Origin of the sequence: Pseudomonas sp. R2-7-07 (assembly GCF_003852355.1) — a bacterium.
Classification (GTDB): Bacteria; Pseudomonadota; Gammaproteobacteria; order Pseudomonadales; family Pseudomonadaceae; genus Aquipseudomonas.
In genome coordinates this window covers 1-113,418 of the sequence record NZ_CP027759.1, presented here as the reverse complement: position 1 = coordinate 113,418, position 113,418 = coordinate 1, and the positions used below count along the sequence as shown (strand labels likewise).

Genomic DNA, 113,418 nt, shown 5'->3' with positions numbered 1-113,418 from the left:
GACCGGTGCCAGCCTGGGCAATGACCTGGACAAGCAATTGACCGAAGCCGGCGTGCTGTCGCGCCGCATGCCCTTTCAAGTGGACAGCACGCTGCGCAAGGCGATCAACGCGGGCGAGGTGATGTTTATCGACCAGCACCTGTCGGAAACTGTCGAGCAACTGCGCAATAACCAGCTCAAGTTGCCGGACATCGCGGTAATCGAAGCCGTTGCAATCACCGAGCTTGGGCATATCGTGCCCACCACCTCGGTAGGCAACTCGGCCAGCTTCGCGATTTTTGCCAAGCAAGTGATCGTCGAGATCAACCTGGCGCACAATCCGAACCTGGAAGGGCTGCACGATATTTACATCCCCTCCTATCGGCCAACCCGCACGCCGATTCCGCTGGTTAAAGTCGACGACCGCATTGGCAGCCCGGCGATTCCTATCCCGCCCGAAAAAATCGTCGCTATTGTGATCACCAATCAGGCGGACTCTGCGTCCACCGTGACGCCACCCGACGCCGATACCCAAGGCATCGCCAATCACCTGATCAACTTTCTGAAACAGGAAGTAGACGCCGGCCGCATGACCAACAAGCTCGGCCCGCTGCAGGCCGGTATCGGCAATATCGCTAACGCGGTGATGTGTGGCCTGATTGACTCGCCGTTCGAAGACTTGACCATGTATTCGGAAGTGCTGCAGGACTCGACGTTCGACTTGATCGACGCCGGCAAGCTGAGCTTCGCCTCCGGCAGCTCGATTACCCTGTCGGAGCGGCGCAATGCCGACGTGTTTGGCAATCTTGAGCACTACAAGGACAAATTGGTGCTGCGCCCGCAGGAGATTTCCAACCATCCTGAAGTGGTGCGTCGCCTGGGCATTATTGGTATCAACACCGCGTTGGAGTTCGATATCTACGGCAACGTCAATTCCACCCACGTTTGCGGCACGCGAATGATGAACGGTATTGGCGGCTCCGGGGACTTTGCGCGCAATGCGCACCTGGCGATCTTCGTGACCAAGTCGATTGCCAAAGGCGGCGCGATTTCCAGCGTGGTACCGATGGTGAGCCATGTGGACCACACCGAACATGACGTAGACATCCTGGTGACCGAAGTGGGCCTGGCCGACTTGCGTGGCCTGGCGCCACGGGAGCGGGCCCGAGTGATCATCGACAACTGTGTGCACCCGGCGTACCGGGATGCGCTGAACAGTTACTTCGAGGCCGCCTGCGCGCTTGGCGGGCATACCCCGCACATCCTGCGTGATGCACTGAGCTGGCACATTAACCTGGAAGAAACCGGACACATGCTCAAGGCTTGAGGGGTACACAACCGGGTTGATGCCTAGACAGTTTCATCGACCCGGTCGCTTAAGCGGCAGTTACGTCAAAAACTGTACTGCTGTACCGGTCATTTCCTACCGAAATAACCTACGACCTTCCTCTAAAATGCCAATTTCGCACTGTTTCAGTGCGAACAGGTACAGTTGCCCTCATTTCGTACCGTACAGCCTCTATAAACAGTTAACTGGCCCCTCACAATACAGGTGAACTGTATCTAGAGAGTCTTGCGCGGGAGGAGGATGATTGGCATCAGTTAAACCACTACCTAATCCCGCCACAAGCGGAAGGATGTCATCATGGAACGTACACTCAGTTCCGAACTGTTCTTCGAAGAAAAAGCTGTTAACACCCAGGCTTCCCTGCCTCTGCGCGTTCTCGCCAACCTGATGTTGTGGCAGCGCCGCATCTCCAGCCGCCACCAACTGGCTCGCCTGGATTCGCGTCTGCTGGCCGATGCCGGTATCAGCGAAGCTCAACGCTACGAAGAGCTGAGCAAGCCGTTCTGGCGCTGATTGGCGCTCGCTGGCCCTGACCTGACGGGTCCACTGCCAGCACTCTGATTTGTCAAAGCAAAGCCCGCCCCGGGAAACTGGAGGCGGGCTTTGCTGTTTCTGATGCGATGCAATTGAGACAGCGATAATCTGCCGAACCAATACAGTTTTTATATTTTAAAATATAACCATAACAGTTAAACGACGACTTCCGAATGGACAAGCGGTGGCCTAATATCCAATCACTACGTGGCGAACCTTGTAGAACGGGCGTCAGATGCCCAAATGCCAACGTCCGTTTCATTGTGGCCACTCTGTGCCACTTTATTTGCTCATCTACAGGAGTTACCCCATGTCCCGTCTTCGCCTGCTGTGCACTGCCGCCCTGTTGGTCGTTGCTGCCAATGCCAACGCGAGCAGCTTTATCGTGACCACCGATTCGATCGTTGGCGCACTGAAAGCCACCTCCGACGCCACCTCTGATGCCACGTCCTCCCTGCGCGACAACAAAGTGGTGCGAGCCGCCCGTGACGACGCGGCCAGTTTTGTCGCCAGCGAAGGCGCCATCCGTGGTGTGAAACTGGAAAGCGCCCTGGCCCAGATCCGCCAGCAGGCGCCGCAGTTGAGCACCGCAACCGACGCTCAATTGGCCCAGGCCATCCTGGCGATCTAAAACCAGGGGAAGGGCCAGTCGCACTGGCCCTCATCCGGTCATTGCGCTAGCCTTGGCGCTCGTTTTCAGTTGTCGAGTCCCATGGCTTTTTCATACCGTCTGTTGATTGTTCCTGTGATGTTCTGCGCCTGCTGGGCACCGCCGGCTTCGGCCTTTGACGTGTCCATCCAGAGCACCGTTGTCAGCGCATACGCCACCAGCAAGGTGACCTCTGCGCCGTTCGACAACAAATTGGTACGGGTTGCCAAGGATGATGCTGCTGCTTTCATTGCCACTGACGGCCAATGGCGGGGCGCACGCTTGGAGTCCGCGCTGGATTACCTACGCCGTACCCAGCCAAAACTTCATGCGAGCGACCTTGAACTGGCGCAGGCAATTCTCGTCCAATAATCATCTTTGTATGTCCATCTTTGTATTGGAGTCACCCCATGCGTAGCCCGTTGATCATCGCCGCCCTCGGCCTGCTGTTTTTGGCCGATGTCGCCCAGGCGCAAACCCTGAAGGCCACCAGTAACATCATCGTGCGTGCTTCGGCGCGCACCATTGATTTCACCTCGGACACCACCACCTCCATCCGCGACTCCAAGATCGTGCGCGAAGCCCACGATGATGCCGCCAGCTTCGTCGCCACCAACGGCGAGATCCGTGGCGCGCAACTCGAGGCGGCGTTCGACACCTTGCGCACCCGCGTGCCGGAAGCCCGTGATGCCAGCGACCAGACGCTCGCCGAAGCTATCCTCGCTCTGTGAGGCGAATCAACGCCTGGCTCCTGGCCGGGGCCGTGCTGCTGTGTGCCGGTACAGCCCAGGCCAGCCTGCAACTGCGGCTCAAGACCGATGGCTTGAGCCCGGCGGAACAGCAGGCCAGCCAGGCGTTGCTCGATGAAGCGATGGGCGCCTTGCCGCCGCGTTTCATCGAGCAGTTGGACCGCCGTATCGACGTCGGCTGGACCGACAAGATGCCTGAAAACGCTTATGGCCAGGCCTCCCTGGTGTCCGAACTGGATCTTAACCAGAACCTGCTTGCCAGCCTGACCGACGGCAGCGCCGCCACGCAGAAAACCAACCGCCCCCACGGCACCGTGCGCAAGGAAATGCTCGCCACCGTGCTGCATGAACTGACCCATATCTACGACCGTGCGCGCCTCTGGTCCAAAGACGAGCGAGCCCTGATCCAGCGATGCAGCCGTCAGAACAGCATCACCGGTTTGATTGGCCTGCCCGATCAATGCCGTGGCCAGAATGACCGGCGCTTCACGCTCAGTGACGACCCACGCTTGCTGGACCTCGCCGGCTGGCCGCAATACGTCGGCCGTCGCGGCGAACGCGAACAGCACAATAATCAAGTGGTGCGCAGCCCGGATATCTACGAAACCACCAGCCCGCTGGAATTCGTCGCGGTCAACATGGAGTACTTCCTCCTCGACCCAAGCTACGCCTGCCGCCGCCCCGCGCTGGCGCGCTATTACCAGGAACATTTTGGCTGGGCGCCGCCCGGGCAGGACGCCTGCGGCAATACCTACGCGTTTTTGAACGCCGGCAATGACTTCGCCAAAACCCCGCTGGGCCAGATCGACCCGGAGCGCGTGTACGAAATCGACTACCTGCTCGCCGAAGCCAACCAGAATCTGGTAAGCCGCTGGGGCCATAGCATGCTGCGTCTGGTGATCTGCGCGCCGGGCCGTCCGCGCGGGCCGGATTGCCGGCTGGACCTGGATCAGCATCTGGTGTTGTCCTACCGCGCCTTCGTCGGTGACGTCCAGCTGTCGAGCTGGGACGGCCTGGTGGGCAAATACCCGTCGCGCCTGTTTGTGCTGCCGCTGGCCCAGGTCATCGACGAATACACCAAGACCGAGCTGCGCGGCTTGGCATCGGTGCCGCTGAAGCTCAACCGCCAGGAAATCAACGACACGGTCGAACATGCCGCCGAGATGCACTGGAGCTACGACGGCAACTACTTCTTTATTTCCAACAACTGCGCGGTAGAAAGCCTGAAGCTGTTGCGCAGCGGCAGCGCCAACCCCCAATTGACCGGCCTGGACAACATCACCCCCAACGGCTTGCTGGAAGTGCTCAGCGCCCGTGGGTTGGCCGATACCAGCGTGCTGAACGACAAGCGCGAGGCGTTGCGCCTGGGTTACCACTTCGACTCGTTCCGCGAGCGCTACCAGGCGATGTTCGACGTACTGCGCAAGCGCCTGCCGATCAAGCAAACCCAAGTCGAAGACTGGCTGTCGCTGAATGCGCAAGAGCGCCGCCAATGGTTCAGCCAGGCCGATTTGCGCACCAGCGCCGCGTTGCTGTTGCTGGAACAAGCCAGCTATCGCAAACAACTGATGCTCGCCCAGGACGAAGTCAAACAACGCTACCTCAATGCCCGGGAGCTGAAAAACGGCGGCATGGAGAAAGCCAATAACACGCTGCAGCAAATTCTCGCCAACAGCGGCTTCCTCAGCCGTCCGGCCGAACTGCTCGACAGTGGCGGCTACGGCCTGCCGCAACCTTCAGAAGCCAAGCGGCTGGAATCGGAAAGTGCCGAGCGCCAGAAGCAACTGCAATCGCTGACCGGCGAACTGGATAAAGAGGTAAGGGCGCTGCTCGAGCCTGCCCGTGCTGCCGAGATTGCCGCTTGCGAAGCCAATCTCAAGCAGATGGGCGAACATCTGCGGGCTTTGCACAAGGCGGCCGGTGGTCTCGAACTGCCGTAAAAACTCAGCTAATCAAGTGATCCACATGTGGGAGCAACTGTCTTAATGGATTCAATTCAGAAGTCATTTCTCATAGGCAGCAAAGCTCCCACAGCCTTAGGCCGTGCGATGTTGAACGAAGTAGCTGCTACCGCGCTAAGCGGTGCGCTCTATCCATTCAGTACGGTCGCGCAGCATCGCGTTCAGGCGTACCAACAAAACGCGCATACAGGCGATCAACGCGACTTTGGCGCATTTCCCTTTATCACGTAGCGCCTTATATCGAGTCCCGAATTCTGGCTGGTCCCGGATGACCACCCAACAGGCCATGTAAAGTGAGCGACGAGCTGAAAACCTTCCGCCACTGATATGACGTGCACCTTTATGCCTTCCGCTGTCGTTGTTGTACGGAGCGAGTCCCGCTAATGCTGCGATAGGGCGTCCGCCAATTTCTCCCAGCTCGGGCAGGTAAGCCATAAGACTGGTGGCAGTAACCAACCCGATGCCTTTGACTGAACACAGTCGAGCCACCTTTTCGCTATCTAGCTCGTTCGCACTTTGACGAATTAGTTGATCTATCGCCTCCACTGCCGTGTTCAAATAGTCGATATGGCTCTGCAATGCAGGCTTTACCGCATCGCAGGAAGCAGTTTTCAGGCGTCGTCTGTCGTCATCTCTTTGCTGAACAAAATGTTCCCGCTGCTGGACCAACGCGCGCAGCTTGTCGTGTTCCGGGCTTGTGATTCGGGCACTTGGCGAGTCTAGAATGGCTGCATAGTGCGCCAGAGACTTTGCGTCTATCGGGTCGGTTTTGGCTTTTTGACCCATCGCTCTGGAAAACTCTTTGGCGCGACGGGGGTTAACGCACATAACCTCAAGGCCGGCAGCCTGGGCCGCTTTGACGACTTTGCGCTCGTAGCCGCCCGTGGCTTCCACCAACACGCGATTAACCTGGTAAAGCATTAGCCAACCGATCAACGCCGGTAACTCTCTTTCAGTGTTGGAACAGCTTACCCCAGCTTCAAGTGAATGAATCCGAACCTCAAGACTGTCTTTGGAAACATCAATGCCTGCGGAACAGGAAAACATGGCCAAATCCTCTTACACTTAGAGTGAGAGCGCTCTGGCTTGGCCCACGCTTGTAACTGTTCGAGGTGGGCTCGTTCAACTGTTCGGGCTCATGTCCAGAGCGGAGAGGTGAGTAGCAGCGTGGGCTCCCACACGTGCTTTAAGCACTCGGGGCATTCAGCTTGCTACTCACCGCTCTCACCCTCAGTCTAATCCTGACTCAAGACACAAGGGGGCTTGCCCCCGATAGCGGTGAGTCAGCTAGCCATAAGCTGCCTGAGCCACCGCAATCGGGGGCAAGCCCCCTCCCACACTTTTTATCTGCATATGCCTTAAGACCGTGTATCACCTGTTTTCTCAGCGAAAGCTGGCTGAAAGCTTACCCGTCTAGGATCACCCCCACTGTCGGCAACAGACCGACTGTTAACAACAACAATGGTGATTCCCGATGTCCGCCCGTACCCGCCTGTTTGTCCCAACTCCCCCCGTACGCCACGTGCCTTTCGTTCTGCGCTGACCCCACCCGGTTCGCCATTCCCTAGCCGCGCTACGCCTGGAGTATTCCTATGCTGACTTTCCTTGGCTTTGCCATGGTCATCACGTTCATGTTCCTGATCATGACCAAGCGCCTGTCTGCGCTGATCGCCTTGATCATCGTGCCTATCCTGTTCGCGCTGTTCGGCGGTTTCGCGCCGAAGATCGGCCCGATGATGCTCGAAGGCATCACCAAGCTCGCGCCGACCGGCGTGATGCTGATGTTCGCCATCCTCTACTTTGCCCTGATGATCGACTCCGGCCTGTTCGACCCGGCCGTGCGCAAGATCCTCAAGATGGTCAAGGGCGACCCACTGAAAGTCTCGGTCGGCACCGCCGTGCTGGCCCTGGTGGTGTCCCTCGACGGTGACGGCGCCACCACTTACATGATTTGCGTCGCCGCCATGTTGCCGCTGTACCAGCGCATCGGCATGAGCCCGCGGATCATGGCCGGCCTGATCATTCTTGCCGGTGGCGTGATGAACATGACCCCCTGGGGTGGCCCGACGGCCCGCGCCGCCAGTGCGCTGCATGTGGACCCATCGGACATCTTCGTGCCGATGATCCCGGCCATGGCCGCCGGCGTGGTGGCGATCCTGGTGATTGCCTATATGTACGGCAAGCGCGAGCGCGCCCGCCTGGGTGAACTGCACCTGCAGGGCGACGAGATCGACCACAGCGACATCAGCGTGTCGCAATTCCCCGACGCCCGCCGTCCGAAGCTGATCTGGTTCAACGGCGCGCTCACCCTTGCCCTGATGTGCACGCTCATCGCCGGCCTGTTGCCGCTGCCGGTGCTGTTCATGGTGGCGTTCAGTATCGCGATGATCGTCAACTACCCGTGCCTGCAACAACAGAAAGACCGCGTCGCGGCCCACGCCGGCAGCGTATTGGCGGTGGTCGGGTTGATCTTCGCCGCCGGTATCTTCACCGGCATCCTGTCGGGCACTGGCATGGTCGATGCCATGTCCAAGAGCCTGCTGGCGGTCATCCCTGAAGCCATGGGCCCGTACCTGGCGGTGATCACGGCGCTGGTGAGCATGCCGTTTACCTTCTTCATGTCCAACGATGCGTTCTACTATGGCGTGCTGCCGGTACTGGCCGAAGCCGCCAGCCACTACGGCATCACTGCCGTGGAAATGGCCCGCGCGTCGATCGTCGGGCAACCGGTGCATCTGCTGAGCCCACTGGTACCCTCGACCTACCTGCTGGTCGCCCTGGCGGGTATCGAGTTTGGCGATCACCAGCGCTTCACCCTCAAGTGGGCAGTACTGGTATGCCTGTGCATAATGGTCGCCGCGTTGCTGATGGGGATTTTTCCGCTGTTCAGCACTCTATAATCGTACCGACTCACCTACCGCGCGGCGCTACAGCTTGCGCGGTCTAACATTTGCTCAAAGGAATACACATGGAATGGCTGACCAATCCGGAAATCTGGATTGCCTTCTTCACCCTGACGGCCCTCGAGATCGTCCTGGGCATCGATAACATCATCATGATTTCGATCCTGGTCAGCCGCATGCCCAAGCACATGCAGGCACGCACCCGGATCTTCGGCCTCGCGCTGGCGATGGTCACGCGTATCCTGTTGCTGCTGTCGATCACCTGGGTCATGCAACTGACCGCCGACCTGTTCGTAGTGTTCGGCGAGGGCATTTCCGGTCGCGACCTGATCCTGTTCTTCGGTGGCCTGTTCCTGTTGTGGAAAAGCTCCCAGGAGATGTACCACGCCCTGGAAGGTGAAGATGAAACCAACGACGAGCCTAAAGGCGCCGGCGGCAAGTTCATCTACACCATCATCCAGATTGCGATCATCGACATTGTGTTCTCCCTGGATTCGGTCATCACCGCCGTCGGCATGGTTTCCCATGTGCCGGTGATGGTTGCCGCCATCGTGGTTGCCGTACTGGTGATGATGCTGGCCGCTGGCACCATCAGCGAATTCATCGACAAGCACCCGTCGCTGAAGATGCTGGCGCTGTCGTTCCTGCTGGTAGTGGGTACCGTGCTGATCGCTGAATCCTTCGACGTGCACGTGCCAAAAGGCTACGTCTACTTCGCCATGGCGTTCTCGCTGGCAGTGGAAGCGGTGAACATCAAGATGCGCACCGCCATCGCGAAAAAGAAGAAACAGCAGGACCCGGTGAAACTGCGCAAGGACGTTCCGGGTCAATAAACCTGTAGGAGCGAGCTTGCTCGCGAAGAACGTCAACGATTACGCGTACTGCCTGATTTAACGCGTTGTCCTTGGGTTCTTCGCGAGCAAGCTCGCTCCTACATATGACAGTTTTGTTTCAATCCCGAGTTTAGCTATGCGATGCTGGCGCAGAGCCCATTCGCCAACTACAGCTTAAGTACAAGACGTAGAACGGCACGCGGCAACTTTCCTTCGCTCCTGTTGGAGCGCACCCACACGGGGGGCCGAGCATGCTGACCTTGCTCAATCTGCTTTCCGCCGTGACCCTGCTTATCTGGGGCACGCACATCGTCCGTACCGGCATCCTGCGGGTCTACGGCTCGAACTTGCGCCAAGTCATCGGGCAGAATATGTCCAAGCGCTGGCTGGCGTTTGTCGCCGGCATCCTGGTAACGGCCATGGTGCAGAGCAGCAATGCCACGGCGATGCTGGTGACGTCCTTTGTCGGCCAAGGCTTGATGAGCCTGACGCCCGCCTTGGCCACCATGCTCGGCGCCGACGTAGGCACCGCGTTGATGGCGCGGGTACTCACCCTGGACCTGTCCTGGTTATCGCCGCTGTTGATCTTCCTCGGGGTGATTTTTTTCCTGTCACGTAAACAGACGCGGGCCGGGCAACTCGGCCGGGTCGGGATCGGCCTCGGGCTGATCATTCTCGCCTTGCAATTGATCGTCGAAGCCGCCGGGCCGATTACCCATGCCCAAGGTGTCAAAGTCATCTTCGCGTCGCTGACCGGCGACATCCTGCTCGATGCCCTGGTGGGCGCGCTGTTCGCGATGATTTCCTACTCCAGCCTCGCCGCCGTGCTGCTGACGGCAACCCTGGCCGGGGCCGGCGTGATCGGTTTGCACGTCGCCATCGGCCTGGTGATCGGCGCCAACATCGGCAGCGGCATCCTGGCCTTTCTCAGCACCAGCATGCAGAACACCGCCGGGCGGCAAGTCGCCCTGGGCAGCCTGTTGTACAAGTTGATCGGCCTGCTGTTGATCATTCCGGTACTCGACCCACTCGTACGCTGGATGGACGGCCTGGACTACAGCACTCAGGCCATGGTTATCACGTTCCACCTGCTCTACAACGTCAGCCGCTGCCTGATTCTGTTGCCTACCATTGGCCCGATGGCACGGCTGTGCGAATGGCTGCTGCCGGAGCGTCCCGAAACCGATGGCAAAGCCAAGCCGCGCCACCTGGACCTGGCCTCACTGAATACGCCGAGCCTGGCGCTGGCCAACGCCGCCCGCGAAACCCTGCGGCTCGGCGACCTGATCGACAACATGCTCACCTCGATGCAGGAAGTGCTGCGCGGCAAACAAACCGCCATTACCCAGGAAATGCGCAGCCTCAGCGATGACGTCGAGGCGCTTTACAGCGCGATCAAACTTTACCTGGCGCAAATGCCCCGTGAAGACCTGAGTGAACAGGACAATCGACGATGGGCGGAAATCATTGAGCTGTCCATCAACCTGAAGCTGGCGGGCGACTTGATTGAGCGCATGCTGCGCAAAGTCCAGCAGCAGAAGACTTCGCAACGTCGGCAATTTTCCGAGGTCGGCCTGGAAGAGCTCAGCGGCCTGCACAGCCAGTTGATCGCCAACCTGCGCCTGGGCCTGTCGGTCTTCCTCAGCGGCGATCCGGAAAGTGCCCGCCAATTACTGCGTGAGAAGCGCCGCTTTCGCGCCCAGGAACGTCGCCTGGCCCACGCCCACGTCAGCCGCCTGCAACGTAAAATCGTGCAGAGCCTGGAAACCAGTTCCTTGCACCTGGAGCTGATTGCCGACATGAAGCGTTTGAACTCGTTGTTCTGCAGCAGCGCCTATGTTGTGTTGGAAACGTCCGACACCGGCGCACTCTCTGCTGAAGATATTGCCGACATCACCCATTCGCCCTGAACGTACGCCAGCCAGCGAAGTCAGTTAACAATGGACCTCGTTCGCCAGGAAGCTTGTTATGCGTCGCCTGTTACTCGCCTGCCTGCTGCTGGGCTCGGCACACACCTTTGCCTTTGACCGCCTGCAAGTCGAGGGCTACACCTTGCCCAACGGCCTGCAACTGTTGCTCAAACCGGGCACCGAGCGCGGGCATGTGGCCATCCGCCTGGTGGTTGGCGTGGGCCTGGACGATTTCAGCTGCGACCAGAAAGAACTGCCGCATCTGTTCGAACACCTGTTGTTCAGCGGCATCGATGGCGGTGGCGAAGGCGACCTCGAAGATCGCATGCAAGCACTGGGCGGCGAATGGAACGCCTACACCAGCAACGCCGACACCACGTTCGTCATCGAGGCGCCTGCGCAGAACCAGCGCAAGGTGCTGGACCTGCTGCTGGCAATCATCACCCGCACTCAACTGACCGACGCCCATATCAACGCTGCCAAGCAGGTAGTCGAGCGCGAGGACGGCGGCCATTACTCACACTTGCAACGCCTGCTCGACCGCCAGGACCTCGGCCACAACGCCAGCAACCAGTTAGCCGTCGAGCTGGGCCTCAAGTGCGCCGAACGCGCCGAGGTCAGCCACCTCACGCGCGATCAGTTGGAGGCGCTGCGCAAAAATTGGTACGCGCCGAACAATATGACCCTGATCGTCGTCGGCGATCTGGACAAACTGCTGCCGGCCTACCTGGAACGCACCTATGGCCAACTCGACCCGGTAGAGCCGAGCGAACACCGGCCATTGCCGCAAATCCAGCATGCCGCTGCCAGCCAGCGTGACCTGATCCACGGCTGGGTCGGCGACAACGCCAAGCTGCACTGGCTGTTCCCGGAACCGGTGCTGGACGACCAGCATGATGAAACCTACGACCTGCTCAAGGACTACCTCGACTGGGCGTTGTACCGCCAACTGCGGCTCAGGCACGGCTTGTCCTACGGCCCGTGGACCGAACGCGAAGTGCTCGGCGGCGTCGGTTTCCTCAGCCTGAACGCCGACCTCGAACGGGACAACCTCGAGCAAGCCGAACAGGTCTTGCAAGACCTCAAGACGCAGTTGCTCAAGGACGGCCTCGACCCGGCGGTGTTCGCTCGCTTGCAGCAAGCCGCCATCGCCCGCCAGGCCTGGGCAGTGCAGGGCAACAGCGCGTTGGCCGACTATTATTGGAGCGCGGCCGGCGAATATGCCGATGGCCGCTTCGGCGACCCGGCCAAACGCATCAAGGCCGTGACCCTGGCGCAGACCAATCAGGCCATGCGCCAGGTGTTGGAGCAGGCGGGCTACTGGCGGGTCGAAAAGCCGCTGTTGAGCTATAACGCCCTGAGCTGGATCGGCGCGGGTGTGTTGGGACTGATCATCCTGGCTGGGGCGGCGCTACGGTTTTCTCGCAAACGGACCCTGTAATGAAGCACCGAACAACGGACTAAGACGTTATTCTGTCTCGGATTTTTCCCACACACATTGTGAATCGTCCATGCCGAACTTACCGCCCCTTATCCAGCGCGTTATAGAACTGATCAAACGCTACCCTGGGGTGATCGCACTCGGCGGTTTCATATCGGGTGTGGGCAGCTTCATCCTGGTGGACCGCCAGCAAGGCATGGCCAGCTGGATTGCCGTGATCATGCTGGTGAGCTGGCTGTGGCTGATGCTGGAAAACAGCTTCACGAAACTGTTCACCAGGCTGTTCAACCGCGAAATACCCGAACCGCTGCTGCGCTACGCCACCCAGATGATCCACCAGGAAAGTCTGTTTTTCGTGCTGCCGTTCTTTTTCGTCACTACGGCCTGGAACAGTGGCCAGTCGGTGTTCACCGGCCTGCTCGGTGCGGCGGCGCTGGTGTCGATCATCGACCCGCTGTACTACAAGTGGCTGGCGCCCAAGCGCTCCCTGTTCCTCGCCTTGCATACGCTGACGTTATTCGCCGCACTGCTGACCGCATTGCCGATCATTCTGCACCTGACCACCGCCGAGAGTTACAAGCTGGCCCTGGGCGTCGCCATGGCCCTGTCGATTCCGAGCCTGGCCGTCAGCCTGCCACTGCGCAGCATCAAGGGCTGGGCGATGCTGCTGGGGGTCACGGCCGCGATCGGCTGCGCCGGCTGGCTGCTGCGAAGCTGGGTGCCACCTGCCACCCTGTGGATGACCGAAGTGGCCATCAGCACCCAGCTCCAAGACCGCACACCGGGCGACGACCTCAAGCACGTCAGCGCCGCCCAACTGCGCAGCGGCGGACTGTACGCCTACACCGCCATCAACGCCCCGCGCGGCCTGGATGAGCGGATCTACCATGTGTGGAAATTCAACGGCAAGGAAGTCGACCGCATTGCCCTGGATATCCATGGCGGCCGCAAGGAGGGCTACCGCGCCTGGACCCACAAGCAGAACTTCCCGCCGGACTCGGTAGGCCGCTGGCAGGTGCGGGTGCTGACCGAAGACGGCCAAGTCATTGGCGTGCTGCGCTTCAACGTCACCGACTCAGCACAAACGGACAACCCAGAGTAGGCCCGATCATGCTATTACGTAGCAATTGTGGATAGCCAAACAAGCTCGGAGCTTATGACCACTCGCACGACAGCCGGCGCAGCCCAACTCGATACGTCCAGCACACCGCCGCTGCTGCGGATTACCGGTGACTGGACGCTTGCTCACTACGCAAACCTGAAGAAGTTGTCGGCCACCCTCGACGGCCGATACGACGCCGGCGCACGCATCGACCTTAACGGCCTCGGCGCCCTGGATACCGCCGGTGCTTCGCTGCTGGTGGAGCTGCTGGGCCCCGACCGCATCGAACACTCCGCCGAGCAGACTGATTGCAGCCTGTCCGCCGCCGACCGGGCGCTGCTCAAGACGGTCTACCGCTCGCTGAATGATTTTTGCGTACCGCTCAAAGAGCCGGAAGAAAGCACCGGCATCCAAGTGCTGGCGCGCATCGGCCGCGCCGTGGACACCGTCTGGCAAGACGGGATGAAACTGCTGGGCTTCATCGGCCTGATCCTCGAAACCTTCGTGCGCGGCATCTTGCGGCCCAAGCGCTGGCGCTTGACGCCGATGGTGGCGCATATCGAACAGACCGGCCTCGACGCCGCGCCGATCGTCGCGCTGCTGACCTTCTTGGTCGGCGCCGTCGTGGCCTTCCTCGGCGCCACCGTGCTCAAGAGCTTTGGCGCGACGGTATTCACCGTGGACCTGGTAGCGTTCTCTTTCCTACGCGAATTCGGCGTATTGCTCACCGCCATCCTGATCGCCGGCCGCACGGCCAGTGCCTTTACTGCACAGATCGGCTCGATGAAGGCCAACGAAGAAATCGACGCGATCCGCACCCTGGGCCTGGACCCCATGGAGCTGCTGGTGCTGCCACGGGTGTTGGCGCTGCTGGTGGCGCTGCCGATGCTGACCTTTCTGGCGATGCTTTCAGGGATCGTCGGCGGCGGTGTGGTGTGTGCGGTGGCCCTGGATATTTCGCCGGCGATGTTTCTGTCGCTGCTGCAATCGGACATCGGCGTGCAGCATTTCCTGGTGGGCATGGTGAAAGCGCCGATTTTCGCGTTCCTGATCGCCGCAATTGGTTGCCTGGAAGGGTTCAAGGTCAGCGGCAGTGCCGAGTCCGTCGGCGCGCATACCACCTCCAGCGTGGTGCAATCGATTTTCGTGGTGATCGTGCTGGACGCGGTCGCTGCCATGTTTTTCATGGAGATGGGCTGGTGAGTCGTCTGCATCGAGCGCCCACTGAGGCGGTGATTGAGGTACGCGGCCTGTGCAACCGCTTTGGCAGCCAGAGCGTGCACGAAAACCTCGACCTGGATTTGTACAAGGGTGAAATCCTGGCGGTGGTCGGCGGCTCTGGCAGCGGCAAGTCGGTGTTGCTGCGCAGCATCGTCGGCCTGCGCCGGCCCAGCGAGGGGCAAGTTCGGGTGTTCGGCAAGAACCTGCCGAGCTTGCCCGAGAATGAACGCTCATTGGTGGAACGGCGCTTCGGCGTGCTGTTCCAGAAGGGCGCGTTGTTTTCTTCGCTGACCGTCACCGAGAACGTCGCCCTGCCGTTGATCGAGCACGCCGGGCTCAGCCGCGCCGATGCCGAGCATTTGGCGGCAGTCAAGCTGGCCCTGGCCGGGCTGCCGCTGTCGGCGGCCGACAAATACCCGGCGTCGCTGTCCGGCGGCATGATAAAGCGCGCCGCCCTGGCGCGCGCGCTGGCCCTGGACCCGGACATCCTGTTTCTCGACGAACCCACCGCCGGCCTCGACCCGATTGGCGCGGCGCAATTCGACCAACTGATCCTGACCCTGCGCGATGCGCTGGGCTTGAGTGTGTTCCTGGTGACCCACGACCTCGACACGCTGTACACCATCACCGACCGCGTGGCGGTGCTGGCGCAGAAGAAAGTGCTGGTGGCCGATGCCATCGATGTCGTCTCGGAAACCGACGACGCCTGGATTCACGAATATTTCCACGGCCCCCGAGGCCGCGCGGCATTGGATGCCGCTCAATCGCTCAACGAGGTATGACATGGAAACCCGAGCCCATCACGTGATGATCGGATTGTTCAGCGTAATTGTGGTGGTCGGCGCGATGCTGTTCGGCCTGTGGCTGGCCAAATCCAGCGTCGACAGTGCCTTCCGCGATTACGAGGTGGTGTTCAACGAAGCGGTCAGCGGCCTGTCCCAGGGCAGTTCGGTGCAGTACAGCGGGATCAAGGTGGGCGATGTCACCAGCCTGCGCCTGGACCCCAAGGACCCGCGCCGCGTGCTGGCGCGCATCCGCCTGGCCGGGCAAACGCCGATCAAGGAAGACACCCAGGCCAAGCTGGCTCTGACCGGCATCACCGGCACCTCGATCATCCAGCTCAGCGGCGGCACCCCGCAAAGCCCGGAACTCAAGGGCAAGGATGGCAACCTGCCAGAAATCATCGCGTCGCCATCGCCCATCGCACGCCTGCTCAATAACAGTAACGACCTGATGACCAGCATCAACCTGCTGCTGCATAACGCCAACCAGCTGTTCTCCCGGGAAAACGTCGAACGCTTGAGCACGACCCTGGACAACCTGCAGCAAACCACTGGCGCCATCGCCGACCAGCGCGGCGACATCAAAGTGGTGATGCAGCAATTGCTGCAAGTGAGCAAACAGGCCGGCGGTGCGCTGGAACAGACCACCGTATTGATGCGCAACGCCAACGGCTTGCTCAATGATCAAGGCAAGCAAGCCTTCGGCAGCGCGGAGCAGGCGATGAAGTCTCTTGAGCAAAGCACCGCCACCCTCAACACGTTGCTGGCCAACAACAAGGACTCGGTGAACAGCGGCCTGCAGGGCCTCAATGAGCTGGCACCGGCCGTGCGCGAACTGCGCGAAACCCTCGGTTCGTTGCGCGCCATCTCGCGCCGCCTCGAAGCCAACCCCAGCGGTTACCTGCTGGGCAGTGACAAGAACAAGGAGTTCACGCCATGAAGCGTGCTTACCGAATGATCGCCCCGGCAGCCTTCGCGCTGATAAGCGCGTGCTCGATCCTGCCCAAGCCGGACCCGTCCGACGTGTACCGCCTGGCTTCGGCCCAGCCCGTCAGCCAAGGCGCGCCAGTAAGCTGGTCACTGCGCGTGACCAAGCCGCAGACCAGCGAATTTCTCGACAGCCCGCGCATTGCGGTGGTGCCCAATGGCGATTTGATCAGCAGCTATGCGAACGCGCGCTGGAGCGATCCGGCGCCGGTGCTGTTGCGTAATCGCCTGCTGGACGGCTTCCAGCGTGACGGCCGGGTGACGCTGTTGAGTACCGACGAAACCAACCTGCAAGCCGACTATGAGCTCGGCGGCCAGTTGCAGGCGTTTCAGAGTGAATATCACGGCAAGGCCGTGGACGTGGTGATTCGCCTGGATGCGCGGCTGGTACGCGGCAGTGATCAGCGGATCATTGCCAGTCGGCGGTTTGAGGTGAGGCAGAAGGTAGGGGATACCAAGGTCCCGGCGGTGGTGGCTGCTTTTGGGCAAGCCGGGGATCAACTGAATAAGCAGGTAGTGGATTGGGTTGTGCAGCAGGGCAACGGTGCTGTGAAACGCTGAAGGCCTCATCGGGGGCAAGCCCCCTCCCACATGTTGATCTGTGAATACTTTCAAATGTGGGAGGGGGCTTGCTCCCGATAGCGGTCCCGAGTGTCAACCAAAGAACCAGTAGCACACCGCAATAGCTGCCACCACCCCGGCAAACTCCGCCAACAACGCACACCCCACCGCATGCCGCGCGCGCTGGATACCCACCGACCCGAAGTACACCGCCAACACATAAAAAGTGGTCTCGGTACTGCCCTGGACCGTCGCCGCCACCAACGCCGGGAAGCTGTCCACACCCTGGGTCTGCATGGTCTCGATCAGCATCGCCCGCGCCGCGCTGCCGGAGAACGGCTTTACCATCGCGGTCGGCAGCGCGTCGACAAAGCGGGTGTCCATGCCGGTCCAGGCCACCAGGTGGCGAATCCCTTCCAGGCCGAAGTCCAGCGCGCCGGACGCACGTAACACACCCACCGCACAGAGCATCGCCACCAGATAGGGCAACAGGTTCTTGGCAACGTCGAAGCCTTCCTTGGCGCCTTCGACAAAGGCCTCATACACCTTGACCTTGCGTAACGCGCCGATCACCAGGAACAGCATGATCAAGCCAAACAGCGTGAGGTTGCCAAGGATCGACGACAAGCCGGCCAGTGCGGTTGCGGACAAGGTCGCCAGCAGCGCCATGAAGCCACCCAGGACCAACGCGCCGGGAATCAGATAGGCCAGCACGACCGGGTCCCACAAGCGCAGGCGCTGCATCACCGCTACCGACAGCAGGCCGACCAGGGTCGACGCGCTGGTGGCCAGCAGGATCGGCAGGAACACCAGCGTCGGGTCGGCAGCGCCTTGCTGGGCGCGGTACATGAAGATGGTCACCGGCAACAGGGTCAGCGAGGACGCATTAAGCACCAGAAACAGGATCTGTGCGTTGCTTGCCGTGTTGGGGATAGGGTTGAGTTCCTGCAGCGCCTTCATGGCTTTCAGGCCGATAGGCGTGGCGGCGTTGTCCAGGCCCAGGCCGTTGGCGGCGAAGTTGAGGGTGATCAGGCCGATGGCTGGGTGGCCGGCGGGCACTTCCGGCATCAGGCGGCGAAACAGCGGGCCCAGGGCCTTGGCCAGCCAATCGACGATCCCGGCTTTTTCGGCGATACGCAGAAAGCCCAGCCACAGCGTCAGGGTGCCGAACAGCAGCACCATGACCTCTACCGACAATTTGGCCATGGCGAAAATACTTTCCACCATCGCCGCGAAAATCCCGGCGTTACCGCCCACCAGCCATTGCGCAAGTGCTGACACCATTGCCACGACAAAGAAGCCAAGCCACAGGCCATTGAGCATCAGTTAAATCCCCCGAAAGTTGGGGCGAATGATAGCGGGGCTGGCAGAAACGACAAACCCCGGAATTATCCGGGGTTTGTGTCAGCGCAATCGCGCGATCAGCCGCGCGTGATCTCGCCGGCCGGCAGCGCTTCTTTGCTGCGCCAGTGCGGCAGCGAATTCCAGTAGCGCTCGCCCTTGGCATCGTCGTACATACCTTCCCAGCGCGAGATAACCAGCACGGCCAAAGCGTTGCCGATCACGTTCAGCGCGGTACGCGCCATGTCCATCACACGGTCGACGCCTGCGATAAACGCCAGGCCTTCCAATGGGATGCCCACACTGCCCAGGGTCGCCAGCAACACAACGAAGGACACACCCGGCACACCGGCAATACCTTTGGAGGTGACCATCAGGGTCAGGACCAGCATCAGTTGCTGGCCGATCGACAGGTCGATGCCGTACAGCTGCGCGATGAAGATTGCAGCGATGCTCTGGTACAGGGTCGAACCGTCGAGGTTGAACGAGTAACCCGTCGGTACCACGAAGCTGCAGATCGCCTTCGGCGCGCCGTAGGCTTCCATCTTCTCGATCACGCGCGGCAGCACGGTTTCGGAGCTGGCGGTGGAGTAGGCCAGCACCAGCTCGTCCTTGAAGATGCGCATCAGCTTAAGGATCGAGAAACCAAACAGGCGCGCGATCATGCCCAGCACCGCAAACGCGAAGAACAGAATCGCGACGTACACCAGGATCACCAGCTTGGCCAACGGCAGCAGCGAGGCGAAGCCGAAGTTGGCGACCGTTACCGCGATCAGGGCAAATACACCGATAGGGGCGTACTTCATGATCATGTGAGTGACTTTGAACATGCTCTCGGACACGCCCTGGAACATGGTCACCAACGGCTCGCGCAGCTCCGGCTTGAGGCTCGACAAGCCCAGGCCGAACAGCACGGAGAAGAAAATGATCGGCAGCATCTCGCCGCGCGCAACGGCAGCGAAGATGTTCGACGGGATCAGGTTGAGAATGGTCTCGATGAACGCATGCTCATGCTGCACCTCGGCGGCGGTTGCCTGGTACTTGGAGATGTCGACGGTACCCAGGGTACTCATGTCGATGCCCGCGCCCGGATGGAACACGTTGGCCAGCAACAGGCCGACCACAATGGCGATGGTGGTGACGACTTCAAAGTAGAGGATGGTTTTGACACCGATGCGACCGAGCTTTTTCGCGTCACCAACGCCGGCAATGCCCACGATCAGCGAGGAAATCACGATTGGGATGACGATCATCTTAATCAGGCGGATAAAGATATCGCCCGCCGGCTGCAGCACGTTGCTGATCCACCAGGCCTTTTCAGCATTGAAATGGTTGAGCACTGCGCCGATCGCGATCCCCAGTACCAAACCGATGAGGATCTGCCAGGCGAGGCTTAGCTTTGCCTTCTTCATGTCATTACCCTTACTTCAAGTGAACTTAAGGCAAATGCGCCAGCTGGACCGCTCGAAAGCGAAAAAGTGTGTGCATCTGCCTCCATGGAAGGTCACCGCAGCGTGGCCGAAATGGCTTACTGGCAGGCGAAAAAAGCCGCAACTATTCCCATGCAAGGGAGCGACGTCTAATGCCGTAAACGCCTACCCTATGCCGAATCGGCATGGTCATTATTGAAAATAATTGTCTGAACGGTCAGTTCGAATCCGCCATTCAAGCGGGTGAACCTGCCGTGAAGCTGCCAATTCCGGTATGCACAGAGATACCGGATGGCTAGAGGCGTTTGCTGAAAATGCTTGGAAAATCCGCAGCCTGGCGTAAGAAACAGCCTATAGCGTCAGCAAAGTTTTCTCGATAGATGGTCGCGCCGACACACAAGGTAATGGTTGGCGGGAGGAAAAACGATGAATGTCAGCTATGGGCGGCATGAAGGACGAGCGATGAACAGCATAAGCCCGCCGCAAGTTCAGCAAGCTTGAGGACTTGTGAACTTGCGTCGCAGCTTTTCGCCTGACCCGGCCCTTGCGCAGGCACTCCCTGTACCCGTAGGTCGCGCCGATCCTGATCGATCAGAGCAACCCGGCCCCCTGGTCATGCATCGCCCTTGACACGCGATGCAAACAGAAAGAAGCGAACGGGCTTCTTTCTATGGACGCCGGCTCCGTGAGACGGAACCTAGTACCAATTCGGATCTTTCTTCAGCTGCTCCATCAGCAGCTTCTTCATGCCTTCGTCCGGCTTACCGAGAAAACGGTAATCGGCGTGGCGTGTTGGGGACTTGTCCGCCGGCAGGCCGGCCGGGACTTCCACCAACATCGCGTAGGCATCTTCCTTATCGAGGCTGAAGGCGACGATCAGGCGCTTGTTCAGGCAGGTATCTGCCGTTTCACACAGCGGCCCTACCAGATACTTGTCGCCATCCTCTTCGACAGCGTTCATCTGCTCAGCCGTACCCGACAGGTTCATCACCCATTCCGGCAGGCGCTCTTCTTTCTTCACTACGCCTTGCCAGGTTTCACGGTACTGCGCATCCGTGCTGAGCAATTCGTTGGCCCGGGATTGGCCGTCGTTGGCGGCCATCACCAGGCCACTGCCGCTCAACAGCACGGCAGCAGCAATGGCTTTGAGGGACAAAGTGGTCATATTCAGCCTCGGCCGCGACGACCAAAGAAGAACGAAGCGATGAACATCACCAGGAAAACCACGAACAGAATCTTGGCGATACCCGTGGCGGTGCCCGCGATACCACCGAAGCCCAGGACTGCAGCCACAATGGCGATGATCAGAAATGTGATTGCCCAACTCAACATGGTGATTCTCCTTAAGCTTTCATAGAGGTAACAGCAGTGATGCCATGCGGCCGCTCGGCATGAGCGACGTTTTGTTGCTTAGAACACCCAGCGTTCCTGGACCGGCAGCTCGCTCAGGGTGGAATCCTGGTCTGCCACTCTCAGTTGCGGGGCGGTTACATCGACAGCCGTGCTGGCGACGGAACGGAAGTGGGTCTGGGTCATGACGGGACGCTCGAACTGCGCAGTCGGCTGCTGACTCTGCTGCCAATGCTGCATCTGCTGGCCGGCGATCAGCGTGACCATCAACGCCAGGCTGGCGAACAGGCCTTGCTGCAGATGCAGTGGCGATACACGCAATTGGCTTAGGCTTTGGCGAGTCATACTGCTTTCTCCCGCATTCTGATTATTCGTTCATGACGCTCTATGCATTACCTATTGCAGAGCGCATGCCAGGTTTATTACAAAATAAAACCCTTTAAAATCAATAAGATATGAATTATTTAAACGCACGCCCCACAGCATCCTGCACGATGCCCCCTGTAGGGCCGTGCGAAATGCACGATGGCCAGTGGTCGGGTCGAAGGAGCGAAAGTAGCTGCAGGATTGCCGAAGCGGCGAGAAGATATGAAAACGCCACTAGCGCGGGGCTTTAGCGGGGCGCGTAGGAAGGTATGCAGATAGCTGCGCGACGTTGCCTTTTATCGATCAGAATAAACCATGCAACTTGCCCGATTATTCCGGGACTAAACACCAACATTCATAGTTAAGGAGCGCGGGACAGATGGAATCAGCCAAGGAACTTCAAGGCCGCATTCTTTTAGTGGATGACGAGTCCGCGATCCTCCGTACCTTTCGTTATTGCCTGGAAGATGAAGGCTACACCGTTGCCACCGCCAACAGCGCGGCCCAAGCCGATGCCTTGATGCAACGCCAAGTGTTCGATCTGTGCTTCCTCGATTTGCGCCTGGGCGAAGACAATGGCCTGGATGTATTGGCCCAGATGCGTGTCCAGGCGCCATGGATGCGTGTCGTGATCGTGACGGCCCACTCCGCCGTGGACACTGCGGTAGACGCCATTCAAGCCGGCGCCGCCGATTACCTGGTCAAACCCTGCAGCCCGGACCAGTTGCGCCTGGCCACCGCCAAGCAATTGGAAGTGCGCCAGCTGTCGGCACGCCTGGAAGCGCTGGAAGGCGCGGTACGCCAATCCAAGGACGGTCTCGACTCCCACAGCCCGGCCATGATGGTGGTACTGGAAACCGCACGCCAAGTGGCAGGGACCGACGCCAATATTTTGATTCTCGGCGAGTCGGGCACCGGTAAAGGCGAGTTGGCGCGGGCCATTCACGGCTGGAGCAAACGCTCGAAGAAATCCTGCGTAACCATCAACTGCCCCTCGTTGACCGCAGAACTGATGGAAAGCGAATTGTTCGGCCACAGCCGCGGCGCCTTTACCGGTGCCAGCGAAAGCACGTTGGGCCGCGTTAACCAGGCGGACGGCGGCACCTTGTTTCTTGACGAGATCGGCGATTTTCCGCTCACCTTGCAGCCAAAACTGCTGCGTTTCATTCAGGACAAGGAATACGAGCGTGTCGGCGACCCGGTTACCCGTCGCGCTGACGTGCGCATCCTCGCCGCCACCAACCTCAACCTGGAAGACATGGTGCGCGACGGCCGCTTCCGTGAAGACCTGCTGTATCGCCTCAACGTCATCACCCTCCACCTGCCGCCGCTACGCGAACGCAGTGAAGACATCCTCGCCCTGGCCGACCGGTTCCTGGCGCGCTTCGTCAAGGAGTATGCCCGCCCGGCTCGCGGCTTCAGCGATCAGGCACGCGAAGCACTGCTCAACTACCGTTGGCCCGGCAACATCCGGGAGCTGCGCAACGTGGTGGAACGCGCCAGCATCATCTGCCCTCAGGAAAAGGTCGAGATCAGCCACCTTGGCATGGCCGAGCAACCGACCAACAACGCACCGCGCATTGGTGCGGCACTGAGCCTGGACGAGCTGGAGAAAGCCCATATCGGCGCCGTCCTCGCCACCAGCGATACGCTGGACCAGGCCGCTCGCACCCTTGGCATCGATGCGTCGACGCTGTATCGCAAACGTAAACAGTACAACCTATGAGCTGTACCTCATGAAGCTCGCGATGAAACTGCGTACTCGACTATTTCTGAGCATCTCAGCGCTGATCACCGTGGCCCTGCTGGGGCTGGTCCTGGGCCTGGTCAGCGTGATGCAGATGGCCAAGACCCAGGAATCGTTGATTCGCAGCAACTTCGTCACCCTGGAGCTGGGTCTCAAGTTGCGCCAGAGCTTGGGCGATCAACTGATGATGATGCTCGAAAAGCGCCCTGATCCGACTGCCCTGCAAGCTTCCAAGCAGCAATACTTCGACCTGCTGGACCAGGGCATCGCCCATGAACAGCGTGACGGACTGACCCACGGTTTCAGTCAGGCACGCGACGACTACCAGCACCTGCTGCAGGCATTTGACGAATTCCAGCAGAACCCACCTGTACCGGGCAGCAAGGAAAAGCTCACTGAAACCTTCAATACCCTGCGCAATGGGCTAATCGTTCACCACAAACAGGCGCTGGAAAATATCAGCACGAGCGAGCACAGATCCCGCGAACGGGCGCTGTTGATTGCCAGCTTACTGGGGCTGGTAGGCCTTGCGGTGCTGATCATCGGTTTTGTGACCGCGCATGGCATTGCCCGGCGATTCGGCGGGCCAATCGAAGCGCTGGCCAAGGCTGCCGACAAAATCGGGCAAGGCGATTTCGAAGTGACATTGCCGATATCGTCGGCGGCGGAAATGAACCAGCTGACCCGTCGCTTCGGCATCATGGCCGAGGCATTGCGCCAACATCAGGCCACCAATGTCGATGAGCTGCTCGCCGGCCAGCAGCGCTTGCAAGCAGTACTCGACAGCATTGACGACGGCTTGCTGATGATTGATCGCCAGGGCCATCTCGAGCACCTCAATCCTGTGGCGCAACGCCAGCTGGGTTGGGACGAAGAACGCCTCGGCCAGGGCCTGGGCGAAGCGCTGGGTCGTCCGGAAATGGATGAACAGCTGCACTTGGTGCTGCGCGGCGGCAACCTGGAACGGGCGCCGGAGGATCTGGAGGTAGAGGTCGAAGGCGAGCTGCGCCTGCTGACGTACAGCCTGACCCCGGTCAGCCATACACAGGGGCACATTCTGGGCGCTGTGATGGTGCTGCATGACGTCACCGAGCAGCGGGCTTTTGAACGGGTACGCAGCGAGTTCGTGTTGCGCGCCTCCCACGAGCTGCGGACACCGGTGACCGGCATGCACATGGCCTTCGGACTGTTCCGCGAACGGGCCAAGTTCCCGGCGGAATCACGCGAAGCGGACCTGCTGGATACGGTCAATGAAGAAATGCAGCGGCTGATGCAGTTGATCAACGATTTGCTCAACTTCTCGCGCTATCAGAACGGCCTGCAGAAACTCACGCTCGGGCCATGCGATGTGACTGACCTGCTAGAGCATGCCCGCGCTCGATTCGCCGAGCCGGCGGGCGCGCAAGGTATTGAACTGATGGTGGAGGTGCAATCTGACCTGCCGCGCCTGTATGCCGACCAGGCACAACTGGAGCGCGTGCTCGACAACCTGCTGGGTAACGCCATGCGACACACGGCCGAGAGAGGGCAGATTCGCTTGCAGGCTCGGCGTCATGGTGAGCGGGTAATTATCAGCGTCGAGGACAACGGCGAAGGCATTGCGTACGGCCAGCAAGGACGCATCTTCGAACCTTTCGTGCAGGTGGGGCGCAAAAAAGGCGGCGCCGGCCTGGGGCTGGCGCTGTGCAAGGAGATCGTGCAATTGCACGGCGGCCGCATGGGTGTGTACTCACGGCCGGGGCAGGGCACACAGTTCTATATGGCCTTGCCTCTGTAGGCGCGCGCTTTTGTGGCGAGGGTGCTTGCTGCCTTGCCACAAAAACTTGCCAGCCATTTCAGCGCTGGTTCAAGGCATGCAGGATCGCCGCACTTTCCGCATCCGGCGTTCCGTCAAACAGCGATGGACGGAAATGCATCTGGAACGCGGCGATTACATGACGCGTGGCCACATCCAACTCGCCGGTCTGTGGGGTCTGGTAACCCAGACGGGCCAGTTCTTGCTGGAACCAACTGATGCTTGGCAGCTGCGTGGCGTACTGCGCCTGGAATCGAGCCACCGCCTGGGCATCCGGCCAAATCCCCAGGCCTTCATCGGCCAGACGCTTCCAAGGGAACAACGGGCCAGGGTCCAGCTTGCGCAGCGGGGCGATGTCGCTGTGCCCAATGATGTTCTTGGGGGCGATCCCGTTACGCTTGCTGATGTCCTTGAGCAACACCACCAGTGATTTCACCTGAGCTTCGGAGTACGGGTACCACACCCGACCGGTCGGGGTGTCGCTATAGCCTGGGTTGACGATCTCGATGCCGATGGAGCTGGAATTGAGCCAGGTGCGCCCCATCCATTCACTTTCCCCGGCGTGCCAGGCACGCTGGCTTTCATCAACCAGCTTGTAGAGGGTGCCTGAAGCGTCATCGCCGATCAGGTAATGGCTGCTGACCTGACCATGGGTCAATAACGCCAGGGAGCGCTCAAGGTTGGCCGAGGTGTAATGCACCACAACGAACTGCACACGGTTGTCGTGGTTGACCGAAGGATGGCTGGTGTTCAGGCGCGGGCCGCTGGAGCAACCGGCGAGCACAAGAACGGCAAAAGCAATAAAGAGAGATTTCATGGCAGAAGGCATTACGCAGAGGACGATAATGCAACAGTGTAACGTAACGTCAAATCCCAGGCGGCGAAATTACAAAATGGAACATCTTTTACGCCGCCTGCACCTGGTTACGTCCCGCTGCCTTCGCCCTGTAAAGCGCCTCATCTGCGCGCTTGAGCGCCAGGTCACTGCGCTCGCCTGGTTGAAACTGCGCGACCCCCATGGATACCGTGATGGTTACCGGCACGCCCTTGAAGTGAAACGGGCAAGCCTCGATGGCCGCCCGCAACCCTTCACCCACGGCCAGGGCATCCGCCAAGGCTGAGTCGGGCATCAACAACACAAATTCTTCGCCGCCGAAGCGCGCAATAAAATCGGTCGGCCGCAGGCGCTTGCGCAGCACACTGGCAATGATCTTCAGCACTCTATCGCCGGCCAAGTGGCCGTAGCCGTCGTTGATGCGCTTGAAGTGGTCCAGGTCCAGCATGGCCAGTGACAGACTGTTGCCACGTTGATGCCAGGCATTGACCTCCTGATCCAGGCGCTCACTCCAGGCTGCGCGGTTGGGCAGGCCGGTGAGTGGATCGATCAGCGCCTTCTGGCGCTGTATTTCCAAATGCTCACGATAGCCCTGGGCTTCCTGCTCCATGTTCGCCACCCGCTCCGCCAGGCCCTGGAGGCGTGCGGCCACTTCCTGTTCGCGTTGGTCGCGCTGCTGCCGGTGTTCGTCCATAGTGCCGAGCAAGCCTTCAAGGTGGCTCTCAAGCAGGTGCTTGAGGCTGTCCAGATCGGCAGCTTCCTGCACGCTGCTTTGCAGGCCGTCCACTTGCTCGCGAATCTGCGTGTCCAACTGGCGCGCAGCAGAGCGGCTGTCGGCGTGCCCCTCGCTGGCAACCTGCAGATGGCCCTGGAACGCCTCAAGGCGTTCGTTGAGCTGTTTAAGGTAAGCCTCGAACTCATGCTGGCCGCTGTCGGTGACGGCCAACATCAGCACCGCCAAGTCATCGAGAATCGGCAGCAGTTCGTACCAGTTCAAGCCGTGGGCAAGGCGTTCGCGCATGGCTTCGGCCTGGGGCCGGTGGCGCTCGGGCAGGGAGAGGTCTTCCAGCAGGCCGAGCAAGGTGTTTTCAATGTGCTGGGCAACCGAGCTGTAGGAAGGCTCGGGCGAATCGGGCAGGGCGTAGAGGCTATCCGATTGCATTGCATCGGGATCAGGCTCTGCGGTATCCAATACGGGCGGGAGGGAAAGGCTGCCGATGAGGGTTTCTTCAGGCGTGTCGACTGAATCTTGGGGCTCTTCGATAAAGGCAGCAAGTGCGCTTTCGGGAACGGCTTCCTCAGCCGGCGCTTCAGGCGCCACCGGTTCAGGGGGTTTGTCAGGCGTGACCGCGATTGACGTTTGAGCCGGCGCTTCGAACTCAAACGTTGCGCCGGCGGGCCCTGTCTCTTTGACCGGTGCAACGGCCTCAGGCTCGGCGGCCGTCACTGTTTGCGCCAACGGTGCAAACGCGCGCAAGGCTTGTGTCAACTCTTCGGACTGGGCCGGTTCCGCAGGCTCTGGGGCAGGTTTTGGCGCATCGGATTTTGCCGCAGGGAGCACCTCGAGCTCAGGCGCAGCGGTGTCATTGGAGACCTCTTTGGCACCAAACAAGCGTTGCAACAAACCGGGCCCGGAGCGTGAGGTTTCACCCTCTGGCTCCAGGTTTTGCAGCGCCTGCTCTTGCAGGTTGCTCAACTCGCTGAGCAGCAGCGGAATTTCCCGCGCCTGCCCCACCCGAGCGTCGAGCTGTTTGGCGAAGGTCTTCAACGGGCGCGCCACCTCACGGGGCAGCGGCAGTTTCTGCAACTGCGCGACCAGGGCGGTGAGGGCGGAACTGATCTGGTCAACCCGCGTTTCGCGGCGCTGCTCGGAATCCAGCACGGCCTTTTCCAGACGCGGCAGCAGGGCAGCCAGGGCAGCGTCCATGTCGTCGGTGCGCACCACATCGCGCATTTCCTTCATGCATTGATCGACAGCGCGGTCAGTGCCTTCGGCCGCCAGCGTGCTGCGCACCAGCCCTCGGCGTAGCAGGTCGAGGCGGGCGGCCCAGCGGCGTTCGAGCTTGTCTTGTTGCTCGATGCTTTTAAGGTATTTTTCTTTCCAGCGCTGGGCGTCGTCGCTCATGCAAGAGGTCCGCGAGGGCCTGGGCTCAACGCGGGTAATGCATCAGCCGTAAGCGAACCCGGCAGACGAATCTCTACCGCGACCGGCAGGTGATCGGAAATGGGCTGCGCCAGCACCTGCACACTTTCCAGTGTGAGGCTCGGGCTGAGCAGGATATGGTCCAGACAGCGCTGCGGACGCCAGCTGGGAAACGTGGCTTCGACCTGCGGCGCCAGCAGGCCGAGGTCGCGCAGCGGGGAATTCTGCAGCAGGTCGTTGGCATGGGTGTTCATGTCACCCATCAGCACCTGGTGCTTGTAGTTGCCGATCAAGTCGCGCACGTAGGCCAACTGAAGGTTGCGCGTACGCCCGCCGAGGGCCAGGTGCATCATCACCACCACCAACGCTTCCGGCCCCTCACCAAAACGCACAAGGATCGCGCCTCGCCCTTTGGGGCCCGGCAACGGGTGATCCTCGATGACGGTCGGCTTCAAGCGGCTGAGCACGCCATTGCTGTGCTGTGCCAGACGCCCGAGGTTACGATTGAGTTGCTGGTACCAGTAGGGGAAGGCGCCGAGCTGGGCAAGGTGTTCCACCTGGTTGATGTAGCCGGAGCGCAGGCTCCCGCCGTCGGCTTCCTGCAGGGCAACCAGGTCGAAGTCGCTGAGCAGGTCGCCGATTTTTTGCAGATTGCCGGTGCGCCCTTTGTGCGGCAGCAAGTGCTGCCAGCCCCGCGTGAGGTAGTGCCGATATTTCTCGGTGCTGTTACCCACCTGGATATTGAAACTGAGCAGCCGCAGGCGGCTATCTGCCGGCAGGCCTGTGGATTCCAGATGATGTTCGTTGACCCGCGGATCATGCAGGCCTACAACGCGTTCGGTACCCCAGCGGCGCATGGCGAGCCCCTTACTTGGCTGCGCGCTCTTTGGCGATCAGCTGGTCAGCGACATTGAGCGTCTGTTCAGGGCCACCGGTACTGCCCAGGTCGAAACGGTACTTGCCGTTGACGATCAGGGTCGGTACGCCTTGCACGCCATACTTCTGCGCGAGTTCCTTGGCCTGTTTGATCTGGCCCTGGATAGCAAAGGAGTTGAAAGTGGCCAGGAACTTGTCTTTGTCGACGCCTTGGGTGGCAACGAAGTCAGCCATTTCGTCTGGCTTGGTCAGGCGCTTGCCTTCTTTCTGGATCGCGTTGAATACCGCGTTGTGGACCTTATGCTCCACACCCATGGCTTCCAGGGTCAGGAACAGTTGGCCGTGGGCATCCCATGGGCCGCCGAACATGGCCGGAATGCGCTTGAAGTTCACGTCCTTCGGCAGCTTTTCAGCCCAAGGATTGATGGTCGGCTCAAAGGCGTAGCAGTGCGGGCAACCGTACCAGAACAGCTCCACCACCTCGATCTTGCCGGGGACCGAGACCGGCACCGGGTTAGCCAGTTCGACGTAGGTTTTACCGGCTTCAAGCGGCACGTCGGCAGCTTGTGCGGTCATGCCGAAGAGACTGGCAGTGACGAGGGCGGCGCTGAGGATCAGATTACGCATGCTTTACTCCTGGACAAATACGGTCGCCTCACGCGACCTTTAGGTGTGACAGGTCTACGCGGACATGAGTTCGTTAGTGTAACGGCAGCCGCCACAAAAAAGGGCGGCCGTAGCCACCCTTTTTATGCTTGCATCGATGGATTAATCGAGCGTTAACGTTGCAGGCTGTCAGTGCAAGCCTTGGATGTAACTGGAGATTGCCGCAATGTCTTCGTCACTCAGTTTACGGGCGATGGTGCGCATGGTCATTGCGTCGCCATCGTTGGCACGGCCGGCTTCTTCTTTGCGGAAGTCGGTCAACTGCTTGGCGATGTAAGTGGCGTGCTGGCCGCTCAGGTGCGGGAAGCCTGCCGGGGCGTTGCCTGCGCCATTAGGCGAATGGCAGCCGGTACAGGCGGGCAAGCCTTTTTCCAGGTCGCCGCCACGAAACAGCTTCTCGCCACGGGCGACCAGTTTCGGATCGGCAGCTCCCACACTGCCTTTCTGACTGGCAAAATACGCGGCTATGTCGGCCATGTCCTGATCGCTGGAGTTGGCCAGCAAGCCGGTCATTTCCAACACCACGCGCTTGCCATCCTTGATGTCGTGCATCTGCTTGGTCAGGTAACGTTCACCCTGGCCGGCGAGTTTGGGGAAGTTCGGTGCCGGGCTGTTACCGTCCGGTCCATGGCAAGCACCACACACGGCGGCTTTCGCCTGCCCCGCGGCAGCGTCGCCTGCAGCATGGGCAGCACCGGTGATGCCCAAGGTCAACAGCAGACTCACGATCAGTTTGTTCATCAGCTAATCCAACTACGGCTAAGGGTTTAAGAGTTATCTACCGGGTTTACTCACCATCAACTCAATGATGGCCTGGTAATCCTCAGTACTGCAGTCCTTGCACAAACCACGCGGCGGCATTGCCTTGAAACCCCGGGTCACGCGTTGCACTGGCACGACCACGCAAACTCGGTTGTACAGCGCTTGCGGTTCCTGTGTAGCCTGGGCGCTTTAACGCGCGATCAGGACACCGAAGCGAGTCACCATCAGGTCATACATCGACCTGTTCAGGGTTTGAGAGCGTTTTGCGTTCTAATGCGCAATGAAGGTCTTTCGCTCCCGTGAACTTCGTCCTTCGCTGGGACAAAGCACACACAAAATCTGCGGCATTATATACTGGCGCTACTGAAACGGAAACGACACCGCTTGCCGCACCCTTTTTCGGCACCGCCCACATCGGAAATCTCATGCAACTCAAGAATCCCATCCTCGGCCTGTGCCAACAGTCCACCTTCATGCTCAGTGCCGCCAAAGTGGACCAATGCCCCGATGACGAAGGCTTTGAAGTCGCCTTCGCCGGCCGTTCCAACGCTGGTAAGTCCAGCGCACTGAACACCCTGACCCACGCCAGCCTGGCACGCACCTCGAAAACCCCAGGTCGCACGCAGCTGCTCAACTTCTTCAAGCTAGACGATGATCGGCGTCTGGTCGACCTGCCGGGCTACGGTTATGCAAAAGTCCCTATCCCATTGAAGCTGCACTGGCAGCGTCACCTGGAGGCTTACCTGGGTGGCCGGGAGAGTTTGAAGGGGTTGATCCTGATGATGGACATCCGTCATCCAATGACCGATTTCGACCTGTTGATGCTCGACTGGGCGGTCGCCAGCGGCATGCCAATGCATATCCTGCTGACCAAGGCCGACAAGCTGACCTACGGCGCAGCCAAGAACACCCTGCTCAAAGTGCAGACCGAGATCCGTAAGGGTTGGGGCGACGCAATCAGCATCCAACTGTTCTCCGCGCCAAAGCGCATGGGCCTCGAAGACGCCTACACTGTACTGGCCGGCTGGATGGAATTGGCGGACAAAGGCGCTGAGATCGCCGAGTAACTTTTGCGCGGGCAAAAAAAACCCCGGACTTCGTATGGGGAGGGAAGTTCGGGGTCCAAGTTCCGGACCGCTAGGGCGGGGTCCAGATATCTGCCAACACTTAACACAACATAGGAGCATTGAAGGGCTTCACCACCCATTCAGTAACTCTGAGTGACGGTTCACAGGTTAAGTTCCTGCGGGTTCAAAAAACTCTTGGAAATAACTGACGGCAGTTTCCGATCTAAAGCGCCGTGCCATCACGCGGTGATGGCGCAGCCGCAGAATCAATGGGCCTCGTCCCAGTTATCGCCAACGCCCACGTCCACCACCAGGGGCACGTCCAACTGCGCGGCAGCGCTCATGTGTTCGCGGATTCTCTGGCTGACCTCCGGGATCAGATCCTCACGCACCTCCAGTACCAGTTCATCATGCACCTGAAGGATGACCTTAGCGTCCAGGCCCGACTCGGTCAGCCAATTGTCCACCTTCACCATGGCTTTCTTGATGATGTCCGCCGCCGTGCCCTGCATGGGCGCGTTGATCGCGGTGCGCTCTGCCGCCGCGCGCTCCTGAGGCTTGTTGGAGTTGATATCCGGCACGTACAGGCGCCGCCCGAAGAAGGTTTCCACAAAACCCTGGTCCGCCGCCTGGGCGCGGGTGCGCTCCATGTATTCGCGCACGCCGGGATAGCGGGCGAAGTACACATCGATATAAGCCTTGGCGGTCTTGGTATCGACGCCAATGTCCTTGCCGAGCTTCTGGGCGCCCATGCCGTAGATCAGGCCGAAGTTGATCGCCTTGGCACTGCGGCGTTGGTTGGAGGTAACCTCGCTCAATTCAACCTTGAATACCTCGGCAGCCGTGGCGGTGTGCACGTCCAGGTCGTTGCGAAAGGCGTTCATCAACCCTTCGTCCTTCGACAGGTGCGCCATGATCCGCAGCTCGATCTGCGAATAGTCCGCTGCCAGCAGCTTGTAGCCTTTGGGTGCGATAAACGCCTGGCGAATGCGTCGCCCTTCGGCGGTGCGCACCGGGATGTTCTGCAGGTTCGGATCGCTGGAGGACAAACGCCCGGTCGCCGCCACCGCCTGATGGTAAGACGTATGAATACGCCCGGTACGCGGGTTGATCTGTTCCGGCAGGCGGTCGGTATAGGTGCTTTTCAGCTTACTCATGCTGCGGTACTGCATGAGCACCTTGGGCAGCGGAAAATCATCCTCGGCCAGCTTGGCCAGCACTTCTTCAGCCGTGGATGCCTGGCCCTTGCCGGTCTTTTTCAACACCGGCATTCCGAGTTTCTCGTAGAGAATCGCCCCGAGCTGCTTGGGCGAACCCAGGTTGAACGCTTCGCCGGCGATCTCGAATGCCTGGCGCTCCAGCTCGACCATCTTGTTGCCCAGCTCGATGCTCTGGATGCCCAGCAGTGCCTTGTCCACCAGGGCGCCTTGGCGCTCGATACGCGCCAGCACCGGCACCAACGGCATCTCGATGTCCGTCAACACACTGGCCAGGCTCGGGATCGCTGCCAGCTGAGCGTGCAGCTTCTGGTGCAGGCGCAACGTCACATCGGCATCTTCGGCTGCATACGGGCCGGCTTGTTCGAGGGCGATCTGGTCGAATGTCAGCTGCTTGGCGCCCCTGCCGGCGATGTCCTGGAAGCTGACGGTGTCGTGGCCCAGGTATTTTTTCGCCAGGCTGTCCATGTCATGGCGGGTCGCGGTGGAGTTCAGTACGTAGGATTCGAGCATGGTATCGAAGGCGATGCCCCGCACGGTGATGCCCTGCGCAGGGTCGCCGCCGATGGCGCAGTTGGCCAGGATATTCATGTCGAACTTGGCGTGCTGGCCGACCTTGAGCTTGGTCGGATCTTCCAGCAACGGCTTCAAGGCCAGCAGCACGGTGTCACGGTCCAATTGATCCGGCGCACCGGTATAGGAATGCGTCAGCGGGATATAGGCCGCCTCATGGGGCTGCACAGCGAACGAAAGCCCAACCAACTGGGCCTGTTGGGCGTCGATCCCGGTGGTCTCGGTGTCGAAGGCAAATAACGGCGCGTCGTTGAGCTTCTTCAGCCACAGATCGAATGTGGCCTGGTCCAGGATGGTGGTGTAAACCGACTCCACCGGCACCGCTATCACCGCCTCAACCGACGCTTGGGCGACGGGCGCAACCTCGTTCGCCGTCTTGAGCTCGACACGCTTGGTATCGCGCTGGATCTCTTCGTACCAGCTCTTGAACTCAAGCAGCGTGTACAACTCAAGCAGCTTTTCGCGATCCGGCTCGATCAGGTGCAGGTCGTCCAGGCCGATATCCAGGGGCACGTCGATCTTGATCGTCGCCAACTGATAGGACAGGAACGCCATTTCCTTATGCTCTTCCAACTTCGCCGGCAGCGTCTTGGCGCCACGAATCGGCAGGGTCGGCACAATGTCCAGCTGTTCATACAGCTCTTTCAGGCCGCCATTCACACCCACCAGCAAACCGGAGGCGGTCTTCGGGCCAATTCCGGGAACGCCAGGGATGTTGTCGGACGAATCGCCCATCAACGCCAGGTAATCAATGATCTGCTCTGGAGCGACGCCGAATTTCTCCTTTACGCCCTCGATGTCCATCGAACTACCGGTCATGGTGTTGACCAAGGTAATGTGCCCGTCCACCAGTTGCGCCATGTCCTTGTCGCCGGTGGAGATCACCACGGGACGATCAGCGGCCGCGCTGCTGCGGGCCAGGGTACCGATCACGTCATCGGCCTCGACGCCTTCGACGCACAGCAACGGGAAGCCCAGGGCGATCACGCTCTGGTGCAGGGGCTCGATCTGCAGGCGCATGTCATCGGGCATGCTCGGGCGATTGGCCTTGTATTCGGCGTACATGTCATCGCGAAAGGTCCCGCCCTTGGCGTCGAACACCACGGCGAACGGGCTGTTCGGGTATTGCCTGCGCAGGCTCTTGAGCATGTTCAACACGCCCTTGACCGCGCCGGTGGGCAGGCCTTTGGAGGTGGTCAGCGGTGGCAGCGCGTGGAAGGCGCGGTACAGATAAGAAGAACCGTCCACCAGGACGAGAGGCGCTTGGCTCATGAGCAGGATCAACCTTTTCGGCGGGTCAGACGCTAGAATAGCCGGACCAATGAAAACAAAGGGACAAGGTTATCATGCGTACATTCAATCGCCTGCTGTTCACTGGCTTGATTGCACTCGCTCCGATGGCTGCCATGGCGGCAGACGATGCGCCTTCGGCCGATCCGGAAGTGACCATTCGCACGGAAGGCGACAAGACTATCCAGGAGTACCGCCAAAACGGCTTCCTGTACGCCATCAAGGTCACGCCAAAAGGTGCGCCACCATATTTTCTGGTACGCGCTGACGGAACCGACGCGAACTTCATCCGTTCTGACCAGCCGGATATGCTGATCCCGTCATGGAAGATCTTCGAATGGAAATGATTCCCTAACTTCAACCGGCGCCGCGCTGAGCGGCGCCCGTAATGGCAGTTTTAACCATGTCTGTGTTCACCCCCCTGGCTCGGCCCGAGCTGGAAACCTTTCTTGCCCCTTACGGGCTCGGCCGCCTGCTTGATTTCCAGGGGATTGCCGCCGGTAGCGAAAACACCAATTTCTTTATCAGCCTGGAACAGGGCGAGTACGTCCTGACCCTGGTTGAACGTGGCCCCATTGCGGAAATGCCATTCTTCATCGAACTGCTCGACGTACTCCACGACGCCGACCTGCCCGTGCCTTACGCCCTGCGCACCACCGACGGCGTTGCCCTGCGCACGTTGGCCGGCAAGCCGGCGCTGTTGCAACCGCGCCTGGCCGGCAAACACATCAAGGACGCCAACGCCCAGCATTGCGCCCAGGTCGGCGACTTGCTCGGTCACCTGCATCTGGCGACCCAGGGCGACAAGGTGCTGGAACGCAAGACCGATCGTGGGCTGGATTGGATGCTCACTGAAGGCGCGCAGTTGATTTCGCACCTGAACGACGCGCAACAGCGGCTTCTGCAGGATGCCTTGAGCGAGATCCAGGCCTACAAGGCGCAGATCCTTGCCCTGCCGCGCGCCAACGTTCACGCCGACCTGTTCCGCGACAATGCGATGTTCGAAGGCACGCACCTGACCGGCCTGATCGACTTCTACAACGCCTGCTCGGGGCCGATGCTGTACGACATCGCCATCGCCTTGAATGACTGGTGTTCGGATGCCGACGGCGTGATTGACGGGCAGCGCGCCCGTGCGTTGCTGGGAGCTTACGCGGGGCTGCGGCCGTTTACCGCGAAGGAAGCCGAGCTGTGGCCGACCCTGTTGCGAGTGGCGTGTGTGCGCTTCTGGCTGTCGCGCCTGATCGCGGCGCAGGCGTTTGCCGGGCAGGATGTGCTGATTCATGACCCGGCGGAGTTCGAGCATCGCTTGGCGCAACGCCAGCAGATTAGCGTCCACCTGCCATTCGCGCTCTAAAGATACACACCGTTAAAAATGTGGGAGGGGGCTTGCCCCCGATAGCGGTGGGTCAGCCAGCAAATGTATCAGCTGACCCAAAGCCATCGGGAGCAAGCCCCCTCCCACATTTGATCTGCAGTGGCAGTCAGAGCGATTCCAGGCACCCGGCCAGATCATTGCCCAGTTTTTCCAGCACCTGCTCGTAACCCTGGGCCGTGGCCGGGGTGTAGCCACCCAGCGCGTCCAACTCCGCGAGCTTCACCGGCAAACCAGCCACCAGCGTCTCCGCCAACCTTGGTCGCAGCGGTGGCTCGCTGAACACACAGGTCTTGCCCACTTCCTGTAACCGCGTGCGCATCGCCGCCACATGCTGGGCGCCTGGCTGCACTTCGGCTGCAACGGCAAACACGCCGGCGTGCTTCAAGCCGTAGGCGTCTTCGAAGTAATCAAAAGCCTCGTGAAACACAAAGTAAGGTTTGCCCTCAACGCCGGCCAAACGCTGCTTCAGGCGCACATCCAGCGCATCCAGGCGATCCTCGAAGGCCTTCGCGTTGCTCTGGTAACGCGCGGCGTTGGCCGGGTCGGCGGCACTGAGGTCAGCCGCCATACGCGCCGCGATCACCCGCGCATTCACCGTCGACAGCCACAGATGTGCATCCACACTGCCGGGGCGATGATCGTGGTCGTGTTCGTCGGCTTCATCGGCGTGGGAGTGGCTATCTTCGCCGAACCGGCGCAGTTTCATGCCCGGCAGGTCCTGCACGGCCACCGTTGTCGCCGTACGGCCTTTCAGCACGCGCGGCAAAAATGTTTCCATGTCCGGACCGATCCAGTAGAGCAGGTCTACCGACTGCACGCGCCGTACGTCGGATGGGCGCAATGCGAAGTTGTGCGGCGACGCACCCGGTGGCAGCAACACCTCCGGAACCGCTACACCGTCCTGCACAGCAGCGGCAATCAGCTGCAGCGGCTTGATGCTGGTCAGCACCTTCACCTCGGCCTGAGCGGCGCCAGCCATGAACAAACTGGTGACAAATACGACAAAAACGGGAAAAAGTCGGGACACGATGACCACTCAATGGCGTAGGAACGGGTAACATAATAACGTCTCTATCAAATATCTGTCGCCGCTCATGCCTATAACACCGCTTGCCAGCCGTCCCCACGACCACTCTCACTGCGTTCACACCGCGCTGTCGGAGGCCGACACCCTGTGTGCGCAGAAGGGTTTGCGCCTGACCGCGCTGCGTCGTCGCGTGCTGGAGTTGGTGTGGCAAAGCCACAAGCCGCTCGGCGCGTACGACATCCTCGGCGTACTCAGCGAGCAGGACGGCCGCCGCGCCGCGCCGCCGACGGTTTACCGTGCGCTGGATTTCCTGCTGGAAAACGGCCTGGTGCACCGCATCGCTTCGCTCAATGCCTTTGTCGGCTGCAACCACCCGGAACACGCGCATCAGGGTCAGTTCCTGATTTGCCGCGAGTGCCACGCCGCCATCGAGCTTGAACAAAAAAGCATCAGTGACGCCATCATCAAAAGCGCCGCTGAAGTCGGCTTCAGCGTCGAAGGGCAAACGGTCGAAGTGGTCGGCCTGTGCTCGGGCTGTCAGGGGGCTTGATGAGCAACGCGTTAATCCGCCTGGAGCAGGTTGGGGTCACGTTCGCCGGGCAAAACGTGCTGGATGACATCGCATTGAGTGTGGAGCCGGGGCAGATCGTTACCCTGATCGGCCCCAATGGCGCCGGCAAGACCACCCTGGTACGCGCCGTGCTGGGCCTGCTCAAGCCGGACCGTGGCAGCGTATGGCGCAGACCCAAACTGCGCGTGGGCTATATGCCGCAGAAGCTGCACGTAGACCCGACACTCCCGCTTTCCGTACTACGCTTTCTGCGCCTGGTACCGGCGGTCGACCGTGCCCGCGCGCAGGCGGCGCTCAAAGAAGTCGGCGCTGAACAAGTGATCGACAGCCCGGTGCAAAGCATCTCCGGCGGTGAAATGCAGCGCGTGCTGCTGGCCCGCGCGCTGTTGCGCGAGCCAGAGCTGCTGGTGCTCGATGAGCCCGTGCAAGGCGTCGACGTCGCCGGGCAAGCCGAGCTGTACAGCCTGATCACCCGCTTGCGCGACCGTCACGGCTGCGGTGTGCTGATGGTGTCTCACGATTTGCACCTGGTGATGAGCACCACCGACCAGGTGGTCTGCCTCAACCGTCACGTGTGCTGCTCCGGCCATCCGGAACAGGTCAGCGGCGACCCGGCGTTCGTCGAGCTGTTCGGTAAGAACGCGCAAAGCCTGGCGATCTACCATCACCACCACGACCACGCCCATGATCTGCACGGCGCCGTGGTTGACGACCCCGCCGCACCCCACCCTCATGTTCATGGAGATAGCTGCAAGCATGGCTGATTTTCTGCTCTACGCCCTGCTGGCAGGCTTGGCTTTGGCGTTGGTAGCGGGCCCGTTGGGCTCGTTCGTGGTCTGGCGGCGCATGGCGTACTTTGGCGACACGTTGTCCCATGCCGCGCTGCTCGGCGTGGCCATGGGCTTCCTGCTGGATGTGAGCCCGACCATCGCCGTAACGGTCGGCTGCCTGCTGCTGGCGGTGTTGTTGGTAACGCTGCAACAGCGCCAACCCCTGGCCTCCGATACGCTGCTGGGCATCCTGGCGCCAAGTACCTTGTCCCTGGGCCTGGTGGTGCTGAGCTTCATGCATGAAGTGCGCATTGACCTGATGGCCTACCTGTTTGGCGATCTGCTGGCGATCAGCCCTGTCGATCTTATGTGGATCCTGGGCGGCAGCGCGGCGGTACTGGTGCTGCTGGTGAGCCTGTGGCGCCCGCTGCTGGCGATTACCGTGCACGAGGAACTCGCCACGGTGGAAGGTTTGCCCGTGCCGGCCCTGCGCCTGGCGCTGATGTTGTTGATCGCGGTGGTGATCGCTGTCGCGATGAAGATTGTCGGCGTATTGTTGATCACGTCGCTGTTGATCATTCCCGCAGCCGCCGCTCAGCGCCATGCTCGTTCGCCGGAGCAAATGGCAATCGGCGCAAGCCTGTTGGGCATGTTGGCAGTGTGTGGAGGCCTGGCGTTGTCATGGTTCAAGGACACACCGGCCGGGCCGTCGATCGTAGTATCGGCGGCCGCCCTGTTTCTGCTGAGTTTTGTCCTGCCCCGTCGAGGGGTGTAGACTTGCTCGCTTTTTGCGCAAATAGAGAGTCGCAGGAATGAAGCCGTTCACCTTCCGTTATCTGCTCCTTGCCGCATTTTCCCTGCTGCTGGGCGCCTGTCAAAGCACACCGCCCGCCGCCCCCGAAGCGCTGGATCCGCGTGCTGCGGCCATCGCGCAACTGGAGCAAAACCTGGCCAGCAGCGAATTGGCCACCGCCGAAGACCAGCTCGCCACGTTGCAGGCCCAATCGCCCAACGATCCGGCGCTCGAGGCTTACCAGCGGCAATTGGCCGAAGCCTACCTGCAGCGCAGCCAGATCGTGCTGCAAAAGGGCGACGTCAACGCCGCCGCCACAGCCCTGAGCCGTGCCCGCGCGCTGATGCCCAAGGCCCCAGCCCTGACCGGTGGCGTCAACAGCGCCATCAGCCATGCGCGCAAAGCCGAGCTGGATCAGGCCGAGGCCGCCTTGAAAGCCGCCGAAGCCAAGCCCGCCGCCAAGGTCATCGACCCGGCGGCGCCGAGCACCACCGTGGCGTTGAACCTGGCGGATGTCGAAGCCATGCGCCATCAGCTGGATGCCATCGCCACCGACGTGGTGAATTACCAGTGCGACGTCAGCATTCAGGTACCACGCACCGAGGATTACCCGTGGTTGGCCACGTTGCTGACCAAACGAGTGAAGCGCATTGATGCAGGGTATGAGCTGAAGATTCACCGGCAAATTTTGAAACACATTCCGGCGCAGGTTGTGCTGATTCCGCGTAAAGCCGACTAAAAGCATCGGGGGCAAGCCCCCTCCCACACTTGAATGTATTCACACTTCAAATGTGGGAGGGGGCTTGCCCCCGATGACGATTTAACAAACAGCCCAATAATTAAGCCGGAATCGCCTTGGCCTTAGGCTCCCGATCCCAGACCCGATGCTGGGCAATCGCAGCGAAGAACGCCTTGACATCCGCGCCCACGATCAACCCCGCATCCGCCTCCAGCTTCAGCAGATCCAACAAAGGCTTCACGTCACTGGCCACCGCGATAGCCTTCAGGTGCTTGTACGCTTCCAGCACGTAGTGCAGCGCCACACCGTCGCCGCTCAGCGCTTTGACCGACTCTTTACCGCCAGGGATAAACACTGCGTCAAACGCAATGGAAGGCATGCCTTCCATCGACGCATCCACCGGCAGCGACTTGCCATCGGCGGTGGTCACAGGCGCCGAAGTCGGCCCCAGCAACTTGGCGTGCGCACCTTCAGCCTCAAGTGCAGCTTTGAGTGCATCAATCGCTGCACCGTCCACGCCGTTAGCCGCCAGAATCGCCACTTTGCGCGTCTTGATGTCGCCGGACAGCAAATTCACCTGGCTCAATGCCGGCGATTGCTTCAACGATGTTTCACGTACCGGCACCGTGCCTTTGGTCGGCGCTGGCAGGCCCAGGTTCTGCGCCACGCGCTTGGCCAGTTCCAGGTCGATGTTGGCCAGGATTTCATTCACCTGGCGGGCACGAATATGTTCGCGCTCGACCTTGCCCAACTCGAAGCTGTAGGCGGCGATGATGTGCTCTTTCTCGTGGTGGCTCATGCTGTTGAAAAACAGCGTGGCCTGGGAGAAATGGTCGCCAAACGACTCACTGCGCTCGCGGACCTTGTTCGCATCAATGCGCTCGTGGTAGGTCTCAAAACCGCCATCGGTCGGACCTGCCGGCGTTTCCTTCGGCCAGCCGCCGTCGATGGAGTTCGGCTCGTAGGCTGCACGGCCCTTATCGATCACGCTGCGATGCAGCGCATCGCGCTGGTTGTTGTGGTTCGGTGCGACCGGGCGATTGATCGGGATCTCATGGAAGTTCGGGCCACCGAGACGGCTGATCTGGGTGTCCGTGTAGGAAAACAGACGACCTTGCAGCAGCGGGTCGTTGGTGAAATCGATACCCGGCACGATATGGCCTGGGCAGAACGCGACCTGCTCGACCTCGGCAAAGAAATTGTCCGGGTTGCGGTTAAGCACCATCTTGCCCAGCGGGGTGATTGGCACCAGTTCCTCTGGGATGATCTTCGTCGGGTCGAGCAGGTCGAATTCGAACTTATGCTCGTCTTCTTCTGCAACGATCTGAACGCCCAGTTCCCATTCGGGGTAGTCGCCGCTTTCGATCGATTCCCACAGGTCGCGGCGGTGATAATCGGTATCTTTACCGGCCAGCTTTTGCGCTTCGTCCCACACAAGCGAGCAGGTGCCGACTTTTGGCCGCCAGTGAAACTTCACAAAGCTCGATTTGCCTTCGGTGTTGATCAAACGGAAGGTGTGCACACCGAAACCCTGCATTGCACGCAGGCTTTTCGGAATGGCGCGGTCAGACATCGCCCACACCACCATATGCGCCGACTCCGGTACCAGCGAGACAAAGTCCCAGAACGTATCGTGGGCCGAGCCGCCTGTAGGAATCTCGTTGTGCGGTTCAGGCTTAACGGCGTGCACGAAATCAGGAAACTTGATCGCATCCTGAATGAAGAACACCGGCATGTTGTTGCCCACCAGGTCGAAGTTGCCTTCGTCGGTGAAAAACTTCACGGCAAAACCGCGCACGTCACGCACAGTGTCACCGGAACCGCGCGGCCCCTGCACCGTGGAAAAACGCGCGAACACCGGCGTTTTATGCTCCGGAGTACGTAGGAAACCAGCCTTGGTCAGCGCCGAATGGTCGCCGTAGCTTTGGAAATAGCCATGGGCGCCGGTACCGCGGGCATGCACGATGCGCTCCGGGATGCGCTCATGGTCAAAGTGCGTGATTTTTTCACGCATGATGAAGTCTTCCAGCAGCGAAGGGCCACGGGCACCGACCTTCAAGGTGTTCTGGTTGTCGGAGATCTTCACGCCCTGGTTAGTGCGCAGGGCCTGGCCGGTCGCATCGGAACGGAATTCTTCCAACGCCTGCAATTTGGTGTTGGTATTGCCTCGGTCCAGGGTATCGGTACCCGCGAGTTCACTCTTCGGCGGGGTGCCTGGCTTCTTGGTACTCATCAGTCAAAACTCCTTAGTCAAAGTGGCCAGAGCGGTCCCCGGCTCGTTTGAATGAAGCCCCGGGCACGGCACCCGGAACATCGCATTGCTTAAGTAGTGACTGATAGCGTTATGAGCCGTTCCCTTTTTATGACCTTTGGTCTCGTTATTGCCAAATCGCTGGACGGATACGAAATAAATGCTAAGAAACGCTAGTTGGACAGGCTAAAATGCGCGCCCGGCTAACCGCTGATCCCTTTTCCATGCGCCCCACAAGGTTCGCTACGTGATCGAGTTTCAAAACGTCCATAAAACCTACCGCGTCGCCGGTAAGGATATTCCAGCCCTGCACTCCACCAGCCTGCGCGTCGAAAACGGCCAGGTGTTTGGCCTGATTGGCCACTCGGGTGCGGGAAAAAGTACCCTGCTGCGCCTGATCAATCGCCTTGAAGAGCCCAGTGGCGGGCAGATCAGTGTCGACGGCGAAGAAGTCACCGCACTGGATGCCAATGGCCTGCGCCGCTTCCGTCAGCAAGTCGGGATGATTTTCCAGCACTTCAACCTGCTGGCGTCCAAGACCGTTGCAGACAACGTGGCGCTGCCGCTGACACTGGCCGGCGAATTGTCGCGCAAGGAAATCGACCTGCGCGTGGCCGAGCTGCTCGCCCGCGTCGGCCTGTCGGACCACGCCCGCAAGTACCCGGCGCAATTGTCCGGCGGCCAGAAACAGCGCGTTGGCATTGCTCGCGCCCTGGCGACCAAACCCAAGATTCTGCTCTGCGATGAAGCCACCAGCGCCCTCGACCCGCAAACCACCGCGTCGGTCCTGCAATTGCTGGCGGAAATCAACCGCGAGCTGAAGCTGACCATCGTGTTGATCACCCATGAAATGGACGTGATTCGCCGCGTGTGCGACCAGGTGGCCGTGATGGACGCTGGCGTGATCGTCGAGCAAGGCTCGGTGGCTGATGTGTTCCTGCATCCCAAGCATCCGACCACCAAGCGCTTCGTCCAGGAAGCCGAACAGGTCGATGAAGGCGAGCAGCACGATGACTTCGCTCACGTACCGGGCCGTATCGTGCGCCTGACGTTCCAAGGGGACGCGACCTACGCCCCGTTGCTGGGTACCGTCGCCCGGGAAACGGGGGTGGACTACAGCATCCTTGCCGGTCGTATCGACCGCATCAAAGACATCCCCTACGGGCAATTGACCCTCGCCGTCACTGGCGGTGACATGGAGGCCGCGTTTGCGCGCTTCACCGCCGCTGACGTTCATATGGAGGTGCTGCGCTAATGGACCTGTTCCTGAATTTCTTCGCCGACATCGACTGGTCCGAAATCTGGCTCGCCACCGGCGATACCATGACCATGCTGTTCGGTTCGCTGTTCTTCACGGTCGTACTGGGCCTGCCCGTGGGTGTGCTGCTGTTCTTGACCAGCCCACGTCAGCTGTTCGAGCAGAAAGGCTTGTACGCCTTTATGTCGCTGATCGTGAACATCCTGCGTTCGCTGCCGTTCATCATCCTGCTGATCGTGATGATTCCATTAACCAAACTGATCACTGGCATATACATGGACGAGCCCACCTCGTTGGGCGTCGCGGGCGCGATTCCGCCGCTGGTTATCGGCGCCACGCCGTTCTTTGCGCGCCTGGTGGAAACCGCCCTGCGTGAAGTGGACCGCGGCATCATCGAGGCCACGCAGTCGATGGGTGCCAGCACGCGCCAGATCATCACCAACGCCTTGCTGCCCGAAGCACGCCCCGGCATTTTCGCGGCAATTACCGTAACGGCGATTACACTGGTGTCGTACACGGCGATGGCCGGCGTGGTCGGTGCCGGTGGCCTGGGCGACTTGGCGATCCGTTTCGGTTACCAGCGCTTCCAGGACAATGTAATGGTGGTCACCGTGGTGATGCTGGTGATCCTGGTGCAAATTCTGCAAACCGTCGGCGACAAGCTGGTGGTGCACTTTTCTCGAAAATAACGGCCATGGCCGGCCTGGTGCCGGCAGATGCCCGAACATGGAGCTTGCTGGATGAAAAAACTACTGGTTGCTTTCGCCGCCGTTGCCGCGTTTTCTGCCCACGCCGAGACCCTCAAGGTCGCCGCCTCGCCAGTGCCGCATGCAGAAATCCTGGAATTCGTGAAGCCTGCGCTGGCCAAAGAAGGCGTGGACCTGCAGGTCAAAGTCTTTACCGACTATGTGCAGCCGAACGTACAGGTGGCTGAAAAGCGCCTGGACGCCAACTTCTTCCAGCACCAGCCGTACCTGGATGAATTCAACAAGGCCAAGGGCACTCACCTGGTGAGCGTCGGCGGCGTGCACCTGGAACCGCTGGGCGCGTATTCGAGCAAATACAAGAAGCTGGACGAGCTGCCGGACGGCGCCAATGTGGTGATCCCGAACGACGCCACCAACGGCGGCCGCGCCCTGTTGCTGCTGGCCAACAACGGCCTGATTACCCTGAAGGACCCGACCAACATCCTGTCGACCATCAAGGACATCACCGGTAACAGCAAAAACCTGAAGTTCCGCGAACTCGAAGCCGCCACCCTGCCGCGCGTGCTGACCCAGGTCGACCTGGCCCTGATCAACACCAACTACGCGCTGGAAGCCAAGCTGGACCCGTCCAAGGACGCCTTGGTGATCGAAGGCAGCGACTCGCCTTACGTGAACATCCTGGTGACCCGTGAAGACAACAAGGATTCGGACGCGGTGAAGAAGCTGGTAGCCGCCCTGCACACACCTGAAGTGAAGCAATTCATCGAAGAGAAGTACAAAGGCGCGATCAAGCCAGCGTTCTGATCCAACACGCTAGAGATCAAAAATGTGGGAGGGGGCTTGCTCCCGATAGCAGAGTGCCAGTCATGATGATGTGGACTGACCTGCCGCTATCGGGAGCAAGCCCCCTCCCACCTTTTTTTGTGTTGCCTTTATTTGCGCTGCAACAGCCCCGGCAACTGCGCCACCAGCTTCTGGCTATTCAACGGCGCACGGATGAACCCGCGCTGGGTACCGTCCGGCCCGATCAGCGCCAGGTTGCCGCTGTGATCGACGGTGTAGTTGGGCTTGCTGGTGTCCGCCGGGATGAACGGAATGCTCACCGCATTCGAGACCGTCTGCACCTCCTGCACATTCGCACCGGTCAGCCCCTGGAACTGCGGATCGAAATAGCCCAGGTACTGCTTGAGCTGGGCCGGGGTGTCGCGGTTCGGGTCGACGCTGACCAGGATCACCTGCAATTTATCCACCGCCTCCTTGGGCAGTTCGCTCTTGATCTGGCGCAGCTGGGCGAGGGTGGTCGGGCAGATATCCGGGCAGAAGGTGTAGCCGAAGAACAGCAGGCTCCACTTGCCTTTCAGCTCATCGACCAGCACCGGCTGGCCGTCCTGGTTGGTCATGCTCACCGCAGGCAGCTGGCGACTTTGCGGCAGCAGGATGATGCCGGCGTCGATCAGCGCAGTGGGATCGCCCTGGCCTTTGCCCGATAGCACCTTGTTGACAGTCAGGCCCATGATCAACGCCACCAGGGCCACGAGAATGAAGACAGTTTTCTGAGTTCGAGTCATAGGTTCAACAGTAGGTAGTGGTCGACGAGCAGGGCGATAAACAGTAGCAGCAGGTACCAGATGGAGTACTTGAAGGTGTTGATCGCCGCGTGCGGCTGGCTGCCACGGTACAGCACCCAGGCCCATTGCAGAAAGCGCCCACCCAATACCAGCGCACAGGCCAGGTACAGCAACCCGCTCATATGGATCACATAGGGCATCAGGCTCACCGCCAGCAGGGCAAAGGTGTAGAGCAGGATATGCACCTTGGTGTAATGCTCGCCGTGGGTGACCGGCAGCATCGGGATGTCAGCCTTGGCGTACTCCTCCTTGCGGTGAATGGCCAGCGCCCAGAAGTGCGGCGGCGTCCAGGCAAAGATGATCAGCACCAGCAGCAGGGGTTCGGCGCTGATATGCCCGGTTACCGCGACCCAGCCCAACAGCGGCGGCGCGGCGCCGGCCAGGCCACCGATGACGATGTTCTGCGGCGTCGCACGTTTGAGAAAACCGGTGTAGATCACCGCATAGCCCAGCAACGAGGCCAACGTCAGCCATGCCGCCACCGGGTTGGTAAAGGCCAGCAACAGCGCCAGGCCCGCCACCGCCAGCAACAACGCAAAGGCCAGTGCCGCAGCCGGCGAGACGCGCCCCTCGGCCAATGGCCGTTTGTGCGTACGTGCCATCAACGCATCGATGCGCCGGTCCACCACATGATTGACCGCCGCCGCCGCGCCCGCGCACAAGGCGATGCCCAGGTTGCCGAAAACCAGCACCGTCCACGGCACGCCGGCGCGAGTGGCGAGGAACATGCCCACCAGCGAGGTGATCAGCATCAGCACCACCACCTTCGGCTTGGTCAGCTCCAGATAGTCGCGCCAGATGGCCTGGCCGTGAGCCGCGCCGATCAAGGACGCCATGGCATCTCTCCTTTAAGGGTTATCAGGCCCGATACCTGTTTGCGCGGAATAAATCGCCAGGCAATCGGACGTGGAACGCGCACCCGGACCAGGCTGGTACGCGCGTGATAATTGACCAGTACCAGGCTCAGCAATAGCGCCGCGCCCCCGGCGTTGTGAGCCACCGCCACCGGCAGCGGCAAGCCGAACGCCACATTGCTCAGGCCCAGGCTGATTTGCGCCGCCAGGGCGATCAACAGCAAGCCGGCCAGGCGCGTCATGCCCACCGCACGCAATTGCCAGGCCAGGCCCAGCAGCACCAGCGTGACCAGCACCGCCCCGACGCGATGGGTCAGGTGAATGGCCGTGCGCGCATCGCTGTCCAGCTGACCACCGAGGTAGTTAGGGCCGATATGCTGGGTCAGGTGAAAGCCATTGGCAAAGTCCGCTGCCGGCCACCATTGGCCGTGGCACGTTGGCAAATCGACACAGGCCACCGCCGCGTAGTTGGAGCTGACCCATCCGCCCAACGCAATCTGCCCGATTACCAGCACCAGCCCCGCCGTCGCCCAATATTGCAGGCGCCTGGGCACGATCAATGCGGGCAACACACCGGACAAGCGCAGGGTCAACAGGAACAGCAGGCTCAAGGTGGCAAAGCCGCCCAACAGGTGCCCCGTCACGACTTGCGGCCACAGCTTGAGGGTCACCGTCCACATGCCGAACGCCGCCTGGGCGATCACCACCATTAACACGAACAGCGGCAGTTTCACCGGCTGGCCGGGGTCGCGGCGGTGGCTCCACGCACGCGCCGCCAGCAGCGCGATCAGCAGGGCGAGGGTGCCGGCAAAGTAGCGGTGAGTCATCTCGGCCCAGCCTTTGCCGGCCTCCACCGGGGTATCCGGAAAATGCAGCTCGGCATGGGCCAGTTGGGCGGCGCTTTGCGGCACGCTGATAAAACCGTAGCAACCCGGCCAGTCCGGGCAACCGAGGCCGGCATGGGTCAGGCGGGTATAGGCGCCGAGCAACACGACGATCAGCGCCAGCAAGGTGGCAAACAACGCGAGGCGAAATCCAGGCTTGGCCATGACGATGCCCTTATCCGATGTTCGACAGTTTCAACAGCAGGCGCAGGTCGTTGAGCAAATCCTTGCCGTTGACCTTGGCGTCGTAGCGCAGCACCAGGTTACCGTGGGGGTCGACGATCCACAGGTGCGCATCCCCAGGCGCGGCGGCATTGCGATTGAACGTCGACAGGTCCAGTGAGTAGCGTTGCAGTTGCGGGTACTCGGCCCTGAGCTTGGCGTCGTAGTCGGTAGCGACCGGCTGCGCACTGGCCAGCGCGTGGCTGGCGCGAGACGCATCGCGACCTAGGCCGATCTGCAGTTGGCGCGCGAGGTACACCAGTTGCTGGCATTCGGCGGCGCAGGCGGTGGGGGCGGTGACCAGCAGTTGCCAGCGCTGCTCATTGGCTTGCACGCCGATATCGGCGCGGGTCTGGCCGTTACCGATCATTTCTCCGTGATAACTGCGATTGTCCGGCACCCAGAACTGCAGCTTGTACATAAAGGTCGCCAGCACCATCGGGCCCACCACCATCAGCAGGATCAGGATCAGCTGAAAGCGGCCTTTACGCCGGTCCGGCGCCTCAGACATGTTGAGTGGATTCATGGCGGCTCCCATGGTGCTTCTCCTTTGCGTTGTGCCATCCGAGGTAGAGGTAAAGCGCCAGCAGTGCCAATGACATGGCAAACCACTGCACCGCATACCCCAGGTGTTTTTCCGGGCCCATGGCGACTACCGGCCAGGTGGTGTCGTAGGTACCGGGGCCGGCTTCGGCGCGCAGTTCGTAGGCGAACCCGCTGCGGCGCAATTCAGCCCACAGCGCGACGGGATGCAACGCGGTCAACAGGCGCGGCCATTGCGCGGTTGTGGGATCGACGCGCAATTGGAAGGTTTCGCCGGGGGCGACGTACACCCAGGCAACGAGACTCACCGGTTGATCCGGGGTGGTGAACACCGGTGGCGTGCGCCGGTCCGGCCAGGGCAGCCAACCGCGATTGAGCAACAACCACAGGCCACTGGCCTGATCATGGAAGGGTTGTAACAGCTCAACCCCGGCCCTGCCGTCGCGCATACGGTTGTCGAGCAGCACACTGTGTTCGGCATCGAAGTTGCCGCGCAGATGAACCCGGCGAAAGGCTGGGTCGGCACTGGCTTCAAGCTGCTCGCTGCCCATGGGCTCGGCCGCACGCCGCTCTGCGTAAGTGTCGACCAAGCGCTGCTTTTCCTGACCGCGCGACAGTTGCCAGAACCCCAGGCCGACCATCAACGGCAGCAACAGCAGCACCACCAAGGTCGGCGCGATGCCGGGCCGCAAGCGCTGCCTGGCACTGGCTATACTGAATCTCATTGCCCCCTCCCCCTGAAGCCCGGAGCCAGACCATGCTCAAAGCCGCCATTGCCCTGATGCTGATCGCGACCGTCGCGAGCCTGTTCAGTGGCTTGTTCTTCCTGGTCAAGGACGAGGGCCGTTCCAACCGCCTCGTCACTGCCCTGACCGTGCGTGTCGTGTTGGCCGCCATCACCGTCGGGCTGATCGCCTGGGGCTTTTTCAGTGGCCAGTTGGTCTCGCATGCGCCGTGGTAGAACGGTTCACAGCACATACACAAAGAAAAACAGCCCGATCCACACCACATCCACGAAGTGCCAATACCAACTGGCCGCCTCGAAACCGAACTGGTGTTCGGCATTGAAATGCCCCTTCAGGATGCGCATCAGCATCACAAACAGAATGATCGTGCCGATGGTCACGTGGGCACCGTGAAACCCGGTGAGCATGAAGAACGTCGCGCCGTACACGCCCGAACCCAACGTCAGGCCCAGCTCTTTATAGGCGTGGATGTACTCCTCGGCCTGGAACCCGAGAAACGCCAGGCCCAGTAGCACGGTGAGCGCCAGCCAGATCTTCAGCGCGCCGCGGTGCCCTTTGCGCAAGGCATGGTGGGCGATGGTGATGGTCACGCTGGAACTCACCAGCAGGATAGTGTTTACCAACGGCAGGCCCCACGGGCTGATCGTGCCTTTGGGTGCCGGGTACAACGTGGGGTCCGGGTTGTTCAGCAACGGCCAGGCGAATTCGAAATTCGGCCACAACATATGCGCGATGCCCTTGGGGCCCTCACCTGCCAGCCAGGGTCCTGCCCAGACACGCACGTAAAACAGCGCGCCGAAGAAAGCGATGAAAAACATCACTTCGGAAAAGATGAACCAGGTCATGCCCCAGCGAAACGAACGGTCCATTTGCGCACTGTACAAGCCGGCGCGGCTTTCCTTGATCACCGCACCGAACCAGCCGAACAGCATGTAGGCCAGCAACAGGCCACCGACGAAGAAGATCCACGGGCCGTGGGATTCCGGGCGTAACGCCTTGAGGTCGTTGAACCACACGGCCAGCCCATACACGGTGACCAACAGGCCAATCGTGGCAATGATCGGCCATTTGCTTTGCGCTGGTACGTAGTACGTATCATGAGTCGACATGTATTCGCTCTCCTGATTGAGCGGGCAAACAGTAGCTAGCCGCCGCTGTGGGCCGCCACGGGCGGCTGGCGCGCAGTGATATCAAACAGCGTGTAGGCCAAGGTCAAATGCTTCACATCCTTGGGCATGGCGCGATCGACGATGAAGCGCACTGGCATCTCGATACGTTCGCCTGGCTGCAACACTTGCTGGGTGAAGCAAAAACACTCGGTCTTGTGGAAGTACATCGCCGCTTCGGCCGGGGAAATGCTCGGCACCGCCTGGGCGGTCATCGGTTTGTCAGTCGGGTTGTACGCGACGAATAGCATCTCGGTCACAGCACCCGGGTTGACCACCACCTCGTCGGCCTTGGCATAGAAATCCCAGACCATATCGATGGCGTTGGTGGACAGGAACTGCACCCGCACCTGGCGCGACGGGTCGACGACCTGCTCGCCTTCGTACTGCCCGCCGGTCTTGCCGTTGATGCCGAATGCCTTGCACATCACGTCATAGATCGGCACCAGGGCAAAACCGAAGGCGAACATCGCCAGCACCAGGATAAGCAGGCGCGTGACCAGGCGCTTGAGGGGCACGGAGTCAGCCATGACGCCCACCTGAGGTGATTGAAATCAAGGTGGGAGGGGGCTTGCCCCCGATGGCGGTGTACCAGTCGACACTACCTTTGGCTGTGAGATAGCAATCGGGGGCAAGCCCCCTCCCACAAGGGATCGAGGGTGACTTATTCATTTCACCTCCGGCGGCGTGGTGAAGGTGTGGTACGGCGCAGGCGAGGGCACGCTCCACTCCAGGCCTTCGGCGCCGTCCCACGGCTTGGCCGGCGCGGGCGGGCCGCCGCGGATGCACTTGATCACGATAAACAGGAAGAAGATCTGCGTGGCGCCGAACATGAACGCACCAATGGACGACACCATGTTGAAGTCGGCGAACTGCAGGTTGTAGTCCGGCACCCGACGCGGCATGCCGGCCAGGCCCACAAAATGCATCGGGAAGAATGCCATGTTCATGCCGACGAAGGACAGCCAGAAGTGCAGCTTGCCCAGGGTTTCGTCGTACATGTGGCCGGTCCATTTCGGCAGCCAGTAGTAGGCCGAGGCGAAGATGCCGAAGATCGCGCCGGGCACCAGCACGTAATGGAAATGCGCCACCACGAAGTAGGTGTCGTGGTACTGGAAGTCCGCCGGCGCGATCGCCAGCATCAGCCCGGAAAAACCGCCGATGGTGAACAGGATCACGAAGGCCACCGCGAACAGCATCGGCGTTTCGAAGGTCAGCGAGCCTTGCCACATGGTACTGACCCAGTTGAATACCTTGACCCCGGTGGGCACCGCGATCAGCAGGGTGGCGTACATGAAGAACAGTTCGCCCACCAGCGGTATACCGACCACGAACATATGGTGCGCCCACACGATGAACGACAGGAACGCAATGCTGGCCGTGGCGTAGACCATCGAGGTGTAGCCAAACAACGGCTTGCGCGAGAAGGTCGGGATGATCGAGCTGACGGCCCCGAACGCCGGCAGGATCATGATGTACACCTCAGGGTGGCCAAAGAACCAGAACACATGCTGGAACAGCACCGGATCACCACCGCCCGCCGCACTGAAAAAGCTGGTGCCGAAGTGGATATCCATCAGCATCATGGTCACGCAACCGGCCAGCACCGGCATCACCGCAATCAGCAGGAACGCGGTGATCAGCCAGGTCCACACGAACAGCGGCATTTTCATCAGGGTCATGCCCGGCGCGCGCAAGTTGAGGATGGTCGCCACCACGTTGATCGCGCCCATGATCGAACTGATGCCCATCAGGTGGATGGCAAATATGAAGAAGGTCACGCTTTCCGGCGCATAGGTGGTGGAGAGCGGCGCGTAGAACGTCCAGCCGAAATTCGGCCCGCCGCCGGGGCTGAACAGGGTCGAGACCAGCAACAGGAATGCCGCCGGCAGCAGCCAGAAACTGAAGTTGTTCATGCGCGGCAGGGCCATGTCCGGTGCGCCGATCATCAACGGGATCATCCAGTTGGCCAGGCCGACAAAGGCCGGCATCACCGCGCCGAACACCATGATCAGGCCATGCATGGTGGTCATCTGGTTGAAGAACGCCGGCTGCACGATCTGCAGGCCGGGCTGGAACAGTTCGGCGCGAATCACCATGGCGAACGAACCGCCCAGCAGGAACATGGTGAAGGCAAACCACAGGTACATCGTGCCGATGTCTTTATGGTTGGTGGTCAGCACCCAGCGCATCAACCCCTTCGCGGGGCCGTGGGCGTGGTCGGCGTGACCATGGTCATCGATCACAGTGCTCATGACCGTTCTCCTGCAAGCGAGTGGGCGGGGCGGGTCTGGACGGTGGCAAGGGAGGCTGTCATTTACTTTCCGCCTGTTTGATGGCCAGCACGTCTTTTGGCGTGACCATGTCGCCTTTGTTATTGCCCCAGGCATTGCGTTCGTAGGTCACGACCGCAGCGATATCGACTTCCGAGAGTTGTTTGCCGAACGCGGCCATCGCGGTACCTGGCTTGCCGTGAAACACCAGGTTCAGGTGATCGGCGGCAGGCCCGGTGGCGATTTTCGAGCCCTTGAGCGCCGGGAACATGGGCGGCAGGCCCTGACCTTCAGCCTGGTGACAGGCCACGCAGGTGGTGTGGTAGACCTTGTCGCCGCGGGCCACCAGTTCGTCGAGTGTCCATTCCTTGGAGGTCAGTTCCTTGAGCTTGGCCGCCTCTTGCTTGCGCTCACCGAGCCAGGTGTCGTAGTCGGCCTTGGACTTGACCTCGACCACGATGGGCATGAACCCGTGGTCCTTGCCGCATAGCTCGGCGCACTGGCCGCGATAGATGCCGGGTTTCTCGACACGGGTCCAGGCTTCATTGACGAAGCCGGGAATGGCGTCACGCTTGACCGCAAAGGCCGGCACCCACCAGGAGTGAATCACGTCGGCGGCGGTCACCAGAAAGCGCACTTTTGCCCCCACCGGCAACACCAGCGGCTGGTCGACTTCGAGAAGGTAGTGCTCGCCCTTGGTGGCCTGGTTATGGATTTGCTCAGCCGGAGTGGCCAGGTTGCTGAAGAACTCCACGTCCTGGCCCAGGTATTTGTAATGCCACTTCCACTGATAGCCGGTGACCTGGATATCGATATCCGACTCACTGCTGTCGTAGATGTTGATCAGCGTCTTGGTCGCCGGAATGGCCATGGCCACCAGGATCAGCAACGGCACCACGGTCCAGAGTATTTCCACCGTGGTGCTTTCATGGAACTTGGCCGCTACCTGGCCCGTGGAGCGGCGATGCAGGATCATCGACCAGAACATCGCGCCAAACACGACGATGCCGATCACTACACAAATCCAGAAAATGGTCATGTGCAGGTCAAACACAGCGTGACTGACTTCAGTAGCACCTGGCGCCATATTCGTTGTCCAGGCGGCATGGGCCTGGCCGAATACCGACGACAACACTAAGCCCATCCAAACGTGTGGATGTCGCGTCATTGCGGGTTCCCCTTTTATGTTTCTTGTTATCCCGCCGGTTTGCACCTGCGGCGAAGGGAGCGGCTTCCAAACTGCTTACCACCGCCAAGCCTTGCTGCGTCATGCAGTCGGGCGTCATCAGCCAATTGCCTACAAATCCGAGTATAGACAGCCGCAGCGACCCCGCAATGTGTAGGGGCAAATGAGTGAAAACAGACAGACGGGCCCAATAAAACGGGCGGCGGAATCGTTTATCCGACGAGCGATGGCAATTCGATATAACGTGTGCGTATAACCATGAAATAATTATGACAAATGCGTCTTAGGTGCTCGTATAAGCGAGCTACCTTATCCTCTCTCTTTTCCTACGCCTGACCGGAGCCTTCATGAACACCGCCGCATTGCGCGAGCAGATTTCCCGTGCCCATCAACACGAAGCAACCACGGGCCAGCTTGCCCAGCAATTGGAAAAGCAATTGCCGCACCTGCATTCGGCCATTTCCCTGGTTGACGGTGATCGCAACATTGTCATGACCCGCTTTGTCACCGCGTACATCGACCTCGTCCCGGATTTGCTCGAAGCCGCCAACGACGTAGCGCGCGAAGCCGGAATCGAAAGCCAGATCAAGCCTGTGCTGAAGATTGCCGAGCATTTCTTCCTGCAGCCGCCGGCGATTCTGGCGGGCCACGAAGGCCTGGACGGTTTGCTGGACGAAGCCTACCTGGCCCATCGCCTGGTGGAGGAGGTCAACGACCTGTATATCAAGCATTTCGGCCAGCCGCTGATCCCGGCGGACACCACGGTCGCCAACCTGATTGCCCACCAATTGATCGGTGAAGACTTCGCCAACCAGCTGGATGAAGCGGTGCACATGGCAGTGGATGAGATGCTTAACGAAGAGAGCTTTGCGCTGGAGTCGGTCGAGACATACCGCGAACAGTTGAAAAGCCCGGACACGGAAGCGGCATGGAAGCGCTGGCCGTGCCTGTCGCGCCAGCTTGGGGTGGAGTTGGCGCTGGATCAGCCGACTTAATCCCAAATTGGACACAACACAAATGTGGGAGGGGGCTTGCCCCCGATAGCGGTGGACCAGTCAAAATCTATTTGGCTGACACACCCCAATCGGGAGCAAGCCCCCTCCCACATTTTGAACCGGCTCCGTCAGCCGATTGAGGGCGCCGAACCTATCCCCGTGGTGGTCCTTATCCGACCTTCCAATCGGCGCTTCAACCCGCGCGCCTCGATCACCAGTTTCGAGCCCTTGGCCGCATTGGCCCGGCCCCATTCCTCCAGCAGCTCCAGGCAGGAATGGTCGATATAACTCAGGTTATTGAGCGGCACATGCACGGTGGTTCCCATTGGCACCGTCGACAGCACCTGGGTCAACGCCGGCACTTTCAGGAACGTCGCGGCACCGATCAGTCGCAACTCCATCTCGCCGTCCTGAGGCAAGTCGATCAGGCTGATTTTCAGCCGTGAGGCCTTTAAGGCCAGCTTGACCAGCGTCAGCCCGAAGCCCACCAGTACACCGGTCAGCAGGTCGGTGAAGATGATCGCCAGCGCAGTGGCCGCGTAGGTAAACATCGGCATGCGGCCATAACGCCCCAATGCCTTGAACGCCTTCACGTCCACCAGCTTGATCCCGGTATACACCAGCACGCCCGCCAGGCTCGCCACCGGGATGCTCTGCAGCACACTCGACAGCAACAACACGAAGCCCAGCAGCCACAGCCCGTGGAACATCGCTGACAAGCGCGTGGTGGCGCCCGCCTGGACGTTGGCCGAACTGCGGACAATCACGCCGGTCATCGGCAGGGCACCGACCAATCCGCACAGCATGTTGCCCACGCCTTGAGCGGATAATTCCTTATCGAAATCCGAACGCTGGCCGCTGTGCATGCGGTCGACCGCTGCGGCGGACAGCAGCGTTTCGGCACTGGCGATAAAGGCGACGGCAAATGCGGCGATCAGCAGCTGCGGGTCAGCCAGGTTGAGCAGATCGCTGGGGCGCAGCCAATCGATGGCGTCGGCCAGGTTTTCCGGCACTTCCACACGTTTGACCTGCAACGCCAGCACCAGGCTGGTCACCGTGGCCAGGCCTACGCCCAGTAGAGCCCCTGGCACGAAGCGCAGTTGGTGTGGACGGAATTTGTCCCACAGGTACATCACCAGCATCGTCGATACACCGAGCAAGCCCGCCTGCCAGCCGAGCCCGCCGCCGAGGGTGGGTATCGCCTCGATCAATGCCGCCGGGAAGCCTGCCAGGTTATCCAGCCCGGAAGGTTTGGGCGCACTGTCGAGCATCACATGGACCTGCGACAGCACAATCAGTACGCCGATCCCCGCCAGCATGCCGTACACCACCGCCGGCGCCGTCACGCGGAACCAGCAGCCCAGGCGCAGACGCCCGGCCACCAATTGCAGGAAGCCCGCCAGCAGCAGGATTGGCCCCAGCATCAGCATGCCGTGCTGGCGTACCAGCTCGAACACCAACACCGCCAACCCCGCTGCCGGGCCACTGACTTGCAGCGGAGAACCCGCCAACCAGCCCACCACCAGACCACCGATGATTCCGGTGATCAAGCCCTTGGCCGGCGGCATCCCGGATGCGATCGCGATGCCCATGCACAAAGGCAGGGCGACCAGAAACACCACCACGGAGGCGAGCAGCTCCCGAGGCAAAACAGCTTTCAATTGAGCAGCACGCATGATGACTCTCCCGAGGCATTCGCCGGGCGCGGTAAAGCCTGGCTGCATCCATGGCAGCCACCGCATTACCCGGCAGGGAAGTGTATTAGAAGCGCGCTTTAGGCGTCGCGGATGGGATCGGACCTTCACCGCCCAACGGTCGGAACGTCGACTGGTCCGCGTCGTAGGCCCGGATCTCGCTGGTTTCGATGTTGTAGATCCAGCCGTGGATAAACAATTGGCCATTGGCCATGCGCGAAGCCACGGAAGGGTGGGTGCGCAAGTGCTGCAACTGGGCGATGACATTTTCTTCGGTCAGCACCTTCATGCTCTCGCCTTCATTGGCGCAGTCGCAGTTGTCGTGGACCATGGTCTTGGCCACCTCGGCATGCCGCAACCAGGCCTTGACCGTTGGCATCTTCTCGAGGCTGTCGGGATTGAGCACCGCACGCATGGCGCCGCAGTCGGAGTGCCCGCACACGATGATGTGCTGCACGCCCAGCGCCAGTACTGCGTACTCGATGGCCGTGGACACGCCGCCGTTCATCTGGCCATAAGGCGGCACCACGTTACCCACGTTACGGGTGACGAACAGATCGCCAGGGGAGCTTTGGGTGATCAGCTCCGGCACGATGCGCGAATCGGCGCAGGTGATGAACATTGCACGCGGACTTTGAGCCGTGGCAAGTTTCTTGAAGAGTTCTTCCTGCTGGGGGAAGACGTCGTGATGGAAATGCAAAAAGCCGTCAACAATGTGCTGCAGCGCTGCATCGGCGGTTTCCGCCTGAGAGGCTGAAGCCGACGCAGCCAACGGCTGTTTATCCTTATCACTCATGATTCATCCTCTTGATCAATGCAGGGTAAGTGTTCCAGGCCAGTTCGACGTCCGGGCAGTGAAAAAGTTGGGAAACCTCCACAGCCCAAGGCGCCGACTCATCAGTCACTCGCTGAACAAGGTACCCACCGAAACTTAACTCAAACTGAATCAACCGCTCTAGGTCGCGGGTTTCAGTGATATCAAAACGCGATTATTCCTACAGATGTTTCGCATTTCTCCTCTTCAGTCTACAACAATGCCATTTGCCGGCCAGGTGGACAAAACGCCGTGCAATCCAGATCGAAGCCTTCACGGCGATTGAGCCCCAGACGTTTGATCGCCTTGCTGAAACGCTGCGCCAGCAAATCGGCAAACGGCCCTTCGCCGCGCATGCGCACGCCGAAGCGGCTGTCGTACACCGCGCCACCGCGCACCTGACGCACCAGGCTCATCACGTGCGCCGCGCGCTGCGGGTAATGCGCCGCCAGCCACTCTTCGAACAGCGGCGCCACCTCGAGCGGCAAGCGCAGCATCATGTACGCGGCACTTTGCGCACCGGCGGCATGGGCTTCGGTGAGCAGGCTTTCCAACTCGCTGTCGTTGATCATCGGGATCATCGGCGAACACAGCACACCGACCGGAATACCCGCCGCGCGCATCACCCGTATCGCCCGTAACCGCGCCTTGGGCGCCGCCGTGCGCGGCTCCAGTATGCGCTTGAGTTCATCGTCCAGGCTGGTAAGGCTGATCATCACGGCCACGAGCCTTTGCCGGGCCAGTTCGGCGAGCAGGTCCAGATCGCGCAGGATCAGGGAGCCCTTGGTGATGATGGTCACCGGGTGCCGATAGCGCAGCAGCACTTCAAGGGTTTGCCGGGTGATCCTGTATTCGCGCTCGATCGGCTGGTAAGGGTCGGTGTTGGAGCCCAGGTTGATCGGCGCGCACACATACCCCGGCTTCGACAACTGCTGCTCCAGCACGTCGGCGGCGTTGCTCTTGGCAATCAGTTTGGTTTCGAAATCCAACCCCGGCGACATGTCCCAATACGCGTGGCTGGGCCGCGCATAGCAGTAGATGCAGCCGTGCTCGCAGCCACGATAAGGGTTGATCGAGCGATCGAACGGCAAGTCCGGCGAGTTATTGCGGGTGATGATGGTCTTGGCCGTTTCGATACGCACTTCGGTGCCCTGGGTGGGCGGCACTTCCTGGAACCAGCCGTCGTCCTCGGCCACGCTGACGGTGGGCGCGAAACGGTTGTGCAGGTTGGTGGCCGTGCCCCGGCCACGGGGTGGCAGTGCAGTCGTCATGAAAACGCCTCGATACTGTTTTTATATACAGTATCGAGGCGTAAGGGTTCTGACCAGTGCCGTCTGGCGGTCAGTGCTTTTGCGTGACCTGCCCCAAATCATCCCCCGAGGTGGTGCGCATATCGTTCTTGCGCAGGTCGGCCACGTCACTGGCGCTCACTGGCGTGCCTTGATTGCCCCAACTGCCACGGATGAAACTGACCACGTCCGCCACTTCCTGGTCCGACAGGCGCCAGGCGAATGCCGGCATGGTGAAGGTCGACGGTGCGGCGTGGGTGGCGGGCAAGGTGCCGCCGTTCAACACGATGTTGATCAACGACGTAGCATCCGCCGTCTGCAGCACCGGGTTGCCCGCCAGCGCCGGGAACACCCGCGTGTAGCCATGCCCGTCGGTACGGTGGCAGGCCGCGCAGTTGTCGATGTACACCGAGGCGCCCGGCTGACTGTCATCACCCTTCCAAAGCGCCTGGGCCACTTGCTTGTCGTACTGGTGCGGCGGGTCCTTGGAATCCACCGCCGGCAGGCTCTTGAGGTAACGGGCGATAGCGGTCAGGTCGTCTTCCGACATGTATTGCATGCTGTGGACCACAACATCGCTCATGCCGCCAAACACCGCACTGCGATCACTGCGCCCGGTCTTGAGAAATTGCACCAATTGCTCTTCGCTCCAACTGCCGAGGCCGTCCTTGTGGTCGCCGCGCAGGCTTTTCGCAATCCAGCCTTCCAGCGGCGCGCTGCCGGACAGGAACGCGTTGCCGTCAGCGGCGCTCAGGGCCTTTTCCTGCATGGTCAGGGCGCGCGGCGTGTGACACGCACCGCAATGGCCGAGGCCTTCGACCAGGTAAGCGCCACGGCTGACCACAGGGTCGGCGGCGGCCTGTACCTGATGCTCCTCGACTGCCGGCGCGAACATCCAGCGCCACGCCGCCAGGGGCCAGCGCATGCTCAACGGCCAGGGAATATCGCTGTCCCTGTTCTCCTGGGCGACCGGCTCAACGCCTTTCATGAAGTAGGCATACAAGGCCTGCATGTCGCTGTCGCTGACACGCGCGTAAGACGGGTAGGGCATCGCCGGGTAAAGCGTACTACCGTTCTTGGCGACGCCATGGCGCACGGCCTTGTCGAAGTCTTCGAAGCTGTAGTCGCCCAGGCCGGTCTTGTCCGGCGTGATGTTGGTGGAATAAATCACACCGATGGGGGTTTCCATTGGCAGGCCGCCGGCGAATGGCTTGCCGCCCTTGGCGGTGTGGCAGGCCACACAGTCACCGGCGCGGGCCAGGTATTCACCTTGCTTGATCAGCTCGGCCTCAGCCGCGCTGACCGAGCAACTGCTGAACAGCGCCAAGGAGGCGATAACGAGTGCTTTCATGGTCATCGCTCCTTATGCCTGAACCAGCGGGCCAGGGTTTTTCAAGTACTGTTCGCGGATCGCCCGAGCCGACCAGTAGGTCAGCGCTGCTACCAGGCCGGTAGGGTTATAGCCCAGGCCTTGTGGGAACGCCGACGCCCCCGGGACAAACACGTTGTGTACATCCCAGCTCTGCAAGTAGCGGTTCAACGCACTGGTTTTCGGGTCAGTGCCCATGATCGCGCCGCCGTTGAGGTGCGTGGTCTGGTACGCCGCCGTATTGAAATGCTCGCCGACTTTCTTGCCCAACACGGCGATCGCCTTGGGATTCATGGCTTGGGCGACCTTGCTCATTTTGTCCATCATGAAGCGGTTCATCTTGATGTCGTTTTCCTGCCAGTCGAAGGTCATACGCAACAGCGGCAGGCCGTAGGCATCGCGGTAAACCGGGTCCAGATCCAGGTAATTGCTCCGGTAGGACTGATGGGCGCCGTGGGAGTCCATCGATACCTGATGGGTGTAGTAATCGGTGGTGGCGCGCTTCCACGCGCTGCCCCAGGCCGGAGTGCCCGGTGGATTGGAGGTGCCGGCAATCGGCCGACTGCCCGCCTGGTTGACCCACATCGGCGAGCCGCCCACGAAGCCGTGAGGGCCGTGGTCAAAGTTGTCGGCGTTGAAGTCGTCGATGGCCACGCCATTGCCGCCCGCGCCGATAAAATTGTTGGTGTGGGTGTCCTTGTCGAAGAACGCCTTGATGGTGCCCATGTTCTGGTAGGCAAAGTTGCGGCCCACCACGCCTTCATTGGTAATCGGGTCGTACGGCTTGCCGATGCCCGACAGCAGCATCAAGCGCACGTTATGGAACTGGAACGCACCGAGGATCACCAGGTCTGCTGGTTGCTCGCACTCCCGGCCCTGGCCATCGACATAGGTCACGCCGGTGGCTTTCTTCCGGGTGCTGTCGAGGTTGACCTTGAGCACGTGGGAATTGGGCCGCAGCTCGAAATTCGGCACCTGGCGCAACGCCGGCAGGATGTTCACATTCGGCGACGCCTTGGAGTACATGTAGCACACGTAGCCACTGCAAAAGCCGCAGAAGTTGCACGGCCCCATCTGCGCGCCGTAAGGGTTGGTGTAGGGCCCGGAGGTGTTGGCCGACGGCAGGTTGTAGGGTTTGTAACCCACATCGGCAGCCGCTTTCTGAAACAGCTGCGCGGAGACCGTGTTTTTCTGCGACTCCAGCGGGAACGGGTTCGAGCGGTCCGGTGCGTAGGGGTTGCCGCCGCGGCCTTCACCCACCAACTGCCCCTTGACGGTCCAGGCCTGGCCCGAGGTGCCAAAGACTTTTTCCGCATAGTCGAAAAACGGTTCCAGCTCTTCGTAGCTGACACCGAAGTCCTGAATGGTCATGTCCTTGGGAATGAAGTTTTTCCCATAGCGTTCTTCGTAGTGGCTGCGCATGCGCAGCTCAATGGGATCGACGCGAAAATGCACGCCGGACCAGTGCAGGCCTGCACCGCCGACGCCATTACCCGGCAAAAAAGCGCCAAGCTGACGGTTGGGCAGGGCGACGTCATTCACGCTATGGCGAATGGTCACCGTCTCCTTGGAAATGTCCTGGAAGAGTTTTTTACGCACGCTGTAGGTCAATTCGTCGATGACCTGGGGATAGTTGCCGTCCGGGTAGGTGTCCTGCATCGGGCCGCGCTCCAGCGCTACCACGTTGAGGCCCGCTTCGGTCAGCTCCTTGGCCATGATCGCGCCGGTCCAGCCGAAGCCCACGATCACCGCGTCCACTTTCTTCATGATGGTCGCCACGGGTTAAGCCCTCTCGCCGCGAATAGAAACAGCCGGGAAGGGGTACTGCTCGTTGCGCTCGACCCAGTCCATGAAATCGGCGCGGGCGCCGGGGAAACCGATCATGGTCCAACCGACCATGCCTTTATTGCCGCCGTGGATGGGGTCGCAGAAGAAGCCTTCCTTGGTGTTCTGCAGCAGCAGGTTGAAAAACATCTTTGGCGGCACCGCCTCGAAATGAGCGCTCAGCTCAGTGGCACCCGCCTCCAAGCGGTGCAGCATGTCGTCTCGGGTAGCGCTGTCTTGCGCAGCAAAAGCCTTACCGTTGAACGCCTTCGACCAGGCATCCGTCGCCGCGATACCCAGGCGATAGATTTCCTTGGGCACCAGCTTGCTCTGCCAGCCCATCTCCGGCGCGGCATCGGCGTTGAAGGGGCCTTGCATGAACCACAGCGCGCCACTGGCGTACGGCGTATTCATCTGACGGTCGATATATTCGGCAGCGCCGGCTTCCAGGGCACCCGGGCCTTGGGCATCGGCAGGGATCAAGCGCTCGACGGCGGCGTTGATGAACGCCCATTCTTCGGCGGTAAAGTAGGTCGGTTCATACGCCTTGTCACTGGCCGCAGGCTTGGCTGGCGCTGCCTCGGCTGGTGCGGGCGTGGCCATCAGCATCGAACCGCCAAGGCCAGTGCTGGCAACCGTGACCACCGGGATCAAGGTCAAGGATTTGCGCAAAAACTCACGCCGGGGGTTGTCTTGATCTTGATCAGACATGGGTGCACCTCATCATGTGGTCACGGATTGATCAGCCGCTTCTGGGAGCAGCGTGAAGATTTGCCGAGGAATGGATCCAAAGATAGATCACTCTCGCAAACAATGGTTACAAATGATAGCAGGCTAAGCATCGAGGAAAGGGCTTCGGTGACAAAAACACTGGGGCAGGCCGGATGATTCACGATTCTTTGACGAGCCCCTCACACCTCATTCACCCCGCACAAACGACTCTTTGCGCCATCAACATTGCCCTGGTCGGTTACGTCCCCCATGTTCAAGATTCGATTGCTGCCGACTCTCGGCCTGGCACTGATAGCCCTGTTCATCACCGTTGATGCCCACGCACAGGGCGAATCCTCCATTCGTTCGCCTGAGTGGGCACAGCCGGTGGGCGACCGCTACAACCTGCACCAAATGACGCCCACGCTCTACCGCAGCGCTTTGCTTGACGGTGACGCCGTGCCGGTGCTGGAGAAACTGAAGATTGGAACGGTGATCAATTTTTTGCCGGAGCCTGATTCGGCGTGGCTGAAGTCATCGGGTATCAAAGAGGTGCAGATCACCTATCGCACCAACCATATCGACGATTCCGACGTGCTGGCGGCACTGCGGGCCATTCAGGAAGCTCAAGCCAACGGCCCGGTATTGATGCACTGCAAGCACGGCTCTGACCGCACCGGGCTGATGGCCGCGATGTATCGGGTCGTGATTCAAGGATGGAGCAAGGAAGACGCACTGAACGAAATGACCTTGGGTGGCTTCGGCAGCAGTAATGGCTTTAAAGATGGCGTTCGCTACATGATGCGCGCCGATGTCGACAAGTTGCGTACCGCTCTGGCGAACGGCGACTGCAGCACCAGTGCGTTTGCGCTGTGCTCGATGAAAAGCTGGATCGGCACAACGGTCAAGGACGACAAGTAATGTAACGGCGGGAGCGAGCCTGCTCGCTCCCGCTGCCACTCAGTCTTTCTTGAGTTTGGGATTGGGGAAGAACTGCACCGCCTGCACCTTCGGGTCCGCCGGCGCTTTCAATGCCGACGTATTGACCCGCGTGCCCAACTCCTTGGGCACTGACAAGCCTTGGTCATTGAGCGTATCGGTGTATCCACAGGCCACACACTCGCGGTGTGGCACGCTGTCTTCGGTCCACATCTTGAGCTTGTCCGGCTCGCTGCACGCCGGGCAGACCGCCCCGGCGATAAATTGCTTTTTGGTGATCACAGGCCCTTCACTCATGCTGCCGCGTCCTCACTCAGGCCGCTGTGGCGCAAGAGTGCGTCAATCGACGGCGCACGTCCGCGGAAGTCGACGAACAACACCATCGGCGCCTGGGAACCGCCCCGTGCGAGGATCGCTTCACGGAAGGCGCGACCGGTCTGGGCATTGAGCACACCGTCTTCTTCGAACTTGGAGAAGGCGTCCGCCGACAGCACTTCGGCCCACTTGTAGCTGTAATAACCTGCGGCATAACCGCCGGCGAAAATGTGCGCGAAGCTGTTGGGGAAGCGGTTGTAGGCCGGTGGGCGCATTACCGAGACCTCATCGCGCACGCCTTCGAGCACCTGCGCCACACTGCGACCATCGCCGTGAGTGGCGTGCAATTCAAAGTCGAACAGCGAGAATTCCAGCTGGCGCACCATCATCAGGCCGGACTGGAAATTTTTCGCCGCGAGCATTTTTTCCAGCAGGTCCTGGGACAGCGGCTCACCGGTTTCGTAGTGGCCGGAAATCAGCGCCAGGCCTTCAGGCTCCCAGCACCAGTTCTCCATGAACTGGCTCGGCAACTCCACGGCATCCCAGGCCACGCCGTTGATACCGGATACGCCGGCATGTTCAACGCGGGTCAGCAGGTGGTGCAGGCCATGGCCGAACTCGTGGAACAGGGTCGTCACTTCATCGTGGGTCAGCAAGGCAGGCTTGCCGCTGTCGGCCGGGGTGAAGTTGCACACCAGGTTGGCCACCGGGCTTTGCAGCACACCCTCCAGGGTGCGGCGGCGGTCGCGGGCACCGTCCATCCAGGCACCGCCACGCTTGTTGGCGCGGGCATACAGGTCGAAGAAGAAGCGGCCGACATGCTGACCGTTTTCCTTGATCTCGAACAAGCGCACGTCCGGATGCCAGGCGTCGAAACCTTTCTGCTCGGCGATCTCGATGCCGTACAGGCGCTGCACAATGGCAAACAGGCCGCCCAGCACTTTGTCGATCGGGAAGTAAGCGCGCAGGGCTTCCTGGGACACGCTGTAGCGCTGCTCGCGCAATTTTTCGCCGTAGAAACCGCTGTCCCAGCTTTGCAGGTCGGCGCAACCTTGTTCGGCGGCGTAGGCCTTGAGCTGCTGCAGGTCCTGGGTCGCGAACGGTTTGCTGCGCTGGGCCAGGTCGCGCAGGAAGCTCAGCACCTGGTCGCTGGACTCGGCCATCTTGGTAGCGAGGCTCAGTTCGGCGAACGACGCATAGCCCAGCAGTTGGGCCAGCTCCTGACGCAGGTCGAGGATCTGTTCCATCACCGGGCCGTTATCGTTCTGACCGGCATTCGGGCCTTGGTCCGACGCGCGGGTGCAGTAGGCCGCGTAGACTTCTTCACGCAGGGCGCGGTCCTGGGCGTAGGTCATTACCGCGTAATAGCTCGGAAATTCCAGGGTGATCAGCCAGCCATCGAGACCTTTGGCCTGGGCGGCGGCGGCCATTTGTGCCTTGGCCGAATCGGTCAGGCCGGCGAGGGTGGCTTCGTCGGTGACGTGCTTGGTCCAGGCCTGGGTGGCATCCAGCAACTGGTTGGAGAATTTGCTGCCCAGCTCCGACAGCTTGCTTTGCACTTCGGCGTAGCGCTTTTGCTGCTCCGGCGGCAAATCGATACCCGACAAGCGGAAGTCGCGCAGGGCGTGTTCCAGCACGGTTTTTTGCGCCACATCGAAACCGGCGGCCTCGGGGCTGCTGGCCAAGGCCTCGAAGGCCTGGAACAGTTCACGATTCTGCCCCATCTCGGTGGAGTAGGCGCTCAATGCCGGCAGGCAGGCCTCATAGGCTTCGCGCAGTTCGGCGCTGTTACACACGGCGTTGAGGTGGCTGACAGGGCTCCACGCCGCGCCCAGGCGATCGTTAAGCTCGTCCATGGCCAGGACCAAGCCCGCCCATGTCGGATTTTTTCCCTGGCTTTGCAGGATTTCTGCGATAGCTGCCCGGTTATCGGCAAGGATCTGTTCGATGGCCGGCTGGACATGCTCGGCACGGATCGCCGAGAACGGCGGCAGGTCGTAGGGCTGCAGAAGAGGGTTGTTCGCGCTCACGGTTGGCACCTTGGCTGAAAAAACAGATAAGACAAAGATGGGGGCATCTTAATTACAATCAACACCCACCGCAGCTATCAGTACAACAGAGAGAGGCTATCGTGACCCTTCGCACCTATCAGAACCACACGCCAACCCTGGGCACCGGGGCTTTTGTCGATGTTTCGGCGGTGGTGATCGGCGATGTCGAAATCGGCGCCGACAGCTCAGTCTGGCCCTTGACGGTGATTCGCGGCGATATGCACCGCATCCGTATCGGCGCGCGCACCAGCGTGCAGGATGGCTGCGTGCTGCACATCACCCACGCCGGCCCGTTCAACCCGGACGGTTTCCCACTGTTGATCGGTGACGACGTGACCATCGCCCATAAAGTCATGCTGCATGGCTGCACCGTGGGGAGTCGCATCCTGATCGGCATGGGCAGCATCGTGATGGACGGCGCCGTGGTGGAGGATGACGTGATCATCGGGGCCGGCAGCCTGGTGCCGCCGGGCAAGAAACTCGACAGTGGCTTTTTGTACGTCGGCAGCCCGGTTAAACAGGTGCGCCCTTTGACTGACAAGGAGCGGGCCTTTTTCACCTACAGCGCAGCGAACTACGTGAAGCTCAAAGACCTGCACCTGGCTGAAGGATTCGACCGATGACCCTGCACCACCCAACCGTGCTGTTCGACCTCGATGGCACCCTCACCGACCCACGTGAGGGCATCACCCGCTCGATCCAGTACGCCCTTGGCAAGCTGGGCATCGACGAGCCGGACCTGTCCCGCCTCGAACACTTCATCGGCCCGCCGTTGCTGCAAGCGTTCATGCAATTCTATGGCTTCGACGAAGCCAAGGCGTGGCAAGCGGTGAATTTTTATCGCGAGCGTTTCAAGGTCACCGGGCTTTATGAAAACCATGTGTTCGATGGCGTGATGCCCTTGCTCGAAGAACTGAACAGCCAAGGCCGCCAGCTGTATGTGGCCACCTCCAAACCGTGGGAATTTGCCCGTGAGATCGCACGGCATTTCGACTTCGCCAAGCACTTCAAGGTGATTTACGGCAGCGAGCTGGATGGCACGCGCACCAACAAGGTCGAGCTGATCGCCCACCTGGTGCGTGAAGAAGGGCTGGACCCGACCACCACCTTGATGATCGGTGACCGCAAGCATGACCTGATCGGCGCGCGCAGCAATGGGCTCGACTCGGCGGCGGTGGGGTATGGGTTTGGCAGCTTTGCAGAGTTGAATGCCGAAGCGCCGACCTGGCATTTTGAAACATTGGCCGAGTTGCACCAGGCGTTTATGGGCCACCGCTAACACGCCACGCGGGTTTTCAAGGCCTCCGTCTGCGCATTGGAGCATGTGCGGCCGGTGAGCTTGCAGGGTGAGCGGATATTCCACTGGTTAACAGGTTTTTTCTGCGCTGATAATCGGCTTTATTGAGGTGCAAGGCGGCCAACAAAGAAAAATAATGAGCGTTGGCCTCTGCACTGGTGGCAAGTGAAATCCTCTGACTGCGCAGTCGATTCAAATAGGACGATAACGTGTCCTCGGTGGCCGAACTGCCGCCTTCATCGTGGGTCGCGAGTGCGCTGTGAGTGACTTCATGAATGAAGGTATGAGCAATTTCCTTTGCAGAAGACCGTTCTAGAAAATCCCGCTGAAAATACATCAGACGTTTTACGCTTGGCATCGTCAGCCTGCCGGACGCCAATGTGCCTCTGGCTGAAATAGCCTCTACCGTCGTCCTGCCTTCATGGTGCTCCATGACGCTTATTCTGTGTAAGTTGTCATGGTAATAACTCACCGCAGACATCGTTTCCTGCAGATTGCTCGAGCCCTGCGCCGCCCCGAAGAACAATGCATCCAGCTGATTCAATTCAGTTGCGTTAGCAGGATCATTGATCGCCGCATACGCTGCATTCAACAGGACAGAAGCTGCCTGCGCACCCGCCACGAGCTTTTTATAACTGGGTGACCCTACCCACAATGAATGGCGGATTTCATCCGAAACGTTGCGTACTGCGGCAAAACCTACGCCTCCCGCAACGAACGCGCCGAACGCCACTGAGGGCCCCACAATGCCCGTCAGCTTGGCCCCTAGCGCAGCAACCCCGCCCAGTACCACGCCCTGTGCAGCGCCCACGGACATGTGATGCCCAAAGCTTGGCAGCCTGCCTTGACCTGCCGAACTCCAGTCGGTGGGCAAGGATGTAATCATCCCTTGACGATCAACCCTGTTCATCGGGTTGTTATGCACCATCCTGTATCGATTCAGTCCGTCAAGTGTCCCTGCCAGGTCCGGGCTGATCCAACGCTGCAACCAGGGTGCGTAGTAACGCAACCCGTAGTAATACAGCCCAGTAGCATCGCGCTCCTTGCCACTGTAGCGGCAAGTTTTATAGCGTGCCTCGATGGCGCCTCTCGCCGCCCACCACGCAGTGCTGCCAAATGGGTAATAACTTTCCTGACTGATCAGCAGGGCCTTTTCATCCAGCTCCAGGGTGCTGCTGCCCAAATGATCCGCCAAGTTGCAACGAATGGAATTGTTCGCAAGCTCGGAAGGACGACCTTTTTCCCATTGAAGTATCCGCACGCTGTAGCGACCGACTTCAATATTCAAGACATTCAGCCATTCGCCGCTGGCACTGTCGCGCCGTACTTCCAGCCCCGGCAGATAGCACACCTGCGCACGATGAGTGAGTGCGCCCGCCCGGACCAAACTATTTTTTATCACGCGCCGGCCGAACGCATCATAGCCGTACAGCTCTTCATCGTTGGCCGCGCCCTCCCGGGTCACCAAGGCAACACTGATCAGTCGGTTGGACACATCCCAGTTCATGGTCTGCCCACGCTCGAGTTGCTGCTGGTTGCCATTGAGGTCGAAGCCCTTGCCCAATGCGGGCGACTCGATCAATGGGCCTGTAGTCGGCAGACTTTGGTTTCCGAGCGTCGCTACCCTCATTGTTCGCGTGTAACCGCTGCCGTTGCTAGGCACATGCTGCAGCTTTTGCAGATTGCCATCGGCGTCATAGGTATAGGTTCGGGTGTAGTTGCGCCATTGGCTATCATCTGCGGCGCCGAAAGTCACCCGCCTTGGCAGCCCCGATCCAGCGCTATTGTGCGCATTCTCTCGCCCATTGGCCTGGACCAGCTGATACAAAGTGTCATATTGATAATGGCTGACAGCCATGACCTGGGCGTTGCTTGACCATTGGATGGGTTGGGCTGCGTCGACGATTTTGATCACATTGCCGACGTGGTCATAGGTGTATGCCAAATCCTGCAGCCGCTCTTTCTTTGCCCTGCTGCGATAGGTCAATAATCGCTCCACACGCTGGCTGCGCGGGTCGTAGGTCCACTCGCTCACTACGCCGTTCCCAGCACGTTGCGTTAGCATCTGACCATGGGCGTTGTAGTCGGCCCCATCCGCGATGACCTGACGAGTACCGCCCGCCAGGGTGATGCCAACTTCCAGTAGCTCACCGGTGCGTCCATAACGACTGTCTTTTACATTGTTTTTTGCATCTACCTGCTCAAGCGCTTCCCCCAATGCACTGAAGCGCCATGACGTCACGAAGTCTTCATCCTGCAATAAAGCTTCTCGCTGTGTGGGTTGCAAGGGCCAGTTGACCGTCGCAATCTCTCGAAGAAAACGCTGCGCCTGCCTTGATACATGCCCCTGCAGGCCATACTCCTCAAAGCGCGTTCTGACGCACTCGCCGTCATGCAACACCAGCCGGCCGCAGCGATTATTCACCGCCTCAGCCGTTGAATAACCTGCATATTCCAACCTTTCTACACATCGCTCAGATGAATCATGGGCCGCTTGTTCAAACACCGCCACGGGCCGCAGCGAAGCGTCATAGTTGCACTTACGGTGAGCGCCGCGACCATCCCACCTGTGCACCCATTGACCCGCGCCCCCCAGTAACGTCAAGCGCCAGCCTGCATCCGTGCTAGCGCTGTAGATCGGCTGACCGCCAAGGCTGTAGACCGTCACGTGACTGGCTTTTTTCACCCCTTTGGCGTCACTTGCCATCCACTGACGTGGCCCGTACTGCTGCACGACGAAACCCGTGGCGTTGAACGCTTGACGGGTAATACGCGCCTCAAGCTCGACTTGGGCAGTCGGCCGGTAATAAGCGACCGTGCGCACAGCCAACCCGCGTGGATCGATCGCCGTTAACGTTGGTGTGTTTTGATGCAAGGGTAGAGACATGAGGAAACCCTGACGCTGTAAAGGTCAGGAAACTCTAATGAGCGCGTCTCAGAGCAGTGGGATATGTAGATATTACTTGTATCTGCTCGCGTCAAACGTGCTCTGCGCATCCATCCCCTGGTATTCGTTCATCAATTGCCTCAAACGAATCTTGCGCTCTTGCGAAGCCAAACCGCCCAATGCGCGCACCGCCTGATAAAACCTGACCCAGTCCCCGCCTTCCTGCCGAAACAATGCTGCGAACGCCGGCACCCATTGGTCATACAGTCCGAAAGGCAACAGCCGTGCATTGTTCATCGGCTGGTTGATCCACGCGTCATAGCGCTTGTCACCGCCCCATTGGCTGTCGCGCATCTGTCGGTACTTAAGGCGCAGGCGTTCGAACTCCGCCGCCTTGGCCTGGCGCATGGCTTCGCGCGCCAAGGGCTGTGCGTAGAGGGTTTCCAGGCGTTTGCGGGTATCGAGAATCAGGCGAATGAACTGGTCACGCTGCTGCAGCGTCCCATCGCTCAGCGGCGCCAGGCCACGGGAAGCACGCCACTGCCGAGTACCTTCCTGCTCGACGAAGCTGGCGAATGACTCATTGAATTCGGTGTCGTCCTTCACATAGAAGCGCTGATGCGCCAGCTCATGGAAGATCAACGTGGCCAGGCGCTCATCGCCCCAGTGCAGCATCGAACTGATGATCGGGTCGTTGAACCAACCCAAGGTGGAATACGCCTCGACGCCGCCAATCGACACGTCCATGCCCTGTTGGCGCAGCAATGCCGCTTCGCCGCGTGCCGCGCCCTGGCTGTAATAGCCGCGGTAGGCGACGCAACCGGCGATGGGGAAACAGTGGTTTTCAGGCGATAGAGAAAATTCCTGCGTGGCGAAGACATTCCAGACCACATAGGGTCGGCCAATATCGGCGTAGAGCCGGTAACTTTGATTGTCGGGCAAGTGCAGGTGTTCGCTGGCGAAAGTGCGAGCTTTCTGGGATTGAACCAGATGTTCGCGCAACCCTTGAGGACGAGCTGGATCGGCGATCACCTCGGCCACCGGTTCCCGCGCCCGCAGCAGTTGCCACTGGCCACTTGCCAACTGGCTGTAATAACTGACGCTGGAGCAGCCGCTGAGCAGCACCGCGATCAACCCCGGAAGAAAACGCCTGATCATGCCGCGACTGCTCCTGGTTGATGTGTTCGCCAGACCGATACGCTTGAAGTGAATTTGAATGTTCCACACGATGGCGTGTTTATACTCAAACTATCTCCTCGCATTGAGTACCTGCCATGCGCCAGCTTCTGTATCCCATCGCCGCCCTGTTCCTCAGCGCTTGCGCATCGACGCCCATCCCGCCAGTCGACCCGCAGCAGGCCTGGGTAGACTTCACTACGCCGACACCAGGCTCCAAAATGGTCATGGCTCAGCGGCTGGACGGGAAAAACCTCGACGACGGGCGCTTTTTCCAAATGCCGCCCGGCCCCCACGAACTGATGGTGCGCTTCGATTTCGAAGTGCCCGCCGGCGGTGGTTTGGGAGGGCTCAGCCAGATGATGTATCGAACCTGCTTCATGACCTTGCAGTACGACCATTTCCAGGCTGGCCAACGCTACGTACTGGAAGGTCGCTCACTGGCCTTCACCCCCAACATCCGCCTGTATGACTCGGCGCGTCAGTTGCTGGCCGAAGAGCGCAGTGTGAACTGCATCTGATCAGTCGTTGTTTTTCTGGTAGAGGATGCGCTTGGTGCCGTTTTCGCACGAGCCGACAATCATGGCGCTGTCGTGGTTCTTGGCTTCTTCGGCAGTGATGATTTCCAGGGTGTAGGACGGGATCGCCTTGGCCTGGATATTCACTTCGATTTCCTTCCTGAGCTCTTCACAATCTTTTGGCGCGGCCACGGCCGAAGTGGCCAATACACCGCAGATGATTGCCAAGGCAAAACGTTTCATGTGTGAAGCTCCCTGAATGCATGCGCACGAGTGTGCGCCTAGGCTGCATAGGCTATAGGACCACATCTATGAAATACGAGTTCTGATTTAACGCAAAACTAAATGTGGCAGGGGGCAAGCCCAGATACCAGCCAGTCAGGGCCATTTGTAGGAGCGAGCTTGCTCGCGAAGAACATCCAGGCAACGCGTTCATTCTGGATAAACGCGGTGGCCCTGAGTTTTTCGCGAGCAAGCTCGCTCCTACATGGAAGGTGTGTCAGTTAACCAGTGTGGCGTCCAGAGTGATGGTTGCGTTCAGCACTTTGGACACCGGGCACCCTTCCTTGGCCTTTTTGCTCAGTTCGTCGAACTGCGCCTGGCTGGCGCCTGGGATCTTGGCCTTAAGAACCAGATGCACGGCGGTAATCGCAAAACCACCCTCGACCTGGTCGAGGCTAACTTCGGCCTGGGTGTCGATGCTGTCAGCCTTCAGGCCCGCGTCGCCGAGAATCATGGAAAAGGCCATGGAGAAACAGCCGGCGTGGGCCGCGCCGATCAGCTCTTCAGGGTTGGTGCCCTTGCCGCCTTCGAAACGCGCCTTGAAGCCGTAGGGTGCTTCGCGCAGTACGCCGGTTTCCGTGGAAATGGAACCCAGGCCAGTCTTCAGATCGCCTTCCCAATGCGCGGATGCCTTTTTAACGATACTCATAGCTTTCTCCTCGAACGGTAGTTTTGCGTCGGTAAGGTTCTGAGGATAGACGCGGCGGCAAAGTTCACCTTGTCGGAAAAACCTACCATTTAAGTAGGAAATATCTTGTTGGCTATTGAATCTCGGGTATATGCCCTCATTGCATAGAACATGCACATGAAGCGGCAGGTTTTGGTTCGTCTAAGAAGCCTGCGCCCCCATTGGAGAAGCAGGCTATGAAAACGCTGTCCGACGTGAAGTATTCGACCCTCGACCTGGTGCCCGTTCGCGCCAACGGCAGTCCAGCGCAATCGCTGCGCAATTCCCTGGACCTTGCCCAGCATGTGGAAAAACTCGGCTACAACCGTTTCTGGGTGGCTGAACACCACAATATGGACGGTATCGCCAGCTCGGCCACTTCAGTATTGCTTGGCTACCTGGCCGGGGGCACTTCGACCATCCGTGTCGGCTCCGGCGGGGTGATGCTGCCCAACCATGCGCCGCTGGTGATTGCCGAGCAGTTCGGCACCCTGGAAAGCCTGTACCCCGGCCGTATTGACCTGGGCCTGGGCCGTGCGCCTGGTTCCGACCAGATGACCGCCCGCGCCCTGCGTCGTGAACGCTCCGGCAGTGCCGACGACTTCCCAGAAGATGTGGCCGAACTGATGGCCTACCTCGGCCCACGCACGCCCGAGCAACGGGTGATCGCGGTACCGGGCACCGGCACCAACGTGCCGGTATGGCTGTTGGGCTCAAGCCTGTTCAGCGCGCAATTGGCCGGTGAACGTGGCTTGCCCTACGCCTTCGCCTCACATTTCGCACCGCGCCTGATGCATGAAGCGATTCGCGTGTACCGCAATCACTTCAAGCCTTCGGCCGTGCTGGAAAAGCCCTACGTCATGCTCGGCATTCCGCTGGTGGCCGCTGACACCGATGAACAGGCTGACTACCTGGCCACCTCGGTGTACCAGCGCATTCTCGCGCTGATGCGCGGGCAAAGCCTGGTGCAGCGCCCACCGGTGAAAACCATGGACGGCCTGTGGCTGCCCCACGAAAAAGACGCGGTCGGCAGTTTCCTCGGCTTGGCGATGGTGGGCAGCCCGGCGAAGATCCGCGCCAAACTGGAGGTGCTGATCGAGCAGACCGGCGCTGATGAACTGATCTTTACCTGCGACCTGTACGAGCATGCCGACCGGATTCATTCCTACGAACTGCTGGCGCAATTGATGAAGGGCTAAACCCCGGACAAAAAAAACCGACGCGCCTGTGGCGAGGGAGCTTGCTCCCGCTGGGCTGCGAAGCGGCCCCAAAAAAAAAGGGAGCGCTGCGCACTCCAGCGGGAGCAAGCTCCCTCGCCACAAGTGCGTCGGTTTTAGGTCTGCAACACGGGCTTAACCGCGCTTGTACACGATTTCCTTGGTGCCGCCTTCACAGCTGCCAATCACCTTGGCATCGGCTGCTGCACCTTTGTCGACAACATCCAGTGAATAGTGCTGAACGCCTTTAGCATCGAGCTTCGCAGCCAACTCGCTTTTCAGCTCTTCACAAGGCTTGCCCGCCGCCAGGGCCGTGCCGGCGATGCTCAACAAACCTGCCGCTAACAGAAACTTCTTCATCCGATACTTTCCTTGCGCTGGTCGAAAAGAGCGTGCCGACGCTTATGGCGTCGGCACCCATTATGTGTAGCGCAGGTTATGGCAATCGGCCAGCGATCAAAGTTCCACGCGCCCGATCAACTACTGGCAATTCGGAATCCCACCTTCAGGGTGACCTGATAGTGCGCGACCTTGCCATTCTCGATATGCCCACGGGTTTCAGTCACTTCAAACCACTCCAGGTGCTTGAGGCTTTTGCTGGCTTCGGCCAAAGCATTCTGGATCGCATCTTCGATGGTGGTGGTGGACGAACCCACCAATTCGACTTTCTTGTAGGTGTGATGTTCGCTCATGGTGTTTCTCCTGTAGGTCGTCAATCAAGACTAGCAGTGAATATTCGTACTGCTTGAGGCGACCGCTCGGCCACGAAAGTTCAGATTTAATGCACTTTCTGAAACAGCCGCAGTCGGTATCTACACATGCCACTCAATCACTTCAGGAGATGTCCACATGGCCAACACTTCTTTACGCAAAGCGTCGCTGGAAAGCATGGAAGCCGAGATTTCGAGCCTGCTCAAATCCCTTGAGAGCCTCAAGGATGATGCATCCGATGAGTCGCGCAAAACGCTGAAGGCCCTGAAAAGCAATGCCGAGAATGCCCTCAAGCACTCTCGCCACCTGATCAGCGATGCCTATGAAGAAAGCAAAGTCAAAATTCGTGAAACCGGTGTCGCTACTCGGGACTACGCCCAAGAGCACCCGTGGACCACAGCCGGCGTCGCTGTAGGTGCACTCGGCCTGCTGGCCGCCTACCTGCTGTGCAAGCGCGGCGACTAAACCGGTTGGCGCGCCAGCTCAGCCTTGAGCCACTGCGCCAATTGCCCGGCGCGCCCGTCTGCGGCGCGCTTGGGTAGCCACAACGCCAGGTGCGCCGGGGTTTCACTGAAGCCCCACGGCGCCACCAGGCGACCTGCTCGCAGGTCCTCTGCCACCAGCGGCTCGGGCGCGATTGCCACACCCAGCCCTGCAACCGCCGCTTCCAGCAAATAATACAAATGCTCAAAACCCTGGCCGAGCTTCAGCGCGCCGGGATCGATTGCGTGTTGCTGCGCCCAACTCGGCCAGGCCTGCGGACGTGACGTGGTGTGCAGCAGCGCTTCGCCACACAAGGCTGCAGCGGGCGCGTGAAGCAGGCGCGCGTAACCTGCAAATCGCGGACTCATCACCGGGCCAATACGCTCGCTTGCCAACTCATACACCTGCATATCCACTGGCCACGGTGGCTCGGCGAATACCAACAGGGCGTCCAGCCCTGGGCGTCGCGGGTCCAGATCGCCTTCGCCCGCCGACAGGTGTAAACGCAAGTCCGGCAGGTCCGCATTCAAGCGTCCCAAGCGTGGAATAAACCAGCGCGCCAGCAAACTGCCTGAACAACCAAGCACAAACGGCGCATCAGCGCTGTTTTGGCTGAGTTCGGCGCAAACATCCCGCAGACGTTCAAACGCCTCGGCACTGACATCGCGCAGCCTGGCCCCGGCATCTGTGAGTTTAAGGCCGCGCCCATCCTTGACGAACAGGCTGACGCCCAAGTGTTCTTCCAGCACTTTCAATTGGCGACTGACTGCGCCATGGGTGACGTGCAGTTGCTCGGCCGCCTGGCTGACGCTGCTGAGGCGGGCGGTGGCTTCAAACGCGCGTAGCGCGTTAAGCGGCGGAAGGTCTCGACTCATTTGTGAGTTTTCCTGACAGGTTGCGGCGATCTTATCGGTTTTCAGCCGGGAGCGGCAGGGGTAGAGTGGCCTTCATTGTTCTCTACACCCCATTCTTTCCTGGAGCGCCCCATGACCCAGTCCCAGACCGATCTGCGCAACGGCCCTGACGCCAACGGCCTGTTTGGCGCGTTTGGCGGCCGCTACGTCGCTGAAACCCTGATGCCGTTGATCCTTGAACTGGCCCGTGAATACGAAGCCGCCAAGATCGATCCGGCATTCAACGAAGAATTGGCCTACTTCCAGCGCGACTACGTCGGCCGCCCAAGCCCGCTGTACTTCGCCGAACGCCTGACCGAGTTCTGCGGCGGCGCCAAGATCTACCTCAAGCGCGAAGAGCTGAACCACACCGGCGCGCACAAGATCAACAACTGCATCGGCCAGATCCTGCTGGCACGCCGCATGGGCAAGAAACGCATCATCGCCGAGACCGGCGCCGGCATGCACGGCGTGGCTACCGCCACCGTGGCCGCGCGTTTCGGCCTGCAATGCGTGATCTACATGGGCACCACCGACATCGAGCGCCAACAGGCCAACGTGTTCCGCATGAAGCTGCTGGGGGCGGAGGTGATCCCGGTGGTCGCCGGCACCGGCACCCTGAAAGACGCCATGAACGAAGCCCTGCGCGACTGGGTGACCAATGTCGACAGCACCTTCTACCTGATCGGCACCGTGGCCGGCCCGCATCCGTACCCGGCCATGGTCCGCGACTTCCAGGCCGTCATCGGCAAGGAAACCCGCGACCAGCTGCAAGCCCAGGAAGGCCGCCTGCCGGACAGCCTGGTAGCGTGCATCGGTGGCGGTTCCAACGCCATGGGCCTGTTCCACCCGTTCCTGGATGACACCAGCGTCGAAATCATCGGCGTTGAAGCGGCCGGCCACGGCATCGAAACCGGCAAGCACGCCGCCAGCCTCAACGGCGGAGTACCCGGCGTACTGCACGGCAACCGCACCTTCCTGCTGCAGGACGATGATGGCCAGATCATCGACGCCCACTCGATTTCCGCAGGCCTGGACTACCCCGGCATCGGCCCTGAACACGCCTGGTTGCACGACATCGGCCGCGTCCAGTACACCTCTGTGACTGACGATGAAGCCCTCGACGCCTTCCACAAATGCTGCCGCCTGGAAGGGATCATTCCCGCGCTGGAAAGCGCACATGCCCTGGCTGAAGTGTTCAAGCGCGCGCCGACCTTGCCTGCCGATCACCTGATGGTGGTCAACCTTTCCGGCCGTGGCGACAAAGACATGCAGACGGTGATGCACCATATGCAAACCTCCCAGCAGGAGAAACACTGATGAGCCGCCTGCACACCCGCTTTGCACAGCTGAAAGAACAAAACCGTGCCGCCCTGGTGACCTTCGTCACCGCCGGCGACCCGGGTTATGACACCTCGCTGGCCATCCTCAAAGGCTTGCCCGCCGCTGGCGCCGACGTGATCGAACTGGGCATGCCCTTCACCGACCCGATGGCTGATGGCCCGGCGATCCAGTTGGCCAACATCCGTGCGCTGGAAGCCAAGCAGAACCTGGCCAAAACCCTGCAGATGGTCCGCGAGTTCCGCAAGGACAACAACGACACGCCGCTGGTGCTGATGGGTTACTTCAACCCGATCCACAAATACGGCGTGCCGCAGTTCATTGCCGACGCCAAGGAGGCCGGGGTCGATGGCCTGATCGTGGTCGACATGCCGCCCGAGCATAACGGCGAGCTCTGCGACCCGGCCCAGGCCGCTGGCATCGACTTTATCCGCCTGACCACCCCGACCACAGACGACGTACGTTTGCCGACCGTACTCAATGGCAGCTCCGGCTTTGTGTACTACGTGTCGGTCGCCGGCGTGACCGGTGCCGGCGCCGCGACCCTGGAACACGTCGAGGAGGCCGTCGCCCGCTTGCGTCGCCACACTGACCTGCCGATCAGCATCGGCTTCGGTATCCGTACACCGGAGCAAGCGGCGGCCATCGCGCGCCTGGCGGACGGTGTGGTGGTGGGTTCTGCGCTAATCGATCACATCGCCAACGCCAGCAGCGACCAGCAAGCGATCGATGGCGTATTGAGCCATTGCGCGGCGCTGTCGCAAGGCGTGCGTAACGCCCGTAAGTAAGCGCCCGTAAGCAGTCACCAGGGAGCTCGCTGTGAGGCGGAGCTCCCTCGCCACAGGTTATTCGTTCAGCTCGATCCGCTCAACCTTGCCCACCAGCAACACGTAGGACAGCGCCCCAAGCAACGCCAGCACCGCAATGTAGGTAATCGCTGGCGCAAACGAATCACCGCTGGCGAGAAAGCCAATCACGATTGGCGTGGCAATGGCCGACAGGTTGCCGATGAAGTTGAACACGCCACCGGTCAGGCCCAACAGACGTGCGGGGGCCAGCGTGGACACCAGCGACCAGGTGATCGACGCCAGGCCATTGCCGAAAAACGCCAGCGCCAGGAAGGCAATCACCCAGGCTGTGGAGTCCACGTAGTTGGCGCCGATGATCGCGGTGGAAATCAGCAGCCCGCCAATGATCGGCAACTTGCGCGCAAAGCCCACCGAGGCGCCCCGGCGAATCAGCCAATCGGAAAAAATCCCCGAGCACAGCACGCCGACGAACGCCGCCAGAAACGGCAACGAGGCCAGCAGGCCGGACTTGATGAAATCCATCCCGCGATACTTCACCAGGTAGGTCGGGAACCAGGTCAGGAAAAACCACAGGGTCGAGTTCAGGCAAAACTGCCCCAGGTAGATGCCCCACAATTTGCGCTTGCTCAGCACAATACCGAGGTCGACCCAACTGAACGGCGCCTTGGTCGCTTGCGCCTGCATATCCACCAGGCCGCCGCCGTCGCGGATCAACTGGATTTCCGCCGCGTTGGCGCCTTTGAAATCCTTGGGCTCGCGATACACCGCATACCAGATCACCGCCCATAGGATGCCGACACCACCGGTGGCGACGAACACCATGTGCCAGCCGAACGCATGCTGCAGCCAGGCCAGCACGGGGGTGAGAAACGCCAGCCCGACGAACTGCCCGGAGGTGTAGACGCCAATCGCCGTGGCGCGCTCGCGCTCGGGAAACCAGGTGGTCACGACCCGGCTGTTGATCGGGTAGGCCGGGGCTTCCAGGGCGCCGACGGCCATGCGCAACACGAACAAGGCGATGAAGCTGGCGGCAAAGCCGAGCATGACGGTGGCGATCGACCACAGCAGCAGGGCCGCAGTGTAGAGAATGCGCGGGGGCACACGGTCTACCAGCCAGCCGCCAGGAATCTGCATGGCGGCGTAGGTCCAGCCGAACGCCGAGAAAATCAGCCCGACATGGACTGGGTCGATGCCCAGCTCGCTGGTCAGCGCAGGGGCGGCAATCGACAGGTTGCTGCGGTCGAGGTAGTTGATCACCACGGTGATGAACAGCAGCACCATGATGAAGAAGCGCTTTCGGCTAGGCGTGACTAAGGAAGCCTGTCCGCTCGAGGGTTCAGGATGCATGGGGTGCCTCTTCTTGTGTTTATTGAGGTCTGGATAGGACTGACTGAAGAAACCGAATCAAATGTGGGAGGGGGCTTGCTCCCGATAGCGGTGAACCTGCCGCCAAAGTGTCGTCTGACACTCCGCTATCGGGAGCAAGCCCCCTCCCACATTTCTAACCGTGTTCGATCAGTTGGAAATCACCACTCGGCAAAACTGCCGTCAGCGTGACGCCAGATCGGGTTGCGCCAGCGATGACCAATGGCCGCCCGCTCGATCACATATTCCTCGTTGATCTCAATGCCCAGGCCCGGGCCGTTGGGGATCTTCACGAAGCCCTGGTCATAATCGAACACACCGGGGTCGCGCACGTAGTCGAGCAGGTCGTTGCTCTCGTTGTAGTGAATGCCCAGGCTTTGTTCCTGGATAAAGGCGTTGTAGCAAACCGCATCCAGTTGCAGGCAGGCCGCCAGGGCAATCGGGCCCAGCGGGCAGTGCAGGGCCAGTGCCACGTCGTAGGCTTCGGCCATGCTGGCGATCTTGCGGGTTTCGGTGATGCCGCCGGCGTGGGACGCATCCGGCTGAATAATGTCGACGTAGCCTTCGCTGAGCACACGCTTGAAGTCCCAGCGCGAGAACAGGCGCTCGCCCAGGGCAATCGGGGTGCTGGTCAGCGGTGCGAGTTCTTTGAGGGCCTCGTAGTTTTCGCTGAGCACCGGCTCTTCGATGAACATCAGCTTGTACGGGTCCAGCTCCTTCATCAGCACCTTGGCCATCGGCTTGTGCACACGGCCATGGAAATCGACGCCGATGCCCACGTTAGGGCCGACCGCATCGCGCACGGCGGCGACGTTGGCCAGGGCCAGGTCGACTTTTTCGAAGCTGTCGACGAACTGCAGCTCTTCAGTGCCGTTCATTTTCACCGCAGTGAAACCACGGGCCACGGCCTCTTTAGCGGCGCGGGCAGTGTCCGCCGGGCGGTCGCCACCGATCCACGAATACACGCGGATCTTGTCACGCACCTGGCCACCCAGCAGGTCGCTGACCGAAACGCCCAGGGCCTTGCCCTTGATGTCCCACAACGCCTGGTCGATACCGGCGAGGGCGCTCATATGCACCGCGCCACCGCGGTAGAAACCGCCGCGGTAGAGCACGGTCCAGATGTCTTCGATATTGCGTGGGTCTTTACCGATCAGGTAGTCGGACAATTCTTCGACGGCAGCGGCCACGGTGTGGGCGCGACCTTCAACCACGGGCTCACCCCAGCCGGTGACACCCTGGTCGGTTTCGACCTTGAGGAAGCACCAGCGCGGCGGGACGATGAAGGTCGTCAGTTTGGTGATTTTCATCTGTTATCTCTCTTGTAGATGCGGCGCCAGCAGGCGCGGAACTTGGAATCAGCCCAGGGCTTTCCAGGCTGCGACGTATGCCTGGGCGCGGCTCGCGACCTGCTCCACGGACATGCCCGGCTTGAACAAGCCCGAGCCCAGCCCGAAGCCTTTGGCACCGGCGTCGGTGAATACCTGCATGTTGTCCGGGGTGATACCGCCTACCGGCAGCAGCAACGTGCCCGCCGGCAATACCGCGAGCCACGCCTTGATCACCGCCGGGCCCATTTGCTCGGCCGGAAACAGCTTCAGCACGTCGGCACCTTCGGCCAGTGCGGCAAAGGCCTCGGTCGGCGTGGCCACGCCCGGTGACAGGTACAGGCCCGCCGCTTTCGCCGCACGCAATACCTTGGCATCGCTGTGCGGCATGACGATCACTTGGCCGCCGGCGGCTTTGACCTGCTCGACCTGCTCGGGCGTCAACACCGTACCGGCACCGATCAGGCAATCGGCGGGCAGGCTGTCGCGCAGGGTGCGGATGCTGGTGTAGGGGTCCGGCGAGTTCAGCGGCACCTCGATCACGCGAAAACCGGCCTGGTACAGTACCTGGCCGACAGCTTGGGCTTCGTCCGGACGCACACCGCGCAGGATCGCGATCAAACCGTTTTGTGCGAGTGCTTTCTTGAGCATGTCAGGCCTCCGTTACAGGTTGAGTGAGCCCGGCCGCCTCGGCCAGTTGCCACAAGCCGCGCTCGCTGGCTTCCTGCGCCATGCTGACGTGGGCGAAGCCGCACTGGGCGAGGGCGCGTTGATAGCGGGCGCAGAGAGGGGCGGCGCCGACCAGGATGATCGGCTTGCGTTTGGCGCTGTCGGGTAAACCGGCGAGTTCATGGCCGATCAGCAGGCCGGACAGGTAGTCGGGCTGCTGCTCAGGCGTAAGTTCGGCGGTCAGCCCGAGGGTGCGCGCACTGAACAGGGTCGAGAGCACGCCGCGCTGGCCGTCCGCCGACAGCGCGACAGCCACGCCTCGGTCAAACGCCTCGGTGTGGAAATGTTCCGATGATTGCTGGGTACGTCCCAGGATGCTGTGCTTACTCAATATGGCGAACAGCTCGCCGGTCATGAACGTGTCGAAGTGCGTGATACAGCCCTCGACCACCTCGACCCATTTGGAATGGCTGCCCGGCAGGCCGATCAGTACGTCGGTGGCGAGCCCGTGCAGCACACCGAGTACCTGGGTTTCTTCGCCGCGCATCACATTGGGCAGGCCGACCTGTTCGATCACGCCCGGCACGATATGCACATCGACGCCACGCATGCTGCGCACCTTGTGCAGTGCCTGGCCCAGGCTGGCGACATCCACCGGGGTGTTGCGATAAGCCGCTTCGCTCCAACCCTGTGCGCTACCCACCATGCCGCAGGCGATCACCGGCAGTTCGGGCTGGGCGTCGAGCCAATCCCCGCAGGCGCTATCGAATGCCAACTCAAAGCCATTACTGCAGCGAACACCCGCGATGTCACGCGGTTCGCTGGGCAAATGCATGATGCCCCAGGGCAGTGAGCGTTGTTCAAGCACCACGCCGGCGGGGCCTAGTTTGTAAGCACGAAGGGAGCTGGTTCCCCAATCGAGCGCGATCAATTGCGCCTGCATCGCTTCACCTGAAATGAGTGGGTGCTGAAAAAAGCAGATGGGCGAATATAAACCTATGCCTGGCAATATCTCAATATATAAATAAGAGTCCCATATATTGGGAGATAGGCGCGCAAAATCTTACACATCCTTAGGAAGAGGCGAGTTGCGTCAGCAAATAACGGTTAAAAAATAGACAAATCCAGCTCGCGCATCGCACCCATCCAGACCGCGTAATCGGTGTGGTCCTTCAGGTCATCGCCGGTGTCAGGGTGCAGGAACACCACCAGGCCATTGCGATGCAGCGCCAGCCAGGGCAGCACCACGCCGATGTATTCCGGCTCGAACGCCAGCTGGCAACTCCAGTCCGGATGCGGGCCGACCGGACGCTCATGCACGCGCCCCATGCGCAGCGGAAAGAGCGCAGCTGCGTCTTCACACAAGGTGCGCGCCTGGTCGATCGTGCTGGCGCCGAAGTAGATATGGGCGTGATAGCCCTTGATACGTTGCATGCCGGACTCCGGTTCCACTGTGCAGCGATCCTAGACCGCAATTGACGGCAGGGCCAGCCCGGTCAATGACTGTGCGCTGCTGGCCTGCTCCGCCACCAGCCAATCGACAAACCGTTCGACCAACTGCCGACGACGCTTGCGCTGGGGCTGCACCACGTAATAGCCGAAACGCGAGATCACCGTGTCGCTGATCGGCCGGCACAACCAGTTCTGCTCCAGCAGGTCATCCACCAAGTGGCGCCAGCCGATCGCGACGCCCTGGCCGGCAATGGCCGCCTGAATCAGCAGCGTGTAATTGTCGAAGCGCAATTGCCCTGGGGTGGGCGCGGCGCTGATTCCCAGCTCGCGAAACACGCCGGCCCAGTCGAACCAGTGGCGGTTGTTTTCCTGGCGCAAGTGCAGCAACGGGTAGTCCGGCAGGGTCTGCACCGTCAGCGCGGTGGCCTGGTGCTTGAGCCACTGCGGGCTGCACACCGGGAACACTTCCTCGTTGAACAGCCACAGGCTGTCGCCTTGCTTGAAGCGTCCGTCACCGAACAGCACCGCCACGTCGATGTCACTGCGCAGGCTGGCGTGGTTGCGCTCGCTGGTCACCAGGCTCACATCCACCTGCGGGTTGGCCTGGTGGAAACGATGCAGGCGCGGCATCAGCCAGTAGGCGGCGAAGGCGAAGTCGGTGGCCACTTGCAGCACTTCATGCTGGTCTTGCTCGGTGACGGTGCTCAAGCCCAGGTTAATGGTGTGCAGGCCGGCCTGGACGTGTTCAAACAGCAGGGCGCCCGCTTCGGTCAACTCGATGCCACGGTAGATGCGGTCGAACAAGCGGATCGCCAGCTGCTCTTCGAGGCGTTTGATCTGCTGGCTGATGGCCGGCTGGGTGGTGCCCAGCTCCATCGCGGCGGCAGTGAAACTGCGCTGACGCGCCGCCGCTTCGAACGCGCGCAGCAGGTCGAGGGAGAGGTCACCAAGCGCTTCATACATAAGCTGTGCTTATCCTAGGCATTGTTCTTCATGGGCTTTACCACGCGGTCAGCGGGTTGCATGCTCATTCGCATAAACACTGCCTATGGAATGCCGAGAACCCATGAAGCGCAAGAACATTCTTTTCATCATGGCCGATCAAATGGCCGCACCGATGCTGCCCTTCTACGGATCTTCCCCGATCAAGTTGCCGAACCTGAGCCGCCTCGCCGAACACGGCGTGGTCTTCGACGCTGCCTACTGCAACAGCCCGCTGTGTGCGCCTTCGCGCTTTACCCTGGTCAGCGGCCAGCTGCCAAGCAAGATCGGCGCCTATGACAACGCGGCAGACTTCCCGGCCGATGTACCCACTTACGCCCACTACCTACGGCGCCTCGGCTACCGCACCGCGCTGTCGGGCAAGATGCATTTCTGCGGTCCCGACCAGTTGCACGGTTATGAAGAGCGCCTGACCAGCGACATCTACCCGGCGGACTACGGATGGGCGGTGAACTGGGATGAACCGGATGTACGCCCCACCTGGTACCACAACATGGCCTCCGTGCTGCAAGCCGGGCCGTGCGTGCGTACCAACCAGCTGGATTTCGACGAAGAGGTGGTGTTCAAGGCTCAGCAATACCTGTTCGATCACATTCGTGAGGACGGCGATCAACCGTTCTGCCTGACCGTGTCAATGACCCATCCCCACGACCCGTACACCATTCCCAAGCCGTTCTGGGACCTGTACGACGACGCCGACATCCCCTTGCCTGCAACGCCAGCGCAGGATGATCTCGACCCGCACTCCCAGCGTTTGCTCAAGGTCTACGACTTGTGGGACAAGCCGCTGCCTGTGGATAAAATCCGCGATGCGCGCCGTGCCTACTTCGGCGCGTGCAGCTACATCGACAGCAACGTCGGCAAGCTGCTACAAACCCTGGAAGACACCGGCCTGGCGGATAACACCATCATCATCTTCTCCGGCGACCATGGCGACATGCTGGGCGAACACGGCCTCTGGTACAAAATGCACTGGTTCGAGATGGCCGCCCGCGTGCCGCTGCTGATCAGCGCGCCGGGACAATTCGCGGCGCGCCGTGTGACCCAGGCCGTGTCGACCGCCGACCTGTTGCCGACCCTGGTGGAATTGGCCGGCGGCGAGCTGGACCCACGCCTGCCACTGGATGGCCGCTCGCTGCTGCCGCACCTGCAAGGCGAGGGCGGGCACGACGAAGTGTTTGGCGAATACATGGCCGAAGGCACCATCAGCCCGCTGATGATGATTCGCCGAGGCGCCTACAAATTCATCTACAGCGAAGACGACCCTTGTCTGCTGTTCGATGTGCACAACGACCCGCACGAGCGGGAGAACCTCAGCCAGTCACCGAAACACCGGCCACTGTTCGAGGCGTTTTTGAACGAAGCGCGGGCCAAATGGGACATCCCGGCGATCCACCAACAAGTGCTCGCCAGCCAACGCCGCCGTCGCCTGGTATTCGAGGCACTGACCCACGGCAAGCTGAAGAGCTGGGATCACCAGCCCCTGGTAGACGCCAGTCAGCAGTACATGCGCAACCATATCGACCTCGACGACCTGGAGCGCAAGGCACGTTATCCACAACCCTGCCAAAACCAATAAATACAGAGGGAAGGCCATGCAAAAATTAACGGTTGTGCTGGGCATTCTGGCGTTGAGCAGCGCCAATGCCTACGCGGACGCCAGTTGTGAAACGGTGAAAATGGCCGACCCCGGCTGGAGCGACATCGCGGCGACCAACGCCATCACCGGTTTTCTGCTGAGCGGCATGGGCTACAAGGCCAAGGTCGACACCCTGGCAGTGCCGATTACCTTCGGCGGGCTCAGGGACGGCCAGGTCGACGTGTTCATGGGCAACTGGATGCCGGCGCAGCAAGGCTTCTATGACAAGTTCGTGGCGAACGGCGAGGTGGTGCAACTGGCGAAGAACCTCGAAGGCACCGAGTTCACCCTCGCCGTACCGGACTACGTGTGGGAAGCCGGCGTGCATGATTTTGCCGATCTGAATAAATTTGCCGACAAGTTCGACAAGAAGATCTACGGCATCGGCTCCGGCGCACCGGCGAATATCTCGCTGCAGGAGATCATCAAGAAAAATGACTTCGAGCTTGGCCAGTGGAAGCTGATCGAGTCGAGTGAGCAGGCGATGCTGGCGGAAGTGTCACGGGCGGTGAAGAAGCAGAAATTCGTCACCTTCCTCGGCTGGACGCCGCACCCGATGAACGTGCAGTTGAAAATGCATTACCTCAAGGGCGGCGAGAAGTATTTTGGTGACACCGGCAGCGTCTACACGTTGACCCGCAAGGGTTATGCGCAAGCCTGCCCGAATGTGGGGAAACTACTGACCAACCTGAGTTTCACTCAGGCCATGGAGAACAGCATCATGGCTGACGTGGTGAACAACAAGGTCAGCAATGCGGACGCCGCGAAAGCTTGGATCAAGGCCAATCCGGCGGTGTTGGACAAGTGGCTGGAAGGTGTGAAGACGCTGGATGGCCAGGATGCGTTGGCCGCTGTGAAAGCCAAACTCTAAGACACACCACGATCCAAATGATGCGATCGTTCCCACGCTCCGCGTGGGAATGCATTCCTGGACGCTCTGCGTCCGCTTTAAAACCGTGACGCGGAGCGTCACATGAGGCATTCCCACGCAGAGCGGGGGAACGATCAGTGGCAGCCTGATACCCTAGCTCAAACCTTTTTATCCGAGCTCGCGATGCCCCGGCCCAACCGTCACACACTCTTTCCTTTTCTGAGTTGGCTCCCGCGCCAAACCCACGCCAGCGTCGGCCGGGACGCGGTGGTTGGCCTCAGCGGTGCCGTGCTCGCCTTGCCGCAGTCGATTGCTTACGCGCTCATCGCTGGTCTCCCACCCGAATACGGCCTGTACGCCGCAATCATCCCGGTATTGATCGCTTGCCTGTGGGGTTCGTCCTGGCACCTGATCTGCGGTCCTACCGCGGCGATCTCCATCGTGCTCTACGCCAGTATCAGCCCGCTGGCGGTGCCGGGTTCCCAGGATTACGTCACCTTGATCCTGCTGCTGACCTTCCTCGCCGGCGTTTTCCAGTGGCTATTGGGCATGCTGCGCTTCGGCGCGCTGGTGAATTTCGTCTCCCATTCCGTGGTACTCGGTTTCACCCTCGGCGCCGCCGTCGTGATTGCCCTAGGCCAGTTGCCCAACCTGCTGGGGCTGGAGCTTGCGAGCCAGGCCACCGCCATCAACAGCCTGCTGGCGCTGCTCGAGCATGGCGGCGAGTGGGACCGCGCCTCGCTCGCCCTGGGCTTGGGCACTTTGCTGGTGGGCGCGCTGCTCAAATACCTGATGCCGCGCTGGCCGACGCTGTTGATCGCCCTGGCCCTGGGCAGCCTGGCCGCGTGGCTGTGGCCGGCGCTGTTCGGGCATGTGGCGCTGGTCAGTGCGTTTATCGGCCAGCTGCCGCCCATGCGTTCATTGCCAATGGATCTGGATACGATCTTGCGTCTGCTACCAAGTGCCGTGGCAGTGGGCATGCTGGGGCTGGTGACCAGCCTGTCGATTGCGCGTTCACTGTCGGCGCGTTCCCAGCAATTGCTCGACGCCAATCAGGAAGTCCGAGCCCAGGGCTTATCCAATATCATCGGCGGATTTTTCTCCGGGTACGTGTCGGCGGGTTCCTTCACCCGGTCCGGTCTCAGTTACGAGGCGGGGGCCTGCTCGCCATTGGCCGGCGTGTTTTCCGCGCTCTGGGTGGCGCTGTTCGCGCTGTTTGGCGCGGGGCTGATCGCACACATTCCGATCCCAAGCATGGCGGCGAGCATCCTGCTGATCTGCTGGGGGCTGGTGGACCGCCGAGGCCTCCGTGCGTTGTTCCGTGTGAGCCGCGCCGAATTTGTGGTGATGGGCCTGACGTGTATCGCCACCTTGCTGCTGGAACTGCAAACGGCGATTTATGCGGGAGTGCTCGCGTCGCTTTTTTTCTACCTCAAGCGCACTTCGCAACCGCGCATTCAGCAGTGGCGCGACGGTGACGAGGATGTATTGCGAGTGGGTGGCTCGATCTTTTTTGGCGCCAGCCACTACCTGCAAGTGCGCCTGCAGAGTCTGCAGGGCGAGCGGGTGGTGATCGAGTCACAGCAGATCAACTTTATCGACTATTCCGGGGTGGAGATGCTGCATCAGGAGGCGCGGCGGTTGAAGGGGTTGGGGCGTAGCCTGACGTTGCGTGGCGCCAGGCCACACGTGGTTGAAGAATTGAAGAAACTGGAAGGCGCCGACAAGTGCCCCATCCATTTCGAAGACTGAACGCGGTCAAAAATGTGGGAGGGGGCTTGCTCCCGATGGCGGTCTGTCAGCTACTCATATGTTGACTGAAACACCGCTATCGGGAGCAAGCCCCCTCCCACATTTGATTTGTGTCAGGCCAACTGGCGGCGAAGCTCGGCCAGTACCGGCGCCGTCTCCGGGCGCACGCCGCGCCACAGGAAGAAGGCTTGCGCTGCTTGTTCCACCAACATACCCAGCCCATCCATCGCTACCGCAGCACCCTGTTCCTCAGCCCAGCGACAAAACGCGGTGGGCTCCTTGGCGTACATCATGTCGTAGCAGAACGTCTTGCCCGGTTCGATCAAACTGCCCGCAATCGGCGGTACATCGCCCGACAGGCTGGCGGAAGTGGCGTTGATGATTACGTCCACCGGCTCACGCAGCCAATCGAACCCACTGGCAGACACCGGCCCCAGGTCGTCGAACAGCTCGGCCAGCACTTCAGCTTTCTCCACGGTTCGGTTAGCGATAATCAGCGAGGCAGGCCTCTCGGCCAGCAGCGGTTCCAACACGCCGCGCACCGCGCCACCGGCGCCCAGCAGCAGGATGCGCTTGCCCTGCAGGTTCAACCCGGCGTTCACCGTCAGGTCGCGCACCAGGCCGGTGCCATCGGTGTTATCCCCCAGCAACGTGCCGTCGGCCAGCTTGCTCAGGGTATTCACCGCGCCGGCGCGTTGGGCGCGCTCGGTGAGGGTGTCGGCCAGCCGGAAAGCGTCTTCCTTGAACGGCACGGTGACGTTCGCGCCACGACCGTGTTGAAAGAACTCACGGGCGCAGCCGGTGAAATCCTCCTGCGGCGCGAGCAGTGTGCTGTAGTCCAGTTGCTCGCCGGTCTGCTCGGCAAACATGCGGTGAATCAACGGCGATTTGCTGTGGCCGATGGGATTGCCGAAGACAACATAGCGATCCATCACTCCACCGCCTTAGGCGCAGCCAGGCCGAGCCAGTCGCGGTCCTGCAGGAAGTAGTCGGTGAGGCGCGCTTCCTCGCTGCCGGCTTCGGCTTTCCAGTCGTAGCTCCAGCGTACCTGGGGCGGCAGCGACATCAGGATCGACTCGGTACGCCCGCCCGATTGCAGGCCGAACAGGGTGCCACGGTCATAGACGAGGTTGAACTCGACGTAACGCCCCCGGCGAAACTCCTGGAACTGGCGCTGCTGTTCGGTATAGGCCATCGCCTGGCGGCGTTGCACGATCGGCAGGTAGGCGTCGATATAGGCATCACCGATGGCGCGGATGAAGGCGAAGCAGGTGTCGAAGCCCCATTCGTTCAAATCATCGAAAAACAGGCCGCCGATGCCACGCGGCTCGTTGCGGTGCTTGATATGGAAATAGGTGTCGCACCAGGCTTTATAACGCGGGTAGACGTCCGCGCCGAATGGCGCACAGGCCTGCTCGGCCACGCGATGCCAGTGCACGCAATCCTCTTCATTGCCGTAGTACGGCGTGAGGTCAAAGCCGCCGCCAAACCACCACACCGGCTCTTCGCCTTCTTTTTCTGCGGTGAAAAAGCGCACATTGGCGTGGGACGTCGGCACATGGGGGTTATGGGGATGGATCACCAGTGACACCCCCAGCGCCTCGAAGCCGCGACCGGCCAGTTCCGGGCGGTGTGCACTGGCGGACGGTGGCAAGCCGCTGCCGAACACGTGGGAAAAGTTAACGCCGCCTTTTTCGATCACCGAACCGTTTTCAATCACACGGGTGCGACCGCCGCCACCGGCAGGCCGGGTCCAGGCGTCTTCGATAAAGCGTGTGTCCGTCTCGAAGGTTTCCAGGGCGCTGCAAATGCGGTCTTGCAGGTCAAGCAGGTAGGCTTTAACAGCCTCGGTGCGGGTAGTCATGGCATCACCTTGAATCGGGCAAAGCTACGCGAGGCCATTGGGCGTCGGCGGCAAATGGGCGCACAGGATACCACCGCACCCCGTGCCGTCGCAGTTGACGAAGATCAAGCTTAGGAGTCCGATAGGGGCCTTTGTATTATTCGACCCAAGGAGAAGGCAAATGGCCAAACGTATCCAGTTCAGCGCCCATGGCGGCCCCGACGTGCTCGAGTATGTGGACTACACACCAGCGGAGCCTGGCCCACAGCAGGTTCGGGTACGTAACGAAGCCATTGGCCTGAACTTCATCGACACTTACTTTCGCAGCGGCCTTTACGCACCACCGAGCTTGCCATCGGGGCTGGGCGCAGAGGGGGCGGGCGTGGTCGATGCCGTGGGCAGTGACGTCAGCCAGTTCAAGGTCGGCGACCGCGTGGCCTACGGCAGCGGCCCGCTGGGCGCCTACAGCCAGTTGCATGTCTTGCCCGCCGCCAACCTGGTGCATCTGCCAGACGAGATCAGCTTCGAACAGGCCGCCGGCGCCATGCTCAAGGGCCTGACCGTGCAGTACCTGTTGCGCCAGACGTATGAGTTGAAGGGCGGCGAAACCATTCTGTTCCATGCCGCTGCCGGCGGCGTGGGCTCCCTGGCCTGCCAATGGGCCAAGGCGCTGGGCGTCAAGTTGATCGGTACGGTGAGCTCACCGGAGAAGGCCGCCCTGGCCAAATCCCTGGGCGCCTGGGAAACCATCGATTACAGCAAGGAAAATGTCGCACAGCGCGTGCTGGAATTGACTGACGGAAAAAAGGTGCCGGTGGTGTATGACGGCGTCGGCAAAGACACCTGGCTGACCTCACTGGACAGCGTGGCACCGCGTGGCTTGCTGGTGAGTTTTGGGAATGCGTCGGGTGCGGTGGACGGGGTGAACCTGGGAATTCTGGCGGCGAAGGGTTCGCTGTATGTCACCCGCCCAACGCTGGCGACCTATGCGAGCAATCCAAAGGACTTGCAGGCAATGGCCGATGATCTCTTCTCGATGATCAAGAGCGGCAAGGTGCGCATTGATATCAACCAGCGTTATGCGCTGGCGGATGCGGCCAAAGCGCAGACCGAATTGTCCGCGCGTCGCACGACCGGCTCAACCATTCTGCTGCCTTAAGCAAGTCATCGGGGGCAATCCCCCTCCCACCCCTTGACCGAGTCGTCATGACGAACACCGATCAAATGTGGGAGGGGGCTCGCCCCCGATGGGCGCGACTCGGTCTCAAGACGGTCGCACTACATCCCCTGTCACCAGATCGCGGATCAGGCTCGGGTTCTTGCGCCCACCCAGGGCGCCACCCAGCACAAGGTCCACTTGCCCACGGAAATACTGCTCCACCCGAATCCGCGTACGCGCGGCCGGGCGGCCCTGGGGGTTGGCCGAGGTGGAAATCAGCGGCCCGACCTGAGCACACAAATCCCGTACCAACGGATGGTCACTGACCCGCAGCGCCACAGTGTCATGCACACCGGTGACCCATTGCGGCAGCAAGTCCTGATGGGGCACCAGCCAGGTATTCGGCCCAGGCCAGGTGCTGGCCATGCGCTCGATCCAGGTGTCGGGGAAGTCTTCGAACAGGAAGTCGAACTGGCGAATGTTGTCCGCCACCAGGATCAGGCCCTTATTCACTGAGCGATTCTTGATCGCCAGCAGACGGTCCACCGCTTCTTCATTCCACGGGTCGCAGCCCAGGCCCCAGACCGCTTCGGTCGGATAAGCAATCACCGCACCTGCGCGAATTTCTCGCGCGGCTTCCAGCACACGCCACCTGTTGACCATTGTTTACCCTCCGAACTAAAGCTGTGGGCAGTTTACCGATCTTCGTTACAAAACCCAGCTACAAAAGCCGCTACAAACGCTCGCAGCGCGCCAGCCAGCGCCCGCTTTCGCAGATCACCTGGCCCTCGAGTTCCAGCTCGGTCAGGGTCGCCAGCACCTGGGACAGCGGCCGGCCACTGGCAATCGCCAGGGCTTCGCTGGTATGGGGAGCCGCGTGCAGCAGGGCCACCAGCGGATGCACCACCGGCACCGGCGCCGGCCGTGACAGCGCCTGCCAACCGCGCAAGCCTTCCAGAATGTGCTCGATGGTTTCCACCAGCACCGCGCCATCGCGAATCAACTGGTGACAGCCCTTGGCGCCGGGGTGATGGATGGAACCAGGAATGGCATAGACCTCACGCCCTTGTTCCGCCGCCAGGCGTGCGGTGATCAGCGAACCACTGGCCATGCCGGCTTCCACCACCAGAACACCCAGGGACAACCCACTGATGATGCGATTGCGCCGTGGAAAGTTACCGGCCTGGGGTGGGGCGTCCAGGGGAAACTCGGAAACCACGGCGCTGCCCTGGGCAATCATGGCGGCGGCGAGCGTCTTATGGCGCTGTGGATAAAAATTTTCCAGGCCGGTGCCGAGCACACCGATGGTATGACCACCCACGTCCAATGCGGCTTGGTGAGCCGCACCGTCGATACCCAGTGCGAGGCCGCTGGTGATGACAAAACCGGCACTGGCCAGGCTGCGGGAAAAGGCGGCGGCGGTGTCCATGCCAGGGCGGGAAGCGCGACGGCTGCCGACCACGGCCAGCTGCGGTTTTTCCAGCAATGTCGGGTCGCCGGCAACGAATAACAGCGGCGGTGCATCGTCGATCTGGCTGAGCAGTGCAGGGTAGTCAGGTTGGTCCCACATCAGTAAATGCTGGGCCGGGTGGGCCAGCCATGCCAGCGCCGCACTGGCCCCATCGCGAACATCGGCACTGCGCCGGGCATCGGCACTCACCGCCCGCAACCCGAGCGCGCGCCAGGCACTGGCCGGTGCACTGATGGCTTTGGAAGCAGAGCCGAACGCCTCGATCAACACGCGAAAACGCTGGGGACCCAGTTCCGGCAGCCTGTGCAAGCGTAGCCGGGCTTCCAGCTCTGCCGGAGAAATTTCGTTGCTGTTTATCGGAAACATATGATCATCCTTGACCGGAACAAGCTGTGGATAACTCTGTTGGTAACTTATTTAGCAGGCTATTTATTGCGTTTGATCGGCGCTCTCGAAACGATCCATTACCGCCAGGGAGCGGGACGCGCTGAGCACCAGGGCATAGCTGAGCTTTTCATAGGTGCGAAACACCAGCAGCGTGCCGGCGCGAACCTCCGGGAGTCTCGTCGGGGTACCGCTAAGCGCATCGCGCACCGAGGTGCCAGCCCGGATCACCGTAAGCAATTGGCCTTCGACCAAGCCATCGCGGCGCCCCTTGTTCAGGGTCACCGTATCCAGCACGCCGATCTGCGTGACCCCCTTGGGGATGTCGATGATGTGCCCTTCGACGAAGGGTGCAGCTGCAGGGGTTTTCAGGTCCGCCAGGCCGACGTCGGGTTCGGCGCGCAGCAAACGGTCGCCTGGGCGCACTTCCTGGGTAACCCTTTGCACGGCCAGGGTGGTCAGGTCATCGGCCAGCAAAAAGCGTGCGGTGCCGATGTCGTCGGCGTTGACCCCAAGCAATTCTCGAGTGTTGGGGTCGGTGTAGACCCTGCCTCGGCGGAAGATCCCATAGCTCGGCTGGGTCGGGTCCAGGCTGCCTCTGGCATAGATGCGTTCACCCGTGGCGCCCAGCACGCGCCCGGCATCGGCGGCAACGATATAGGGCGCGTTGTCCAGGTCCTGGGGCAAGTCGAGTATGCGGTTGTGCAGCAAGAAGCCCTGGATAGCCTTTTGCGTGGAGGGATCCAGGCGCTGGCCGGGCTGGGGGATCAGCGCCATGGCGAACGGGGCCCACAGCAGCAAGACGAGTAGCGATTTCCTCATGGGGTCAATCTCCTTTATTATGTGCGTTCGCGTGAAACGCCATAGCCTTCGCGGCTTGCGAACGTTTCACACCGGCTGCCTGGGTCCATCCCACCGCCGATTTGCCTCTACCTCACATGTGCAGCAATTACGCTTATGGCTATTTTGAACATCCTCGAATTTCCCGACTCGCGCCTGCGCACGATCGCCAAGCCGGTGGCCGTAGTGGACGACAAGGTTCGTCAGTTGGTCGATGACATGTTTGAAACAATGTATGAAGCCCCGGGTATCGGCCTCGCCGCGACCCAGGTCAACGTGCACCTGCGCGTCGTGGTTATGGACCTCTCCGAAGATCGCAGCGAACCGCGGGTGTACATCAACCCCGAGTTCGAACCGCTGACCGACGAGATGGGCGAATACCAGGAGGGCTGCCTCTCGGTGCCGGAGTTCTACGAGAACATCGAACGCCCCCTTCGCGTGAAGATCAAGGCCCTGGACCGCGACGGCAAGCCGTTCGAGCTGATTGCCGAAGGGCTGTTGGCGGTGTGCATCCAGCACGAGTGCGACCACCTCAACGGCAAGCTGTTTGTCGATTACCTGTCCACCCTCAAACGTGACCGGATCAAGAAGAAGCTGGAAAAAAAGCATCGCCAGCAAGCTTGATGCCCTCCTTCCAAAGGCTTGCTGCGGCAAGCCTTTTTCTTTTGTGACTGTTTTTAACCGAGAACTCCGATGACCGAGCCACTGCGCATTGTTTTTGCCGGTACCCCCGAATTTGCCGCCGAACACCTCAAGGCGCTGCTTGCCAGCCCTTATGAAATCGTCGCGGTGTACACCCAGCCGGATCGCCCGGCCGGGCGCGGGCAAAAACTGATGCCCAGCCCGGTCAAGCAACTGGCGCTGGAACACAGTATTACCGTGCTGCAGCCACCGACCCTGCGCAACGCCGACGCCCAGGCTGAACTGGCCGCACTGAAGCCGGACCTGCTGGTGGTCGTCGCCTACGGCTTGATCCTGCCCCAGGCCGTACTCGATATCCCGCGCCTGGGCTGCATCAACAGCCACGCTTCGTTGCTGCCACGCTGGCGCGGCGCGGCGCCGATCCAGCGCGCGGTGCAAGCCGGCGACAGCGAAAGCGGCGTGACCGTCATGCGCATGGAAGCCGGCCTGGACACCGGCCCGATGCTGCTCAAAGTCACCACCCCGATTACCGCTGAAGACACCGGCGGCAGTCTGCACGACCGCCTGGCTGAAATGGGCCCGCCCGCCGTCATCCAGGCCATCGCCGGTCTCGCTGCCGGCACCCTGGAGGGCGAAGTGCAGGACGACAGCCTGGCGACGTACGCCCACAAACTGAACAAGGACGAAGCCCGCATCGACTGGAGCCGCCCGTCCGTGGAGGTGGAGCGCTGTGTACGGGCCTTCAACCCATGGCCGATCTGCCACAGCACCCTTAACGGCGAAGCGTTGAAGGTGTTGGCCGCGACCCTGGCCGACGGCAAAGGCGCACCCGGCGAGATTATCGGCGCCAGCAAGGACGGCCTGTTGGTGGCTTGCGGTGAACAGGCGCTGTGCCTGACGCGCCTGCAATTGCCCGGCGGCAAGGCGCTGAACTTCAGCGATCTGTTCAACAGCCGCCGTGAGAAATTTGCCTTGGGCAGCGTACTCGGGGCGGCCGCCCAATGAACCCACGTCTGGCTGCCGCCAAGGCTCTCGCCGCCGTCCTCAACGGCAAGGCGTCGCTGAACAGTTCGTTACCCACGCAACTGGATAAGGTTGAAGACCGCGATCGCGGTTTCACCCAGGACCTGGCGTTCGGCACCGCCCGTTGGCAACCACGCTTGTCGGCGCTGGCAGCCAAGCTGCTGCAAAAGCCGTTCAAGGCGGCGGACGCTGACGTCGAGGCGCTGTTGCTGGTGGGTCTTTACCAGTTGCTCTACACCCGCGTGCCGGCCCACGCCGCCATTGGTGAAACGGTAGGTTGCGCCGACAAGCTGAAAAAGCCCTGGGCCAAGGCCCTGCTCAATGCCGTGCTGCGCCGCGCCCAGCGCGAAAGCGAAGCGCTGCTGGCCGAGCTGGAACATGACCCGGTGGTGCGTACCGCGCATCCGCGCTGGCTGCAAAAATCCCTGAAGGCCTTCTGGCCCGAGCAATGGGAGGCCATCTGCGCAGCCAATAACGCGCACCCGCCGATGATCCTGCGGGTCAACCGTCGCCATCACCGCCGCGACGCCTATCTGCAATTGCTCAGCGAGGCCGGCATCAACGCCACGCCATGTGTGTACAGCATCGACGGTATCGTGCTTGAGGCCGCCACCGACGTGCGCAGCCTGCCGGGCTTTGCCGAAGGCTGGATCAGCGTGCAGGACGAGGCCGCGCAATTGGCCGCCGACCTGCTCGACCTGGCGCCCGGCCAACGCGTACTGGACGCCTGCTGCGCGCCTGGCGGTAAGACCTGTCACATCCTGGAGGTCGAAAAAGACCTGGGCGGCGTAGTTGCCGTCGACCTGGAAGCCAAACGCCTGGTGCGCGTACGCGAGAACCTCGCACGCCTGGGCCTCAGCGCCGAGCTGATCGCCGCCGACGGCCGCGACACCGCCACCTGGTGGGATGGCAAACCGTTCCAGCGCATCCTGCTGGACGCGCCGTGTTCGGCCACCGGTGTGATCCGTCGTCATCCGGACATCAAGCTGACCCGCCAGCCCGACGACATCGCCGCCCTGGCCGTGCTGCAAGGCGAACTGCTCGACGCGCTATGGCCGACCCTGGAAGTCGGCGGCATCCTGCTGTACGCCACCTGCTCCACCTTGCCCACCGAGAATACCGAGGTCATCCAAGCCTTCCTTGCCCGCACCAGCGGCGCGCGGGAGCTGGACCTTGCGACCACGGCCGGCATCAAGCAACCGCACGGCCGGCAACTGCTCGCGCAGGAAGGCGGGCACGACGGCTTCTACTACGCCAAACTGATCAAGATTGCCGCCGCGCGCGGCTGAATGGGTTTAAGGGAGTGACCGGATGAAAATCATCATCCTTGGGGCAGGGCAGGTCGGTGGCACGCTGGCTGAACATTTGGCCAGTGAAGCCAACGACATCACCGTGGTCGACACCGATGCCGAGCGCCTGCGCAATCTGGGCGACCGCCTGGACATCCGCACGGTACAAGGCCGTGCGTCGTTCCCGACGGTGCTGCGTCAAGCCGGCGCCGACGATGCCGACATGCTCGTCGCGGTCACCAACAGCGACGAGACCAATATGGTCGCCTGCCAGGTCGCGCACACGCTGTTTCATACCCCGACCAAGATCGCCCGTGTCCGCGAAGCGGCCTACCTGACCCGCGCCGGCCTGTTCGACAACGACGCCATTCCGGTGGACGTGCTGATCAGCCCGGAACAGGTGGTCACTCACTACATCAAGCGCCTGATCGAAATTCCGGGCGCCTTGCAGGTGATCGACTTCGCCGGAGGCAAGGCGCAGCTGGTCGCGGTAAAGGCCTACTACGGCGGGCCGCTGGTGGGCCAGCAATTGCGCCAACTGCGCGAACACATGCCGAATGTGGAAACCCGCGTAGCAGCGATTTTCCGCCGTGACCGGCCGATCCTGCCCCAGGGCGACACCGTGATCGAAGCCGATGACGAAGTGTTTTTCATCGCGGCCAAGGCGAATATTCGTGCAGTGATGAGCGAAATGCGCCGGCTCGACGAAACCTATAAACGCATCGTCATCGCAGGCGGCGGACAGATCGGCGAGCGCCTGGCCGAGGCTATCGAAAGCCGTTACCAGGTGAAGATCATCGAGATGAGCCCGGCGCGCTGCCGGCATTTGTCCGACACCCTCGACAGCACCGTCGTACTGCAAGGCAGCGCTTCGGACCGCGACCTGCTGATGGAAGAAAATATTGCCGACGCCGATATCTTCCTGGCGCTGACCAACGATGACGAGGCCAACATCATGTCCTCGCTGCTGGCCAAGCGGCTGGGAGCGAAGAAGGTGATGACCATCATAAACAACCCGGCCTATGTCGACCTGATCCAGGGCGGCGATATCGACATCGCCATCAGCCCGCAATTGGCGACCATCGGCACGTTGCTCGCGCATGTGCGCCGTGGCGACATCGTCAGCGTGCACTCCCTGCGCCGTGGCGCGGCGGAGGCGATCGAGGCGATTGCCCATGGCGACTCGAAGTCGAGCAAGGTCATCGGCAGGGCGATCCGTGATATCGGCTTGCCACCGGGCACCACCATCGGCGCAATCATTCGCGATGAAGAAGTGATCATCGCCCACGACGATACGGTGATCGCCACCGGGGACCATGTGATCCTGTTCCTCGTAGACAAGAAACATATCCGCGATGTGGAGAAGCTGTTCCACGTGGGGTTGAGCTTTTTCTGATCAAGGAGTGAAGCGATGCTGGAGTCTCTGGAAAAGATGTTGGCCAAGGGTGTGGATAATTCGCTGCTGCGCTTTGGCTTGGGCAAGGGTTATCTGGACTTGAAGGACAATGCCAAGGCAGCCGAACATCTAACCAAGTGCGTCGAGTTCGATCCGAAGTATTCGGCGGCCTGGAAGTTGTTGGGCAAGGCGCAGTTGGGGCAGGGTGATAACGCTGCCGCACGAGATGCGTGGGAAAGAGGCATACAAGCCGCCCAGGCCCATGGCGACAAACAGGCCGAAAAAGAGATGACGGTGTTCCTGAAGAAACTCGATCGCCAAGCCTGAACGCAGATCAAAATGTGGGAGGGGGCTTGCTCCCGATAGCGGTGTGTCAGTCTATGCATGGTTGACTGAACCACCGCCATCGGGAGCAAGCCCCCTCCCACATTGGTTTTGTGTTGTGTTTGAGTCGGCGGTGAATCAGTACCACCGCGCCTCGCCCGGCGGGCGTTTCTTGAAGCGCTTCATGCTCCACATGTACTGGCTCGGGTAGGCGCCGACGTACCGTTCCACTACCTTGCTCATCGCCGCGCAGGACGTGGCGGTGTCGGTGCTGTACATGTCTTCCGGGGCCGCTTCCAGGATCACTTTGTAGCCTGAGCCGTCCGGCAAGCGCAGGGCGTGCAGGAACACGCCGACCGCCTTGTGGCCCGCAAGCATGTTCGGTACGAACTTGCTGGTCAGCGCCTGGGTCGCGAAGAACGGCACGAAGATTCCGGCGGATTCAGCTGGCTCGGGGTCGGCAGGGATTCCCACCTGGCCGCCTTTGCGCACCTCCTTGATCACGCTGAGAATGCCTTCCTTGGTGGAAGCCGCCACGCGGTTGCCCAGTTGCACGCGCTGCTTGCGCAACAGATCATCGACCGCCTTGAGCTTGGGCGGGCGATAGAAAATGATCGGTTTGCACTGGCTGCAATAGAAGTGGTTGAGCACTTCCCAGTTGCCCAGGTGGCTGGTGATGCCCACCACACCTTTACCCGACGCCAAGGCTTCGTGCAGCACCTCCAGGCCTTCGACTTCGCGCACCAGGTCGATGGAACGCTGGGCCGGCCAGATCCAGGCGCAGGCGCTTTCGGTCAATGACTTGCCGATGTCCATCAGGCTGCGGCCCACCAGGCGCTCGCGCTCGACCGGGTCCATGTCCGGGAAGCATTTGGACAGGTTGATCCGCACCGTGTCGCGGGAGCGGTTGGGGGTTTTCCACATGATCCAGCCGATGCCCGTGCCGACGGCCTGTACGGCGCGCCAGGGCAGCAGGGCAAACAACCGAAGAGCGCCTACCAGCAAGGCGCCTTTAAACTTTTCCACAGGTCACTCCTGATCGTGTGTGGTACGCAAAGCGCGCATTCTAACCGGCGTTGGCCAGGTCCGCGTAACGGTCGCAGTCCTGAGTGTGGTCCATGACCATGCCCGAGGCCTGCATGAACGCGTAGCAGATAGTCGGCCCAACAAAAGTGAAGCCGGCCTTTTTCAAGGCTTTGCTCATCGCTTGCGCCTCGGGCGTGATCGCCGGGACTTCGCTGCGATCCTTGAAGTGATTGACCTTGGGCACGCCGCCGACGAATGACCAGAGCAAACCCACCGGGTCTTCCAGCACCAGCCAGGCTGCGGCATTGCGGCGTGTGGCGTTGAGCTTCAGACGGTTGCGCACAATGCCTGGGTCCTGCATCAGCGCCTCAATTTCAGCGTCGGTCAGCTTGGCCAGGCGTTGCGCATCAAAGCCGAACAAGACCTTCCGGTAATGCTCGCGTTTGCGTAAAACGGTGATCCAGGACAGGCCCGCCTGGAACCCTTCGAGCAAAAGCAACTCGAACAAACCCTGCGCATCGCGCAGCGGCGTTCCCCACTCCTGATCGTGATAAGCCATGTACAGCGGATCTTCAGAACACCAAAAGCAGCGTGGCATAAGGCTCCAGGGAGTGGTGGCAGGGCCGAATCGGGTATACTCCCGCTCTTTAAATCGCAGCCCAAGTAACAGGTGAATTTCGTGAGCCAGCCTACGCCAGCCGTGCGTACCTTCCAAGACTTGATCCTCGCCCTCCAGCAATACTGGGCCGAGCAAGGTTGTGTGGTACTTCAGCCCTACGATATGGAAGTAGGCGCCGGCACTTTCCACACCGCTACATTCCTGCGGGCCATCGGCCCGGAAACCTGGAACGCCGCTTATGTGCAGCCCAGTCGTCGCCCGACTGACGGCCGCTACGGCGAGAACCCGAACCGTCTGCAGCATTACTACCAGTTCCAGGTGGTATTGAAGCCCAACCCGGACAACTTCCAGGAACTTTACCTGGGCTCGCTGAAACATGTCGGCCTGGACCCACTGGTCCACGACATCCGTTTCGTCGAAGACAACTGGGAATCGCCGACCCTTGGCGCCTGGGGCCTGGGCTGGGAAGTGTGGCTCAACGGCATGGAAGTGACGCAATTCACGTACTTCCAGCAAGCGGGCGGCATCGAGTGCTACCCGGTGACCGGCGAAATCACCTACGGCCTCGAGCGCCTGGCCATGTATCTGCAAGGCGTGGACTCGGTCTACGACCTGGTGTGGGCTGACGGCCCGTTCGGCAAGGTCACCTACGGCGACGTGTTCCACCAGAACGAAGTGGAGCAGTCCACCTACAACTTCGAACACGCCAATGTCGACAAGCTGTTCGAACTGTTCGACTTCTATGAAAGCGAAGCCAAGCGCCTGATCGAACTCGACCAGCCGCTGCCGTTGCCAAGCTATGAAATGGTGTTGAAGGCGTCCCATACCTTCAACCTGCTGGACGCGCGCCGTGCCATCTCGGTAACCGCGCGCCAGCAATACATCCTGCGTGTACGCACCCTGGCGCGTTCCGTCGCCCAAGCCTACCTGCTGGCTCGCGCCAAGCTGGGCTTCCCGATGGCAACCCCTGATTTGCGTGATGAAGTGTTGGCTAAGCTGGAGGCTGCACAATGAGTGCTCAAGATTTCCTGGTTGAACTGGGCACCGAAGAGTTGCCACCCAAGGCACTGAACACCCTGGCCGATGCGTTCCTGGCCGGTATCGAAAAAGGCCTGCACAGCGCTGGCCTGAAGTTCGCCGCAAAGAAGGTCTACGCCGCGCCACGCCGCCTGGCGGTATTGCTCACCGCGCTGGAAACCCAGCAGCCGGACCGCAATATCAACCTGGATGGCCCGCCGCGTCAGGCCGCGTTCGACGCCGACGGCAACCCGACTCAGGCAGCACTGGGCTTTGCCAAGAAGTGCGGCGTCGAGCTGAGCGAAATTGACCAGAGCGGCCCGAAACTGCGTTTCAGCCAGGTCATCGCCGGCAAGCCAACGGCCAGCCTGTTGCCGACCATCGTCGAAGATTCCCTGAACGACCTGCCGATCCCCAAGCGCATGCGCTGGGGTGCTCGCAAGGAAGAGTTCGTACGCCCAACCCAATGGCTGGTGATGCTGCTCGGTGACCAGGTCATCGATTGCACCATCCTCGCCCAGAAGGCCGGCCGCGATTCCCGTGGCCACCGCTTCCACCATCCGCAGAGCGTGCGCATCACCTCGCCGGCCAGCTACCTCGATGACCTACGCGCCGCCTACGTGCTGGCCGATGCCAATGAGCGTCGCGAGCTGATCAGCAAGCGCACCGAAGAGCTGGCCCGCCTGCAGGAAGGCACCGCCATCGTGCCGCCAAGCCTGCTCGACGAAGTGACCGCCCTGGTTGAGTGGCCCGTGCCGCTGGTGTGTTCGTTCGAAGAACGCTTCCTCGATGTGCCGCAGGAAGCGCTGATCACCACCATGCAGGACAACCAGAAGTACTTCTGCCTGCTGGACGTGGATGGCAAGTTGCTGCCGCGCTTTATCACCGTGGCCAACATCGAGAGCAAGGACCCACAGCAGATCATCGCCGGTAACGAGAAAGTCGTGCGCCCGCGCCTGACTGACGCCGAGTTCTTCTTCAAGCAAGACAAGAAGCAGAAGCTCGAAGACTTCAACCTGCGCCTGCAAAACGTGGTGTTCCAGGAAAAACTCGGCAGCGTCTACGACAAGGCCGTGCGCGTTTCCAAGCTGGCTGCCTACATTGCGCCGCGCATTGGCGGCGACGCTGCCTGGGCCGCGCGTGCCGGCCTGCTGTCCAAGTGCGACCTGGCCACCGAGATGGTCGGCGAATTCCCTGAGATGCAAGGCGTCGCCGGTTACTACTACGCCCTCAACGACGGCGAGCCGAACGACGTGGCCCTGGCGCTGAACGAGCAGTACATGCCGCGCGGTGCCGGCGCTGAATTGCCGACCACCCTGACCGGTGCGGCCGTGGCCATCGCCGACAAGCTGGACACCCTCGTCGGTATCTTCGGTATCGGCATGTTGCCTACCGGCAGCAAAGACCCGTATGCCCTGCGCCGTGCAGCCCTGGGCGTGCTGCGTATCCTGATCGACAAAAAGCTGGACCTCGACCTGACCCAGGCCGTGGTGTTTGCCGTCGGCCAGTTCGGTACCAAGGTCAAGCAAGCGGGCCTCGCCGAGCAAGTGCTGGAGTTCGTGTTCGACCGCCTGCGTGCGCGTTACGAGGACGAGGGCGTGGACGTTTCCGTCTACCTGTCGGTACGTGCCCTGCAACCGGGTTCGGCGCTGGACTTCGACCAGCGCGTACAAGCCGTACAGGCGTTCCGCAAGCTGCCGGAAGCCGATGCCCTGGCCGCCGTGAACAAACGTGTATCGAACCTGCTGAGCAAAGCCGACAACCTCGGCACTGCCGAAGTCGACCCAGGTCTGTTTGCCGACGCCAAGGAGTTCTCGCTGAACTCGGCTATCGCCAAGGCCGAAAACGCCGTGAAGCCGCTGATCGCCGAGCGTAACTACGCCGAAGCGTTGGCGCGGTTGGCGTCGCTGCGTGAGCCGGTGGATGCGTTCTTCGAAGCGGTGATGATCAACGCCGAAGATGCCGGCGTGCGGAAAAACCGCTACGCCATGCTGGCGCGTCTGCGTGGGTTGTTCATCAACATCGCTGACATTTCCGTACTGGGCTGATCATGTTGAAACTGCTGATTCTCGATCGGGACGGGGTGATCAATTACGACTCCGACGCTTACATCAAGTCGGTGGCGGAATGGATTCCATTGCCCGGTTCGATCGAAGCCATCGCGCAGTTGAGCAACGCCGGCTGGACAGTGGCCATTGCCACCAACCAGTCCGGCATCGCCCGCGGTTATTACGACATTGCCACCCTGGACGCCATGCATGCGCGTTTGCGCACATTGGTGGCGGAGCAGGGCGGTGAGGTGGGGCTGGTGGTGTACTGCCCCCACGGGCCGGATGAGGGCTGCGCTTGCCGCAAGCCCAAGCCTGGCATGTTGAAAACCATTGCAGAACATTACAAGGTGCCCTTGGCTGGGATATGGTTCGTCGGGGACAGTCTCGGTGACCTGGAGGCGGCCAAAGCCGTCGACTCTCAGCCAGTTTTGGTAAAGACCGGGAAAGGCGAAAAGACCCAGGCGAAAAACCTGCCGGTAGGCACTTTGATTTTTGACGATCTGGCGGCGGTTGCCGCAGAACTTATCAACAACTAGCCGCCCTCGACTTCCTGACCAAGGATTGTTCGGGAGTGCGCTTTTAACAGGCGGGCCGTGTCCCGCAACGGTAAATGCCGCCATGTCGATCTTGCAGGCCATCAGAACCTTTTTCTTTTACCTGCTGCTGGGCACCAGTTCGTTTCTCTGGTGCACCCTGAGCTTTTTTATTGCACCGTTCCTGCCGTTCAAGGCGCGCTATCGCTTCATCAATGTGTATTGGTGCCGCTGCGCGTTGTGGCTGTCCAAGGTATTCCTGAATATCCGTTTCGAGGTCAAGGGCGCCGAGAACGTCCCGGACCAGCCCTGTGTGATCCTGTCTAACCATCAGAGCACCTGGGAAACGTTCTTTCTCTCGGCATACTTCTCGCCCTTGAGCCAAGTGCTCAAGCGTGAGCTGCTGTACGTGCCGTTCTTTGGTTGGGCCATGGCAATGCTGCGCCCGATTGCGATCGACCGTGACAATCCCAAGGCGGCGCTCAAGCATGTCGCCAAGAAGGGCGACGAGCTGCTCAAGGATGGCGTTTGGGTGCTGATCTTCCCGGAAGGTACGCGTGTGCCTTATGGCACTGTCGGCAAATTCTCCCGAGGTGGCACTGCGCTGGCGGTCAACGCCAATCTGCCGGTGTTGCCGATTGCCCATAACGCCGGCAAGTTCTGGCCCAAGACCGGCTGGGCCAAACGCCCAGGCACCATTACCGTGGTGATCGGCGAGCCCATGTACGCAGAGGGCGAAGGCCCGCGTGCCATTGCTGCATTGAATGACCGCGCCGCTGCCTGGAATGAAGCGCAGCAGCGGGCCATGGGTTCGTTGCCGCCGGAGCCCGTAGTGGTAGAGACGCCGGAGATTTGAGCATCTGTGGATAAGCTGTGTACGGTTTGTTGGAAAATGTGCATTTTTGCTCAGTAACCTGCTGATTTACATGCATATTTCTGAAGCGCATAAAATCTCAGAAAACGTGCATAAGTTTTTTCTTCATAAAAAAACCGGTCTTTGTGACCGGTTTTTTATGCACAGCAGAAAAGATCGTTTTCAGTCCTCCAACGGTGGCAGTTGCAGGATGAACGTCGAACCCATGCCCAGCTCGCTTTCACAGCTGACATGCCCACCGTGGCGTTCTACGACAGCCTTCACCATGGTCAGGCCCAACCCTAGGCCGTCACTGCCTTGGGCCGAATTGAAGCGCCGGTATTGGTTGAACAGCTCTGGCAAATCTTCTGGCGCAATTCCGGGCCCCTGATCGCTGATGCGGCATTCCAACCAACCCTCCACACAGCCATGACTTAACCGTACGGTGGTGCCGGATGGCGAATATTTGATCGCGTTTTCCAGCACATTGAATAATGCACGGGTGAGCAGCGATTGATCGGCGCGCACCATGCCTTCGTCTGCTTCATCCAGATCGTGAACCAGATGAATGCCCTTGAGTTGGGCGATGACCGCCACCTGATCGAAAGCATCCATCACCAGCATGGCGAACAACGTAGGTTGGAATTGATAGCCGTCAGCCTCGGCTTTCGCCAATTGCACGAAGGACTCGGTGAGGCTCAGCGCGCGTCGGACCTGTTGTTCGATCTGGCCAAAGATGGGCGATTCACTGTCGTGTACATCCAACAGCGCAAGAATTGCCGAATGCGGTGCGCGCAAGTCATGGGACAGAAAGCGCAGCATGGTTTCGCGATGCTGTTGGGCTTCGCGTTCCTTGCTTAAATCCGTGAGGCTCAGCAGCCAGCCAAGGGCGAAATCACCCTCGGCTGGAAGCAAGGGCGCAAGCTCCATGCGCAAGCTGCGTTGGTGGATATCACGAAACTCGACCAGCTCCAGTGCAGAAAGGGCAGGGCGCACGCCGTTATGCAGCGGTGGGTAACCCAGGTCTGCGAGCTGTTCGAGGAGGTTTTCGCGTACCAGGTCGTTGCCGAATACGTCACGGGCAACGCGATTGGCCAACAGGATGCTGCCCTGGGGATCGGTGATCAGCGTCGCGACCGGCAGGCATTCCAGTCCATCCGCCATAAAACGCCGGGTATCCCGGGTGCGACTGACCGCCTGCTCGAGGGCGAAGATGCGCCCCTGAAGCACATCGCCCTTGCTGGCCGGTGCACGGCGCCGCTCTGGCAATACTTTCGGTTCGTTATCCAGGCGCGCCAGTTCCCAGCCGAAGTAGGCGAGGATTACGCTCAGGCGCCGCCAGTTCCAGATCAGATAGCTGAGCAACAACCCAATCAGGCAGGCCGCAGGCGACCACCAATGGCCCAGGCTCAGTAACGCCCACGACATCAGTACCGACGCGGCCATGCAGCCCAGGGTCATCCATAGCGCATAACGCGGGCGATACAGCAGCAGGCCCAGCAACAATGCCACCACGGACGTAGCCATCAAGGCCGCCAGCCAACCCGGCAGATCGACAATGTTGCGCCCCTGCAGTAAACCGTTAAGCACATTGGCCTGGATCTCCACACCCGCTGTCGAGCCGGTCGCGGAGAGCGGGTTATTGAAGGCCAGGCCCGGACTCAAGGATAAGTACGCGGTGAAGGGCAATAGAACCAAGCCAATCAGCAACCATTCCCGCACCAGTCCGTGGAACAGCAGCTGCGCCCGGGTGGGTTGGCGTTTTTCAGCTTTACCCCACAGTTTCACAGGGCCACCGCCACAGGCCCGCCGAGACATCGATGATCATCGCATGAACGTGTCATAAGCCCGGTCTCCCTCCAGGTGGTTACGATGGGACGCATTAGAGGTGCTGAAACCAGTGAAGCTTATTTCGGTCTTACTGGAGGACCCGATAGTCACCATAGCGTATATCGATCCTTTTCCTCATAGCCAGGAGCCGGTATCTTCCCCTTGAGGGCCGAGGATTTTCGCTGGTTACGGTCCTTTGATATCAGCGTACCCAGAGTTTCGGGGTTCGTTGTATCCGCCCATAATTATTCAGATTCAGTGGCCGGTCTGTGTATGTGCACAAGGCGCCCCTGATTAAGTTAAGCGCCGTTATTTTTTGCAGGAAGGATCCACTCATGCGTGTCGCAATACTGGATGACGAGCCCGCCGAGTTGAGACGGGTAGAACAGACACTGCGACAGATTCCCAGCACTTCGGAACAGCCCTGGTCCGTGCATTGTTTTGAGCGCGGCGAGGACCTGCTGCGCCAACTGCGCCGTGAAACCTTCGACCTGTTGATACTCGACTGGCAACTTCCGGATATCAGCGGCATTGCGTTGTTGCGCTGGACCCGCGAGCACATGGAGTCACCACCGGCCGTGATCATGCTCACCAGCCGCGATGCGGAGAGCGATATCGTCACGGCGCTCAACAGTGGAGCGGACGACTACGTCAGCAAACCCTTTCGTCCTAATGAACTCAAGGCTCGCGTCAGCGCCGTCCTGCGCCGACACGGGCTGCAAAAGTCCGCCAGCAATGAACTCCAAAGCTTCAATGACCTGACATTCGATGACGCCGAGTTGACGGTCACGCGCGCCGGCACACCGATCAATCTCACCGAACGGGAGTACCGCTTGGCCAGCTGCCTGTTTGCCAACCTGGCGCGGCCACTGTCTCGCGAATACCTGTATGAGCGGTTTTGGTCCCATGAGGAAATGGTATCGTCTCGCCCCCTGGATACGCATATCTACCGCTTGCGCAACAAGCTCGGATTAACGGCGGACCGAGGATGGCAGCTGCTGACGATCTACGGGTACGGCTATCGGTTGGAGAGTGTGGCGGCGCCCGCCGAGGGATGATGTTCCACGTGGAGCATTTCAATAATGCTTAACAAATACCCATAAAAAAGGCCAACGCTAGCGTTGGCCTTTTTGTTTTTGCCGGTACCTGATCAGAAATCCAGGTTAGACACCGCCAAGGCATTGCTCTCGATGAAGTCACGACGAGGCTCGACCGCATCACCCATCAGGGTGTTGAAGATCTGGTCTGCGCCAATGGCGTCTTCGATGGTCACTCGCAGCATGCGACGCTGAGCGGGGTCCATGGTGGTTTCCCACAGCTGATCCGGGTTCATTTCGCCCAGACCTTTGTATCGCTGGATGGTGTGACGCTTGGTACTTTCGGTCATCAACCAGTCCAGGGCTTCCTTGAACTCCTTGACCTGCTTCTTACGTTCGCCACGCTGAATATAAGCGCCGTCGTCCAGCAGCGTGCTCAATTGCGCGCCGAGGGTGACCACCGTCTTATAGTCGTTGCTACCGAAGAAGTCGCGGTTGAAGGTGACGTAGTTCGACAGGCCGTGCGAGATCAGTTCCACCTCGGGCAGCCATACGTTGCGTTCACGGTCTTCGCGCAGACTGGCTTTGTACACCAGGCCAGACTTCTCTACTGTGCGCAGCCGCACTTCGTACTGGGCCAGCCAATCCTGCATGGCAGCATGGTCGCCCAGCTGCTCCAGGCTCACGGCCGGCAAGTAGATGAAGTGCTCGGTCAGCTCCTGGGGGTACAGGCGCGACAGGCGCTTGAGCGTCTTCATCACCATGCGGAAGTCGTTTACCAAGCGCTCCAGCGCTTCTCCGGAGATGCCTGGGGCTTCGTCGTTCAAGTGCAGGCTGGCATCTTCCAGGGCCGACTGCGTCATGTACTCTTCCATGGCGTCGTCGTCTTTGATGTATTGCTCTTGCTTACCCTTTTTCACTTTGTACAACGGCGGCTGGGCGATGTAGATATAGCCGCGCTCGATGAGTTCAGGCAACTGACGGAAGAAGAAGGTCAGTAGCAGGGTACGAATGTGCGAACCGTCGACGTCAGCATCGGTCATGATGATGATGTTGTGATAGCGCAGCTTGTCGATGTTGTACTCGTCACGGCCAATACCGCAGCCCAATGCCGTGATCAAGGTGCCGACTTCCTGGGAAGAAATCATCTTGTCGAAGCGCGCTTTCTCGACGTTGAGGATCTTACCTTTCAGCGGCAGGATAGCCTGGGTACGACGGTTGCGACCCTGCTTGGCGGAACCGCCAGCAGAGTCACCTTCCACCAGGTACAGCTCGGAGAGGGCAGGGTCCTTCTCCTGGCAGTCGGCCAATTTGCCTGGCAGGCCAGCGATATCCAGTGCGCCTTTACGACGCGTCATCTCACGGGCTTTACGCGCCGCTTCACGCGCACGCGCGGCATCGATCATCTTACCGACGACCAATTTGGCTTCGTTCGGGTTCTCCAGCAGGAAGTCAGAGAAGTACTTGCCCATCTCCTGTTCCACCGCGGTCTTCACTTCGGAAGACACCAGCTTGTCTTTGGTTTGGGAACTGAACTTGGGGTCCGGAACCTTGACCGAAATAATCGCGGTCAGACCTTCACGGGCATCATCACCGGTGGTGGCGACTTTGTGCTTCTTCGCCAACCCTTCCGCTTCGATGTAGGTGTTCAGGTTGCGCGTCAGCGCGGAACGGAAACCCACCAGGTGAGTACCGCCATCGCGCTGGGGAATGTTGTTGGTGAAGCACAACAGGTTCTCGTTGAAGCTGTCGTTCCACTGCAGGGCGATTTCCACGCCGATGCCGTCTTCACGCTGAATGTTGAAGTGGAACACCTGATTGACCGCAGTCTTGTTCGTGTTCAGGTACTCAACGAACGCACGCAGGCCGCCTTCGTACTTGAACAGTTCTTCCTTGGCGCTGCGCTCATCCTTGAGGACGATGCCAACACCGGAGTTGAGGAACGACAGTTCGCGAATCCGCTTGGCCAGGATGTCCCAGCTGAAGTGAATATTCTTGAAAGTTTCAGCCGAGGGCTTGAAGTGAATCTGGGTACCCGTAGTTTCACTGTCACCGACGATTTTCATCGGTTCCTGTGGCACACCGTGGACGTAAGTTTGTTCCCAGATTTTGCCGCTGCGGCGTACGGTGAGAACCAGCTCTTCGGACAGAGCGTTCACTACCGAGACACCTACGCCGTGCAAGCCGCCAGACACTTTATAGGAGTTGTCGTCGAACTTACCGCCGGCGTGGAGCACGGTCATGATGACCTCTGCCGCCGAGACGCCTTCTTCTTTGTGCACGTCTACCGGAATACCGCGACCATTGTCGCGTACGGTAATGGATTCATCCGGGTGGATGATGATGCTGATGTCGTCGCAGTGACCGGCCAGAGCTTCGTCGATGGAGTTATCGACCACCTCGAACACCATGTGGTGCAGACCGCTACCATCATCGGTGTCGCCAATGTACATACCGGGACGTTTGCGTACGGCATCCAAACCTTTCAGCACTTTAATGCTGGTCGAGTCGTACGTGTGTTCTTCGCTCATGCCTTCACTCCCGATGGTCGTGGGTCTGGGTGATACGGCCTTGTTCCACGTGGAACAAAGCGACTGGCGTTTCCGTCTGCCAGCCTTCCCTCAATAATTCGTGGTCTACACAGGTGATAAACACTTGGCAGCGTAAGTCTTCCAATAAGCGGCATAGCGCGCGGCGGTGCTGCTCGTCGAGTTCGGACGGCAAGTCATCCACCAGATAAATACATTGGCCGCGTCGGGACTGGCTAACCAGATGCCCTTGCGCAATACGCAATGCACATACCACCAACTTCTGCTGGCCGCGGGACAGGATATCCGCAGCATTGTGAGCGCCTAATCTAAGGCGCAAATCAGCGCGTTGGGGTCCGGCCTGGGTGTGGCCAATTTGCTGATCACGCTGCAGGGACGTCGCAAGCACTGCACTCAGCTCACGTTCTTTGTCCCAACCTCGGTAATAACTCAGCGTGAGCCCCTCAAGGTCCAACAACTCGCTCAAGGTCTGCTCAAAGACTGGTTTCAAGGCTTTGATATAGGCACGGCGGTATTCATCTATTTCGTCGCTGGCCAGGCACAGTTCCCGGTCCCAGGCCGCTTGTGAAGCGGCGTCAAGTGTACCATGCCGCAGCCACGAGTTCCGCTGCCGCAGGGCCTTCTGCAGGCGCTGCCAAGTGGCCATGAAACGCGGTTCCACGTGGAACACTCCCCAATCGAGAAATTGTCTGCGGATCTTCGGTGCGCCTTCCAACAGGCGGAAGCTGTCGGGGTTGATCAACTGCAACGGCAGGATTTCTGCCAATTGCGCAGCACTGCGTGCATTCTGCCCATCGATGCGAATCTGAAACTCTCCGCCGCGATCGCGGGATATCCCCAGGGCGCTGTGCCCACCCTCGGCCAACTCAACTTGGCCAAATACAGTGCACGCCAGCTGCTCGTATTGAATCACTGGTAACAGGCGGGCGCTGCGGAAGGAGCGGGCGAGGCCCAGCAGGTGGATGGCTTCCAGCACGCTGGTTTTGCCACTGCCATTGGCGCCATGGAGAATATTGATGCGAGGGGAAGGGGAGAAGGTCACCGGGTGCAGATTGCGCACCGCGGTGACCGAGACGCGACTGAGGGACATCTAGCTTCTGCTGAGCATGATTACAGGCGCATCGGCATAACAACGTAAGCCGAGTCGTCGTTATCGGATTCTTGTACCAGCGCGCTGCTGTTGGAGTCCGACAGAATAAGGCGAACCTGTTCGGTGGTCATCACACCCAGCACGTCCAGCAGGTAGCTCACGTTGAAGCCGATTTCCAGCGAACCGCCGTTGTAGTCAACGCCCACTTCTTCTTCGGCTTCTTCCTGCTCCGGGTTGTTGGCCTGGATCTTCAACTGACCGTTGGCCAATTGCAGACGAATACCCCGGTACTTCTCGTTCGAGAGAATGGCCGTACGGCTGAATGCCTCACGCAGGGCCTGGCGATCGCCGAGCACCAGCTTGTCACCGCCTTTAGGCAGTACGCGCTCGTAATCCGGGAATTTGCCGTCAACCAGCTTGGAGGTGAAGGTGAATTCGCCGGTGGTCGCGCGGATGTGGTGTTGCCCCAGGACGATGCTGACGTTGCCCTCCGGCTCGGTGAGCAAGCGCGCCAACTCGAGGATGCCTTTACGCGGCACGATGACCTGATGACGATCCGGTTGGCCGATATCGGCGCGCATCGAACACATCGCCAAGCGGTGGCCGTCAGTTGCCACAGCACGGATGATGCCTTCGGACACTTCCAGCAGCATGCCGTTAAGGTAGTAACGCACGTCCTGCTGGGCCATGGCGAAGCTGGTGCGCTCGATCAGGCGACGCAGCTTGCTTTGCTCCAGGCTGCAGGTCAGCGAACCCGGGCCTTCTTCAACCGTAGGGAAGTCATTGGCCGGCAAAGTCGACAGGGTGAAACGACTGCGACCTGCCTTGACCACCAACTTCTGCTCGTCGAGCTTGATGTCGATCAGCGCGTCGTTCGGCAGGCTCTTGCAGATATCCATCAGCTTGCGCGCCGGCACGGTGATTTCGCCGGGTTCGGCGGGCTCTTCGAGCTGCACGCGGCCAACCAGTTCGACTTCCAGGTCGGTACCGGTCAAGGACAGCTGCTGGCCTTCGACCACCAGCAGTACGTTGGACAGCACCGGCAAGGTCTGTCGGCGCTCGACGACGCCTGCGACCAGTTGCAGGGGTTTCAACAGGGCTTCGCGTTGAATGGTGAAATGCATGGTCTAGTCCCTTGCCTTAATAAGCTGCGCTGGTGTCATCACGTAGTCAGTGTACGCAGCAGGTTCTTGTAGTCCTCGCGAATATCCGCGTCGGATTCCTTAAGTTCGTTGATCTTGCGGCACGCGTGCAAAACCGTGGTGTGGTCGCGACCGCCAAACACATCGCCGATTTCCGGCAGGCTGTGGTTGGTCAACTCCTTGGAGAGAGCCATGGCCACTTGGCGCGGACGCGCTACCGAACGCGAACGGCGCTTGGATAGCAGGTCGGAAATCTTGATCTTGTAGTACTCGGCAACGGTACGCTGGATGTTATCCACACTCACCAGTTTGTCCTGCAGTGCCAGCAAGTCTTTCAGGGATTCGCGAATCAGCTCGATGGTGATGTCACGGCCCATGAAGTGCGAGTGCGCGATAACCCGCTTGAGCGCGCCTTCCAGCTCACGCACGTTGGAACGAATACGCTGGGCGATAAAGAATGCGGCATCGTGGGGCAGATCGACTTTGGCCTGGTCGGCCTTTTTCATCAGGATCGCGACGCGGGTTTCCAGCTCGGGTGGCTCTACAGCAACGGTCAACCCCCAGCCGAATCGCGATTTCAAGCGCTCTTCCAGGCCTTCGATCTCTTTGGGATAACGGTCACTTGTGAGGATGACCTGCTGTCCGCCTTCGAGCAGCGCGTTGAACGTGTGGAAAAACTCTTCCTGGGAACGTTCCTTGCGCGCGAAGAATTGAATGTCATCGATCAGCAACGCATCAACGGAGCGATAGAAACGCTTGAACTCGTTAATGGCGTTGAGTTGCAGGGCCTTGACCATGTCGGCCACGAAGCGCTCCGAGTGCAGGTAGACCACCTTGGCATTCGGGTTCTTCTTTAACAGGTGGTTACCCACAGCGTGCATCAAGTGGGTTTTACCCAAGCCAACCCCGCCATAAAGGAAGAGCGGGTTGTAACCGTGCTTGGGGTTGTCGGCCACTTGCCAGGCGGCCGCACGGGCCAGCTGGTTGGATTTACCCTCGACAAAATTCTCAAAGGTAAAGGTGCGGTTCAAGTAGCTGGTGTGCTTGAGCGCGCCCTCAACCTGCACAGTGCGCTGCTCGGCACGCACGGGAGCTTGCTGGGAGCTGGCACCTGCCATGGGGTCGAAGCTGTCACGGGACGGCTCTTCGTTCTCCAATGCATTTTTATGCGCGGAAGACTTGGAAGGCGTCGGCGCAGGGGCAGCGGCAACCGGTGCAGCCTGGGACTGGGAAGCAGCCGCGGCCAATGGCGCATTCGGAGCAGCGCGAGGTGCGGAGCTGCGTTTGCTGCCTATTAATAAGGAGAGCACGGGCGCGATGCCGTTGCCATGTTCGTCGAGCAATTCGAGAACGCGGCTCAGGTACTTCTCGTTGACCCAGTCGAGAACAAAACGATTGGGCGCGTAGACACGCAACTCGTCGCCTTCGGCTTCGACCTGTAGCGGACGGATCCAGGTGTTGAATTGCTGGGCAGGCAGCTCATCGCGCAAAAGCTCCACGCATTGCTGCCAAAGTTCCACTGACAC

The 113,418-nt window shown here is 60.5% G+C and carries 107 protein-coding genes and 1 pseudogene (1 of these 108 only partly in view); 51 read left to right on the top strand and 57 right to left on the bottom strand.

The features are described from left to right. The 6 genes from C4J86_RS00545 to C4J86_RS00520 all read left to right on the top strand — a co-directional run. Positions 1–1,306, top strand: partial view of an acetyl-CoA hydrolase/transferase family protein gene (locus tag C4J86_RS00545; RefSeq protein ID WP_124365309.1) — the 3' portion only. The gene continues 188 nt to the left of window position 1, outside the view; only the last 1,306 of its 1,494 coding nucleotides appear in the window; its start codon lies off the left edge, out of view; the stop codon is at positions 1,304–1,306. Positions 1,307–1,624: 318 nt separating this feature from the next. After that, complete coding sequence (locus tag C4J86_RS00540) at positions 1,625–1,840, top strand: DUF1127 domain-containing protein (RefSeq protein WP_003187413.1); 216 nt, start codon at positions 1,625–1,627, stop codon at positions 1,838–1,840. A gap of 331 nt (positions 1,841–2,171) precedes the next feature. Beyond that, a complete protein-coding gene (locus tag C4J86_RS00535; protein WP_124369106.1) occupies positions 2,172–2,492 on the top strand; it encodes a DUF2388 domain-containing protein in 321 nt (106 codons plus the stop codon). An 81-nt stretch (positions 2,493–2,573) separates the two neighbouring features. Beyond that, positions 2,574–2,882 carry a DUF2388 domain-containing protein gene (locus C4J86_RS00530; RefSeq protein WP_124360666.1) on the top strand — a complete coding sequence of 103 codons (309 nt, stop codon included), beginning with the start codon at positions 2,574–2,576 and terminating at the stop codon, positions 2,880–2,882. Between the two features lie 38 nt (positions 2,883–2,920). Further along, a complete protein-coding gene (locus C4J86_RS00525) occupies positions 2,921–3,241 on the top strand; it encodes a DUF2388 domain-containing protein (protein ID WP_124365308.1) in 321 nt (106 codons plus the stop codon). After that, positions 3,238–5,199 carry a DUF4105 domain-containing protein gene (locus C4J86_RS00520; protein WP_124369105.1) on the top strand — a complete coding sequence of 654 codons (1,962 nt, stop codon included), beginning with the start codon at positions 3,238–3,240 and terminating at the stop codon, positions 5,197–5,199. Before C4J86_RS00525 ends, C4J86_RS00520 begins: the two co-directional genes overlap by 4 nt. Positions 5,200–5,334: 135 nt before the next feature. Here the strand turns inward: C4J86_RS00520 and C4J86_RS00515 are convergent, their stop codons facing one another. Next, the gene (locus C4J86_RS00515; RefSeq protein WP_124369104.1) at positions 5,335–6,267 is read right to left on the bottom strand and encodes a transposase; all 933 of its coding nucleotides are present in this window, start codon (positions 6,265–6,267) and stop codon (positions 5,335–5,337) included. 545 nt (positions 6,268–6,812) lie between these two features. Between C4J86_RS00515 and C4J86_RS00510 the strand changes: the two genes are divergently transcribed. The 9 genes from C4J86_RS00510 to C4J86_RS00470 all read left to right on the top strand — a co-directional run bounded on the left by C4J86_RS00510 (position 6,813) and on the right by C4J86_RS00470 (position 16,960). Beyond that, on the top strand, positions 6,813–8,120 hold the full coding sequence (locus C4J86_RS00510; protein WP_124369103.1) for a CitMHS family transporter: 1,308 nt from the start codon (positions 6,813–6,815) through the stop codon (positions 8,118–8,120). A 68-nt stretch (positions 8,121–8,188) separates the two neighbouring features. Further along, complete coding sequence (locus C4J86_RS00505) at positions 8,189–8,956, top strand: TerC family protein (RefSeq protein WP_124369102.1); 768 nt, start codon at positions 8,189–8,191, stop codon at positions 8,954–8,956. 251 nt (positions 8,957–9,207) lie between these two features. After that, entirely contained in the window at positions 9,208–10,866 is a 1,659-nt protein-coding gene (locus C4J86_RS00500) for a Na/Pi cotransporter family protein (protein WP_124369101.1), read from the top strand. A 58-nt stretch (positions 10,867–10,924) separates the two neighbouring features. Further along, on the top strand, positions 10,925–12,307 hold the full coding sequence (locus C4J86_RS00495; RefSeq protein ID WP_124369100.1) for a pitrilysin family protein: 1,383 nt from the start codon (positions 10,925–10,927) through the stop codon (positions 12,305–12,307). Between the two features lie 70 nt (positions 12,308–12,377). Further along, complete coding sequence (locus C4J86_RS00490; RefSeq protein WP_124369099.1) at positions 12,378–13,409, top strand: DUF5924 family protein; 1,032 nt, start codon at positions 12,378–12,380, stop codon at positions 13,407–13,409. Between the two features lie 54 nt (positions 13,410–13,463). Next, the gene (locus tag C4J86_RS00485) at positions 13,464–14,612 is read left to right on the top strand and encodes an ABC transporter permease (RefSeq protein ID WP_124369098.1); all 1,149 of its coding nucleotides are present in this window, start codon (positions 13,464–13,466) and stop codon (positions 14,610–14,612) included. Then, positions 14,609–15,412 (top strand): ABC transporter ATP-binding protein, encoded by an 804-nt coding sequence (locus C4J86_RS00480; RefSeq protein ID WP_124369097.1) that lies wholly within the window; start codon positions 14,609–14,611, stop codon positions 15,410–15,412. The genes C4J86_RS00485 and C4J86_RS00480 overlap by 4 nt, the downstream gene beginning before the upstream one ends. Before the next feature lies 1 nt (position 15,413). Next, positions 15,414–16,352, top strand: coding sequence for an MlaD family protein (locus C4J86_RS00475; RefSeq protein ID WP_124369096.1), 939 nt, complete (start codon positions 15,414–15,416; stop codon positions 16,350–16,352). Next, positions 16,349–16,960, top strand: coding sequence for an ABC-type transport auxiliary lipoprotein family protein (locus C4J86_RS00470; RefSeq protein ID WP_124369095.1), 612 nt, complete (start codon positions 16,349–16,351; stop codon positions 16,958–16,960). Before C4J86_RS00475 ends, C4J86_RS00470 begins: the two co-directional genes overlap by 4 nt. A 93-nt stretch (positions 16,961–17,053) precedes the next feature. Here the strand turns inward: C4J86_RS00470 and C4J86_RS00465 are convergent, their stop codons facing one another. The 5 genes from C4J86_RS00465 to C4J86_RS00445 form a co-directional block, all read right to left on the bottom strand. Beyond that, on the bottom strand, positions 17,054–18,283 hold the full coding sequence (locus C4J86_RS00465) for a nucleoside recognition domain-containing protein (protein ID WP_124369094.1): 1,230 nt from the start codon (positions 18,281–18,283) through the stop codon (positions 17,054–17,056). Positions 18,284–18,381: 98 nt separating this feature from the next. Next, positions 18,382–19,713, bottom strand: coding sequence for a glutamate/aspartate:proton symporter GltP (gltP, locus tag C4J86_RS00460; protein WP_124369093.1), 1,332 nt, complete (start codon positions 19,711–19,713; stop codon positions 18,382–18,384). A gap of 715 nt (positions 19,714–20,428) precedes the next feature. Next, positions 20,429–20,896 carry an inhibitor of vertebrate lysozyme family protein gene (locus C4J86_RS00455; protein ID WP_124369092.1) on the bottom strand — a complete coding sequence of 156 codons (468 nt, stop codon included), beginning with the start codon at positions 20,894–20,896 and terminating at the stop codon, positions 20,429–20,431. 2 nt (positions 20,897–20,898) lie between these two features. Beyond that, positions 20,899–21,063: a DUF1328 domain-containing protein gene (locus C4J86_RS00450; protein ID WP_003170804.1), complete on the bottom strand. Its 165-nt coding sequence runs from the start codon at positions 21,061–21,063 to the stop codon at positions 20,899–20,901. A 78-nt stretch (positions 21,064–21,141) separates the two neighbouring features. After that, positions 21,142–21,426: a hypothetical protein gene (locus C4J86_RS00445; RefSeq protein ID WP_124360653.1), complete on the bottom strand. Its 285-nt coding sequence runs from the start codon at positions 21,424–21,426 to the stop codon at positions 21,142–21,144. A gap of 400 nt (positions 21,427–21,826) precedes the next feature. Between C4J86_RS00445 and algB the strand changes: the two genes are divergently transcribed. Then, positions 21,827–23,173, top strand: coding sequence for a sigma-54-dependent response regulator transcription factor AlgB (gene algB / locus C4J86_RS00440; RefSeq protein ID WP_124360652.1), 1,347 nt, complete (start codon positions 21,827–21,829; stop codon positions 23,171–23,173). A gap of 10 nt (positions 23,174–23,183) precedes the next feature. After that, positions 23,184–24,971 (top strand): KinB sensor domain-containing domain, encoded by a 1,788-nt coding sequence (locus tag C4J86_RS00435; protein WP_124369091.1) that lies wholly within the window; start codon positions 23,184–23,186, stop codon positions 24,969–24,971. A gap of 58 nt (positions 24,972–25,029) precedes the next feature. Here C4J86_RS00435 and C4J86_RS00430 read toward each other — a convergent pair whose 3' ends face one another. The 6 genes and pseudogenes from C4J86_RS00430 to C4J86_RS27275 all read right to left on the bottom strand — a co-directional run. Then, positions 25,030–25,806 carry an N-acetylmuramoyl-L-alanine amidase gene (locus tag C4J86_RS00430; protein WP_124365298.1) on the bottom strand — a complete coding sequence of 259 codons (777 nt, stop codon included), beginning with the start codon at positions 25,804–25,806 and terminating at the stop codon, positions 25,030–25,032. An 88-nt stretch (positions 25,807–25,894) separates the two neighbouring features. Continuing rightward, positions 25,895–27,949 (bottom strand): GGDEF domain-containing protein, encoded by a 2,055-nt coding sequence (locus C4J86_RS00425; protein ID WP_124369090.1) that lies wholly within the window; start codon positions 27,947–27,949, stop codon positions 25,895–25,897. Continuing rightward, positions 27,946–28,824, bottom strand: coding sequence for an endonuclease/exonuclease/phosphatase family protein (locus tag C4J86_RS00420; RefSeq protein ID WP_124360648.1), 879 nt, complete (start codon positions 28,822–28,824; stop codon positions 27,946–27,948). The genes C4J86_RS00425 and C4J86_RS00420 overlap by 4 nt, the downstream gene beginning before the upstream one ends. Positions 28,825–28,834: 10 nt before the next feature. Next, on the bottom strand, positions 28,835–29,470 hold the full coding sequence (gene dsbA, locus C4J86_RS00415) for a thiol:disulfide interchange protein DsbA (RefSeq protein WP_124369089.1): 636 nt from the start codon (positions 29,468–29,470) through the stop codon (positions 28,835–28,837). Positions 29,471–29,638: 168 nt separating this feature from the next. After that, the gene (locus C4J86_RS00410; protein WP_124369088.1) at positions 29,639–30,250 is read right to left on the bottom strand and encodes a cytochrome c; all 612 of its coding nucleotides are present in this window, start codon (positions 30,248–30,250) and stop codon (positions 29,639–29,641) included. A gap of 33 nt (positions 30,251–30,283) precedes the next feature. Then, a pseudogene (locus tag C4J86_RS27275) lies at positions 30,284–30,400 on the bottom strand (cytochrome c5 family protein); the annotation flags it as partial. A gap of 296 nt (positions 30,401–30,696) precedes the next feature. Between C4J86_RS27275 and yihA the strand changes: the two are divergent. Then, complete coding sequence (gene yihA / locus C4J86_RS00400) at positions 30,697–31,338, top strand: ribosome biogenesis GTP-binding protein YihA/YsxC (RefSeq protein ID WP_124360645.1); 642 nt, start codon at positions 30,697–30,699, stop codon at positions 31,336–31,338. Between the two features lie 266 nt (positions 31,339–31,604). On the opposite strand, the gene polA is transcribed toward yihA, so the two are convergent. Beyond that, positions 31,605–34,400, bottom strand: coding sequence for a DNA polymerase I (polA, locus tag C4J86_RS00395; RefSeq protein ID WP_124369087.1), 2,796 nt, complete (start codon positions 34,398–34,400; stop codon positions 31,605–31,607). A gap of 74 nt (positions 34,401–34,474) precedes the next feature. On the opposite strand from polA, the gene C4J86_RS00390 reads away from it, so the two are divergent. Next, positions 34,475–34,765 (top strand): DUF2782 domain-containing protein, encoded by a 291-nt coding sequence (locus tag C4J86_RS00390; RefSeq protein ID WP_124360643.1) that lies wholly within the window; start codon positions 34,475–34,477, stop codon positions 34,763–34,765. 56 nt (positions 34,766–34,821) lie between these two features. After that, the gene (locus C4J86_RS00385) at positions 34,822–35,775 is read left to right on the top strand and encodes a homoserine kinase (RefSeq protein ID WP_124369086.1); all 954 of its coding nucleotides are present in this window, start codon (positions 34,822–34,824) and stop codon (positions 35,773–35,775) included. A gap of 127 nt (positions 35,776–35,902) precedes the next feature. Here the strand turns inward: C4J86_RS00385 and C4J86_RS00380 are convergent, their stop codons facing one another. After that, positions 35,903–36,832 (bottom strand): zinc ABC transporter substrate-binding protein, encoded by a 930-nt coding sequence (locus C4J86_RS00380; RefSeq protein WP_124369085.1) that lies wholly within the window; start codon positions 36,830–36,832, stop codon positions 35,903–35,905. 58 nt (positions 36,833–36,890) lie between these two features. On the opposite strand from C4J86_RS00380, the gene zur reads away from it, so the two are divergent. From zur to C4J86_RS00360, 4 genes are read left to right on the top strand one after another with little or no spacing between them, the layout of a single operon-like run. Continuing rightward, entirely contained in the window at positions 36,891–37,373 is a 483-nt protein-coding gene (gene zur / locus C4J86_RS00375; RefSeq protein ID WP_124360640.1) for a zinc uptake transcriptional repressor Zur, read from the top strand. Continuing rightward, positions 37,373–38,158: a zinc ABC transporter ATP-binding protein ZnuC gene (gene znuC, locus C4J86_RS00370; RefSeq protein ID WP_124369084.1), complete on the top strand. Its 786-nt coding sequence runs from the start codon at positions 37,373–37,375 to the stop codon at positions 38,156–38,158. Before zur ends, znuC begins: the two co-directional genes overlap by 1 nt. After that, positions 38,151–38,939, top strand: coding sequence for a zinc ABC transporter permease subunit ZnuB (gene znuB, locus C4J86_RS00365; RefSeq protein ID WP_124360638.1), 789 nt, complete (start codon positions 38,151–38,153; stop codon positions 38,937–38,939). The genes znuC and znuB overlap by 8 nt, the downstream gene beginning before the upstream one ends. Before the next feature lie 37 nt (positions 38,940–38,976). Then, entirely contained in the window at positions 38,977–39,696 is a 720-nt protein-coding gene (locus C4J86_RS00360; RefSeq protein WP_124360637.1) for a PA5502 family lipoprotein, read from the top strand. A 100-nt stretch (positions 39,697–39,796) separates the two neighbouring features. Here the strand turns inward: C4J86_RS00360 and katE are convergent, their stop codons facing one another. Further along, complete coding sequence (gene katE, locus C4J86_RS00355) at positions 39,797–41,929, bottom strand: catalase HPII (RefSeq protein WP_124369083.1); 2,133 nt, start codon at positions 41,927–41,929, stop codon at positions 39,797–39,799. Between the two features lie 265 nt (positions 41,930–42,194). Here katE and C4J86_RS00350 point away from each other — a divergent pair, with 265 nt between their 5' ends. From C4J86_RS00350 to C4J86_RS00340, 3 genes are read left to right on the top strand one after another with little or no spacing between them, the layout of a single operon-like run. Next, on the top strand, positions 42,195–43,202 hold the full coding sequence (locus tag C4J86_RS00350; protein WP_124365288.1) for a methionine ABC transporter ATP-binding protein: 1,008 nt from the start codon (positions 42,195–42,197) through the stop codon (positions 43,200–43,202). Continuing rightward, positions 43,202–43,894, top strand: a complete 693-nt coding sequence (locus C4J86_RS00345; protein WP_124360634.1) for a methionine ABC transporter permease — start codon at positions 43,202–43,204, stop codon at positions 43,892–43,894. Before C4J86_RS00350 ends, C4J86_RS00345 begins: the two co-directional genes overlap by 1 nt. 51 nt (positions 43,895–43,945) lie before the next feature. Beyond that, positions 43,946–44,716, top strand: coding sequence for a MetQ/NlpA family ABC transporter substrate-binding protein (locus C4J86_RS00340; RefSeq protein WP_124369082.1), 771 nt, complete (start codon positions 43,946–43,948; stop codon positions 44,714–44,716). A 128-nt stretch (positions 44,717–44,844) separates the two neighbouring features. Here the strand turns inward: C4J86_RS00340 and C4J86_RS00335 are convergent, their stop codons facing one another. The 5 genes from C4J86_RS00335 to C4J86_RS00315 are packed head-to-tail and all read right to left on the bottom strand — an operon-like array spanning position 44,845 to position 48,768. Then, a complete protein-coding gene (locus C4J86_RS00335) occupies positions 44,845–45,480 on the bottom strand; it encodes an SCO family protein (RefSeq protein ID WP_124369081.1) in 636 nt (211 codons plus the stop codon). Next, a complete protein-coding gene (cyoE, locus tag C4J86_RS00330) occupies positions 45,477–46,376 on the bottom strand; it encodes a heme o synthase (RefSeq protein WP_124369080.1) in 900 nt (299 codons plus the stop codon). The genes C4J86_RS00335 and cyoE overlap by 4 nt, the downstream gene beginning before the upstream one ends. After that, positions 46,364–47,443: a heme A synthase gene (locus C4J86_RS00325; RefSeq protein ID WP_124369079.1), complete on the bottom strand. Its 1,080-nt coding sequence runs from the start codon at positions 47,441–47,443 to the stop codon at positions 46,364–46,366. Before C4J86_RS00325 ends, cyoE begins: the two co-directional genes overlap by 13 nt. 10 nt (positions 47,444–47,453) lie before the next feature. Next, positions 47,454–48,038 (bottom strand): hypothetical protein, encoded by a 585-nt coding sequence (locus tag C4J86_RS00320; protein ID WP_124369078.1) that lies wholly within the window; start codon positions 48,036–48,038, stop codon positions 47,454–47,456. Beyond that, complete coding sequence (locus tag C4J86_RS00315) at positions 48,004–48,768, bottom strand: SURF1 family protein (protein WP_124369077.1); 765 nt, start codon at positions 48,766–48,768, stop codon at positions 48,004–48,006. Before C4J86_RS00315 ends, C4J86_RS00320 begins: the two co-directional genes overlap by 35 nt. A gap of 32 nt (positions 48,769–48,800) precedes the next feature. Here C4J86_RS00315 and C4J86_RS00310 point away from each other — a divergent pair, with 32 nt between their 5' ends. Then, on the top strand, positions 48,801–49,004 hold the full coding sequence (locus C4J86_RS00310; RefSeq protein ID WP_124365282.1) for a twin transmembrane helix small protein: 204 nt from the start codon (positions 48,801–48,803) through the stop codon (positions 49,002–49,004). 6 nt (positions 49,005–49,010) lie between these two features. On the opposite strand, the gene C4J86_RS00305 is transcribed toward C4J86_RS00310, so the two are convergent. The 4 genes from C4J86_RS00305 to coxB form a co-directional block, all read right to left on the bottom strand. Beyond that, a complete protein-coding gene (locus C4J86_RS00305; RefSeq protein ID WP_124360626.1) occupies positions 49,011–49,898 on the bottom strand; it encodes a cytochrome c oxidase subunit 3 in 888 nt (295 codons plus the stop codon). Positions 49,899–49,933: 35 nt separating this feature from the next. Beyond that, a complete protein-coding gene (locus tag C4J86_RS00300; protein ID WP_124365280.1) occupies positions 49,934–50,485 on the bottom strand; it encodes a cytochrome c oxidase assembly protein in 552 nt (183 codons plus the stop codon). Positions 50,486–50,623: 138 nt separating this feature from the next. Beyond that, complete coding sequence (gene ctaD / locus C4J86_RS00295) at positions 50,624–52,210, bottom strand: cytochrome c oxidase subunit I (RefSeq protein WP_124360624.1); 1,587 nt, start codon at positions 52,208–52,210, stop codon at positions 50,624–50,626. 58 nt (positions 52,211–52,268) lie between these two features. Then, positions 52,269–53,396, bottom strand: a complete 1,128-nt coding sequence (gene coxB, locus C4J86_RS00290) for a cytochrome c oxidase subunit II (protein ID WP_124369076.1) — start codon at positions 53,394–53,396, stop codon at positions 52,269–52,271. 365 nt (positions 53,397–53,761) lie between these two features. Here coxB and C4J86_RS00285 point away from each other — a divergent pair, with 365 nt between their 5' ends. Further along, positions 53,762–54,409: a hypothetical protein gene (locus tag C4J86_RS00285; RefSeq protein WP_124369075.1), complete on the top strand. Its 648-nt coding sequence runs from the start codon at positions 53,762–53,764 to the stop codon at positions 54,407–54,409. A gap of 128 nt (positions 54,410–54,537) precedes the next feature. Here the strand turns inward: C4J86_RS00285 and C4J86_RS00280 are convergent, their stop codons facing one another. From C4J86_RS00280 to C4J86_RS00255, 6 genes are all read right to left on the bottom strand, one after another. After that, positions 54,538–56,085 carry a SulP family inorganic anion transporter gene (locus C4J86_RS00280; protein ID WP_124369074.1) on the bottom strand — a complete coding sequence of 516 codons (1,548 nt, stop codon included), beginning with the start codon at positions 56,083–56,085 and terminating at the stop codon, positions 54,538–54,540. Between the two features lie 85 nt (positions 56,086–56,170). Continuing rightward, entirely contained in the window at positions 56,171–56,899 is a 729-nt protein-coding gene (locus tag C4J86_RS00275; protein WP_124360620.1) for a carbonic anhydrase, read from the bottom strand. 230 nt (positions 56,900–57,129) lie between these two features. Then, positions 57,130–58,188 (bottom strand): PA0069 family radical SAM protein, encoded by a 1,059-nt coding sequence (locus C4J86_RS00270; RefSeq protein WP_124369073.1) that lies wholly within the window; start codon positions 58,186–58,188, stop codon positions 57,130–57,132. Positions 58,189–58,258: 70 nt separating this feature from the next. Beyond that, entirely contained in the window at positions 58,259–59,557 is a 1,299-nt protein-coding gene (locus C4J86_RS00265; RefSeq protein ID WP_124369072.1) for a cytochrome c, read from the bottom strand. Between the two features lie 12 nt (positions 59,558–59,569). Then, the gene (locus C4J86_RS00260) at positions 59,570–61,354 is read right to left on the bottom strand and encodes a GMC family oxidoreductase (protein WP_124369071.1); all 1,785 of its coding nucleotides are present in this window, start codon (positions 61,352–61,354) and stop codon (positions 59,570–59,572) included. Positions 61,355–61,357: 3 nt separating this feature from the next. Next, positions 61,358–62,110 carry a gluconate 2-dehydrogenase subunit 3 family protein gene (locus tag C4J86_RS00255; RefSeq protein ID WP_124365271.1) on the bottom strand — a complete coding sequence of 251 codons (753 nt, stop codon included), beginning with the start codon at positions 62,108–62,110 and terminating at the stop codon, positions 61,358–61,360. 270 nt (positions 62,111–62,380) lie between these two features. Here C4J86_RS00255 and C4J86_RS00250 point away from each other — a divergent pair, with 270 nt between their 5' ends. Then, positions 62,381–63,031 carry a tyrosine-protein phosphatase gene (locus C4J86_RS00250; RefSeq protein WP_124369070.1) on the top strand — a complete coding sequence of 217 codons (651 nt, stop codon included), beginning with the start codon at positions 62,381–62,383 and terminating at the stop codon, positions 63,029–63,031. Between the two features lie 39 nt (positions 63,032–63,070). Here C4J86_RS00250 and C4J86_RS00245 read toward each other — a convergent pair whose 3' ends face one another. Both C4J86_RS00245 and prlC read right to left on the bottom strand, forming a co-directional pair. Beyond that, positions 63,071–63,346 carry a YheV family putative zinc ribbon protein gene (locus C4J86_RS00245; protein ID WP_017528719.1) on the bottom strand — a complete coding sequence of 92 codons (276 nt, stop codon included), beginning with the start codon at positions 63,344–63,346 and terminating at the stop codon, positions 63,071–63,073. After that, a complete protein-coding gene (gene prlC / locus C4J86_RS00240; RefSeq protein ID WP_124369069.1) occupies positions 63,343–65,394 on the bottom strand; it encodes an oligopeptidase A in 2,052 nt (683 codons plus the stop codon). Before prlC ends, C4J86_RS00245 begins: the two co-directional genes overlap by 4 nt. A gap of 101 nt (positions 65,395–65,495) precedes the next feature. On the opposite strand from prlC, the gene C4J86_RS00235 reads away from it, so the two are divergent. Both C4J86_RS00235 and C4J86_RS00230 read left to right on the top strand, forming a co-directional pair. Beyond that, the gene (locus C4J86_RS00235; RefSeq protein ID WP_124360614.1) at positions 65,496–66,038 is read left to right on the top strand and encodes a gamma carbonic anhydrase family protein; all 543 of its coding nucleotides are present in this window, start codon (positions 65,496–65,498) and stop codon (positions 66,036–66,038) included. Then, positions 66,035–66,694: an HAD family hydrolase gene (locus tag C4J86_RS00230; protein WP_124369068.1), complete on the top strand. Its 660-nt coding sequence runs from the start codon at positions 66,035–66,037 to the stop codon at positions 66,692–66,694. Before C4J86_RS00235 ends, C4J86_RS00230 begins: the two co-directional genes overlap by 4 nt. 16 nt (positions 66,695–66,710) lie before the next feature. On the opposite strand, the gene C4J86_RS00225 is transcribed toward C4J86_RS00230, so the two are convergent. Both C4J86_RS00225 and C4J86_RS00220 read right to left on the bottom strand, forming a co-directional pair. Beyond that, positions 66,711–69,599: an RHS repeat domain-containing protein gene (locus C4J86_RS00225; RefSeq protein ID WP_124369067.1), complete on the bottom strand. Its 2,889-nt coding sequence runs from the start codon at positions 69,597–69,599 to the stop codon at positions 66,711–66,713. 72 nt (positions 69,600–69,671) lie between these two features. Next, positions 69,672–70,757 (bottom strand): aminopeptidase, encoded by a 1,086-nt coding sequence (locus tag C4J86_RS00220; protein ID WP_124369066.1) that lies wholly within the window; start codon positions 70,755–70,757, stop codon positions 69,672–69,674. A gap of 116 nt (positions 70,758–70,873) precedes the next feature. On the opposite strand from C4J86_RS00220, the gene C4J86_RS00215 reads away from it, so the two are divergent. Beyond that, a complete protein-coding gene (locus C4J86_RS00215; RefSeq protein ID WP_124365264.1) occupies positions 70,874–71,296 on the top strand; it encodes a hypothetical protein in 423 nt (140 codons plus the stop codon). Here C4J86_RS00215 and C4J86_RS00210 read toward each other — a convergent pair whose 3' ends face one another. Further along, positions 71,297–71,536, bottom strand: coding sequence for a DUF1161 domain-containing protein (locus tag C4J86_RS00210; RefSeq protein WP_124360609.1), 240 nt, complete (start codon positions 71,534–71,536; stop codon positions 71,297–71,299). Between the two features lie 256 nt (positions 71,537–71,792). Beyond that, the gene (locus tag C4J86_RS00205; RefSeq protein WP_124360608.1) at positions 71,793–72,224 is read right to left on the bottom strand and encodes an OsmC family protein; all 432 of its coding nucleotides are present in this window, start codon (positions 72,222–72,224) and stop codon (positions 71,793–71,795) included. A 215-nt stretch (positions 72,225–72,439) separates the two neighbouring features. Between C4J86_RS00205 and C4J86_RS00200 the strand changes: the two genes are divergently transcribed. Further along, positions 72,440–73,441, top strand: coding sequence for an LLM class flavin-dependent oxidoreductase (locus C4J86_RS00200; RefSeq protein WP_124369065.1), 1,002 nt, complete (start codon positions 72,440–72,442; stop codon positions 73,439–73,441). Positions 73,442–73,594: 153 nt separating this feature from the next. On the opposite strand, the gene C4J86_RS00195 is transcribed toward C4J86_RS00200, so the two are convergent. Beyond that, positions 73,595–73,819 carry a DUF1161 domain-containing protein gene (locus C4J86_RS00195; protein ID WP_124369064.1) on the bottom strand — a complete coding sequence of 75 codons (225 nt, stop codon included), beginning with the start codon at positions 73,817–73,819 and terminating at the stop codon, positions 73,595–73,597. Between the two features lie 116 nt (positions 73,820–73,935). Further along, positions 73,936–74,151, bottom strand: a complete 216-nt coding sequence (locus C4J86_RS00190) for a dodecin (protein ID WP_057725727.1) — start codon at positions 74,149–74,151, stop codon at positions 73,936–73,938. A gap of 157 nt (positions 74,152–74,308) precedes the next feature. Here C4J86_RS00190 and C4J86_RS00185 point away from each other — a divergent pair, with 157 nt between their 5' ends. Beyond that, complete coding sequence (locus C4J86_RS00185) at positions 74,309–74,635, top strand: YqjD family protein (protein WP_003170746.1); 327 nt, start codon at positions 74,309–74,311, stop codon at positions 74,633–74,635. Here C4J86_RS00185 and C4J86_RS00180 read toward each other — a convergent pair. Continuing rightward, positions 74,632–75,528: a LysR family transcriptional regulator gene (locus C4J86_RS00180; RefSeq protein ID WP_124369063.1), complete on the bottom strand. Its 897-nt coding sequence runs from the start codon at positions 75,526–75,528 to the stop codon at positions 74,632–74,634. The two genes, C4J86_RS00185 and C4J86_RS00180, sit on opposite strands and share 4 nt — an antisense overlap. Positions 75,529–75,639: 111 nt before the next feature. Here C4J86_RS00180 and trpB point away from each other — a divergent pair, with 111 nt between their 5' ends. After that, on the top strand, positions 75,640–76,866 hold the full coding sequence (gene trpB, locus C4J86_RS00175) for a tryptophan synthase subunit beta (protein WP_124369062.1): 1,227 nt from the start codon (positions 75,640–75,642) through the stop codon (positions 76,864–76,866). Further along, entirely contained in the window at positions 76,866–77,675 is an 810-nt protein-coding gene (trpA, locus tag C4J86_RS00170; RefSeq protein ID WP_124369061.1) for a tryptophan synthase subunit alpha, read from the top strand. The genes trpB and trpA overlap by 1 nt, the downstream gene beginning before the upstream one ends. Positions 77,676–77,732: 57 nt before the next feature. Here the strand turns inward: trpA and C4J86_RS00165 are convergent, their stop codons facing one another. The 6 genes from C4J86_RS00165 to C4J86_RS00140 all read right to left on the bottom strand — a co-directional run bounded on the left by C4J86_RS00165 (position 77,733) and on the right by C4J86_RS00140 (position 83,473). After that, positions 77,733–79,043 carry an MFS transporter gene (locus C4J86_RS00165; protein ID WP_124369060.1) on the bottom strand — a complete coding sequence of 437 codons (1,311 nt, stop codon included), beginning with the start codon at positions 79,041–79,043 and terminating at the stop codon, positions 77,733–77,735. Positions 79,044–79,222: 179 nt separating this feature from the next. Next, positions 79,223–80,371 carry a galactonate dehydratase gene (gene dgoD / locus C4J86_RS00160; protein WP_124369059.1) on the bottom strand — a complete coding sequence of 383 codons (1,149 nt, stop codon included), beginning with the start codon at positions 80,369–80,371 and terminating at the stop codon, positions 79,223–79,225. 48 nt (positions 80,372–80,419) lie between these two features. Beyond that, on the bottom strand, positions 80,420–81,040 hold the full coding sequence (locus C4J86_RS00155) for a 2-dehydro-3-deoxy-6-phosphogalactonate aldolase (protein ID WP_124369058.1): 621 nt from the start codon (positions 81,038–81,040) through the stop codon (positions 80,420–80,422). A gap of 1 nt (position 81,041) precedes the next feature. After that, complete coding sequence (locus C4J86_RS00150) at positions 81,042–82,001, bottom strand: 2-dehydro-3-deoxygalactonokinase (protein WP_124369057.1); 960 nt, start codon at positions 81,999–82,001, stop codon at positions 81,042–81,044. A 164-nt stretch (positions 82,002–82,165) separates the two neighbouring features. Beyond that, positions 82,166–82,492 (bottom strand): DOPA 4,5-dioxygenase family protein, encoded by a 327-nt coding sequence (locus tag C4J86_RS00145; protein WP_124369056.1) that lies wholly within the window; start codon positions 82,490–82,492, stop codon positions 82,166–82,168. Positions 82,493–82,522: 30 nt separating this feature from the next. Beyond that, the gene (locus C4J86_RS00140; RefSeq protein ID WP_124369055.1) at positions 82,523–83,473 is read right to left on the bottom strand and encodes a LysR family transcriptional regulator; all 951 of its coding nucleotides are present in this window, start codon (positions 83,471–83,473) and stop codon (positions 82,523–82,525) included. A 103-nt stretch (positions 83,474–83,576) separates the two neighbouring features. Between C4J86_RS00140 and betC the strand changes: the two genes are divergently transcribed. The 3 genes from betC (at position 83,577) to C4J86_RS00120 (ending at position 87,774) form a co-directional block, all read left to right on the top strand. Beyond that, the gene (gene betC, locus C4J86_RS00135) at positions 83,577–85,091 is read left to right on the top strand and encodes a choline-sulfatase (protein ID WP_124369054.1); all 1,515 of its coding nucleotides are present in this window, start codon (positions 83,577–83,579) and stop codon (positions 85,089–85,091) included. Positions 85,092–85,107: 16 nt separating this feature from the next. Further along, positions 85,108–86,022: a choline ABC transporter substrate-binding protein gene (gene choX / locus C4J86_RS00130; RefSeq protein ID WP_124369053.1), complete on the top strand. Its 915-nt coding sequence runs from the start codon at positions 85,108–85,110 to the stop codon at positions 86,020–86,022. 183 nt (positions 86,023–86,205) lie between these two features. Continuing rightward, entirely contained in the window at positions 86,206–87,774 is a 1,569-nt protein-coding gene (locus tag C4J86_RS00120; protein ID WP_124369051.1) for a SulP family inorganic anion transporter, read from the top strand. Between the two features lie 113 nt (positions 87,775–87,887). Here the strand turns inward: C4J86_RS00120 and aroE are convergent, their stop codons facing one another. After that, positions 87,888–88,706, bottom strand: coding sequence for a shikimate dehydrogenase (gene aroE, locus C4J86_RS00115; RefSeq protein WP_124369050.1), 819 nt, complete (start codon positions 88,704–88,706; stop codon positions 87,888–87,890). Then, positions 88,706–89,638, bottom strand: a complete 933-nt coding sequence (gene hemF, locus C4J86_RS00110; RefSeq protein WP_124369049.1) for an oxygen-dependent coproporphyrinogen oxidase — start codon at positions 89,636–89,638, stop codon at positions 88,706–88,708. Before hemF ends, aroE begins: the two co-directional genes overlap by 1 nt. A 160-nt stretch (positions 89,639–89,798) precedes the next feature. Between hemF and C4J86_RS00105 the strand changes: the two genes are divergently transcribed. Beyond that, positions 89,799–90,776 (top strand): quinone oxidoreductase, encoded by a 978-nt coding sequence (locus C4J86_RS00105; RefSeq protein ID WP_124369048.1) that lies wholly within the window; start codon positions 89,799–89,801, stop codon positions 90,774–90,776. A 105-nt stretch (positions 90,777–90,881) separates the two neighbouring features. Here the strand turns inward: C4J86_RS00105 and C4J86_RS00100 are convergent, their stop codons facing one another. The 3 genes from C4J86_RS00100 to C4J86_RS00090 form a co-directional block, all read right to left on the bottom strand. Continuing rightward, a complete protein-coding gene (locus C4J86_RS00100; protein WP_124369047.1) occupies positions 90,882–91,439 on the bottom strand; it encodes an L-threonylcarbamoyladenylate synthase in 558 nt (185 codons plus the stop codon). Between the two features lie 70 nt (positions 91,440–91,509). After that, positions 91,510–92,613, bottom strand: a complete 1,104-nt coding sequence (gene dprA, locus C4J86_RS00095; protein WP_124369046.1) for a DNA-processing protein DprA — start codon at positions 92,611–92,613, stop codon at positions 91,510–91,512. 63 nt (positions 92,614–92,676) lie between these two features. Then, positions 92,677–93,453: a peptidoglycan-binding protein gene (locus tag C4J86_RS00090; protein ID WP_124369045.1), complete on the bottom strand. Its 777-nt coding sequence runs from the start codon at positions 93,451–93,453 to the stop codon at positions 92,677–92,679. A gap of 135 nt (positions 93,454–93,588) precedes the next feature. Here C4J86_RS00090 and def point away from each other — a divergent pair, with 135 nt between their 5' ends. The 5 genes from def (at position 93,589) to C4J86_RS00065 (ending at position 98,148) form a co-directional block, all read left to right on the top strand. After that, positions 93,589–94,095 carry a peptide deformylase gene (gene def, locus C4J86_RS00085; RefSeq protein WP_124369044.1) on the top strand — a complete coding sequence of 169 codons (507 nt, stop codon included), beginning with the start codon at positions 93,589–93,591 and terminating at the stop codon, positions 94,093–94,095. A gap of 69 nt (positions 94,096–94,164) precedes the next feature. Further along, positions 94,165–95,118, top strand: coding sequence for a methionyl-tRNA formyltransferase (fmt, locus tag C4J86_RS00080; protein WP_124369043.1), 954 nt, complete (start codon positions 94,165–94,167; stop codon positions 95,116–95,118). Then, positions 95,115–96,425 carry a 16S rRNA (cytosine(967)-C(5))-methyltransferase RsmB gene (gene rsmB / locus C4J86_RS00075; protein WP_124369042.1) on the top strand — a complete coding sequence of 437 codons (1,311 nt, stop codon included), beginning with the start codon at positions 95,115–95,117 and terminating at the stop codon, positions 96,423–96,425. Before fmt ends, rsmB begins: the two co-directional genes overlap by 4 nt. A gap of 22 nt (positions 96,426–96,447) precedes the next feature. After that, positions 96,448–97,821: a Trk system potassium transporter TrkA gene (gene trkA, locus C4J86_RS00070; RefSeq protein WP_124360585.1), complete on the top strand. Its 1,374-nt coding sequence runs from the start codon at positions 96,448–96,450 to the stop codon at positions 97,819–97,821. Between the two features lie 15 nt (positions 97,822–97,836). Then, positions 97,837–98,148 (top strand): tetratricopeptide repeat protein, encoded by a 312-nt coding sequence (locus C4J86_RS00065; protein WP_124369041.1) that lies wholly within the window; start codon positions 97,837–97,839, stop codon positions 98,146–98,148. Positions 98,149–98,283: 135 nt separating this feature from the next. Here C4J86_RS00065 and C4J86_RS00060 read toward each other — a convergent pair whose 3' ends face one another. After that, positions 98,284–99,171 (bottom strand): lysophospholipid acyltransferase, encoded by an 888-nt coding sequence (locus C4J86_RS00060; RefSeq protein ID WP_124369040.1) that lies wholly within the window; start codon positions 99,169–99,171, stop codon positions 98,284–98,286. Between the two features lie 40 nt (positions 99,172–99,211). After that, positions 99,212–99,769 carry a DNA-3-methyladenine glycosylase I gene (locus C4J86_RS00055; RefSeq protein ID WP_124369039.1) on the bottom strand — a complete coding sequence of 186 codons (558 nt, stop codon included), beginning with the start codon at positions 99,767–99,769 and terminating at the stop codon, positions 99,212–99,214. A gap of 81 nt (positions 99,770–99,850) precedes the next feature. On the opposite strand from C4J86_RS00055, the gene glyQ reads away from it, so the two are divergent. The 4 genes from glyQ to C4J86_RS00035 all read left to right on the top strand — a co-directional run bounded on the left by glyQ (position 99,851) and on the right by C4J86_RS00035 (position 104,247). Then, a complete protein-coding gene (gene glyQ / locus C4J86_RS00050) occupies positions 99,851–100,804 on the top strand; it encodes a glycine--tRNA ligase subunit alpha (protein WP_003187265.1) in 954 nt (317 codons plus the stop codon). Then, on the top strand, positions 100,801–102,855 hold the full coding sequence (gene glyS / locus C4J86_RS00045; RefSeq protein ID WP_124369038.1) for a glycine--tRNA ligase subunit beta: 2,055 nt from the start codon (positions 100,801–100,803) through the stop codon (positions 102,853–102,855). The genes glyQ and glyS overlap by 4 nt, the downstream gene beginning before the upstream one ends. After that, the gene (gene gmhB / locus C4J86_RS00040; RefSeq protein WP_177413166.1) at positions 102,855–103,394 is read left to right on the top strand and encodes a D-glycero-beta-D-manno-heptose 1,7-bisphosphate 7-phosphatase; all 540 of its coding nucleotides are present in this window, start codon (positions 102,855–102,857) and stop codon (positions 103,392–103,394) included. The genes glyS and gmhB overlap by 1 nt, the downstream gene beginning before the upstream one ends. Before the next feature lie 82 nt (positions 103,395–103,476). Beyond that, positions 103,477–104,247 (top strand): 1-acyl-sn-glycerol-3-phosphate acyltransferase, encoded by a 771-nt coding sequence (locus C4J86_RS00035; protein WP_124365238.1) that lies wholly within the window; start codon positions 103,477–103,479, stop codon positions 104,245–104,247. A 180-nt stretch (positions 104,248–104,427) separates the two neighbouring features. Here C4J86_RS00035 and C4J86_RS00030 read toward each other — a convergent pair whose 3' ends face one another. Continuing rightward, a complete protein-coding gene (locus C4J86_RS00030) occupies positions 104,428–106,062 on the bottom strand; it encodes an ATP-binding protein (protein WP_372239245.1) in 1,635 nt (544 codons plus the stop codon). A 347-nt stretch (positions 106,063–106,409) separates the two neighbouring features. Between C4J86_RS00030 and C4J86_RS00025 the strand changes: the two genes are divergently transcribed. Then, positions 106,410–107,132 carry a response regulator transcription factor gene (locus C4J86_RS00025; RefSeq protein WP_124369036.1) on the top strand — a complete coding sequence of 241 codons (723 nt, stop codon included), beginning with the start codon at positions 106,410–106,412 and terminating at the stop codon, positions 107,130–107,132. 92 nt (positions 107,133–107,224) lie between these two features. Here C4J86_RS00025 and gyrB read toward each other — a convergent pair whose 3' ends face one another. From gyrB to dnaA, 4 genes are read right to left on the bottom strand one after another with little or no spacing between them, the layout of a single operon-like run. Continuing rightward, on the bottom strand, positions 107,225–109,642 hold the full coding sequence (gene gyrB / locus C4J86_RS00020; protein ID WP_124360577.1) for a DNA topoisomerase (ATP-hydrolyzing) subunit B: 2,418 nt from the start codon (positions 109,640–109,642) through the stop codon (positions 107,225–107,227). 4 nt (positions 109,643–109,646) lie between these two features. Next, on the bottom strand, positions 109,647–110,750 hold the full coding sequence (gene recF / locus C4J86_RS00015) for a DNA replication/repair protein RecF (protein ID WP_124360576.1): 1,104 nt from the start codon (positions 110,748–110,750) through the stop codon (positions 109,647–109,649). A gap of 20 nt (positions 110,751–110,770) precedes the next feature. Further along, positions 110,771–111,874: a DNA polymerase III subunit beta gene (dnaN, locus tag C4J86_RS00010; RefSeq protein ID WP_124369035.1), complete on the bottom strand. Its 1,104-nt coding sequence runs from the start codon at positions 111,872–111,874 to the stop codon at positions 110,771–110,773. A 38-nt stretch (positions 111,875–111,912) separates the two neighbouring features. Next, on the bottom strand, positions 111,913–113,418 hold the full coding sequence (dnaA, locus tag C4J86_RS00005; protein WP_124360574.1) for a chromosomal replication initiator protein DnaA: 1,506 nt from the start codon (positions 113,416–113,418) through the stop codon (positions 111,913–111,915).

Excerpts from the sequence above, each read along its gene's own strand:
- C4J86_RS00525 (WP_124365308.1), top strand. The coding sequence starts at position 2,921 with ATGCGTAGCCCGTTGATCATCGCCGCCCTCGGCCTGCTGTTTTTGGCC.
- rsmB (WP_124369042.1), top strand. The coding sequence starts at position 95,115 with ATGAACCCACGTCTGGCTGCCGCCAAGGCTCTCGCCGCCGTCCTCAAC.
- hemF (WP_124369049.1), bottom strand. The coding sequence starts at position 89,638 with ATGACTACCCGCACCGAGGCTGTTAAAGCCTACCTGCTTGACCTGCAA.
- C4J86_RS00140 (WP_124369055.1), bottom strand. The coding sequence starts at position 83,473 with ATGTATGAAGCGCTTGGTGACCTCTCCCTCGACCTGCTGCGCGCGTTC.
- dgoD (WP_124369059.1), bottom strand. The coding sequence starts at position 80,371 with ATGAAAATCACCAAACTGACGACCTTCATCGTCCCGCCGCGCTGGTGC.
- C4J86_RS00280 (WP_124369074.1), bottom strand. The coding sequence starts at position 56,085 with ATGCGTGCTGCTCAATTGAAAGCTGTTTTGCCTCGGGAGCTGCTCGCC.
- dsbA (WP_124369089.1), bottom strand. The coding sequence starts at position 29,470 with ATGCGTAATCTGATCCTCAGCGCCGCCCTCGTCACTGCCAGTCTCTTC.
- C4J86_RS00230 (WP_124369068.1), top strand. The coding sequence starts at position 66,035 with ATGACCCTGCACCACCCAACCGTGCTGTTCGACCTCGATGGCACCCTC.
- znuB (WP_124360638.1), top strand. The coding sequence starts at position 38,151 with ATGGCTGATTTTCTGCTCTACGCCCTGCTGGCAGGCTTGGCTTTGGCG.
- znuC (WP_124369084.1), top strand. The coding sequence starts at position 37,373 with ATGAGCAACGCGTTAATCCGCCTGGAGCAGGTTGGGGTCACGTTCGCC.
- C4J86_RS00185 (WP_003170746.1), top strand. The coding sequence starts at position 74,309 with ATGGCCAACACTTCTTTACGCAAAGCGTCGCTGGAAAGCATGGAAGCC.
- C4J86_RS00430 (WP_124365298.1), bottom strand. The coding sequence starts at position 25,806 with ATGAAATCTCTCTTTATTGCTTTTGCCGTTCTTGTGCTCGCCGGTTGC.
- C4J86_RS00265 (WP_124369072.1), bottom strand. The coding sequence starts at position 59,557 with ATGAAAGCACTCGTTATCGCCTCCTTGGCGCTGTTCAGCAGTTGCTCG.
- dprA (WP_124369046.1), bottom strand. The coding sequence starts at position 92,613 with ATGTTTCCGATAAACAGCAACGAAATTTCTCCGGCAGAGCTGGAAGCC.
- C4J86_RS00270 (WP_124369073.1), bottom strand. The coding sequence starts at position 58,188 with ATGACGACTGCACTGCCACCCCGTGGCCGGGGCACGGCCACCAACCTG.
- C4J86_RS00540 (WP_003187413.1), top strand. The coding sequence starts at position 1,625 with ATGGAACGTACACTCAGTTCCGAACTGTTCTTCGAAGAAAAAGCTGTT.
- C4J86_RS00275 (WP_124360620.1), bottom strand. The coding sequence starts at position 56,899 with ATGAGTGATAAGGATAAACAGCCGTTGGCTGCGTCGGCTTCAGCCTCT.
- C4J86_RS00445 (WP_124360653.1), bottom strand. The coding sequence starts at position 21,426 with ATGACTCGCCAAAGCCTAAGCCAATTGCGTGTATCGCCACTGCATCTG.
- coxB (WP_124369076.1), bottom strand. The coding sequence starts at position 53,396 with ATGACGCGACATCCACACGTTTGGATGGGCTTAGTGTTGTCGTCGGTA.
- C4J86_RS00220 (WP_124369066.1), bottom strand. The coding sequence starts at position 70,757 with ATGATCAGGCGTTTTCTTCCGGGGTTGATCGCGGTGCTGCTCAGCGGC.
- C4J86_RS00410 (WP_124369088.1), bottom strand. The coding sequence starts at position 30,250 with ATGAACAAACTGATCGTGAGTCTGCTGTTGACCTTGGGCATCACCGGT.
- C4J86_RS00310 (WP_124365282.1), top strand. The coding sequence starts at position 48,801 with ATGCTCAAAGCCGCCATTGCCCTGATGCTGATCGCGACCGTCGCGAGC.
- C4J86_RS00180 (WP_124369063.1), bottom strand. The coding sequence starts at position 75,528 with ATGAGTCGAGACCTTCCGCCGCTTAACGCGCTACGCGCGTTTGAAGCC.
- C4J86_RS00325 (WP_124369079.1), bottom strand. The coding sequence starts at position 47,443 with ATGGCCAAGCCTGGATTTCGCCTCGCGTTGTTTGCCACCTTGCTGGCG.
- C4J86_RS00345 (WP_124360634.1), top strand. The coding sequence starts at position 43,202 with ATGGACCTGTTCCTGAATTTCTTCGCCGACATCGACTGGTCCGAAATC.
- C4J86_RS00305 (WP_124360626.1), bottom strand. The coding sequence starts at position 49,898 with ATGTCGACTCATGATACGTACTACGTACCAGCGCAAAGCAAATGGCCG.
- cyoE (WP_124369080.1), bottom strand. The coding sequence starts at position 46,376 with ATGGCGTCCTTGATCGGCGCGGCTCACGGCCAGGCCATCTGGCGCGAC.
- C4J86_RS00335 (WP_124369081.1), bottom strand. The coding sequence starts at position 45,480 with ATGACTCGAACTCAGAAAACTGTCTTCATTCTCGTGGCCCTGGTGGCG.
- katE (WP_124369083.1), bottom strand. The coding sequence starts at position 41,929 with ATGAGTACCAAGAAGCCAGGCACCCCGCCGAAGAGTGAACTCGCGGGT.
- C4J86_RS00390 (WP_124360643.1), top strand. The coding sequence starts at position 34,475 with ATGCGTACATTCAATCGCCTGCTGTTCACTGGCTTGATTGCACTCGCT.
- C4J86_RS00385 (WP_124369086.1), top strand. The coding sequence starts at position 34,822 with ATGTCTGTGTTCACCCCCCTGGCTCGGCCCGAGCTGGAAACCTTTCTT.
- C4J86_RS00485 (WP_124369098.1), top strand. The coding sequence starts at position 13,464 with ATGACCACTCGCACGACAGCCGGCGCAGCCCAACTCGATACGTCCAGC.
- trpB (WP_124369062.1), top strand. The coding sequence starts at position 75,640 with ATGACCCAGTCCCAGACCGATCTGCGCAACGGCCCTGACGCCAACGGC.
- C4J86_RS00105 (WP_124369048.1), top strand. The coding sequence starts at position 89,799 with ATGGCCAAACGTATCCAGTTCAGCGCCCATGGCGGCCCCGACGTGCTC.
- C4J86_RS00420 (WP_124360648.1), bottom strand. The coding sequence starts at position 28,824 with ATGCGCCGCTGGGGTACCGAACGCGTTGTAGGCCTGCATGATCCGCGG.
- C4J86_RS00455 (WP_124369092.1), bottom strand. The coding sequence starts at position 20,896 with ATGACCACTTTGTCCCTCAAAGCCATTGCTGCTGCCGTGCTGTTGAGC.
- C4J86_RS00035 (WP_124365238.1), top strand. The coding sequence starts at position 103,477 with ATGTCGATCTTGCAGGCCATCAGAACCTTTTTCTTTTACCTGCTGCTG.
- C4J86_RS00210 (WP_124360609.1), bottom strand. The coding sequence starts at position 71,536 with ATGAAACGTTTTGCCTTGGCAATCATCTGCGGTGTATTGGCCACTTCG.
- C4J86_RS00195 (WP_124369064.1), bottom strand. The coding sequence starts at position 73,819 with ATGAAGAAGTTTCTGTTAGCGGCAGGTTTGTTGAGCATCGCCGGCACG.
- C4J86_RS00360 (WP_124360637.1), top strand. The coding sequence starts at position 38,977 with ATGAAGCCGTTCACCTTCCGTTATCTGCTCCTTGCCGCATTTTCCCTG.
- algB (WP_124360652.1), top strand. The coding sequence starts at position 21,827 with ATGGAATCAGCCAAGGAACTTCAAGGCCGCATTCTTTTAGTGGATGAC.
- def (WP_124369044.1), top strand. The coding sequence starts at position 93,589 with ATGGCTATTTTGAACATCCTCGAATTTCCCGACTCGCGCCTGCGCACG.
- C4J86_RS00505 (WP_124369102.1), top strand. The coding sequence starts at position 8,189 with ATGGAATGGCTGACCAATCCGGAAATCTGGATTGCCTTCTTCACCCTG.
- C4J86_RS00190 (WP_057725727.1), bottom strand. The coding sequence starts at position 74,151 with ATGAGCGAACATCACACCTACAAGAAAGTCGAATTGGTGGGTTCGTCC.
- C4J86_RS00090 (WP_124369045.1), bottom strand. The coding sequence starts at position 93,453 with ATGAGGAAATCGCTACTCGTCTTGCTGCTGTGGGCCCCGTTCGCCATG.
- C4J86_RS00320 (WP_124369078.1), bottom strand. The coding sequence starts at position 48,038 with ATGGGAGCCGCCATGAATCCACTCAACATGTCTGAGGCGCCGGACCGG.
- C4J86_RS00120 (WP_124369051.1), top strand. The coding sequence starts at position 86,206 with ATGCCCCGGCCCAACCGTCACACACTCTTTCCTTTTCTGAGTTGGCTC.
- C4J86_RS00425 (WP_124369090.1), bottom strand. The coding sequence starts at position 27,949 with ATGAGCGACGACGCCCAGCGCTGGAAAGAAAAATACCTTAAAAGCATC.
- C4J86_RS00200 (WP_124369065.1), top strand. The coding sequence starts at position 72,440 with ATGAAAACGCTGTCCGACGTGAAGTATTCGACCCTCGACCTGGTGCCC.
- C4J86_RS00535 (WP_124369106.1), top strand. The coding sequence starts at position 2,172 with ATGTCCCGTCTTCGCCTGCTGTGCACTGCCGCCCTGTTGGTCGTTGCT.
- C4J86_RS00435 (WP_124369091.1), top strand. The coding sequence starts at position 23,184 with ATGAAGCTCGCGATGAAACTGCGTACTCGACTATTTCTGAGCATCTCA.
- trpA (WP_124369061.1), top strand. The coding sequence starts at position 76,866 with ATGAGCCGCCTGCACACCCGCTTTGCACAGCTGAAAGAACAAAACCGT.
- C4J86_RS00510 (WP_124369103.1), top strand. The coding sequence starts at position 6,813 with ATGCTGACTTTCCTTGGCTTTGCCATGGTCATCACGTTCATGTTCCTG.
- fmt (WP_124369043.1), top strand. The coding sequence starts at position 94,165 with ATGACCGAGCCACTGCGCATTGTTTTTGCCGGTACCCCCGAATTTGCC.
- trkA (WP_124360585.1), top strand. The coding sequence starts at position 96,448 with ATGAAAATCATCATCCTTGGGGCAGGGCAGGTCGGTGGCACGCTGGCT.
- yihA (WP_124360645.1), top strand. The coding sequence starts at position 30,697 with ATGCAACTCAAGAATCCCATCCTCGGCCTGTGCCAACAGTCCACCTTC.
- aroE (WP_124369050.1), bottom strand. The coding sequence starts at position 88,706 with ATGGATCGCTATGTTGTCTTCGGCAATCCCATCGGCCACAGCAAATCG.
- ctaD (WP_124360624.1), bottom strand. The coding sequence starts at position 52,210 with ATGAGCACTGTGATCGATGACCATGGTCACGCCGACCACGCCCACGGC.
- C4J86_RS00205 (WP_124360608.1), bottom strand. The coding sequence starts at position 72,224 with ATGAGTATCGTTAAAAAGGCATCCGCGCATTGGGAAGGCGATCTGAAG.
- C4J86_RS00225 (WP_124369067.1), bottom strand. The coding sequence starts at position 69,599 with ATGTCTCTACCCTTGCATCAAAACACACCAACGTTAACGGCGATCGAT.
- C4J86_RS00530 (WP_124360666.1), top strand. The coding sequence starts at position 2,574 with ATGGCTTTTTCATACCGTCTGTTGATTGTTCCTGTGATGTTCTGCGCC.
- glyS (WP_124369038.1), top strand. The coding sequence starts at position 100,801 with ATGAGTGCTCAAGATTTCCTGGTTGAACTGGGCACCGAAGAGTTGCCA.
- C4J86_RS00315 (WP_124369077.1), bottom strand. The coding sequence starts at position 48,768 with ATGAGATTCAGTATAGCCAGTGCCAGGCAGCGCTTGCGGCCCGGCATC.
- dnaN (WP_124369035.1), bottom strand. The coding sequence starts at position 111,874 with ATGCATTTCACCATTCAACGCGAAGCCCTGTTGAAACCCCTGCAACTG.
- C4J86_RS00285 (WP_124369075.1), top strand. The coding sequence starts at position 53,762 with ATGAACACCGCCGCATTGCGCGAGCAGATTTCCCGTGCCCATCAACAC.
- gyrB (WP_124360577.1), bottom strand. The coding sequence starts at position 109,642 with ATGAGCGAAGAACACACGTACGACTCGACCAGCATTAAAGTGCTGAAA.
- betC (WP_124369054.1), top strand. The coding sequence starts at position 83,577 with ATGAAGCGCAAGAACATTCTTTTCATCATGGCCGATCAAATGGCCGCA.
- C4J86_RS00340 (WP_124369082.1), top strand. The coding sequence starts at position 43,946 with ATGAAAAAACTACTGGTTGCTTTCGCCGCCGTTGCCGCGTTTTCTGCC.
- C4J86_RS00025 (WP_124369036.1), top strand. The coding sequence starts at position 106,410 with ATGCGTGTCGCAATACTGGATGACGAGCCCGCCGAGTTGAGACGGGTA.
- C4J86_RS00475 (WP_124369096.1), top strand. The coding sequence starts at position 15,414 with ATGGAAACCCGAGCCCATCACGTGATGATCGGATTGTTCAGCGTAATT.
- C4J86_RS00450 (WP_003170804.1), bottom strand. The coding sequence starts at position 21,063 with ATGTTGAGTTGGGCAATCACATTTCTGATCATCGCCATTGTGGCTGCA.
- C4J86_RS00215 (WP_124365264.1), top strand. The coding sequence starts at position 70,874 with ATGCGCCAGCTTCTGTATCCCATCGCCGCCCTGTTCCTCAGCGCTTGC.
- gltP (WP_124369093.1), bottom strand. The coding sequence starts at position 19,713 with ATGAAGAAGGCAAAGCTAAGCCTCGCCTGGCAGATCCTCATCGGTTTG.
- zur (WP_124360640.1), top strand. The coding sequence starts at position 36,891 with ATGCCTATAACACCGCTTGCCAGCCGTCCCCACGACCACTCTCACTGC.
- C4J86_RS00030 (WP_372239245.1), bottom strand. The coding sequence starts at position 106,062 with ATGTCTCGGCGGGCCTGTGGCGGTGGCCCTGTGAAACTGTGGGGTAAA.
- C4J86_RS00490 (WP_124369099.1), top strand. The coding sequence starts at position 12,378 with ATGCCGAACTTACCGCCCCTTATCCAGCGCGTTATAGAACTGATCAAA.
- C4J86_RS00465 (WP_124369094.1), bottom strand. The coding sequence starts at position 18,283 with ATGCTCAATGGCCTGTGGCTTGGCTTCTTTGTCGTGGCAATGGTGTCA.
- C4J86_RS00300 (WP_124365280.1), bottom strand. The coding sequence starts at position 50,485 with ATGGCTGACTCCGTGCCCCTCAAGCGCCTGGTCACGCGCCTGCTTATC.
- C4J86_RS00150 (WP_124369057.1), bottom strand. The coding sequence starts at position 82,001 with ATGCAGGCGCAATTGATCGCGCTCGATTGGGGAACCAGCTCCCTTCGT.
- C4J86_RS00100 (WP_124369047.1), bottom strand. The coding sequence starts at position 91,439 with ATGGTCAACAGGTGGCGTGTGCTGGAAGCCGCGCGAGAAATTCGCGCA.
- polA (WP_124369087.1), bottom strand. The coding sequence starts at position 34,400 with ATGAGCCAAGCGCCTCTCGTCCTGGTGGACGGTTCTTCTTATCTGTAC.
- recF (WP_124360576.1), bottom strand. The coding sequence starts at position 110,750 with ATGTCCCTCAGTCGCGTCTCGGTCACCGCGGTGCGCAATCTGCACCCG.
- C4J86_RS00065 (WP_124369041.1), top strand. The coding sequence starts at position 97,837 with ATGCTGGAGTCTCTGGAAAAGATGTTGGCCAAGGGTGTGGATAATTCG.
- C4J86_RS00500 (WP_124369101.1), top strand. The coding sequence starts at position 9,208 with ATGCTGACCTTGCTCAATCTGCTTTCCGCCGTGACCCTGCTTATCTGG.
- C4J86_RS00250 (WP_124369070.1), top strand. The coding sequence starts at position 62,381 with ATGTTCAAGATTCGATTGCTGCCGACTCTCGGCCTGGCACTGATAGCC.
- C4J86_RS00055 (WP_124369039.1), bottom strand. The coding sequence starts at position 99,769 with ATGCCACGCTGCTTTTGGTGTTCTGAAGATCCGCTGTACATGGCTTAT.
- C4J86_RS00495 (WP_124369100.1), top strand. The coding sequence starts at position 10,925 with ATGCGTCGCCTGTTACTCGCCTGCCTGCTGCTGGGCTCGGCACACACC.
- C4J86_RS00255 (WP_124365271.1), bottom strand. The coding sequence starts at position 62,110 with ATGTCTGATCAAGATCAAGACAACCCCCGGCGTGAGTTTTTGCGCAAA.
- C4J86_RS00155 (WP_124369058.1), bottom strand. The coding sequence starts at position 81,040 with ATGCTCAAGAAAGCACTCGCACAAAACGGTTTGATCGCGATCCTGCGC.
- C4J86_RS00165 (WP_124369060.1), bottom strand. The coding sequence starts at position 79,043 with ATGCATCCTGAACCCTCGAGCGGACAGGCTTCCTTAGTCACGCCTAGC.
- C4J86_RS00470 (WP_124369095.1), top strand. The coding sequence starts at position 16,349 with ATGAAGCGTGCTTACCGAATGATCGCCCCGGCAGCCTTCGCGCTGATA.
- C4J86_RS00145 (WP_124369056.1), bottom strand. The coding sequence starts at position 82,492 with ATGCAACGTATCAAGGGCTATCACGCCCATATCTACTTCGGCGCCAGC.
- C4J86_RS00515 (WP_124369104.1), bottom strand. The coding sequence starts at position 6,267 with ATGTTTTCCTGTTCCGCAGGCATTGATGTTTCCAAAGACAGTCTTGAG.
- choX (WP_124369053.1), top strand. The coding sequence starts at position 85,108 with ATGCAAAAATTAACGGTTGTGCTGGGCATTCTGGCGTTGAGCAGCGCC.
- C4J86_RS00245 (WP_017528719.1), bottom strand. The coding sequence starts at position 63,346 with ATGAGTGAAGGGCCTGTGATCACCAAAAAGCAATTTATCGCCGGGGCG.